Here is a 115343-nt window from a genome sequence, read left to right as displayed (position 1 = left end):
CGGCAACAGAAGCTGAAACGAGTGCGATTAAAGAAGTACGGAGCAAATCAGCCATCTTCGTAAATGGAACTTGCGGATGGAATCTCGATACGATGTCAAACAGCATCGCAGCAGACAATAACGGTATAAGGACCTTATCTGCTAGAATGACTGCACCATTCGCAAACAACAACATGGCGGGTTGAAAGTTCAGCATGCTGAAAGAACCGCCCGAAGCTAAAATAGCTCCGGTCAATAACGGATAAATGGAAATAAACATTGTTGCGACCGTCTGTGTGATGGACCTTATCATTTGCAGATGTTCATATGCAGGATACAGAACAACCGTCAGCACGATGAAAAATAGAAAAGTTCTCGTCCATCTGCTGAACGAGGGAAAAAGAAAATCGAGTACTAACGCCATGAAAGTTGAAATGATGACGATAATGAAACTGGATAGAACTGTCCCGATTACGGATTCTAGTATAGGCATCATGGATTCTTCATCCGATCATTTAATGATGAATTTGGAGAGCGTGTCGAGCAACATGGACAATTGCGGGAGCCATAGTGACAGGATTGCGATTTTAATAGCGACATGAGCAATCATTGCGATTGATTCGTATCCTGCTTCGGCAACATGCTTTGCAATCAATTCTGAGAAATAAAACAAAAAGACGCTTCCGATCAAAAGCTTCGCATAGGATCCTGGCAACGAGTCAAATAAGTCCAAGAATGTTTTTCCGAAAGGTATGATAATCGTCATACCGACATACGACAAAAAGAAAAAGAAAATGGCGGCGTATATGATCGGCTGCAAGCTTTTGGAAGCGAAAGACACGATTAACAGAAGGAGGTAGATGGCGACCAAGTGGAAAAGCGTAACCATTAGAAAGCCAAGGAGAGCCACTGAAAGAACTCGGCAATTTCCGAAAAGAAAATCCTAAGGAAACGGAGCATTTCGGCGGCGATATAAATATAGGCTACGAAAAAAAGAAAAAACGAGAACTCCTTCTTACCGGTCTGTTCAAAAAACACATGTAAAAAACCAATGACCAATCCGATACCTGCAATGCGTAATAAATCACTCAATTCCAATTCGGGTTCCCCCTTCATGTAAACACCTTATGAAAGGCTACACAAGAATATGATGGAGTTTTCGAATCATAATGGAATCTTGCTATGGAATACAAAAACACCCCGACTTCCATAAGGAGTCGGGGTGAAATCTTTTTATTATGCTCTTGATACGTATTCACCTTCATCTGTGTTGATGATTAGTTTATCACCAACATTTACGAAGAATGGAACTTGGACGACGAGGCCTGTTTCCAATGTAGCTGGTTTGGATCCACCGCTTGCCGTGTCGCCTTTTATACCTGGCTCAGTTTCAGTCACTTCAAGAGTAACTGTTACAGGAAGCTCAACACCGAGGATTTCACCTTTGAATGAGATGATATGGACTTCCATGTTTTCTCTCAAATAGTTTAATTCCTCTTCAATTTGGGATGAAGGCAATTCGATTTGCTCATACGATTCATTATCCATGAATACATGGTCATCACCGTTTGCATACAAATATTGCATGCGTCGATTATCAATTTGCGCCTTTTCTACTTTCTCTCCCGCACGGAATGTTTTTTCATTCACATTACCAGTGCGCAAATTGCGTAGTTTTGAACGGACGAAAGCTGCACCTTTTCCTGGCTTAACGTGTTGGAAATCGATGATGCGCCAAATATCCCCTTCAAATTCAATGGTAAGTCCTGTTTTAAATTCGTTTACTGAAATCATGCTTTTTCCTCCATTATGTCGTTATAGGATGATCAATTCTTTAGGTGAGTGCGTCAAACGAACATTGCCGTCTTCCGTAATGATAATATCATCCTCGATGCGGACACCGCCAATTCCAGGTAAGTAAATGCCCGGCTCAACAGTGACAGTCATGTTCGGTTCAAGTACAGTTTCCGAACGGAATGACAATGCCGGTCCTTCATGGACTTCCAAGCCGATGCCATGGCCCGTCGAGTGTCCGAATGCATCCCCATAGCCCATTGACTTAATATAGTCTCTGGCAATTGCATCCGCTTCTATTCCTGTCATACCCGGTTTAATCTTTTCCAAAGCCGATATTTGCGCTTTAAGCGTCACTTCGTAGATTTCCTTCATTTGCTCGGATGGTTCGCCTACCGCGACAGTCCGGGTAATATCAGAAATGTATCCATTGTAAAGAGCCCCGAAATCCAACGTGACGAGCTCGCCGGATTGGATTACTTTGTCCGATGCAACTCCATGTGGCAATGCTCCACGTTCCCCTGAAGCCACAATCGTATCAAACGAAGATGAAGTTGCGCCTAGTTTTCTCATATACATTTCAAGTTCGTTTGAAACTTCAAGTTCAGTTACACCCGGTTTGATGAATGTACAAATGTGCGCAAATGCGTCATCCGCAATTTTTGCAGCTTGCTTAAGGATTTCGATTTCGTCATCGGATTTTACTAAACGAAGCTTTTCTACAATGCCGGATACCGGTTTCAATTGTGCATCCACTTTGTCATTATATAATTCGTACGTACCAAAAGAAACATTATCTTTTTCAAAGCCTAATGTCTTGATTTTCATCTGTTTCACTTGATTAGCGACTTCTTCAATCATCGTTTTTTCGTGCTTAACGATTCTAAAACCTTTTACTTGCTTCGCCGCCTGTTCCGTATACCGGAAATCGGTGATGAAAACCGCATCGTCAGCTGAGACTACTGCAACACCAGCACTTCCCGTAAATCCTGTCACATAACGCCGATTATATTGATTCGTGACAAGTAGTGCATCTAAACCGTTTTCAGTTAACGCTTCCCGTAATTTTGACAGTTTCATAGTTTTACCCCTTTTCTTCGGAGAAGGAAAGCCCGGAGTGCAAGCTCGTAACCGCTTGTGCCAAAGCCGGATAATTGTCCGATGCAAACAGGTGCGATCATTGAAGTATGTCTGAATGTCTCCCGACTATGTATATTCGAAATATGAACTTCGATGACCGGAACATCGACAGAAGCGATTGCATCTCGTAACGCAATACTCGTATGCGTATAAGCTCCTGGATTGAAAATGATTCCGTCACAGCCTGCATCTTCGGCTTCGTGAATTTTATTGATCAATTCACCTTCAATATTCGATTGATAAAATGTCATGTCCACAAGTTGTTCGCTAGCGATTAATCGCAAATTGTTTTCGAGGTCCTCCAACGTTTCAGCTCCATAGATACCTGGTTCGCGTTTGCCAAGGCGATTTAAATTCGGCCCATTCAGAACAAGCAGTCTCACAGCTACACCATTCCCCTCACCATTTTCTTCCCCATTTTATCATACCGTTGGAAGGGCGCAACCTATTTTATCATTCATCCGAAAGTTTTCTTCATATATATCGCGGTTCCTGTTACAAATCTGCTGACGATTGCAAGAATCGAGAAAAACGGAATGGACAGTTTTTTAAGACCTTCCGTGAGCGTATCAGGCGTATAAATAATCCATTCGATTGCTACTGTTGCGATAATGCTAATCGTAAGTGCCATGACCGCAGGTGGAATATTTGCCGCAGCTGAGGAAGCGACATAGAATAATCCAAAAACTAGCAGGAGGATGATGAAAAGGACCGCCCACTTCCATCCTTCCTCTGAAGATCCGAACCATAACCATTTCCTTCCCCATCCGACAGGTGACCAACTTATGAAATTGAAGAAATGAAGGAATTTCAACGCGCCGGTTGTGAATAACGCTGCAACGACTGTCGTCCATACCATTGTTTTATTGAACATAATGACCCCTCCTTACGAAAAGTGTCGGGAATTATGCATTTTTTTAAACCTTTAGGGTGGAGTCGTCAAGCTTTTTTTTGTACAATAGTAAGATAAGTTATGAGTTATCATGTTTCATATGTACATGATTATTTATTATGTTTTTCATCTGACAAGAGAAGGTGTTGGTTATTCCATGGCTAAAAAACAGCAACAGCCGGCATACGGTGGGCAGGCACTCATTGAAGGCGTTATGTTCGGCAGCAGAAATCATACAGTGACAGCTATTCGGCGCAAAGACGATTCCCTCGATTATTTCTATGTTCCGAAAGAGCAAAAGCCTCTTTCCACGAAATTGAAGAAGATTCCGTTCGTGCGAGGGATTGTTGCATTGATTGAATCTGCTGGAATCGGTTCAAGACATTTGACATTTGCAAATGAGCGATACGATGTAATGCCGGGTGAAGAAGTGGAAGAGAACAGCGAAGAAACGTCGAAACTTGCAATGGTCATCGGCGTCGCCGCGGTCGGAGTACTTTCATTTTTGTTCGGTAAATTCGCTTTTACGCTTGTGCCCGTCTTTTTAGCACAAATGTTTGATTTTATTGCCCCTGGTAAGACAGCTCAAATATTGCTAGAAAGTTTTTTCAAACTTACCCTATTGCTTTTGTACATTTCCCTCATTTCGATGACACCGTTAATTAAACGTGTTTTCAAATATCACGGGGCTGAGCATAAAGTAATCAACGCGTTCGAGAATGGACTTCCGCTAACCGTGCAGAATGTCCAAGCACAATCGCGCCTACATTATAGATGCGGAAGCAGCTTTTTGCTATTTACGGTCATTGTCGGGATGTTCATTTATTTCTTAGTTCCGACAGACCCTTTCTGGCTAAGGGTAGTTAATCGGATTCTCTTGATACCGGTTGTAATCGGGGTTTCTTTTGAAGTATTGCAGTTTACGAACAGCCTGCGAAACATTCCAGTATTGAAATATTTAGGATATCCGGGACTGTGGCTCCAGTTGTTGACGACGAAAGAACCCGATGATAAGCAAGTGGAAGTAGCGATCGCCTCTTTCAATAAACTACTTGAAATCGAAGAGCAAGGAATTGAAAGTGTTGATATTTTGAAGTCGACTGACACAAAAGTACAAGATTCGACAGTTCCAGTAAATTAAAAAGGAAGTGCCCCAACGTTTGGGCACTTCCTTTTTTATATAGACTAGATTAGAGACCACATTTCAACTGGGCATTACAGTTCGTACATGTATTGCAGCCGCCCATTTCCTCGACAGTACCTTTTCTGCAAACAGGGCATGTGTCGCCGACTTCTGAACCGATTGTGACGTTCGTCGAACGCAAGTCCTGGATCGTGTTAACGAGTACGACTTTTCGTTGTTCGACGGCCTCTTCCACATAGTCAGAGTCCATTTTATTTTCTTCGGCTTTCAGCGTCAGTACTTGCGAGTCACGGCTACCGTCGACATACACTGTGCCGCCTTTCGCTCCGCCTTTATAAAGACGCTCGTAGACGCTCTCCACCTGCTCGACTGTATAGCCACGCGGTGCGTTAACAGTCTTCGAAATCGAGCTATCAATCCAGCGCTGGATGATGCATTGTACGTCTGCATGCGCTTCCGGTGCTAGGCTCATTGACGAAATGAACCATTCTGGAAGGTTGTCCGGATCGGCTTCCGGATTACTTTGTAAATATTCCTCTACGATACCCGCTTTCACCTCGATGAATTTCCCGAGACGTCCGCTTCGGTAATACGTGAAGGAGAAATAAGGTTCAAGGCCGGTAGAAACGCCTACCATTGTTCCAGTCGATCCCGTTGGAGCAACAGTTAGTAGATGGGAGTTTCTAATGCCGTGTACTAGAATTGCTTCTCGTATATCTTCCGGCATTTTTTTCATGAAGCCTGTGTTAATGAATGCTTCGCGAAGTGCTTTTGTTTCTTCATCCTTCTTGCCGATCAGGAACGGGAAGCTTCCTTTCTCTTTTGCAAGCTCAATCGATTCACGATAGGCAGTTGTTGCAATAGTTTCAAATACTTTGTCGACGAGGGCATTGCCTTCTTCTGACCCATATGTCTTTTCACAATAGATCAATAGGTCGGCTAGTCCCATTACACCAAGACCGACACGGCGTTCACCGAGGGCTTGTGCTTTATTTTCTTCCAAGAAGTATGGTGTTGCATCGATGACATTGTCTTGCATACGTACACCGACACGTACAGTTTCTTTCAACTTCTCGTAGTTCACTGTTTTGGTTTCTTTATCCGCAAACTCAGCAAGGTTAACAGCAGCTAGGTTACAAACCGAATAAGGTGCTAAAGGTTGTTCCAATTTTGTTATCCTGAAGGTTTTTTATCCTCCAGTTCTTACAGTTCGTTTTCCTGTAAGTTCAGCATACATTTTGACTGCTTCACAGAAACAGCCTTGCGGTCTCGTGCCTGGATTATAGTCTGTTTTATTTAGAAAACAGGATCACCAGGTATGCGTTGCCCCTGACTGAAGTTTTACCTCCAGCCTTCGGTTCGGATTGGCGTTCACAGCTTCCCCGCTTCATCCCGCAATTTTTAACGTGAGGCGAAGTCCACCACACGGGTTTGTCGCTACGACTTGCTGTCCGTAAGCTTTAGCGTTCGTTTCGTTGTTTGCATTATCGATAAAGAAAATGCCCGGTTCAGCGGAATAGGTTGCACATATGTTAATCAGATCCCAAAGTGCGCGCGCTTTGATTGTCCGGTAGACACGGACCTCATATCCAAGACGCTCCCATTCACGCACGTCTCCAACCTTATGCCATTCCTCATTATAGGCAGCCATTTCTTCTGGGGAGTAATTTTCAACTGCAGGGAAACGGAGCTCATAATCCGCGTCCTGTTCGACGGCTTTCATGAAATCATCTGTCAAAGTAACGGAAATGTTCGCACCAGTCAGGAACTCCGGATTATGTACGGAATACGTTCCTCCGTCACGAAGTTTTGTCTCTGCGTCTCTTAAGATGGCTTCGTTGAAACCACCCATGCCCGGAATTGCCCGGTAGTTGAGGATGCCTTGGTACATTGCTTCCTCTTGGGCAGTGAGCGGTTTGAATTTCAGTTTTTCATTTGCTAGCTTCTTGATCATTTCATCTTCTGTATGTTCTAGAAGATATCGTAGAATCCGTGGATTCTGCATTTTCGAAATGATGAACTCGCAAATGTCAGGATGCCAGTCTGCTAGCATAATCATCTGGGCCCCGCGTCTCGAACCACCTTGTTCAACAAGATGTGTCAGTTTCGCGATATCATCCAACCAGGATACCGAACCAGAAGATTTTCCATTCACACCCCGTGCAAGCGTGTTGCGTGGACGTAATGTCGAACCGTTTGTTCCAACACCGCCCCCACGGCTCATGATTTCCATCACTTGTTTTCGATGATCGGAAATCCCTTCTCTCGAATCCGGGACAAATGGCATTACGTAACAATTAAAAAATGTCACTTCTGTTTCTGAACCCGCACCATAAAGGACTCGGCCCGCCGGGATAAAGTTCAACTTGGATAACTGATCATAGAACCGGTCGAAAGACTCCTTGCGCTTCTCTTCCGTCTCTTCAACGAGGGAGAGGCCAGTCGCATTCCTTTTAGCAATCTGCTCATAAAACACTTCAAGCGGTTTCTCAATCACTTCAAGAGGCCTTGTGACGATCCCATTTTCCTGTTCAACGGGATTATCGATCGAAGAACGGTATTCTGGTTCAATCCAAACATCCGCTTTTCCATTCTTCCTATCAAGAGACGTAATGAATCCTAATCCGCGAGCAGGGAATTTTGGATCCTCCTTGACCGTAAGGACGACGAAATCCCCAACTTTCAGTGTCTTCTTTTCAGTATCCTTAAATGAATAACGATCGATCATAACTAGACGGGACACCCCACTATGAACGATTTTCATATCTTCCGTTATCGGGTGAACTTGCGGAAATTCGGCAATATCCGCATTCAATTGCTGCTTGTCCAACATTGGTGTCTGCCCTTTTGAAACAATGACCATCCTTGCATCCTCCCTCTTTATTTAATTTCATCAAACACAACATGTTGTATTATGTACATTACCTAATCTACTACATATTGAAACATCAATCAACATCATACGATTTTACATTTTCATCCAAACGGCTTCACTATGACGATTCACGCTAAAAAATAGTACGAAAGATTCATAATCACTTTCTAAATGTCCAGTCTTTATTCGCATATTTCTTCTCTTCGATCTCTTTCACAAAAAGCAACTGTTCTTCCGTAAGTTCCATCGGTTGCAGAACAATATCCAATGCGGTTTCAAAGCCTCCAGCAAAAGCCGCTACGCATTCTTCCATGGATATCGGACGATCCGTTAATCTATCAATGGCGACCGCTTTCTTTGGTAAGCTTTCAAGCATCCGCTTCCTGCTTTCTTCAGAATCGAACTTGAATAAAGAGACCAATTTCTCCTCATCCAAACTTAAGAGGATTGCTCCATGCTGTAAAATGACACCTTTTTGTCTCGTTTGAGCACTTCCTGCCACCTTTTTTCCTTCTACGACTAATTCATACCAGCTCGGTGCATCGAAACAAACAGCACTTTTCGGCCTTTTCAAAATATCATTCTGTTCCTTCGACTGCGGTACTGAAAATTCGGCTTGTAGACCGAGGTTGCGGAAACCTTCCAAGAGTCCCCCAGAAATCACCCGGTACGCTTCTGTAACTGTTTCCGGCATTGCCGGGTACTGTTCTGTAACGATAACGCTATATGTAAGTTCATGTTCATGCAGGACACCTCTACCGCCGGTTGGACGGCGTACAAAACCGAGATTATGCTTCTTGACAGCTTCCAAATCGATTTCCTTTTCAACCCGTTGGAAATAACCGATTGATAACGTTGCAGGCTCCCATTCATAAAATCGCAGTACAGGTCCAATTTCCCCCCGACTATGCCATTCTAACAGTGCTTCATCAAGCGCCATATTGAATGAAGGAGAGCATTTTCCTGAATTAAGAAAATTCCAAATTGTTTTTCCCAAATCAACAACCTCCTTACGTGCAATGCATATCATTTTATCATTCCCATTGAACAAGCGCTACACATTCTTTATAATGGAACTATAGATAGAAAGGGGAAAAGCAGTTGTGGATTATATCATTTTAGGTGCAGTAGTACTCGCCATCATTTTGTATTTCGTCATTACGATGTTCCGAGTCAAAAAAGCAGTTACAAACTTAACACAAGAGCAATTTATTGAAGGTTATAGAAAAGCACAGTTAATTGATGTGCGTGAACCGAAAGAATTCGAATCAGGCCATATTTTAGGTGCACGCAACATTCCATATTCACAGTTCCGCCAGCGTTATAAAGAAATCCGTCCCGATAAGCCAGTTTATTTATACGACCAAAATGGAGGCAAGAGCTCTCGCGCGGCTCTATTTTTGAAAAAACGTGATTATACCCAACTTTACCAACTCCAAGGCGGCTTCCGTACTTGGACAGGCAAAGTGAAAAGTAAATAAAACAAAGGAGAGACCCGATAAAAGGGCCTCTCCTTTCTTTATTGACTATTAAACATTTACAGGCTCTTCTTCTTTTGTATATCTCAATACTGGTTGACGAGCAGCTTTCGTCTCATCAAGGCGGTTGATCACCGTCGTGTGAGGCGCTTCCTGTACGATTTCTGGGTTCTCTTCCACTTCCTTCGCAATTTGGATCATTGCATCAATGAAGGAATCCAAAGTCTCTTTCGATTCTGTTTCTGTCGGCTCAATCATCATTCCCTCTTCAACGTTTAACGGGAAGTAAATTGTAGGCGGATGGAAACCGAAGTCAAGCAGGCGTTTCGCCATATCCAATGTTCGTACGCCCAATTTCTTTTGGCGGCGTCCGGATAATACAAATTCGTGCTTACAATGTTGAGTATACGGCAGGTCGAAATAAGGCTCTAGTCTGCGCATCATATAGTTCGCATTCAGAACAGCATTCTCCGTAACAGCTTTCAAGCCGTCAGGACCCATTGAACGGATATATGTGTACGCGCGTAAATAGATGCCGAAGTTGCCATAGAACGGCTTGACGCGGCCGATAGATTGCGGACGGTCATATTCGAAAGTATAACGGTCATCTTCTTTCACGAGTACTGGTTTTGGCAAGTATGGTGCCAATTCTTTTGTAACGCCGACAGGACCAGATCCTGGGCCGCCACCGCCGTGAGGGCCAGTAAACGTTTTATGCAAGTTTAAATGAACCGCGTCGAAGCCCATATCGCCAGGGCGTGCTTTAGACATGACAGCATTCAGGTTAGCACCGTCATAATACAATTTTCCGCCTACACCGTGCACGATTTCAGCCATTTCAAGGATATCCTCCTCAAAAAGTCCGAGCGTATTCGGGTTTGTCAGCATGAGAGCAGCTGTATCCGGACCAACCTTGGATTTAAGGTCTTCGATATCGACAAGTCCGAATTCGTTTGATTTTACTGTCACTGTGTCAAAGCCTGCAACTGTAGCGGAAGCCGGGTTCGTCCCATGCGCAGAATCCGGTACGAGAACTTTCGTACGGTGCGATTCCCCGTTCGCTTCATGGAATGCACGGATCATCATTAGAGCAGTCCACTCTCCATGTGCACCAGCCGCTGGTTGAAGTGTGACTTCATCCATACCTGTAATTTCCGAAAGATGCTCTTGCAAATCGTACATCATTTCCATTGCACCTTGAACTGTCGATTCATCTTGTAACGGGTGAATGTGTGCAAACCCCGGGAAACGAGCAACAGCTTCGTTGATCTTCGGATTGTATTTCATCGTACACGAGCCGAGTGGGTAAAATCCTGTATCGACACCGTGGTTCCGATTCGATAACGCTGTATAATGACGCATGATGTCAAGCTCAGAAACTTCTGGAAGTTCGGCTTCTTCTTCGCGAATGAATCCACTTGGCAAGTGGTTGGAAAGTTCGATTTCCGGCACATCGAGCTCCGGCAGGCTATAGCCAATCCGACCTTCCTTCGTCAATTCAAAAATAAGCGGTTGGTTATCTTTATGCATGAAGGGCCTCCATTTCCTGCACTAATGCATCGATTTCTTCTTTCGTACGTTGCTCGGTAACTGCAAGCAAAACATGATTTTCAAGCTCAGGATATGTTAATCCAAGGTCATATCCACCAATAATTCCTTTGTCGAGAAGCTTTGCATTCAATTCTTTTACAGATTGATTGCAATTGACGACGATTTCGTTGAAATGCGCTCCGTTATATTTCACTTCGAAGCCCGCTTTTTCAAAAGCGCTTTTCGCATAAGTGGTTTTTGCGATATTTTGATAGGCGATCTCTTTGACGCCTACTTTACCGAGCGCGGTCATTGCAACAGAAGCAGCAAGAGCGTTCAACGCTTGGTTTGAACAAATATTAGATGTCGCTTTATCACGACGGATATGCTGCTCACGTGCTTGAAGCGTCAAAACATATCCACGTCGTCCTTCATTATCAGTTGTTTCACCGACTAATCTGCCAGGCATTTTTCGCATCAGTTTTTTCGTTGATGCAAAATATCCGCAATGCGGTCCGCCAAATTGCTCGGAAATCCCAAATGGTTGGGCATCGCCGACAGTAATATCAGCCCCTAATTTTCCTGGAGGTGTCAATACGCCTAGAGCAAGTGGATTGGCAGAAACTACAAATAAACCGCCTTTGTCATGTGCAACTTCGCTAATTTTCTTCAAATCTTCAATTTGACCAAAGAAGTTTGGATATTGAACGAGTACAGCTGCTGTGTTGTCATCAATTAATTCCTCAAGCGCTGCCATATCAGTAACGCCATCCTTTTGTGGAATCGTCACGATCTCAATGGATTGACCTGCTGCATAAGCCGCTACAACATCGCGAGATTCAGGATGAACTGTCTCAGAAACTAGCAGTTTTTTTCGTCGTGTATGACCTGCAGCCATCGTGCCAGCTTCGGCAAGGGCAGTCCCGCCGTCATACATGGATGAGTTGGCGATGTCCATACCAGTCAATTCACAAATCATTGTTTGGAATTCGAAAATCGCTTGCAATTCTCCTTGCGAAATTTCTGGTTGGTACGGTGTATAGGCTGTATAGAATTCGGAACGCGAAATGACATGATCGACGATGATCGGTTTATAGTGATCATACACGCCAGCTCCTAAGAAGGATGCATACGTACGCGCATTCGCGTTTTTCGCCGCAAGCTGTGCAAGTTCCTTCGTCAATGCCGATTCCGACTTCGCTTTCTTAATATTCAATTCACCTTTAAATCGGACTTTTTCCGGAATGTCCTCAAAAAGTTCATCTACAGATGCAATTCCGATTGCCGATAGCATTTCTTGACGATCGGAATCCGTCATAGGAATATAACGATGCTTCATGTCAACATGTCTCCTCTTCAATTATCTTTTATAGAAAGGTGTAGCAACCAATACTGCTTTTAGACGTTTGCCGCGGATTTCAACTTCGACTTCCGTTCCTTCGGCTGTATGTTCAGAAACAAGCAGAGCGAATCCAATATTCTTTTTCAATGTAGGCGATTGAGTTCCGGTAGTTACTTCCCCAATCTCCTCTTCACCGATGAAAACTTTATAGCCTGTCCGAGGAATCCCTTTATCAATCATTTCAAGACCGACAAGCTTTCTCGAAACGCCATTCTCCTTTTGAGCAGCAAGGACATCCTTGCCTATGAAGTCAGCTTCTTTGTTCAATTTCACGACGAATGCCAAGCCTGCTTCAAGCGGTGATATATCTTTCGATAATTCTTGGCCGTACAGCGGTAATCCCGCTTCAAAGCGAAGAGTATCGCGCGCACCTAAACCTGCTGGCACTACACCTTCCTCTTCTCCCGCTTCCAAAATGGCTGGCCATAGGGCAACAATAGATTCAGGAGATCCGTAAATCTCGAAACCATCTTCACCCGTATAACCTGTCCGGGACACAAGAACTTGATGGCCGGCAATATCAACATCTTCATTGAAACGGAAGAACTTGATTTCATCCAATGGTTCAGAAGTCAATTTTTGCAATACTTCCTGCGCTTTCGGTCCTTGTAATGCTAGCAGACCGAATTCATCGGAACGATCATCGATGACGACATCTCCGGTAGCATGCTGCTTCATCCACTCAACATCTTTATCAATGTTTGACGCGTTTACGACGAGCAAATAATCATTTTCTTTCCTTTTATAAATGAGCAAATCATCTACAGTACCGCCATTTTCGTAACACATTGCGGTGTACTGGGCTTGGCCGTCCTTCAATTTGGAGACGTCATTTGTAACGATTCCTTGTAGAAAGGCAAGTGCATCATCGCCTGAAACAAACACTTCGCCCATATGCGAAACGTCAAATAAGCCCGCCTTCGTCCGGACAGCTTCATGTTCAGCTTTAATGCTTGAAAACTGAACTGGCAACTCCCATCCTCCGAAATCAATTGTCTTCCCGCCGTACTGTTGATAACTATCGAACAATGCTGTGCGTTTCAAAGTTTCTGTCAATGCCATATCCCCCTTGAAATGAATGATAAAGTGAAACTTCAATCAGTGGGTATTTTCCACTGATTAGCAGAACAAAGGCTAAGTTCGCAACGTCCTGTTGCAACGCCTTTGTGACCTGCATCCTGCAGGCCCGAACCAATCGGGCATTTACTGGCTGTGTTCTACCACATACTTATTAGTTTGTAAGGGGTGTCTTACAGCCAGTTAATGCGGGATAAAAAAAGACAGTGGTCCCCTAGAAAAAAGAGAACCTCTGTCCGTGTACCTGAAAGTTTACCTTGCGGCTTTCCTCTTTGGTGGTCGAGAATATCGACACTCTCCAGAGACGCGTCATGTATGAGTCTTTTTGCCTGAGAGATTCATAACTTTTGTTACTTGCTCCTTCGGCGACGCCTAATGCGTGCTCTCCTCATACAATCATCCGCCATATGCAATTAAAAATAAAATGATTAAAATTCGGACAAATAACTGCCCTTTCGCTTATATCTTAACATTTCATTTTTGCAAGCGCAATCCTTTTTCAAGTATTATTATATTCACGAACGATTATTAAAATAAATTTAAAAATGTTCGTGTTTTAGTTGTTTTTCAAATATCTATCATTCATTTCTCAATCTAATAATTTGGGAAGCGATATACTGTGTAATTTCATTCAATGACCTGTTCGTCGTCTCGACTTTGAAATGCGCACTTTGCAAATAAAGCGGCTTTCTTTTGCGGAAAAGACTTTCCAACTCATGTCTAGAGGATCGTTGGACGATCGGCCTGTTGACGTCAGTGGAAATTCTTCGCCATATATCACGGAATGTCGAATTCAAATAAAAGACAAGCCCCGTTCTTCTCATGATTTTCCTGTTTTCCTCTCTCATGGCAACACCTCCGCCAGTTGCAATGATACAGAATTCATCTTGAAAGTCTCGCAGAAATTCCGTTTCCATGTCCCTGAATCCTTCTTCTCCATAAGTTTCGAAAATTTGTGGGATCGTCATGCCTGTCCGATTGGATATTTCGGTATCCATATCGTAAAACGGCAAATTTAGCAACGTCCCTAACCGTTTGCCGATAGCACTTTTACCGCTCCCCATAAAACCGATCAAGTAAACTTTCTTCATTATCTATACCGCCTTGCCTCATCAACTTTGTCGTTTCATTCTTGTAATAACTTTCAAAAGAATCGAATGTTCTATATAGATTACTATGCCATGAAACGACAGTAAAAAGAAAGAGGCTGACGATAAAAAGTAAAACTAACGAAGCTGCTAATAGGGCACCTTTCTCATTCTTCGCGAATTCCAATCGCAAATCTCCTTTCCCGCTTCGTTCCGTCAAGCATCGTCACGAACACCTTCAACTCATGCCCCTCATGTTTGAATATTACTGTGGAAACATTGGTATATAGCGGGATATATCCTTTTGTATTGACAAGTTTGCGTATGACAAAATTATTTTGACCGATTTCAACTTTCCCTCTGTCATTTGTGAATGAAATTGCCCTGTCCCCCATTAGTACATGGAAATCTTCCACGTCTGCTAACAATGCCTGTAATTCAATTGCAAACAGTTCCCATTCAGTTGCATAGTAGTCTTCCAACTGACGTTCAATTGGTAGTTTCCAATAGAATATCAGAATGACAAAATGAAGGAAAATCCCCATAAGCAACAGATGAAACAAAGCTTCCAGCAGGGAGTAGCCCAATTCATTGGGAGATTTTAGTACTCTATGCATTTTTCAAAATCCTTTTCTATGTAACGATACGTCACACAGATCACTCCAGTCTCGATAGCCCAATTGTAATCGACCATCTCTACGCGATTTGTCCCTGCCATCAATCCGTATGCGTTATGGAGGATCGCTCCATGATAGGCGGATTCTGCTGCATGCATACCTAGCCTCTTCAATTCTAGACGAGTTGCCAAATGTGAATAAAGTGGCAGCAACGTTCCGAAAATGACTGTAATAATAACGAGGGATAAAATCGATTCCGGCCATGAATATCCTTTTTCATCAATCATAGACAAGTACCCTCCCATGCTGCAATTGCAACGTCAATCGTTTATCACCGGTTGATGTCCGTAAGATGATTGTACCCGGATTGACAATATGTCCATTCGGATGAAACTCGACCGCACTGATCCTATGGTTGCCACTCACCCAGTACATGGTATCAGGAAAATCGATTGTGGAATAGGTTTCTGTACTCGGAGCAAACATGCTGTAAGACTTCCCCGAATTGCGAAATCTGACTGCCGTATACGTTTCGTGTGCCAGGGCATATGCTTGTGCATGATGAATTGTCGCGATGAATGTGTACAGCGCTTCCTCTTCGCTTTGTTTTGTTATGAATCGATCGCCAATTGGCAAGATGACAGCAGTCAGAACGGCAACGACACTTAACACTAACAGCATCTCAAGAAACGTAAAGCCGTTTTCTTTATTTGCCATCATTTTCTGGTGAAGGATTCTTCAAGTTAGGTGCCGTCACTTTACCGTCTTCTGCAATCAAGATTTCTGTTCCGTCTGGACATTGTGCTCCATCTGGCAAATAGTCGTGATCTATCAATTCCTGAAGGCTCGGATACTCATGTTTTTCCATCTTATATGCGGTAACTTGTCCTTCTACCATTTTCACGTACGCTTTGCATCCTTTATCGTCAATTGACTTCGAATGCTTTGTTACATTCGGTATGGCAATTAAAACTAGAACGGAAATGATGAGTAAAACAATCATCATTTCTATGAGCGTAAAACCACTTTCTTCTTTAACGATTTTCAAGCTGATTCCCCTTCCTTACAAATTATCAAACATACTATAAACTGGGAGAAGTAACGCCAAATAGGCAGCTAAAATACAGAACGCCAAAATGGTGAACAAAACAGGTTGGAGCAGCGCTAGACACTTTCCCATATCCTCCTCAATTAACTCATGCAAATTTTCACTGAACAGCAGCAGCTCCTTCGCCAAATATCCGGAATCAGAACCGTGCTTTGCATATGCGCTTAGTTCATCCCGTAAACCGTGCGTCAATCTGATTGCCGAATCGAAATTTTCCCCATATATGACATGACCTTTAACCGACATTGCAATTTCACTCAAAACAGGATTGATTTTTTGTTTCTCCAACACTTCAAGGGCATCTTGCATAGATAGCCCCGACTGAAGGAGACTGCCGAGTTCGCCGGCAAACTCCCGTGTCATCCATTTAGAGAATAAGGATCTTGCAATAGGAAGCGACATGAGAAAACGGATTTTTCTTGTCGTTGACAATCTCCGATAAATGAGTAGTCCGCTCCCTACGATACATACGAGAAATATACTGCAACCGATCATTGCATCAGGAATTCTAGACACAAGGAGTGGGAGAAGAGAACTAAAACCGTTTTCCGCACCCTTCCTCGCTAACGTCATCGCTTGCAAATTAGGAATGAAGTAGGTTCTGAAAACGAATAGAAAGATTGTCAGGAAAAAGAAAAGTGTGATTGGGTAAAGCAGGAGATTTCGTAACTTTTTCCTTCTCTCTTCCGATTGCCGCATTCTATCCGCGATTCCTTTTAATGCCTCTGCCAGCCTTCCATCCACTTCCGCAACGAAAACTGGTAAAAGAGTATGGGAAGGAAATCCAAGATTCATAAGAATATCCGTCACCCCAAGACCCGCCTTCAAATCTTTTTCAACCCGCTCTAGGAGGTCACTGAAATGCTTAGAATGATAGGGTAATAGCAGAACCAATCCGTCATGGAATGTGTAGCCTTCCTGTAAGAGCACAGAAAGTCTGCCTAAAAATGCAGGACGGTTTTCGACGGCTTGGACAGAGCGTCTGATTAACGGATTTCTAACTTTCATCATTGGACGGCTCATTTTCCATACTATATTTTTTCGCGACTGCATCTATTTTCATCTCTTCCGGGATAGTCACTCGGTTGCCAGAAATGATTCCGGCTGCAATTGAATCTAGTAATTCGCCTTGAACAATTTCAAATACCGCCCCCATGCTGCCATCTTTTTTCTGGATAAGCCGTTGGGCTGCTATACAAACGACAGTTTGCCGCAATTCCTCCGGGGTGATTCCAAAATCCATCATTCGATAAAAACATCCCTCGGGATCTTTGGAGTGGACCGTAGACAGCACTAAATGACCCGTCAAAGCAGCTGCGACAGCAATTCTAGCAGTCTCGGAGTCTCTTATTTCACCAATCATGATTACATCTGGAGAATGTCTCAAAATCGCTTTCAAACCGGCTGCATACGTCATTCCAGATCTTTCATTCACTTGAATTTGAAGAAGATGTGAATGATTATTTTCAACTGGATCCTCGAGTGAAATCACATGTCTTTCCAATTGGTTGACGCAATGAGCAGTTAATGAATAAATTGTAGTTGTTTTCCCACTGCCAGTCGGTCCGGTAAGTAGGATGAGCCCTTGCCGTTCCTCAGCAGCGCGCCTTAGTTTCTCTTCCCATTGCTGGTCGATACAGAGCTTATCTAGAGAGACAATTTGATCATGCCTTTGAATACGGATGACTACACTTTCTTTCATTTGAATAGAGGGAATGGTAGATACACGGAACGAATAATTTTCGTTTTGCATTTTTTTGTGAAATGAACCGCTTTGGGGTTTTCGTCGATCACTAATATCTAACGAGGAAAGGAATTTGAAAAAGGAGATCATGCGGGCGGCCAACTGTGGGGGAAATGTGCCGCTCCGTTCTAATTTTGAGTTCTTTTTGAAATAAACGTCGTAATGGTCTTGCGCAGGAACGAGATGGATGTCTGTAGACTCACTGGCTATCGCCCGTTCCAAAAGATCAAAGCTCTTAGTCTCGATGAGATTGTCACGCTTTTCCATTGAACACCCCTCTTTAATCAATTACGACTCGGCGTAATTGCGTCGGGATTTTGAATTGGGAATCGAACAACGAAGGGTTCGATTTGCCGTATTTCTGCGTTTTTTGCAGAAATTAAGGCACAAGCTGCCCAATTAACTCCTTTCAAAATCCCTGACATCCGCCGGAGGCTTCATCTTGATTCGGCAGGAGCTTGGAACCCAGCTGAATCAAGATGATGAAAGACCGCTTTTCACCTTAAAATGAGTATACGTTGAACATATTGAAAAAGGAATAGCTCCATGTGAATTCAAATTTTAAGTGCGCTTTTCACGTCAAATTTGATTTTTGATTGGCCTTTTCGGCTCAAAATCAAATTTTGAACGATTCAAAATCATTCCTATACATGCATTTGTCACAATGTCGACTTGATAGGAGTTTACTTTTCAAGTTGCAATCCACTATAATGAATAGGAGATCTTTCTACTGTTTTACGTTAAGGAGGGACGCACTTATGGATAACATGTTCAAGCTATGCGGTTTTTGGACTGGCATTTTCGCGGTAATGTTTTTCGTAGGCGATATGATGACAGCTTCTGTTCTCATGATCGCGAGCACTATTTTCTTCTTGTTGCTTGGATATTTGAAACTTACAGAGCGTATGTATATGTACATGTTTGGAGCTTACCTTATGATTTTCATGGTAGGGTTCAGCTATTATGCGACGTTCATTCACGTTCCAGGTGGAGGACACTAATTCTCCAGAAGAAAAAACAGCCAATTCGGCTGTTTTTTTGTTCCTAAAAACCATTTAAAAAAGGATTCATATCCTGTTCTTCTTCAGGAGTTGTTGACGGTCCGTGACCTGGGTAAATGACAAACTCGTCATCTAAGGTCAACAGTTTGTCGTGAATGGACTGTAGAAGTGTATTCATGTCCCCACCACGCAGATCCGTCCTTCCGATACTGCCTCTGAAAAGCGTATCGCCTACAACAGCAATTTCGGCATCCTTAAAAATGAAAGAGACACTGCCGGGAGAATGACCAGGTGTATGCCTGACCTCTAATTGGAATGCTCCAATTTGCAAGTCACCTTCCACTAGGAAATAATCCGCTGCCTTATTTTTCACTTGGGAAATGCTAGGATATTTGGAAGAGCCATTCAGATCTGGATTCCCTAACCATTCCTGCTCGGCTTCGTGAATATAGACAGGAATATCAAAATGATTCCTCACCCGATCCACCGCCCCGATATGATCGAAGTGGGCATGCGTCAACAGAATGGCAACCGGTTTACTGTTCATCCCTTCGATTTCTGCGATGATCCGATCCCCTTCTTCCCCCGGATCGATCACTAAACATTCCTTTTCACGATTGACAATGACATAACAGTTCGTTTGAATTGGACCTAACGGATATGTATGTATTTCAAGCATCCTCCACACCTCCTCCTATGTATAGTAATCAAGTTATGATTAGATTTCAAACAATTGTCATTAATATACCTCGACAAAATCTAAAGTAAACAGTACAATAGAAGAGGAATATTGCTAAATCGGCATTCATTTTTTCTCTGTTGAAAGGAGTGTCTTCCACATGAACATCTTAATGGTAATTTTTGGCCTTATTGCAATCTTTGCTGTCATTGGTACTGTACAAGCGTTCAAAGAGCGCAATGTATTGAGCATTTTGTTCAATGTTGCATCTGCTGTGATTTTTGGCGGTTTTACAATTGCAACGATTGTCTTCCAAGGATATCCGCCTACTTTACATTAATCCGTCTTTAAAAAAACATCCCCTGCTACAATGCGGAGGATGTTTTTTAGTTATCAAATTCAATCCATTTATATTTTTTCTTCGTTTCCACATCAATCAATTCCTCTAAAGTATATCCGTTCAAACAATAACGCCCAGACGGAGTGCATTTAATTGGACCCGCATCCAATCCTTTTAAAATCAGTTGGATCGTACCATCTTCAATAAGATAAACATTATATCCACTTCCCATCTCATCCAGTTGGCCGCTTTTATCTGCACCTTTCACAATCAGACGGTCCTGATCAAGCCATTCGATCGATGGCACAATCCATTCTGAATAATTGCTGACCGCTGGCATGGTCCAGTGAAAAATAACTGAGCCGTCATGCTCTCTCACAGAATACGTAAATGAATTCGCATCGATTGACTGGACGATGACAAAACGGTCCTCAAACGCGTCAAAATAAATCACATTTTCGATATCAGTCATCTCATTCTCGGACGTTTCCAAGTTGATGATTTGAATGACCCCTCCGTCAAGTGGATGGTCTATAGACATGCCGATAATTCGATCCTCACCCGCCCATTTTGGAAAAGGATCATCCAGATCAATGATGGAAAGGCTATCATCATCGCCATTAAAGACGAAAAGGTCAAAGGACCAGTCTTCATGGAAGGCTGTGAACAATATTTTTTCTGGATTGGAGCGATTCCATTCAATTGCAAGTTCCGTCGAATCGATTTCCACTTCATGTTGCACTGTGCCGTTCTTTCCAACAACTTTTATAACAGCCGAGTTTGGCTGATCGCTTGTATGAACTAGCAAATAATCGCGTGAGGGATGGATGAGTACATCGATAATGAATGATTTATCCTCGTAAACTGAGGCGGATTCCCCTGTTTCAATGTCAAAGTAATTAACGCTATAAAAGCCGTCCCTCTTGTCTACATACACTACTTGAGAATCATTCAGCCAGTCCGCAATGAAGTGAAAAGTGGAAGGGTCCGCTTTGAACTGATGGGGAGTCGGCGGTTTAATGGTCTCTTTTTCAACAGGTGACGGTTCTTCTTCGATGTCCTCTTGCGTGGGGAATGGATCGTTTTGCTCCGAACACCCGGTCAATAAAAAAATGATCATTGCAAACAAGTAAAAATATTTTTTCATCTCGCCATATTCCCCTCCTTCCATCTTTCTCTCAAAAAAATATCTGCACGGTAAACAAACCCGTGCAGACTTTAGACGTTTTCGCCTCAATCGGCTAATTACTCTTCCTTATCCGTAAACCTCAGCAAATCTCCATTAATGATCAAATCGGAGTAGCCAAGTTCGGTGGTCGCTCGCTCGATATAAGGCTCACACGCTGCCCCGTCGGTTTGTTCTCCTGTTGTAATATCGTAGCAAACTTCATTTGTATAAATATAATCTTCCGTTACGAAGCGTCCATCCCTGAAAACGACAAACGGATCATGATCAGGTGAAAAGATGTCCGCTCCCATTTGCATGTCTTCTTTCGTATCGATTCCAAGTAAATGCAAAATCGTCGGTCTCACATCCAATTGACCCGAAAGTTCTTCAACTGTCTCTCCTTTTCCATAACCAGGAATGTGGATGAACATCGGTACTTTTTGCAATACAGTACTATCAAATGGCGTGATTTCCTTATCCAAATACTTACCCATCGCTTTATTATGATTTTCGGAAATTCCATAATGGTCTCCGTACATAACAATTATCGAATTGTCATACAAACCGTTCTTCTTCAATTCTTCAAAGAAGATTTTAATCGACTCATCCATATAACGAGCTGATTGGAAATATTTATTCAACGTTTTCGAATTGGAATCATATGGCGGAATCATCATATCTTCTTCATCCAAGTCAAATGGATGGTGGTTCGTCAATGTGATCATTCTAGTAGAAAACGGTTGAGGCATCGTTTTCATAATCTCCACGGATTGTTCGAAAAACGGAATATCCTTCATTCCCCAGTTAACTGCTTCACCTTCACCGATTGTATAGCTATCAACATCGTAGAATTTTTCAATGCCTAAAGCTTGATACATGATGTCACGGTTCCAGAAGCTTTTGTTGTTCGCATGCATGACACTCGTGAAGTATCCATTTTCACCTAGTCTTTCCGACATGGAGTTGAATGTATTCCCACTGTTCGTGAAAAAGACAGCTCCTCCATTCCGGCCATATAGTGAGTTTTCTACGATGAATTCAGAATCGGATGTTTTCCCTAATCCTGTTTGATGATAGAAATTATTGAAATAAAATGTGTCTGGATCATTTGTGAGTTCGTTTAGGAATGGTGTAATTTCATGGCCATTCATCTCATTGTTAATGACGAAGTTTTGCAGCGACTCCAAGGAAACAAAGATCACATTACGACCTTCCGCAATTCCGAACATTTTCGAGTTAGGTTCTGCATAATTTGCGTTAATATAGTTCGCCACCTCAGCCAGTTCACTGCCATCGGCAAGAGCCCGTTGTGCATGTGTTTTTGATTGGATGAACAAATCATGGATGTGGTAATTGTACGCTCCAATATTTTTTACGAGCAATTCCCTATCGAAGCTCCGTGTCAACAACTGCGGGCGTTGGGCTTCCGCTAACCCTAAGTTGATCATCAACACTGTTGCGGCTACTACAAAATAAAGCTTCCGTCCGATGTTCCGTTGGCTAAGAGTTGTTTTCGATGTCGGGATGAACTTGATTGCCAATGCAATAATGATGACATCTGCGAAGAAGAAAATATCAGTTAGATGTAAATTCTCTCCGATCGAAGATGACAAATCCCCAAAATTGCTTGTTTGGAATAATAGTGGCAGTGTGATGAAATCATTAAAAAACCGATAAAACACTGCGTTGCTAAACATTATAATCGACGTTAGTAAACTAATTGAAATTATATATATGTTGCGCCTTTTTGCACTCTTCATGAATAAAGATAAGCCGTATACGAATAATAGAAAGCTGAGCGGGTTCATGAACAATATGATTTCCTGCATCATATTATCGATCTTCATATTAAAGCTAGTGATATAGCCAATATACGTAGTTATCCATGTTGCGACAATAGCAATGACGAGTACGGAATGTTTGGGCCAAGTTACTCTTTTCATACTGTATCTTCCTTTCAAATTAAAGCCTATGTTGTAAATTCACCCTGTCATTTGTACATGCACTACATATTATAGACGATTAAGTCATTAAAAAGTTTCATTTTCATTAAATAAATTGAAGGAAATTGCAATCGGACAACTTCTATTTTGCCCGTCTACCCAATTCCCTTTTCAAAATAATAAGTGCTGGTAGGTAATCCTCTTTCATAATTAAGCCATTATCATATAGCTCTTTCACTTCAGACATCATCATTTCGATATCTGTTTTTTGATCCCCTGTATATATAAAAATGCCGAAACGTTTAAGAAGTTGCAGGACATCTAGGAAATCTTTCATTTCACATCCCGCATTTCTCGGCAATGTAGCACTCTGTTTTCAGTAATAATTTTGTTAACTGGGATATCATGCTCTTCTGTAGGCACAGCTTGAGAAATCTGAATATCGAACGCCAAAGATACAAGATCGCCTTCGTAGCCAGTCAGATAGCGATCATAATAACCGCCTCCAAACCCGATTCTAAAGCCTTCTTTTGAATAGACGACTCCGGGAACGATTTGAAGATCGATTTGCCCTTTGTCGATGGAAACTGTACGCTCAACGATTGGTTCTTCCAGATCCATATAAACCGTCTCGAGATCATCGAAAGAGGTAATGATCCTAAAATCCATCTCCCTAGTTGCTGGAATGCATTTGGGTACGGCTACCTGCTTCCCTGCCCTCCATGCGGATTCAATTAATAAGTTCGTCTCCACCTCTGGAAAACGGGAAATCGTGACACCAATTGTACTCGCAGAAGTATATTCTTCACACGTATGAAGAAGTTCCAAAATATTCGCAGATTTGCTCGCATGTTCAGAACGGTTCATATCTTTCATGGCTTTTATCATTTGTTTACGCATTGACAATTTACTCATACAAGTATTCCCCCATTCTGAAATAAAAAACCAAAACCCGCGAAGAGTTTTGGCATGAGCGATTATTTCGTTTCACGGTGCAAAGTTTGTTTCTTTTCACGTGAGCAATATTTTTTCATTTCAAGACGTTCCGGATTGTTACGCTTGTTTTTCTTTGTAATATAATTACGCTCTCCACATTCTGTGCAAGCAAGTGTAATATTTACGCGCATTGTTGTCCCTCCCACTCATTGGCAATATAAATTAAATATGAGCATGATTTATACGACTTTTCAATTGTATCATATCATACTCGTATGTAAAGTAGAAAGTTTCAAATTGATGGTGTTAAGTTTTTGCGGATACTGCTCCAAATCGGGTGTAAAGTAAAAGTTTTTATTTGCTATTCTTGCTGTACAAAATCACTTTTTAAAAAAAGTCCAAACTAAATCGTGTTGATTTCCGCTCCAGGCGCACGCTTTCCGTGGGGCGGCGGTGAGCCTCCTCGGTCGCTACGCTCCACTGCGGGGTCTCACCTGTCCCGCCAACCCCACAGGAGTCGGCGCCTTCCACTCCAATCAACAGATATAACTGCTAAATAAGAATGAATCAGAAACACAACCTAAAAACATTGAAGTCTTTTTATACACGGTAGACAGGCTTTCCCCATGGCTGACCATAACATCGCATAGAGGCACCGCTCTACAATCACTCCAACTTCTGCATTTTTTACTCTGTTTTCAAACATCGTCATTTGGCAAAACCCTAATCAAGTTCCTTAAAAAGTTGTTGGAGCACATCTAAAAAATCTTATTAAAGTGTCACGGATTTCCAAAGTAATAATCTCTTGATATTTTTAAACATACGGGTTCTCCCATTGCAGTAATTTAGTCACCAAACTCCATTATACAAAGAGAGGCTCCAATTTCATGCCTTTACAGTTACCATGCAATTTTAGAATCCAGCTCATATTCCAATTGATTGGAGTGGAGATTGGCGACTCCAGCGGGAACAGCGCGAGCTGAAGACACCGCAGGAACGCAGTGACGAGGAGACTGAAGCCGTGCCCGCGGAAAGCGTCCAATCGGAACGGAAATCAATGGTCTATGTAGGAGGCTAGAGTTTTTACAATCCATCCACAACCATTTCATTCATACTTTCAAATTACATTCAGAAGTTGCATATGATATTATGGGAACAAAGTAATCTATTCCCGGAGGTTGTTCAACAGTGGATATTGAAATTATTTTACTTAGCATCGGACTTATTTGTATCATCCTATCTTTCTTCATTGGAAACACCAGCCGGAAAAGCGAAGAAGAAATTGAAAACATCTCTATCAGCCTCCATCAGGAGACGAACCAATTAAAAAAACGTTTGAAAGCTGTGGAAGAAGAATTGATGATCAGTGCTGGACCGGTCACGAACGGGCACCGAAGGAATTCCAAACCTGTACACGAAATTATAATCAATCAAATCCTCTCCTTGCAAGCACAAGGTTATTCAATTCCAGAAATCGCAAAACGCTCTTCTCTATCCAATGAGGAAGTTATGAATGTATTGAAATCCCGGGGTGTCACGTTATGATAAAGGACTTGTTAAGAGGAGTCGGTATAGGCTGCATTCTAGCGGGAGGGATTCTTTATGTTACGAATGAAGACCCTAGTGCGACGAATCCTCACGATTACAAAAATCAAATCGACGAGTTGCAAACCGAGCTCGAAAAGGTAAAAAAAGAGTTAGCTGTTGCTCAAACATTAACGTCTCCTAAATCAGCGAATTCTGTAACGGAAGCATCAAGTAACAGTGAGGGGAAGACAGAATCAAAATCTGACAGCGTGCCAACTTCAACACAAATTACGAAAATCATCCTTTCCATTGAACCCGGTTCGACCTCTTCAACCGTAGCGGACAAGCTTGAGCGTGCCGGAATTATAGAGAACGCGAAAGATTTAGAACAATATTTGATTGACAAAGGTCTAGCTGGCCGCATTCAAATTGGAGAGCATGCAGTCGACACAACGATGGATCTCGAAACAATCGCTCGTATCATTACAAATACGAAAAACAGATAAAAAAAGCTGCCACCGCTCTTTCAGCGGTATGGCAGCATTTTTTTCTCCTCATCTATTTTCGTTTCGAATTGACGATCTATTTTTTGGTCGGTTGTTTCAATCCTGTTTGCTTTTTCCCGCTCTTCTTTCAATTCAAAGTAAACGTCAAGTGAGCTTCTCGCTAGTTCGTTCCACGCTCTACTCGGATAATCGCTTCGATCTGTGGAAGCGTATGGCACTACGATGGAAAAGGCCACTTCCGGATTTTCGGCAGGCGCAAAACCGACATGCGTCAAGTTTACGGAAGGCATCCCATACTTGCTCCGATCATCACCAAAATAGGACGATTGGGCAGTACCCGTTTTCCCGGCAGCTGTATAGGGTGCATCTCTGAATAAGTAAGGCGCAGTTCCGTTTGGTCCATAATACGTATACTGCATTCCTTTTTTCACCTGCTCAATCTCTTGTTCAGTATTATTGATTCTGTTCAGGACTTTCACTTCCGTTTCCTGCAGCAATACACCTAGTGTTTCCCCGTCTTTGGATGGTTCTCTTATTTCCTTTAATACTTTCGGAGCGACCCTGTAACCCCCGTTTGCCACGGTAGATACAAATTGGACAAGTTGCAGCGGTGTATACGTATCGAATTGCCCTATTGCAAAGTCCAATAGTTTACCTGAAATCGTGTCAGTCCCTGTTTGGCCGGAGTATTCGCCCGGCAAATCGATTTCAGTCTTCACGCCAAGACCGAAAGACGCGTATACGTTCCGAAGCCTGTCAAATCCGCCGATATCGATGCGTAAAGGCATATATGGTCGATAGACAGCATCCCCGAGCGACATAGCGATTCGGAACATGTAAACGTTCGAAGACCTGCCAATCGCTTGGATATCATTGACGGGAACCCGTCCGTAAGGATTGAATAATGTCCGTTTAACGTTTGTTCCGGCAATATGGATCGGTTCGTCAATTTTCACTTCACCGACCGACAGCACCCCTTCGCTATACCCGCCAAGGACCGTTGCAAGTTTCACTGTGGAACCAACTTCATAAGCTGATGTGAAAGTGCCGTAAGCATAATCCCGCACTTCCCATTTCCCTGTATCTTCATCCTTCACTAAACGCTTACCAACTAGCGCAAGCAATTCACCGTTATTAGGATCCATCATGACGAGGAATGCCCGATCAAGCAATCCCGCTTTTGGATTTTTCTTCATTTCAAGAAGCTTTTCTGAAACTAGCTCCTCCAATGATTCCTGCAATTCGCTGTCCATTGATAAGACGAGATCCTTCCCCGGTTCCCCTTCTCGGACAGTTTTTGTTTCGATAACACGGCCCGTTCGATCCTTGACATTTTTAACGATCGTTTTCTGCCCTTTTAACAATTCCTCATAATACTGCTCGAAATAGCTTCGTCCGACCCGATCATTCCGAGAGTAATCCCGTGCCAAGTAATAATCCAGATGAGTACGCGGAAGTCCTTCAATCGAACTTGTCATTGTCCCAAGTATCGTACTATCCGAAAATTTCACCCGATCCCAATCAGTCGTCGTATTAACTCCTTCAAGTTCACTTAAACGTTCCGAGACAGCTGCGAATTCCTCTTCTGTGACGTTTCCACTTTTAATAATTTGAGGAGAATAAGCGTACCCTGACATCATTTCACGATAGATGGCCAACACTTCAAGTTCATGATCGGTAAATGAGTTAAGTTCCTCATCAGTGATTCTCTCACGAGTCAAACGCGTAATTTCACGTTGAACCTCATGCTTGGATAAAGTACCATCTTTGTTGATTCCCTTCAGTTCTTCGGGACTCACCTTCGCTTCCGCCTCTTCAGGATTCAATAAGATCCAGAAATCACGTTTATCACCAATGGTAACCCTTTTCGTATCCTGTTCAATCAGTTCAGATAGGGCTTCAGCGATTTTCAACATTTCCTGAGAAGTCGTTGAAGACGTCTTCGTATATGTGATGGCATTCATCGGTTTATTATCGACGAGCACCTTTCCTGTTCGGTCATATATCCGACCACGAGGAACACTAGTATTCACCGCAATTTCCTCGGTTTTTTCCAATAACCTCGTATATTCTTCACCTTTGACGATCTGTAAGTATCCAAGTCGAAAAATGAGCAAGGAAAATAGGATGAAAATCGAAAAGAAAAGTAGGTTCATCCTGAATGCGATATGTTTCCGTTGTCGGATTTTTGCTTGATCCACTTTGCGCATCGGTTTTTTCATATGTATTCTCCTTACTTGAGTTAGGTCCAGATTGAATTATAGCATTCTAAACATAAAAAGCATATATCCTGACGAACAGGATATATGCTTCAGCCTGTTGACAAACGCTCGCATCCGTTGTTGCTCGTGTCGCTCGTCCGCTCATGAACTTAAGTTCTATTCGCGTCTTCGCTCCACTTCGCGCCTAGGCTGACAAGCGTTTTCAATCAGGCTGAGGAAATTCCTGCCCATTACTATCTTCCTAAAAAAGAGTGTAGACAAAGTCAAAGAACGACTTTGTCTACACTCTGAATCATATATCCTGACGAACAGGATATATGATTGGTTGCATCATAATGGATTATTTACCGAAGTTTTTTTGCGACCTCGTCCCAGTTTACAACGTTCCAGAATGCAGAAACGTAGTCAGGACGTCTGTTTTGGTAGTTTAGATAGTAAGCATGCTCCCAAACGTCAAGACCGAGAATCGGAGTTTTTCCTTCCATCAAAGGAGAATCTTGGTTTGGAGTTGAAGTGACTTCAAGCTCACCGTTATTCGATACGAGCCAAGCCCAGCCAGAACCGAAGCGAGTCGCTGCCGCTTTTGCAAACTCTTCCTTAAATGCATCAAAGCTGCCGAACTTTTTGTCAATCGCTTCAGCTAGTGCGCCAGTTGGAGCTCCGCCACCATTTGGTGAAAGGATATTCCAAAAGAACGTATGGTTCGCATGACCGCCGCCATTATTACGGACAGCCGTACGGATGCTTTCAGGAACAGCATCTAAATCGGAAATTAGCTCTTCGACGGACTTTGCAGCCAAGTCTTCGTGCCCTTCCAATGCGTTATTCACGTTCGTCACATACGTATTGTGATGTTTCGTGTGGTGGATGTTCATCGTTTCTTTGTCGATGTGAGGCTCCAGCGCGTCGTACGCGTATGGTAATTCTGGTAATTTGTAAGCCATTTTTCCATTCCTCCTCAATTGATTCATAATTTATCCTACACTATAAACATTATCAAAATTAGGAAGGCCATTCAATTGAAATGAATTATGTGAGGACATAGAGTAGAAAAATTCCTATCATCAGCAGCATGACGGCTCCCTTGGCAACGATAGATGTGAAAAATCCTACGATTGATCCAATTCCGGTCTTCAATGACTGTTTCACACCGGTCCGCGACACGATCATTTCCGCTAGGAATGCACCGAGGAATGGTCCGATAAGGATACCCGCCACAGGAATAACGAAAGGCCCAACGAGCAAACCAATCGTACTTCCCCACATTCCCGCCTTGGACCCGCCGAACTTTTTCACTCCTACAAGATTTGCAAGCGTATCCGCGCCGAAAAGCAAAATGACGAACAGCCCTTGGATGACCCAAAACAACCAACTCATCTCTTCAAAAGATACGATCCAACCGTATAATAGAAAACCGCCTACAATGAAAACTACGGAAGGGATAATTGGATAGATCAATCCGATAAAAGCAATGATGAACATGACAATAGCCGCAATCCAACCCGCTATTTCCATTCTTTCCCCTCCCTTACTGATGTTTGCCTAAGATAGCTTCGGCAATATTGACTGCGTGGTCTCCAATTCGTTCCAAGTTGGAGACGATATCAACAAATACCATTCCCGCTTGAGCTGAACAATTCCCTTCGTTCAAGCGGATAATATGGTTCTTTCTGAATTTCCGCTCCATCTTATCGATCAAATCCTCTTGCTCAGCAACTTCTTTCGCCAGTTTTGTATCATTCATATCGAGCGAACGGACTGCCTTCTCAACTGTAGCAATTGTCAATGTGAACATTTCTCTTAAATCTTCCATCGCGTCTTCAGTTAAATTCACACTGTTCACTTCTCGGAACTCGATCAGTTCGATAATATTCTCGAAATGATCCCCAATTCGTTCGATATCCCGGACAGCATCAATTAGCAAGACATGTCTAGCGGACTCAATCGGCGAAATATTGACCGCTGCAATTTCGACGAGATAATTCGTAATTTTACGATCGAGATTATTGATGGCATCTTCGATCTGATACGCCCTTTCGGCACTGCGCTTATTGCTCGTCTTTAAGTATTCATAAGTCTCCTGCAAACCTTGGACTGCGAAATCACCCATCCTAATGATTTCCTCTTTCGCTTGTCCGATTGCAACAGCAGGAGATTGGTTAATGAAATTCTGATCTAAATGCTTAGGCTTATATTCAACTGTGACATCTTTGCCTGGAATTAGCTTCGTCACAAGAAATGCCCAAGCGCCGATCAACGGGAATTGGATAATCGTGTTCACTACATTGAACGTTCCGTGAGCGAAAGCAATTTGCATTTTATTTTCCAAGTTCAAAAGAACGGCAATCCACTCTACATACAGCGTAAACGGATAAAGGAAAATCATGAAAATGATCGTGCCGACAACGTTAAACAGGACATGAGTTGCTGCTGCCCTTCTTGCAGCTACAGAAGCACCGATTGAGGCAAGAACCGCAGTGATTGTCGTTCCGATGTTGTCACCAAACAGAATCGGCAAGGCAGCTTGCAATGAAACGAGATTTTCTGCATACATCCCTTGCAATATCCCGACCGTTGCACTTGAACTTTGGATAATAAGCGTAAAGACGGTCCCCGCGACAACTCCGAGCAGAGGGTGGTCAGCCATTGCTACTGTAAGGTCTGAAAACGTCGCAAGTGACTGGAGCGGCTTCATCCCTTCACTCATCAATTCCAATCCAAGGAATAGCCCCCCGAAGCCAAAAACCACTTCTCCGACGTTCTTTACGATATTCTTTTTGAAGAAGAAAATAAGAATTGCACCGAGCGCCATAATCGGCAAAGCATAGTCGCCTACATCCAGACCGATGATAAACGCCGTGATCGTCGTACCAATATTGGCACCCATAATGACACCGATTGCCTGACGAAGCGTCATGAAGCCGGCGCTGACCAGTCCAACTGTAATAACGGTGGTCCCCGAACTAGACTGGAGAAGAACAGTTACAATAATTCCTACAAGCACACCCATGAAAGGGTTTGTCGTGAATCTATCTAGTATGCTTCGCAGCCTGTCTCCTGCTGCTTTTTGCAGACCATCACCCATATACTTAATGGCGAATAGGAAGATTCCGAGACCTCCTGCAAATTGAAAGATCACTTCCTGCCAATTCACTTCCATTACATTGTATACCTCCATAATGCATTATGCATAACATCCTTATTATGTTGACATTATTAACGAATTGTAAATAGAGGCATAGGAATCTTTACATTCACTTAACAATCAATTCGGAAGTCATTACTCTGTAGAAATGTTTCTACCACTTCCTATCGGCAGAAGTGATAAACTGTTAGTATGTAAAGGAGGTCTTACTTTGAAGTTCCATCAATTATTTCTGGCGGCATGGCACGAACCAAAAAAATTGGCCGCTTTCCGGCTACTACCGATTGGTCGAGTCATTCGCTATGCTTTCCTATTCATTGTAGTAATGACACTCATTTCATTCACCCGATTCTCTTTAGGAGATGCCGAGCTGTTCGAGGCTTCCACAGAACTGAACGAGTATAGTAAAACAATTGGCGGACTCATTTATCCGATAGCATTTCTCTTCCAATTCGTTATCGCGACATTTTACGTATTTGTCAGAATTAGCATTTTTGCGACCATCGCAATTTGGATCGGCAACTTGATGGGTAGGCGCACAGAATATCGTCACTTATGGCGGACAACGGCCATCTCAATGACTGTCCCTTTATTGTTGACGATTATTTTCGATTTCTTACAGGTAAACGAAACTTGGAGCATCCTACTCACGTCCATTATCCATATCGGATATTTGACGAATGCGCTCAAATATTATCCAAAGTCAGCTAAAAAAGCGGCAAAATGAATAATTCCCTGAATTCCGCATATTGTGTTGGAAGAAGGGGGAATGTTTATGCGTACTTTAATCGTAGCCGTTATACTTTTTCTTGCCTTTCATATTATCAGAATCGACTTAGGGAATGGGACAATCCCTCTTGCTTCGTTTTTCGGTAATGAAGTGCCGTGTATAGAGGAGCCCATAAAAAGCATTCATGTGACGACAATCCAAGGAGATACGATCGAAGCGCTTTTTTCGATGTACCCGGATCCAGAATCTACATTTGTTGAAAGACTATCAGATTTTTATACCCTCAACCCACATCTTCGAAACCAAGAGCTTGTCGGAGGTCTTTCCGTCAAACTCCCCCTTTCGGGAATTGGGCAAAATAATTGCAACTAATAATGTTTCTAAGCAGTGTCCCTTGTCTTTTCATCCGATTGATTGCTAAAATAGAAATTAGTTATGAGTTTTCTTAAGGAGAGAATAATCCATGAGTGAAATAATACACAGATCTAAAACACGTCCTGTACGAGTCGGAAATTTGACAATCGGCGGAAGTGACGAGCTATTCATTCAAAGTATGACAACTACAAAAACACACGATGTCGATGCAACGGTGGCAGAAATATTACGTCTAGAGGAAGCGGGTTGTCAAATCGTCCGTGTAGCATGTCCCGATGAAAGGGCAGCATACTCCATCGGCGCCATTAAAGAACGCATCAATATTCCACTTGTTGTCGATATCCATTTTGACTATAAACTTGCACTAATCGCGATCGAGCAAGGTGCAGATAAAATTCGGATTAACCCTGGAAATATCGGCCGTCAAGAAAAAGTCGAAGCTGTTGTCAAAGCGGCAAAAGAAAAAGGTATACCGATCAGAATTGGAGTAAATGCAGGCTCACTTGAGAAACATATTCTTAAAAAATACGGTTATCCGACTGCAGACGGTATGGTAGAAAGTGCGCTGCATCATATTAAAATATTGGAAGATCTTGATTTCCACGATATTATCGTTTCATTGAAGGCTTCAGATGTTAACTTGGCGGTGGAAGCATATAAGAAAGCGGCAGCGGCATTCGATTATCCATTGCATCTCGGGATTACAGAGTCCGGAACATTATTCGCTGGATCCATTAAGAGTGCAGCAGGGCTTGGTACGCTGCTTTCAGCCGGTATCGGGAATACATTGCGGGTTTCACTGAGCGCAGATCCCGTACAAGAAATAAAAGTGGCACGTGAGCTGTTAAAAATTTTCGGCCTATCTTCAAATGCTGCAACTCTCATCTCTTGCCCGACTTGCGGCCGTATTGAAATCGACTTGATTTCGATTGCGAATGAAGTAGAGGAATATATCTCTACGATTAAAGCGCCATTGAAAGTAGCTGTATTGGGTTGTGCAGTGAACGGCCCAGGAGAAGCGCGTGAAGCGGATATTGGAATTGCAGGTGCGCGCGGAGAAGGATTGCTCTTCATGAAAGGGAAAACCGTCCGGAAAGTGCCTGAGGAAACGATGGTCGATGAACTGAAAATCGAAATTGATAAGTTAGCTGAGGAGTACTTCGAAAAGAAAAGACAAGAAGAGGAACTTCTTAAAAGCGGGACTTCTGAATGAGGAAAATCCGATTCGGCATTGATATCGACGGGACGGTCACTTGTCCGACTTCCCTCCTGCCGCATATTAACGCACATTTTGGATGCAATCTCGTTTTAGATGATATAAAGGAATATGATCTGACAAAAGCGTTTCCCGTTGACGAGAAAGAGTTTTACGAGTGGTATCGCCAAACGGAAACAACGATATATGCCGCATCCCCTGCTCAAGAATATGCTAAAATGATCCTCTCGGAATGGCAAGAGCATTACGAGCTCTATTATATTTCTGCAAGGGGCCTAAATGTTGCAGAATGCACATTTGACTGGTTTGAACGGCAAGGCATCCCATACGACCACATCGAGCTAATTGGCAGCCATTATAAGATTGAGACTGCTAAAAAGTTCAAGGTCGATGCATTTTTCGAAGATAAGTACGACAACGCTGTCGAGATTCATGAGGAATTGAACATTCCAGTACTCCTTTTTGACACTCCGTATAATCGCGGACCGATTCCGGAAGGCGTTATAAGAGTGAAGAGTTGGCAAGAAGCAGACAAATGGATCAAAGAGTTGTTTCCAATTGAAGAAAAAGTAAATTGAAAAAGGAGTAGGGTGAATTCCCTACTTCTTTTTTATTGCGCTACACAAACTGGACACTTTCCGTAAATTTCAAATTTATGGCCTTCCACTTCATACCCTTGCAAATTAACTGAAACCGATTCCATAGGACAATGCGCGATGTTCCGCGTCTTGCCGCATGCTGTGCAAATGAAATGATGGTGATGAACACCATGATCGCATTGCATTCTGAAATGCCTTTCTCCGTTCAACTCCGTCTCTTCCAAAATACCAAGCTCTGAGAAAGTCGTTAAATTACGATAAATCGTATCAAAGCTTATCCCCGGGTTGTCGACAGTCATGAAGTTCCGCACTTCCATGGCAGTCAAATAGCGATCATTACGAGAAAAGAATTCCAAAATCGTCTCACGATTCTTAGTCCTCTTGAATTGATGCTTCTGTAAAATGCGCCATGCCTCATCAAGTGTCATGCGAATTCCCCCTTTACCTTCCGCCCAACTAGTTTGCCTTTTAGCTTTTTCCAACAGAGCACTAACAATAGAATGATAACGGACGTAATAACAATTGTCCCCCCTGGGGCAATATCGAGATGGAACGCAGCAAACAGTCCGATAATCACAGAGAGTTCACCAATGATGATTGAGTAAACAAGCGCTCCTTTAAAGCTTTTAGCAAGCTGAATCGCGGCTGCCACCGGTATCGTCATTAATGAAGAGACGAGCAAAATCCCGACGATCCGCATCGATGCCCCAATGACCAGTGCGACTATGATCATGAAAAAGATTTGAATGACCTTTCCATTGACGCCTGATACTTTTGCGTATTCCTTGTCAAAAGACAAGGCAAACATTTCTTTATAGAAAAACTTTATAAATGTGATGACGATGATTGCAATAATAACAACGATCCATAGGTCTTGTCTGCTGACAGCTGAAACAGAACCGAATAAATATCCAACTAGATCGGAGCCAAATCCTTTCGCAAGCGATATAAAAATCGCTCCGAAACCAATTCCTGCCGATAGGATAATTGGAATTGCCAGTTCTTCAAAATGTTTATATGCACCTCTCAGCCTTTCAATTAACAATGAGCCGCCTACTGCACTTACCATCCCTAAATAGACCGGATTAAGCGCTGAAAAAAAGAGAACGGATTGGCTTAAATAGAGGCTGCCCGCAATACCGGCCAATGCCACATGGCTTAATGCATCTGCGATGAGGGCCAACCTTCTGACGACAATGAAAAGCCCTAGCAACGGGGCAATTATTCCGATAATCATCCCTGAGAGGAATGCATTTTGAAGAAATTCATATGTGAATAGAGCACTGATCACGGTCATACCCCTTTCTTTTCTTGATGAACGCGCCTCACTGGGTGACCGTACCATAATGATATATCTTCATCATTCATCTTCTTATAATCTGACTGAACGCCATGGAAATGGATTGATCGATTTAGACACGCAACATGTGTTGCCAACTCGGTAACAAGATCGATTTCATGTGTTACGAGGAGTATCGCAATCCCATGTTCACGGTTCAATTCATTGAGCATAGAATAGAACGATGCAACATTTTTCTGGTCAATACCGACGGTCGGTTCATCCATGATCAATAAATCCGGTTCGCCAACTAATGCACGTGCTATGAATACACGCTGTTGCTGGCCGCCGGATAATTCACCTATATTCTGGTTGGCAAACTCCTCCATTTTAACGATTTGCAATGATTTCAACGCTTTTTGCTCATCGTTCTTTGTAAAACCCTTAAATAGTCCGACTTTTCGAGTGAGGCCACTTTTCACGACTTCAAGAACGGTTGCAGGAAATCCCGAATTGAATGAATTCGATTTTTGCGAGACATAGCCGATACGTTCACGATGCCTGAAGGAATCCACGTTTTGGCCGAACAACTTCACTTCTCCTTGATCGGCTTTCAATAATCCTAAAATAATATTAATCAGCGTCGACTTTCCAGATCCATTCGGACCGATGAGCGCCCAAAACTCCCCTTCTTTCACTTCCAATGAAATATCTTCTAGAACGGTGGAGTGCTCATATTGAAAATTGACGTCAATGCATTCAATGATCGTCTTTGACATATAGTAAAATCCCTTTCTGTTGAAAGAATGTAAACAGGAACGATTACGATTACTAGTAGAAGTATATAGGAAGAGTCGGCCAGACACAACTAATTGAGAAGGAATGGTGTAAATTGGATTATATGCAAATACTAAATGAAATTAAGAAGAAGAGTGACGAGGAGGCTAAAATGCTAGCCGATGCTTACGGCATTAATTTATCAATTAAAGAAATTAGAGCGTTACGTCCTTTACTTGATGAAATTTCATTCCATTGGCTTTTTACAGGCATTCCAGAAAGTTTTATCAAAAAAGTGAAGTATGCTGTAGGAGAAAAAAAGGGAGAGGAATTGTTCCGTCAGTATTTGGATATGATTTAAATCAATTACGGCTTTTGCTGAATTCAGCAAAAAAACATCCCGCCAACTCAATTCGGTTGGCGGGTTGTTCTTATACGAGCAAAAGCTCCCTTTGATCAGCATGAAATGTTTTTGTTTTCAACATTTCGATTTCATATTGATACGGGGCCTTCTTGTTTTTAGCGTCGGTCCCTACGAATGGTGTTTCAAGGATCTTAGGAATCAACACGAACTCGGGGTGATGGACAATATAACTGAGTGCATCAAACCCGATATGGCCATGGCCGATATTTTCATGGCGGTCTTTCATTGCCCCACGTTCGTTTTTACTGTCGTTGACGTGGATGACTGAAATCCTGTCTTTTCCGATAATCTTATCAAATTCATTTAGTACGCCATCGAAGTCATTGACGATATCATAGCCTGCATCATGGACGTGACAAGTGTCAAAACAGACGGAAAGGCGCTCGTTATTATTTACACCGTCAATAATCTTGGCTATTTCATCAAAATTCCTGCCACACTCACTGCCTTTTCCAGCCATCGTTTCAAGCGCAATCCGTACAGTCGAATCTTCGGATAACACTTCATTCAAACCTTCAATAATTTTCGCAATGCCTTTATCGGCTCCCGCACCAACGTGAGCCCCTGGGTGCAACACGATCTGATTTGCCCCAAGAGCAGCCGTTCTTTTGATCTCCTGCTGAAGAAAGTCAACGCCTAGCCTGAACGTCTCTGGTTTAGTCGTATTGCCGATGTTGATGATATAAGGGGCATGAACGACAATATTGGATAGACCATTCTCCTTCATGTGTAAAAGGCCCTCTTCAATATTCAATTCTTCAATCGGTTTCCTCCTCGTATTCTGAGGAGCTCCTGTATAAATCATAAACGTCGTAGCGCCATAGCCTAGCGCCTCTTCACTCGAACCGAGCAACATCTTCTTACCGCTCATCGAAACATGTGATCCTAACAGCAATGGTTGATCATTTGTCATTTCTACGTTTCAATCTCCTTTCCCTCTTCTTGAACTTCTCTATGTCTTTTGCCATTTTCTTTTTATAGCCAGGCTTGACCTTTGACGGTTTACGAACAAACGACGCCGCTTTGCGATCTAATTCATCGGTCTCTTTCACCCGCTTCTTCCTTGCATGACGCTCTTTGACCTCTACCCACTCGCCTTTTTTCACGTCTTCGTGGATGAATGGGATGCCCATCTTTTCAATTTGCACAATTTTATCGTCCTCGGATGGTTCGTACATTGTGATAGCAATTCCTTCAAGACCTGCCCTAGCAGTCCTTCCTACCCTGTGAATGAAGAACTCCAAGTCATCCGGCAATTCGTAGTTGATGACGTGACTCACTCCGGGGATGTCAATCCCACGCGCGGCAAGATCAGTCGCGACGATATATTGATACTCGAGATCCCTAATCTGCTTCATCATCCGTGTACGTTCGCGCGGCGACAGATCTCCATGGATTCTGCCTGCTTTAATGCCATGCTCGGCAAGATAGTAAGCAACTTCGTCCGCGTTTTGCTTCGTGTTCGTAAAGACAATCGCCAAATAAGGATTGATTGCATTCAAAACATGCAAAAGTTTTTTCTTCCGATCCATGCTTCGGACTGGTACAAGGGAATATTTCATCCCTTCCGTCAACGGCTTCTTATTGCCGATTTGAACATGAACGGGACTCTCCATATATTTCGACAGAAAAGGCTTCAGTTTTTCAGGAATCGTTGCCGAAAAAACATACATCTCCAGATCCGTTGGCATTTTTGATGCGAATTTGTCAATATCCTCGATGAATCCCATGTCAAATGCCAAGTCAGCTTCATCAATTACTAAAATGGAAGCTGTATGGATTGCCAAAGCTCCTTCTTCAGCAAGATCGCGAATCCTTCCCGGTGTTCCAACAATGACGTGCGGATTCGATTTCAATTTGTCAATGGAGCGTTGCTTATCAGTTCCTCCGATTAAAAGTGAACTTCGAATACTTGTTTTTTCGGTCATCTTATTCAATTCGTCATATAACTGCAATGCAAGTTCCCTCGTGGGTGCAGTGATGACCGCTTGCAATTCTTCCTTCTCCTCGTCCAGCCGCTCAAGAATCGGAATAAGGAAGCTGTGTGACTTACCTGTTCCTGTATGTGCTTGTCCGATCGCGTTGGACCCCTTAAGAATTAATGGAATCATTTCTTTCTGTATCGGTGTTGGATGTTCAAACCCTAGACGGGCAATTGCTTCCCGGAGAAAAGGTTTGAATTGATAATCAGTGAATTTAGACATTCATATGCCTCCTAACGTATTCATATTGTAGCATGATTCCGTTCCGCAGTAATTGTTTTTGGCATAGTATATATTGTGAAAGTTCATAAGACCAAATGAAAGGGGTTATCCATGAGGTACCAATCCTTCTATCCATTCGCGCGAGCGCAACAGTCACCTTTTGCAATGAGGCAGCCATTTGGCGGTCCACAACAGCCAATGCCCTTCTCCCAGCCGCCGAGACAACCTTTTCAGGGGTCTCCGATGGGAAATCGATTCGGCCCGTCCATGCCGGGACAGTTTCAAAATCCATCCAGAATGGAAATGTACATGCAAACGGCCAACCGGTTTTTAAATACAGCCCAACAATACGCGCCGCTTGTCCAGCAGTTTGCACCAATGTTTCAAAACTTGCCCGCGTTATGGAGATTATATAAAGGCTTCCAGTCACTTCCTGCAGCCGGTGGAGCAGCAGGGGCTACAGCTACAGCAGCGACTTCAACCGCTGCATCAGCTACATCGCGAACTGCGCAAGCCGGGGCTTCCAGTCCGAGGATCTTCCAACCGCCCACATTATAATTTTGAAACGTCTGCCTAACTCCGCTATAATAGATATAGATCCCTTTAGAGGAGTGTGGAGTAAATGAAAGTTAAAAAGATTTCCCCGCGCGGCTATTGCTACGGGGTTGTCGATGCAATGGTTATCGCAAGAAATGCAGCACTCGACAAAACGTTGCCGAGACCTATATATATATTAGGCATGATTGTTCATAATAAACATGTCACAGATGCATTTGAGGAAGATGGCATCATAACGTTGGATGGGAAAAACCGGCTGGAGATCCTTGAGAAAGTCGAAACAGGGACTGTCATTTTCACTGCCCATGGTGTGTCACCGGAAGTCCGGGAATTGGCGCGCAGGAAAGGCCTTGTTTCCATTGATGCCACTTGCCCGGACGTAACCGTCACTCACGACTTGATTGCAGAGAAAACCGCAGAAGGATACGACATCATCTATATCGGAAAAAAATACCATCCAGAGCCAGAAGGGGCAATTGGTGTCGCGCCTCACGCAGTCCATCTGATCGAGTCACTGGATGATGTTGAGGGGCTTGAGCTCAATAACGAAAAGCTACTCGTCACAAACCAAACGACGATGAGCCAATGGGATGTTGCACATATTATGGATGCACTGAAAGAGAAATTCCCTCATATTGAAGTACACAAGGAAATCTGCCTTGCAACACAAGTGAGACAGGAAGCGGTAGCAGAGCAGGCAGGAGAAGCAGACCTCCTAATCGTAGTAGGTGATCCGAAAAGCAATAACTCCAATCGTCTGACACAAGTTTCAGTTGAAATTGCTGGTACTCCTTCCTACCGGGTTTCTGATGTTTCCGAGATTGATATCAATTGGCTTCAAGGTGTAGAAACGGTTGCTGTCACTGCTGGCGCTTCCACTCCTACACTAGTTGTCCGTGAGGTAATTAGCTTCTTGGAAAACTTCGACCAGGAAGATCCGTCAACGCATATACCGGAACGTAAATTCAAATTGGAGCGGATTTTGCCAAAAATCAAGAATCCTGAACCGGTTAAACGTATTGAGCCATATGCAATCAATGAATAAAATAAAAAAGAATGAAGGGGCTGTTCCGTGTCAATGACCGACGCGGAACAGCCCTATTCTTTATTATACAAATCGGAACGGCTCTGTATTGATTTCAGATTCAATGAATGAAACAGCATACCCTTTTTCCCGACATGCCTGTTCCATGTACTGGGCAACTCCTTCAATCATCACCTTCTCCACATGATGACCCGGATCGACAATTGCGAGATCCATCAATTCTGCATCTTGCGCACTATGGAAATCCATATCACCGGTAACGAATACATCTGCCCCACTTCGCTTTGCAGCCTTCAAATACTTACTGCCACTGCCTCCGAGTACCGCGACCTTTTGGACTGGCTTTGAAAAATCTCCGACAATCCTGACAGCTGGTACGTCCAAAGCATCTTTGACGAATTCAGCGAACTCTTTTAGTTCCATAGAAGCAGGTAATGTACCAACCCTTCCAAGTCCGAACTCTTCCGTTCGTTGGTCGAGCACGAAAAAATCATATGCAGGCTCTTCATACGGATGAGCTGCTAACATAGACTTCAGCACTTTCGACCTTAGCGGACCCGGTAGGACGACTTCGATGCGTTCTTCTGCAACCTCTTCCATTTTCCCGACTTCACCGATGAACGGGTCGGCACCTGTGGTCGGAGTAAAACGACCTATCCCTGTGGATGTGAAGCTGCATCCTGTATAATCACCGATTGCCCCTGCACCTGCGCGAGCCAACACTTCCCGTAAGTTATCAGCATGCTCGATTGGACAAAAGACCGCCAATTTATAGAGCGGATCAGATATTGTCGGCTCCATCACTTCAGTGTTCTGCAGACCTAGACGGGAAGCAAGTAGATCATTCACCCCTCCAGGTGCGACATCCAAATTCGTATGTGCGGCATAAACGGAAATATCATGTTTAATGCATTTTTCAATAAGCCTTCCTTGCGGTGTATCCGTCCAAATATGTTTCATCGGTCGAAAGATAGGGGGATGATGCGCAATAATCAAATTGGCTCCTTTATCAATCGCTTCATTTACGACCGATTCATTCACATCCAACGTAATGATGACCTTTTCGACTTGACGGTTCAACTGACCGATATGCAATCCGACCGGGTCCCAGTCTTCAGCAAACCGTTTTGGAGACCACTGTTCAAAAAGGTTAATTATTTCATGACCATTTACTTTCTTCAATTTGACAAAATCCCTCCAACCAACTCGATTTTGTTCCGTAATTGTTCCTTCTTATCATCAATTGCTTCCGTGTTCCCTGCGTTTTCTAATGAATCGAGAACCCTTTTCCATTCATCGACTTCCCGCTTCCATTTTTCGATGAAAATATCCGATTTTCTGTCGAGCAGATAAGGTCCGACCATCATTTCAAGCTCGTTATACTCGGCTTGCCCTTTTTCAAGGACGATGATTTCGTAGATTTTATGATCTTCCTTCAAAATCTGTTCGTCGATTATTTGCCAGCCGTTTTGAACGGCCCATTCGCGAATCGATAATGCGTGAATATTTGGTTGTGTGATAATTCGTTTCACGTTTTCGAGCTTTTCTATTCCATCGTTTAGAATTGTTGCAATCAAAGGACCGCCCATTCCTGCTATCGATATTGTATCGACTCCATCGCTTGGATGAACGGCTTCCAATCCATTTGCCAGCCGAACCGTAATTTCATCTGAAAGGCCTTTTTTTCGGACATTTCTCACTGCCGATTCGTATGGCCCTTTCACCACCTCGCCTGCAATCGCTTTGGATATTGTTCCTGCTTTTACTAAGCAACATGGCAAATAAGCATGATCGCTTCCGATGTCGGCGAGGGTGGCTCCTTGCTCGACAAATGAAGCAACGGCTGCTAACCGTGTTGATAATTTTTCGGAATTCAATAGATCCCCGCCTTTCTAATACTCATATTGTAAGGGAATGTTACTATATATGCCAGAAATGAAAAAAGCCATCGGAGGCTGTACAGCGCAACCGATGGCTTGCCGTTCTTATTTAAGTGATAGGATATACTCCGACAGTTGGTCGATTTGATCATCCGAGATTTTACCGCCGAATGCAGGCATTGTTGCGCCTTTACCATTTTTAATGATGTCATGGAGTTCATCTTGGGACAAGGACGTACCAACTAGGCTTGGTGCCATCGGACTTCCAGTCAAGTCACCACCATGGCAGGCGATACATTGTCCATGTGCAAATGCATCTGGATCAAAATCCTCAGCTGCAGCTCCGTCAGTTGTTTCTTCAGTTTTGCCTTCCTCATCCGCTCCGGCAATTTCATTCTTCTGCTCGATACCGTATAAGGACATGAAGAAAATAAGTCCTAATCCTAGCGCAAAAATCAGGATATAAGGTACAACAGGATTGTTTTTCATCGAATTACCCTCCTTCATCAGGAATTATTCTGTAAAAGTATACAGTGCACATCTCATATTGTACTGTATCCTGATGAAAACTGAAAGACTTATCCATGTACATTTAACCGTTTGTGACAATTTGGACAAACTTTTCTTGACTTTTCGATTCTAACAACCTATTTGTCTGGCAATGACCATACGTTGCACCTCAGACGTTCCTTCGCCGATTTCTAGCAATTTAGCATCCCGCATATAACGCTCGACTTCATATTCTTTCATGTAGCCGTAACCTCCATGGATTTGAATCGCTTGATTGGCAATTTCCATTGCTATTTCAGAAGCATATAGCTTACACATGGCAGCCTCTTTTGTGAACGGACGACCTTGGTCCTTCAACCAGGCGGCCTTATAAACCATATTTCTTGCCAATTCAACTTTCATTGCCATATCGGCCAGCTTGAATTGGGTAATCTGGAATTCTGATAATGTCTTTCCGAATTGCTTACGTTCTTTTGAATACTTCAAAGCCCTCTCAAAAGCGGCTTGCGCAATCCCTACCGCCATTGCCCCGATTCCGATCCTGCCGCCATCCAATGTAACGAGGAACTGCTTAAATCCTTCTCCACGCTTGCCTAGGAGGTTTTCTTGAGGAACTCTGACATTATCGAGTACCAATTCTGTCGTGTTGGACGCAAGTAAGCCCATCTTTTCATAATTGTCGATAATCGTGAAGCCTTCCGCATCTGTCGGAACGATGATGGCACTAATCTCCTTTTTGCCATTTTCATTTCCGGTTATTGCTGTAAGCGCCAAATGTTTAGCATAGCTCGCATTCGTTATATATACTTTCGAACCGTTTATGACAAACTCATCGCCTTCTTGTTTTGCGGTTGTCTGTGTCCCCCCGGCATCAGACCCCGCATTCGGTTCGGTGAGCCCAAATGCGCCGAATGATTCCCCCGTACATATCGGCGTCAAATATTTCTGCTTTTGCTCTTCCGTTCCGAATCGATGAATCGGAGCGCCCCCTAAGGAAATATGAGCGGAGTATGTAATGCCTGTCGAAGCGCATCCTCGGCTCAACTCTTCAGTTACAATCGCAAAGCTTATCGTATCGGCTCCCGCTCCCCCGTACTTCTCCGGGAAAGGAAGACCCATCATCCCCATTTCAGAAAGCTGTTTGAATATGTCGATAGGAAATTCCTTTGTCCGGTCCCGTTCAATTGCCCCTGGCGCGACAACTTCATCAGAAAACTCCCTGATCATCTTCCTGATCATTTGTTGTTCATCCGTCAAGTCAAAATTCATTTTCTTCATCCCCTTCGTTGTGAACGCTTACATTTTGATTATACCGAAATGATCGGCATTATCACAATCATTCTTTAGAAGGATGCTAGTTTACATTCATCATGATAAAGATAACAATCATTACTAACCCTGCGACTCCTGAAATAGTAAAGTAAAGCAATTTTAATAGCCTTCCAGCTAATAGCCACAATAAACAGTTCACGATCAACATTCCAACTAACAGGATCGTCTGCCCTTCAAAAAAGAGCGTCCATAATTTCAAGGAAATGCCGAGAATCGCGAATGCAATGAGTATGTATAATGATTGAATGAATACAGCGCGCAGTTTGACCTTCTTTTTCTTTTTTGACAGGATGGCCTCTGTTGCACTGATTTCCTGTTCATGATCCCCTTGTGTGTAAAGCGTTATGAGAAAATCACAATAATGCTCCGGAAGAAGTTTATTCTGTTTCCAGTAATTTATTTCAGCCATAATGATCTTTTTCCGCTGAACATTCATCCTATTTCGCCCCTAATCATTAGTAAAATCAATGAACGATAAAATGCACCGGCATATTGGATATGCCGGTGCGGGTGATCATTCCAGGAAATCCTTCAATCGCTTGCTGCGGGAAGGATGTCTTAGCTTCCGGAGCGCTTTCGCCTCTATTTGACGAATCCGTTCACGGGTAACGCCGAAAACTTTCCCTACTTCTTCCAACGTCCTCGTCCTGCCGTCGTCTAAACCGAAGCGCAAGCGTAATACGTTTTCCTCACGGTCTGTCAGCGTGTCCAAAACGTCTTCCAATTGTTCTTTCAATAATTCATAGGCAGCGTGATCGGATGGTGACTGTGCCTCCGAGTCTTCAATGAAATCCCCTAAGTGAGAATCGTCTTCTTCCCCAATCGGTGTTTCAAGCGAAACTGGCTCTTGTGCAATTTTTAGGATTTCACGCACTTTTTCAGCCGTCAAGTCCATTTCTTCGCCAATTTCCTCAGGTGATGGTTCGCGACCGAGATCTTGAAGCAATTGACGCTGAACGCGTATCAATTTATTAATCGTTTCGACCATATGGACAGGAATACGAATCGTACGCGCCTGATCCGCGATTGCTCTCGTAATCGCTTGACGGATCCACCAAGTCGCATACGTACTGAATTTGAACCCTTTTGTATGGTCAAATTTTTCAACAGCTTTAATAAGACCCATATTTCCTTCTTGAATCAAATCGAGGAATAGCATTCCGCGACCGACATATCTTTTTGCGATGCTGACGACGAGACGAAGGTTGGCTTCCGCAAGCTTCTTTTTAGCATTTTCACCTTTCTCGATGAGTTCTAAAAGAGCTGGATCTGATTGTTTTGTTTCAGCTAGCTTCTCTTCCGCTTCTACGCCTTCTTTGATGGCGATCGCCAATTTCACTTCTTCATCTCCGGTCAATAAGTCGACGCGGCCGATTTCTTTCAAGTACATGCGTACAGGGTCGTTGATTTTTACGCCTGGAGGAACACTCAGATCATTCAAGTCAAACTGTTCCTCATCCTTGGAATTCGCTTCCTCTTCATCTTTACGTTCCATTTCAATGCCTGCAGCATCGATTTGGTCGAGGAACTCTTCGAACTGATCAGGCTCCATTTCAAAGACGGATAGTTTTTCCGTCACTTCTTCAAGTGTCAATTCCCCTGCTTTTTTTCCAGCTTCCAATAAACCTGCTTTCACTTCATCTAATGTCATTTCGTGCTCCATTTCTCCAGATTGCTCTTTAGTCATAATACCCGTTCCTCCTTAATTCACCGGAATACGGCTTACATTGCCGATAATGATTTCCGGAGCTGTATAATTTCCCTGGCCAGCTCCAGTGCCCGGGTATGATCATTCATTTTTTCCGCTTCTTTGGACTCATGCATCATCTCTTCAATGCGTCTTTTCATCCGATGCTTTGCGAGATGATGAATGCAATCATTTATTTCCTGCTCAGCAAATTCAGGATCTCTATCAAGCATAGCTGCTTCCATGACGACTTTCCGAAGCTCCCGATCCTCTAAAGTTTCGGCGAATCTGTGGAAGTCGGGGACGCCATGCTTTTCATAAAATCCGGCGAGCTTTATGAAAATCGTGGCATATTCGTCTCGGAAGAAAAGCTCCTGATGTTCATCCCGAATTCTGTCGAATAAATTCCCATCGTTTAACAAATGGCATAACAGAAGTCTTTCAGCCCGCTCAAGGCTTGACATTTTACGGTTAGGCACTTTCACCTGAACGGCTTGTCCTTCAGAAGGAATCGCCTTCTCCTGTTTTGCCAGCTTTCCAACCTTTTTCATCAATTGTTCATGGAGAGCACTAGAGGAAACTCCTGTTTCCGTTTCCAGCTGCCTGATCATCAAATCCCTTTCAACCGGTGAGACTCTCGGTGCTAGCTCCTCAAGAACTTCGTGAATATATTGTAAAACATCGTTTTCTTGGGATAAATTTTTAGACCGTTTATAATAGGCCATTATGAATGACATGTATGAATGGGGATTACCGATTACTTTTTCAGTGAAGGATTCCCCGCCAAATGTAGAAATATATTCATCAGGGTCCATCTTCCCCGGCAATAGGGCTATTTTTGCATCCAATCCTTTTTGAGTGGATAGGACGGCAAACCTTTTTGCTGCATCCCATCCAGCATTGTCACCATCACAGCAAATGATCAATTGATTGGCGATCCGTTTCATTTTCATTACATGGGTGTCAGACAAGGATGTCCCCATGACTGCAACACTATTCATAATTCCCGCTCTTTCTGCGGCAATCGTATCCATAAAACCTTCGAACAGTATTACTTTACCCGTTTTACGGACATTAAGACGTGCGTTGTGAAAATTATAAAGCAATCGGCTCTTTTCAAAAATAGGCGTTTCTGGGCTGTTCAAGTACTTCGCTTCCTCTTTCGAGTCGGATAGTGTCCTTCCTGAGAATGCGACGACATTTCCATTATCGTCATGTAAAGGAAACATAATACGTCCTCGAAATCTATCGAAATACCCAGTTCCATCATTTTTCATTATGCAAAGTCCGGCAAGCTCCATCTCCTTCATATCAAACTTCTTGCGCTTCAACAGCTGGGTAAGGACCTCTCGATCGTCTAGCGACCACCCTATACCATACTTTTCGATATGCTCACGGGAAAATCCTCTTTGCTCTAAATAATGTAATGCTTTTTCACCCTCCACCGTATTCAGTAATAAATGACTATAAAAGTTGGCCGCAAGTGTATGAGCATCGATCATTTGCTGGAACTCATTCGACTTTGCACCTTTAAAAGATTCGCTAAAAGTGATTTCCAATTCCACGCCTGCCCGTGCAGCTAGCTTCGAAACCGCTTCTGTAAATGGACTATTTTCAATATCCATGACAAAGGTGATGGCATTGCCGCTAGCACCGCAACCGAAGCAATGGAATATTTGCTTGTCCTCTGAAACTGAAAAAGATGGAGTATTTTCCCCATGGAATGGACAAAGGCCAAACCAATTCCTGCCCCGTTTCGTCAATTGTACGTATTCGCCGACAAGGTCGACAATATCCGTTTTGGATCGGATCTCTTCAATTGTCTCTTCTGGAATTTTAGTCATCCTATCACCATTCTCTTCTCACATACTTGAATTCGAGACAGTATTCAAAAATCCTGCTTATTCGACAAAATAAATTTTGCATTAGCTAGTAACAATACGATAATAGTATTGTTCAGCAAAATACTATTGTACACAATCTGCAAAAGAAGAACCAACCATTTTATACTGGGTGGTCCTTCTTTTTGTATTTATTATAGATTGCGATTGGCAACTTCGCTTAAAATAAGGTTTGCGGTCTCCTCGACTGCTCTGTTCGAAACATCGATTACTGTACAACCAATCTTCGAAACGACTTTTTCAAAATGATCCAATTCCTGTTTGATCCGATCGATTTTCGCATAATTTGCGTCATCTTTCAAGCCGAGCGTTAGCAATCTTTCTCTCCTGATTGAATTGAGAACGCTTGGTGAAATAACTAAACCGAAGCATTTTTTCGGATCAATCTTAAATAACTCCTCAGGGGGGTCGACTTCAGGCACAAGCGGTACATTCGCCACTTTAAAACGGCGGTGTGCGAGATATTGTGACAATGGCGTTTTCGAAGTGCGTGAAACTCCGACTAAAACAATATCGGCCTTGACGACACCTCTGGGATCTCGGCCGTCATCGTATTTAACAGCAAATTCTATCGCTTCGATTTTCTTGAAATAATCCTCATCCAATTGGCGGACAAGACCTGGTTCCTCGAAAGGTTTTTGATCAAGGGATGTGCCGATTTCTTTAACAATCGGTCCTAGAAGATCAATGCATTTTAATCCATTGTTCTGGCATTCCTCTTTGATTACTTTTCGCATTCCGCTTTTCACAAGCGTATAAATGATGATAGCATGTTGTTGTTTTGCCAAATAGGCAATTTCCCGAAGTTGAGATTCATCTTCTACATGCGAAAACCGTTTTGTCGAAACCGTTTCGAGATCCTGCCTGAATTGGCTTGCCGCTGCCTTAGCTACTAAATCCGCTGTCTCGCCGACAGAATCGGAAACGATGAACAATGTTAACTTCCTCATTGTATCACTCCTCTTTCATTTTGCTTTGAAGGCAACCGCTTATAATTCATGGTCTTCCGCTAAGGAAAGGAAAGCGCGGGTAATATTCGTCTTCGTTATTCTACCGACTACGTCCAATCCACCCTCTTTCATCGTGACAACTGGAAGTGAATCGATTTGTTGTTCAATCATTTTCTTCGCAGCTTGAATGAGGGAGTCTTGTTTTTTGCAATATGTAATATTCGGCATCCTTGTCATGATGACATGAACCGGTATTTTATCAAGCTCGGTGCTGCCAAGACTCGTGCGTAACAAATCCTTGCGGGATAGAACTCCCGTTAAGTAAGAGGATTTATCTACGACAAACAGCGAGCCTACATCATCTAAGAACATTTGACAGATCGCATCGTAGACAGTCACGTTTTCATTTACGACTACCGGAATAGATTGGAAATCACCGACTTTCATTCCGATCATTCCGTCAGCAATAGATTGGGTCGGCTTTTTTCCCGAATAAAAGTAACCTACACGTGGCCTGGCATCCAAAAAGCCCGCCATTGTCAAGATTGCCAAGTCGGGTCTGATTGTAGCTCTCGCTAGACTGAGCCTTTCCGCAATCTGTTCACCAGTAATCGGACCATCCACTTTGACGATTTCTAGGATTTCAGTCTGGCGCTTATTCAATTCCATATGAATCACCGCCCTAATCGTTCAATAATATATCCTTGCTTAGTATAGCATTTTACGTCCATAATTCCTAACCGTTGGCTTTGTTTTCATCATAGAAGCTTAAATGAGCGATATGTATTAAATATTGTAGGTGAATTATAAAGTCTTAGTACAACCATTGATTTCCGTTCCGATTGGACGCTTTCCTCGGGCACGGCTTCAGCCAATCGAACAGCGCAGTGTTCGATTTGTATATTTCTGCGGTTTGTGCAGAAATATACAGCACCTTATGCTCGTAACGCTGCGCTTTTACTCGCAAAAGCCGTTCTTCGTTACGGCTTTCGCTCAGTCCAGGGTCTTCAGCTCGTGCTGTTCCCGCCGGAGTCGCCAATCTCCACTCCAATCAATTGGAAGATATGTGAAATCCTAAAACACATAGCGAAAAATGTAAAAAGAAATCCTTTTTAAAGAGCAAACAGCCGAAATAAAATATTACGCGAAAAGCTCAAGAGTATTTCGGAGAAGCAACAGGGGACAAATTTCACTAATTACAACAAGCTACTAGAAAACCTATCTATCGCGCATTAAAGGACTTCAATGGTATTAATTTTACTTGAAAAATGGCTAGCAATAAATTATTTTATTTGGTGTTTAAGTAATAAAAGCAGGATATAGGTGAAATTCAGTGTATGTTCACAATTATTTAGAAGTTGTCTCAGTTGATTGGAGAGGAAGGCGCCGACTCCTGTGGGATTAGCGGGACAGGTGAGACCCCGCAGTGGAGCGTAGCGACCGAGGAGGCTCACCGCCCGCCCCACGGAAAGCGTGCGCCTGGAGCGGAAATCAACACGTCTAAGTTTCTACTTTTTAAAAAGTGGTTTTATACACGAAGAATTACACAAAAAACTTACCCCTATTAGAGCAATAAAAATTGACTCAATCGATGCGGCCTTTATCCATTGCAGATAACGATGAAGCATGCTACACTAATAGTGAATTCAATAGGCGGAGATGGGTCTATAAGTAATGCCACTTGAGCGAACGGGGATAGTGAAAGCCCGTAAAGGCATGAAACGGCAGCCTGGAGCCAATTTTACTTAAAGAGGGTTGCTTTTTGCAGCCAATCGAGGTGGAACCGCGGGTTATTATGCACTCGTCCTCGGACAATATGTCCGAGGATGGGTGCTTTTTATTTTAATTGGAGGGATTTTCATATGTATACTATGGAGCAAATTGTCAATTTATCAAAGCAGAGAGGCTTTGTTTTTCCAGGGTCTGAGATCTACGGCGGCTTGGCGAACACTTGGGATTACGGTCCTCTCGGCATCGCGCTAAAAAACAATATTAAACGTGCATGGTGGCAAAAATTTGTACAGGAGTCTCCTTATAACGAGGGGCTAGACGCTGCTATTCTTATGAACCCGAAAGTTTGGGAAGCATCCGGTCATATCGGGAATTTTAATGATCCAATGATCGATTGCAAAAAATGTAAAACTCGTCATCGTGCAGATAAGCTCATTGAAGATGCTTTGGATGAAAAAGGTATTGAGCTCGTTGTAGATGGCATGCCTTTTGAGAAGATGGAAGAGCTTATTAAGGAACATGACATCGTTTGCCCGAATTGCGGTGCTATAGACTATACAGGCATCCGTCAGTTCAATCTGATGTTCAAAACTTCACAAGGCGTCACCGATTCATCCGCAAATGAAATCTTTTTGCGTCCAGAAACGGCTCAAGGTATTTTCGTGAACTTTAAAAACGTTCAACGGTCGATGCGCAAAAAAATGCCATTTGGAATTGCACAAATCGGTAAGAGCTTCCGTAATGAAATAACACCAGGCAACTTCACATTCCGTACCCGTGAATTCGAGCAGATGGAATTGGAATTCTTCTGCAAGCCGGGCGAAGATATGAAATGGTATGAGTATTGGAGAGATTTCTCCGAGAAATGGTTATTGGATCTTGGTTTAACAGTCGAAAATATTCGCTTGCGTGAGCATAACGAAGAAGAGCTTTCTCATTACTCAAAAGGAACGGTCGATATTGAATATAAATTCCCGTTCGGCTGGGGTGAACTATGGGGAATTGCGAACCGGACCGATTTCGATTTGTCCCGTCATATGGAGCATTCGGGCGAAGATTTCCACTATCAAGACCCGGTGACGAATGAAAAATACATTCCATACTGTATCGAGCCTTCCGTAGGAGCCGATCGGGTAACTTTGGCCTTCCTTTGCGACGCCTTTGACGAGGAAGAGCTTGAGGGAGACGACAAACGCACAGTTATGCGATTCCACCCTGCGCTGGCACCTATTAAAGCGGCAGTTCTTCCATTGTCCAAAAAGCTTTCCGAAGGCGCAGAAGAAGTATATGCCGAGTTACGCAAGCATTTCGCAACACAATATGACGACTCCCAATCGATTGGAAGACGATACCGCAGACAAGATGAAATCGGTACTCCTTTCTGTATCACATACGATTTCGATTCGGAAGAAGATCGTCAAGTAACAGTGAGACTCCGCGATTCAATGGAGCAAGTTCGGATGCCGATTGCGGACGTTAAGGAATATATTGAAAAACATCTCGTCTTTTAAACATAAAAATCGGAGGAAATAGGTCATTCACCTTTTTCCTCCGATTTTTCTTTTTGGGGCAATAGTTCAGGAGTTCGCTCCAATTGATCCAGAAATGACCGGGACTTCAACCGGACCCCCACCTGCTCGTCATAAACTGTCCGAACGATTTTTTTCATAAACTGTTTCGTCGCCTTTTTCAATTTCAATGAACCGACCTGTTGAATCGGCACGGTGAAAAAGGTTCGGATGAGCCTCAGTTGCGTCGGTGTGATTCTAACAAGGTACGGATCTATTGGGAAACACCGATGGCAAAGGAATCCGATTTCCTGAAACGAGAAAGCGAATTCTCCTTCGGTCGCTCCGCAATTGGCGCATTGATGCAGGACAGGATGGACACCAGCAACAGGCAGCATCTTCCACTCCACGAATAAAGCAATCGCTTCCGGATCATATTGTTCATTGATCGCATGCAACGCTTCATGCAACAAACCAAAGACATTTGGGCTTTGTCCATGGTCTTCCGTCAACCGGTCGATCAGCTCCGCTATATAGCTAGCATATGATGTTGCTTCTAAGTCCTCTCGGATATGCCGCATCGAGTCGATCGGTTCGCCTTGTTCAAGCGTTCCCATTCCCCGTCCGGATCGCAGCAGGTAAAATCCGTGCGTAAATGTTTGCGTTACTGCTGCCAGACGGCTCGCTGGTTTTTTTGCTCCTCTCGCCATGGCAGTCATCTTTCCTGCTTCGCGTGTGTAGAGAGTGACAATCTTATTCGATTCGCCGTATGGAATACTCTTCAGGATGATTCCTTCCCATTTATTCAGCAAGGACATCACTCCCAATCATATGAAATTGAAAAATCAATACTCGTCTTCGCGGAATCCGAATTCTCGAAGTTGGCCAGGTTTATTGCGCCAATCCTTTTGAACCTTCACCCATAGCTCCAAATACACTTTCGATCCCAAGAGCATTTCAATATCATGTCTTGCTTTTGTTCCGATTTCTTTTAATAACGCACCTTTTTTACCGATGACAATCCCCTTTTGGGAATCACGATCCACGATAATCGTCGCTGCCACATCAATAAGTTCGCGACTTTCATCCCTATCGATCTTCTCAATGACGACGGCTACCGAATGTGGAATTTCCTCACGGGTCAAATGCAAAACCTTTTCCCTTATGAATTCTGAGATGATAAAACGTTCAGGGTGATCGGTCACTTGGTCATCCGGATAATATTTCGGCCCTTCCGGTAAATAGTTCGTCAATGTCTCCATTAACCTCTCAACATTATTGCCGTTCAACGCAGACAACGGAACAACTTCCGCAAAATCATATTCCTTCGTATATGAAGTGATTGTTGTCAATAGGTCGTCAGGATGGACAAGGTCTATTTTATTGATGACAAGGAAGACTGGCGTTTTTGTGTTTTGCAATAAATCGATAATGAATTTATCGCCTCCGCCGATCGGTTCATTCGCATTCACCATGAACATGATGACATCCACTTCTTTTAGCGTATTGCGTGCCGACTTCACCATGAAATCCCCAAGCTTGTGCTTTGGCTTATGGATACCGGGTGTGTCGATGAATATCAGCTGGGAGTTTTCAGTGGTCACAACGCCTTGCACTTTGTTTCTTGTCGTTTGTGGTTTATCGCTCATAATGGCAATTTTCTGGCCGACAACGCGATTCAGAAATGTGGATTTGCCAACATTCGGACGACCAATAATCGATATAAAGCCTGATTTGAAATTATTGCTTTCCTTCTGCATAATCCAGATCCCCCTTGGAGAACGCTCCCGGAAGCAATTCCCCTACCGTCGTCTCTAACACTTTGCCATTCAAATTCGTTAAATAGACTGGCATGTCGGAATCACAAAATTCAGCCATAACTTGTCTACACGCGCCGCATGGAGAAATCGGACCTTCCGTGTCGCCGGTTACCGCCAGCGCTTTGAAGCTCATGATCCCTTCCGAGACAGCTTTGAAAAAAGCGGTCCTTTCCGCGCAATTCGTCATGCTATAGCCTGAATTCTCGATATTACAGCCGTGTATGACTTGTCCATCAGCAGTCAATAACGCAGCCCCAACTTTAAATTTCGAATATGGTACATATGCTTTTTCACGTGCTATTATTGCTTCTTCCATCAATTTTTCTTTATTCATCATTACACCTCTTTTGTTTATTACAACCATTTTGGAATGAAGATGATCATTCCGATGATTGCCGAGAAAAACGCAAAAATCAAAACGGCTCCTGCAGCTAGATCCTTTGCTTGCTCGGCAAGGGGATGTCTCTCGTTTGTAATGAGATCCACGGTCCTTTCAATAGCGGTGTTGAGTAATTCCAATGCTATCATCCCGCCAAACAGAATGAAGATGATGCACCATTCTGTCGCACTCAGTCTCGTTGCAAGTCCTGCAATCGATACAACGACTACCGCGAGGACATGGAACTTCATATTCCGTTCAGTTAAAAAACCGTGCCGAATTCCTTTCAGTGCATACTGAAAAGACTTGAAGAAAGGACGCATCTGCCTCTCACCTTTCAAGGCCGAAAGAAGCTAGGATTTCCTTCTGCCTTCCGAACATCTTCTGTTCATCTTCCTCTGTCATATGGTCGTATCCAAGAAGATGCAAGAATCCATGCAATGCAAGGAATCCGATTTCCCGTCTTTCGTCATGACCGTATTCAACCGATTGGCGTGCTGCCGTCTCAACAGAAATAAGAATGTCACCGAGAACTATAGGCATATCTTCTTCCTGGATGATTGCCACTTCCCCTTCTGTCATTTCCTCTAGCGCGAATGAAATCACATCGGTTGCCTTGTCCTTTCCTCTGTATTCAGCATTAATTTTTCGAATTTCTTCATCTGTCATAAAAGTTACGGACACTTCTGGTTGACCGGAAAGACCTTCCATTTCAGCTGCATGATCCAAAAGATTTTTTACAAGTTGCGTTATGTCTTCGGTCACTTTCCCTGTCTCATCATTAAAATAAATATCCAGCATTGTTTCGCCTTCCTTCCGATCATTCCGGATATTCAATCCGGCTATGGAAAATGCCGTTCAAAGTTTCACAAATCACGGTTTCAATTTTTTTCAATTCTTTCATCGACAAATCACATTCATCGAATTGACCATCATTCAATTTTGAAGTAATAATCGATTTAACTAATTTAGCGATTTTTTCAGGTGTCGGCTCCTTTAATGAGCGGACTGCTGCTTCAACACTATCTGCAATTGAAATGATTGCGATTTCCTTCGTTTGCGGTTTAGGTCCTGGATAGCGGAAATCATCCTCCACTACATCTTGTCCCATTTCCTTCGCCTTTACAAAGAAAAACTTTAAAAAACTCGTTCCATGATGCTGCCTTGCAATATTGACGATTTCAATTGGCATCTTATGCTTTGCCAACAGGTCCGCTCCGTCACTCGCATGGGCAATAATGATATCACGACTTTTTTCCGGTGGCAATTCATCGTGAGGGTTTATTGAGCCATGTTGATTCTCGATGAAAAATCCAGGCCGTAACGTCTTTCCGATATCATGGTAATAGCTTCCGACCCTCGCCAACAATCCATCTGCACCTACAGATTCACAAGCGGCGTCTGCCAAGTTTGCCACCATAACACTATGATGGTATGTACCTGGTGTTTCAGTCAGTACCTTTTTCAAAAGCGGATGATTCGGATTCGATAATTCTATGAGTCTCATATCCGAAAGGAGCCCAAAAGCGGATTCGAAAAAAGGAATGAGCCCGATTGTCAATGCTCCCGAAATAATCCCCGACGTGACCGCTGCAATTAAGTAAAAGAGCAGTTCGGATAAATTATACGTCGATTGGGTCATCAATAAATAGAAACCTATAAATAGAATGTTAGAAATCGACACATAGAGGCTTGTCCGTAAAATATTCGACCTTCTACCGTTATTCCCTAACACATATATGCTGACGATTCCGCTAAGTAAAATATAGAGGGCAATTTCCATTTGCATAATTGCCGAGAAACCTTCCAATAGCATAATGCCTGCCGTAGCGGCTGTAATGATCGTCATCATGAAAGCGAGTCTTTCATTCGTCAATAGCTTTACAAGCAACGGTGCGAGTGCAGTAGGAAATAAGAAAGCGACTTGCACATCGAACTCTTTATCAATTAAACTAATAAGCTTCATGATGATTACGAGAATGAAAAAGATCGAATAGACGATCAGCAGTGATTTCTTTTTCTTATTATGATCTTCACGCCACGTTAAAAAATGCATGTAAACGATAGCTGATACGAAGAAAACATACAAGATGAGGCCTGCCATCGGCTTTGTGGAAGACTGATTTGTCAATAGACCCGTCAATTCCAATTGCCTGTAAATTTCGGAATCGATGAATTGCCCTTCTCGTACAATCACTTGACCTTGCAAGATCCTTGTCGGCTCGACCGCATTTTTTTCTTCTTCGATTCGTTTATCAGTTAGCTCTTTGTTAATCGTTTCCGTTTCGACGACGAGCGATCTTCCAAGAGTGATGAGGGTCTGCAATTCAGCTGGTGGTATCGCTTCAGACAAACGAAGTTTCCTTTCCACTTCATATCGGACTGTCGACAAATCACCCGTTCTTACAGGCTTGGAAAGCTCTTCACTGATAATTTTTGCGATCTCGTTCTGGATTTTACGCAATACCGAGACATCCCTTGATAACAAACTTGCAATGGCATCATCGGTAAGACGAAGGCCCGGTTCTTCTTCTTCCAACTTCTTGAGTTTCTCCCGAATATCTTTAATTTGCTCAGAACGGCTCTTCGCTTTTTTGTCTAGATTTTCGGCGTCAGGGACATTTTCCTGCTTCTCTTCAATGAGAAAATCGAAAAGTGAGACAGCAATAGCTGCCCGATTCTTCGCTACATCCTCTGAAAATTGATAGAACGGAGTAACTTCCGATTCGATTCTACGTTTCTCCTGCTCAGTCTTCACTGTATCTTCTACAGTTTTCAGAGAGCGTATCGTCTTCGGTGAAATTTTGAATTCATGGAGCTCATACGTTTCCTGTTTTACGTTGCCGTACATGAGGGAAAATAATGCGATAGCTGCTAGTAGAACGACGAATAGCAATAAGTATTTGAATTTTAAGGATTTGAAAAGTTTAATGATGGGTGTGAACACAAACAATCCCCCCTATCTCTCTTTCTCTTTTCGTTATCAATTATGAAAAAGCAGTCATTTTACGATGACTGCTCACTTTCATAAGCTTCGATAATTTTTGCAACAATTGGATGTCGTACGACGTCACCCTGCTCCAAATATTGAAATTTAATTTCAGGGACTTTTTTAAGAATCGTTTCAGAGGCGTTCAGGCCTGATTCGACGCCACGCGGCAAATCAATTTGGGTCTTGTCTCCAGTAATCACCATTTTTGAACCAAAACCTAAGCGTGTCAAAAACATCTTCATTTGTGCTTTGGTCGTATTTTGTGCCTCGTCAAGGATGACGAATGCATCGTCAAGCGTACGGCCCCTCATATATGCTAACGGAGCGATTTCAATGACCCCTCGCTCAATGAGCCGTTCAGTATGCTCGGCCCCTAGTACGTCGTGTAGGGCATCATATAAGGGACGTAAATAAGGATCTACCTTTTCTTTCAAATCACCGGGAAGAAAGCCTAAACTTTCACCAGCCTCAACAGCAGGCCGCGTCAAAATAATCCGTTTGACGGTACCTGTCTTCATTGCTTGTACTGCAAGTACCACAGCGAGATACGTCTTTCCGGTTCCGGCAGGCCCAATACAGAAAACGAGGTCATTTTTCCGGATGGCTTGAATATATTCCCGCTGGCCGATCGTCTTCGCACGAATTGCCTTTCCCTTTGCAGTTCTTGCGATTTCCTCATCATATAACTCGGCAAAATACTCTATCGTTCCGTTTTTGACCATTTCAATTGCTGTGGAAATATCTCGTAAATTGATATTGATGCCTTTACGGATTACTTTCAATAGCTGCTCCAAGAGATATTTTCCTTCAATGATATCTTTTTCTTCCCCGGCAAGTGATATCGTATCTCCACGGGTAAGAATGGAAATATTCATGGACTCTTCAATCAATTTCATATTTTGATCGGATATACCGAGAAGCATGACAGCCTCATTCGGCTCCTCGATATGAAGTTGAATCAGTTGTTCGCTCAATAGTTTCAGTCTCCTTGGGATAACGGTCTTTTTATCGCTATATTCTCATTCATTAAAAACAATATAGTCCCCTCAACTGTATCATTTTCGAACGTCAAGTGTAAAATATTTTCATCTTTTATGATGAGGTCGGATTGTGTTTCATTCAGAATTTTATATTTTAGTAACGGAATGATTACATCCTCTTCCATACCTTCCACCAGCTCAAATTGGTCACGGCGGTCTTCCCTATATCTTTCGGTTTGCATGAAAGGCCGAAATGAAGGCAGCCTTCCCTCGTTCCAAACGATTGGGGACTGCCAATGGATGACTACATTTTCCTCCCCAAGTAAATAATAATCGACTGTTTTAGGAATTTTAAACGAATATTCCATCCAAAAATCGGCATACACAGAACCTTCCGCTCCGACTATTGATCGTTTATTGCCTTGCTCCAAAATACCAGTAGCAAGCAAATCGCCTTTTTTTACAGTTTGATGAACACGGGCTACCCTTTCACCACTGCTCAATTTAAAACCTGTTATGACTCCACCCGTACGTGCGATAAGGTCAGAAGGAGAGCTGGTTTTTTCGATACTTTCATTTAATTTAGGAGAAAGCATCGGTATGACTGTCAATGTACTACCGGACCTTTTGAAGCGCACCCAAGAAAGGGATTGATCTTCAGACATGAGTGCCCTGCGGATCTCCCCTTCGTCTGGAATCATAGACAGTGGCCGGAACAATGAAATTGAGTTTTCCTCCAATTTTTCGCTAATCCGTTCGGAAACTTCAGGGACATCTGTTTCAATTTCAATTTTCCATAAAAATAATGAAGCAATTAGGGGAATGATGCATGCAATAATAAAACGAAATGATGTAAAGAGCCTTTTTTCTACTGCCCCTTCGTCAGCAGGTCGAATAGATATTTTCATTTTATACCGACGTCTATGCTTCCGTATGAATTGAATACCTTTTTTATCGGTCCTGAACTTAATCCCTTTTCCTGATTCCATAGCTCCGGAAATTTTCACGCCTTCACGAGCAAGAAATGTCAGAAATCTGGATGGATCCGTTTTACCAGTGAGAACAACATTATAGCGCTTATGAATCATAGATTCTGGCCATCTTTCATTTCTTTGACCGTTACGGCTTTCAACGTATCAAAAGAGAATACCGCCATTTCTTCCGATAACGTTTCGACGATAAGTTCATCACCCGTTGCCTCAATGACATGGTCATCACACCGGATCACCGCATAATCAGGACCCAGTTTCAATAATAAATAGGGACCCGTAATCCTAACCGAATCAAATTCTTCAATTGTTACTGATGAGTTCATTTTAAATAATTTTTTCAAGATAAAACCCCCTATCCAAGCCTATGATTTGGATAGGGGGTCAATGATTATTGTTTTGATTTGGGAGGCCCCAAAATTTCAGCGAAAATGATTCCTTTGATCAAGTCCTGTTCTGTTTTTGGAATCAAATCGCTATGCGCAACTTGCACATTTGAGACATGGCTTCCTTGATGAGCTGTTAACCGTCCTCGATGCGATTCCCGAGAAGAAGACCGGGCATTTTTCTGATCGGTTTGAACCGATATTGCATTCGCATTCTCCCGTCTATCGGCTTTTATTACTTCAGTTGGGAGCGAAACAACCGGTGGTGGCGTCTGTTTAGGAGACTGCCTGCTCGGCGGTTCATCGATTTCGGTTTGAAATTCACGCTGGATCTCTTGGTACATCTCCTGCGTCATTTCTTTCAGCTTCCGCATAGGGTCAGGAGTGCCTGTCTGTGCTGTCTGCTGTCTTTTCTGCGTCTTAGGTGCTTGTTCAGGCTTCTTCCCTTTGAAGAGCATACTGATAAGCCCTAGGACGGCTAAAATAATTAGTTGTTCCATCTGTGCATCCCCTTTCCGGGAATTTTCCGCTCAAACGTCACTCTTTGTTCCCATCAGGTTTTTTCTGATCGACGCCGACTTTACTTATAGAATCACGCATACTCGTATCGGCTTGGATATTTTTGTAGTTCATATAATCCATGATGCCGATGTTACCTGTGCGGAGTGCTTCTGCCATCGCAAGAGGAACTTCGGCTTCCGCTCCGACCACTTTCGCACGCATCTCTTGGACTTTCGCTTTCATTTCCTGTTCATTCGCAACAGCCATTGCCCGGCGTTCTTCCGCTTTCGCCTGTGCAATGTTTTTATCCGCCATGGCCTGTTCTGTCTGAAGCTCAGCACCGATGTTTTTACCGATATCAACATCAGCGATATCAATAGATAGGATTTCAAAAGCTGTTCCAGAATCAAGACCTTTTGATAAGACCGTTTGAGAAATCAAATCCGGATTTTCTAATACTTTTGCATGGTTGACGGAAGCACCGATTGTCGAGATGATCCCTTCACCAACACGGGCGATGACCGTTTCTTCACCAGCACCACCGACGAGACGGTCAATGTTGGCACGTACTGTAATACGGGCTTTCGCTTTTACTTCAATTCCGTTCAATGCAACACCAGCAATAAACGGTGTTTCAATAACTTTCGGATTAACCGACATTTGTACCGCTTCGAGAACATCACGTCCTGCTAGGTCGATAGCTGCTGCACGTTCAAATGTCAACTCGATATTCGCGCGATGCGCAGCGATCAATGCGTTGACAACACGGTCGACGTTACCACCCGCCAAGTAGTGGCTCTCAAGTTGGTTGATCCCTACAGTGAGACCTGCTTTATGCGCCTTGATTAGCGGATTGACAACTCTGCTCGGAATAACCCGACGAAGACGCATACCGATTAATGTGAAAATACTTACACGGACCCCAGCTGCTAATGCGGAAATCCATAGTGTAACTGGTACTAAGGTGAAAAACACTGACAAAATGATAATGACTCCAATGATGATGGCAATCGTAAGAATCATACTTCCGGTACCTAATAGTGCACCCATTATTTACTCTCCCCTTTTTCTTCGACTTCCCGAACGACAATCCGGGATCCTTCAACCTTTACAATGATAACATGTTTTCCCCTATCGATATAGCTTCCTTGTGAAACGACATCGATTCGCTCGCCTTCCATGTCGATCGTGCCGGAAGGACGGAGAGGAGTGATTGCGATTGCTTTTTTGCCGAGCAACTCCACACGGTTGACATTCGACACATAGCCGCTTTCGGTATCCGTCGAATCCATGAGAACGACTTTGTTCAGCAAGTGCAGCTTCCTTCCAAAAAATTTCATAATGATCACCATCCCGCTGACGGCAACTGCAATCGCGATCAGGACGGAATACGCCATATACATCGGATTGCCACCCGCCAAAATGATACTTACAACGATAGCGACCGCCCCTAGGACGCCTGCTATCCCACCCGCCAAGAAAAACTCAAGTATGACAAGCACAACTCCGATGATGAACAAAATCAGCGTTTCATACCCTGCAAGTCCAGCAATGAGATGCCCGAAAAAGAACAGCAATAATGCTGAAATCGCCATCGTTCCCGGAACACCGAACCCTGGTGAATACAGCTCTAATACGAGGCCAAGACCCGCGATCGAAAGAAGTATCGGCACGACAATTGGATGTGTGACGAACCTCGCAATTCCTTCTGTGAAAGTCACTTGCGTCTGGACGATTTCAGCGTTTTCCAACCCATTCAATTGCAAAATCTCCTGGACAGAGGAAACAGTCCCCTCACTATAACCGACTTCGGGATCTGCCGCTTCGCTTGCTGTCAATGTCAATAACTGACCTTCACCTGCACGGTATTCTGGCATATCGATAGACGGTTCTGCCATAGCTTCTGCAAACTTTGGATTGCGGTTATGCGATTCGGCAGCACTTATCATTTCGGCCACCCAAAGGCTATGCGCTTTCACGTCCACTGCATTTCCTGTAGTTCCTTCAACTGCTTGGGCTGCACCGATCTTGCCATTTGGCGACATATAGATCTTGTCAGCATGGAGTGCGATGTATGCACCAGCGGAAATTGCCTTGTGATTAATATAGGCAATGATATCAGGATCCGTCTCATCCATTAGTTTACCGATTTCTCCTGCCGCGTCGACAAAGCCTCCATTTGTATTGATTTCGAGGATGATTGCTTTGGCTCCGGCTTCCTCTGCCTCATTGAAGGATCGCTTCAAATAGGCATGAAGGCCTTTTTCCACTTCCTTGTTTAGTTTCACATGGTATACTTTTTCGGCCGCAGCCTCGGTAGGTGTAAAAGGGATTGAAATCGCGGATAAGACTAAAATGAACAGGAGAAACTTCCCTATCATTTTACGCATTCGTTCATTCACCTCTTTCTTTAACAACATTATACCTTCTTTACGTATCACTTGTTAAAAAGTTTCATTTCAAGTAAAAATGATTTATTGCGAATTGAAATTGCTCTTAACTGTACAAAAACCGGAAAATCCAATAGGATTTTCCGGTTTCATTCATAAACATACTTATTTTTGTTAGTCAATATGGACAAAGATTAGTATTTACGCTTACGAGCAGCCTCAGACTTCTTTTTACGTTTGACACTTGGCTTCTCATAGAACTCACGCTTTCTTACCTCTTGTATTGTACCACTTTTTGATACAGTACGTTTGAAGCGGCGAAGAGCATCTTCAAGCGATTCATTTTTGCGAACGACAGTTTTCGTCATATCTCTTGTCCCTCCCTCCGAGCACACTTCGAAACAAGGCGTTACTCCTTGTACTAAAAAATTATAACGTACTATCTGCTAGTGGTCAATAAAAAACTTCCAAAATATCTTTGCAAAATAGGAAATTTTACTTTGTTTTGGGGAGAAGCCCAATCAATACGCAGAATTGCCTTGCAACCCTTGCATGATTTGGACGCCTGAACTTGCGCCAATCCTTGTCGCCCCAACCTCGATCATCTTTTTCATATCCTCGAAGCTACGGACTCCTCCTGAGGCTTTAACACCCATTTCGGGACCGACGACACCTCTCATTAATTTGACATCTTCAACAGTTGCCCCACCAGTGGAAAATCCAGTTGACGTTTTGACAAAATCGGCTCCGGCAACCCGTGACAGTTCGCAAGCTTTTCTTTTTTCCTGATCGGTAAGCAATGACGTTTCAATAATTACTTTCACGATTGCCTTTCCTTTTGCCGCATTCACGACAGCTGAAATATCTTGTTTCACAAGTTCATCGTCACCGCTTTTTAGCGCTCCGATATTGATGACCATGTCAATTTCTCCCGCTCCGTTTTCAATCGCATCGTTCGTTTCAAATGCTTTCACCGCACTTGTTGATGCACCTAACGGAAAACCGATTACTGTACATACTTTTACAGAAGACCCTTTTAAGATATCTGCGGCCGTTTTGACCCAAGCCGGGTTGACGCACACCGACGCGAACGAATACGTTTTCGCTTCCTCGCAAAGTTTTTCGATTTCCTCTTTTGTCGCATCCGCTTTTAGTAATGTATGGTCGATGTATGCTGCGTATTGTTGATTCAACGTAATTTCCTCCTCCAGTTGTACGTACCTCTTTCATCATAGCAAATATAGGTTTTCTTCGCATCAAAAAACAGTCCACCCAACATCGGATGAACCGTTTTTCTAATTTTGTTATGCAAGGGCTTCTTCCTCTTCTACAACTCGGACGAATTGACCTTCGTTATATGGATAGCCAGCTTTCGTAATTTTGACTTTGACGATTTTTCCGACCATCGACTCATCCGCCGGGAAGACAATTTTTAAATAGTTGTCAGTATATCCTTCATACAAACCACTTTCTGGATCAAGCTTGTATTTCTCTTCAGGAATGACCTCAAGCACTTCGTCTTCAAATTCGGACGCATATTGTTTCGCCAGTTGGTCGTTCAACTCGAGCAGTCGATGGACTCGTTCATTTTTCACTTCTTCGTCAATTTGATCTTCCATCCTTGCAGCTGGAGTTCCTGTACGTTTTGAATACGGGAACACATGCAATTCGGAAAAACGATAGTCTCTGATGAAGTTATACGTGTCCATGAATTCCTCTTCCGTTTCACCTGGGAACCCTACGATGACGTCAGATGTGATGGCAAGATGAGGCAATACTTCACGCAAACGGTCAAGCCGTTCTGCGAAAAATTCCATCGTATATTTCCTTCTCATGCGTTTCAGCACTGTATCCGAACCAGATTGGATCGGAATATGCAAATGTCTTACAATTTTCGTTGACTCACGAAGCACTTCAATCACTTCGTCTGTCAATTGGCTTGCTTCAATGGAGCTGATCCGCAGTCTTTTCAATCCTGTAACCTTCGTTTCAAGGTCGCGTAGGAGGCGGGCAAGATTATAATCTTTTAAATCCTCACCATATCCGCCAGTGTGGATTCCTGTTAGGACGATTTCCAAGTAGCCTGCATCGACTAATTGCTGTGCTTGCCGAATTACTTCTTCGGGATCTCGTGAACGCATTAGTCCACGTGCCCACGGGATGATACAGAAAGTACAGAAGTTGTTGCAGCCTTCCTGTATTTTCAATGAAGCTCTCGTGCGATCTGTGAAAGCAGGAACATCCAGCTCTTCATAGACACGGTTCTTCATAATATTCCGGACAGCATTGATTGGTTGACGTTCCACTTTGTATTCGTCAATGAGACCGAGTAATTTTGTACGGTCTTGTGTACCGACGACAATATCGACTCCCGGAATAGCCATGATTTCAGCAGGGGAAGTCTGGGCATAGCAACCAGTGACACAAATGACCGCATCCGGATTTTTCCGAATGGCTCTCCGGATGACTTGGCGACTTTTCTTATCGCCGGTATTCGTGACCGTACATGTATTAATAACGTAGACGTCTGCATTTTTCTCAAAATCGGAGCGTTCGTATCCGGCTTCTTTGAAAAGTTGCCAAATCGCTTCCGTTTCATAATGGTTTACTTTGCAGCCTAATGTATGAAATGCGACAGAAGACACTAGCTGCTCACCTCTTTCATTCAAATTCGTATGACATAGCGGACAAAAAGTAAAGTGGTGCGGTTTCCGTCCTTAGTATACGCGGACCTAATGAAACTGACTGGAATTCCGCGGAACGCATTTCCTCGGCTTCCCTTCTTGACAATCCGCCTTCCGGACCGAAAACTACGAGCACCGTTTGTTTATGATACACGTTTTTCAGCCTGTCTGCAATCCTGTTAGGCTCCTCGCTTTTTGCATCTTCTTCATATGCAAAAAAACAAATATCAAAGTTGCGGGACTCGTTAAGTAATTGCTTGAAAGACATAGGCGCCAGCACATCAGGGATGATCGTTCGGTGACATTGCTCCGCTGCTTCCTTTGCAATTTTTTTCAGCCGCTCCACTTTTTTATCGCCTTTTTTCGTGTCCCATTTGACGATGGAACGTTCGGCCTCAAAGGGGATCATCTTTGACATGCCTAGTTCGGTGCCTTTTTGGACGATGAGTTCCAATTTATCACCTTTAGGCAAACCACAAGCGATGGTTACGTTCACGCCCATTTCGTTTGAAGGCAGGGGGCCCTCCACTTTTCGAATCGTAACGCCATCGGACTGGATCTGCGTGATTTCAGAAAAGAAAGCTTCCCCTTCGTCAACAGCGATAATGCAATCACCTGTATCCATTCTCATCACCTTAGCGATATGCTTACCGTCATCACCCGGAATGAAGGCGTTTCCGTCCTCATCGAACGGTGTTTCCAAGAAATACCGTTGCACAATCACGCACTCCTTTTTGATGCAATGATGGCTACCCAATCTTCCATTAGAACGGATTCAATGATTTCAAATCCTTTGCTTTGGAGATCGTCCTTGACGAGGTCACGTTTTTGCGCAATGATTCCCGAAACGATGAATAAGCCGTCTTCAGGCAGGATCGAATAGGCATCTTCTGAAAACGTCATAATCACTTCAGCAAGAATATTGGCCACAATAATCGAAGCCGGTTCTTTTACGGAGTCTAGCAAGTTGCCATGCGTCACTTCTACAATATCTTCCACATTGTTGAGACCAATATTCTCTTTCGCGGCCCGAACAGCGACTTCATCCAAATCGAGCGCATGAACTCTCGACGCACCAAGTAGTGCTGCCCCAATTGACAACACGCCCGAACCAGTTCCGACATCAATGACAGTATCTCCGGGTTTCACGTACTTTTCCAATGCTTGCAAGCACAGGACAGTCGTTGGATGTGTCCCTGTACCGAAAGCCATCCCGGGATCCAGTTCGATGATCAGTTCATCGGAATCGACCGGTTCATAATTTTCCCATGTCGGTACGATTGTGAATCGCCCTGAGATTTTAACCGGGTGGTAATATTTCTTCCAAGCCGTCGCCCAGTCCTCTTCATCGACTTCGTTTGTCCGGACTTGGTTGAGACCTACATCCAAGCCGTATTGTGCCAGTTCATCTACGGACTCACTAATTTCCTTGACGGTTTCAATTAAAAAGCTGTTAACTGGCAAATACGCTTTCACAATAACCCCTTCTGTAGGGAAATCCTCTTTTTTTAGCTCATAGATTTCGCCGAAACGATCTTCATGAATTCGATCAGGCTCCTCGGAATCCTCGATGATGACTCCGCTCGCCCCAGCTTCATGCAAAATATTAGCTACCGCCTCGGTCGCTTCATGTGATGTATGGATGGAGATTTCAGACCATTTCAACTACGATCAACCCTTTCAGTCGCCTTTAATTGTTCTTTTGATTTTATCAAAAAGTGAGCTTGAATACTCATCCGGCGAGTTGCCTTCAATCGAAGCGAATTCGCGAAGGAGTTCTTTCTGTTTTTCTGTCATTTTCTTAGGGGTGATTGCTTTAATAATAACATGTTGGTCTCCAACGCCATGTCCGTGAACATTTTTTACACCTTTTCCACGTAAACGGAAGTTTGTTCCCGTTTGTGTTCCAGCAGGTATTTTCAATTTGACATTCCCAGTGACAGTTGGCACTTCAATTTCATCTCCGAGAGCCAATTGCGGGAATGTAAGCGGCAATTCCAAATAAATGTCATCGCCTTCACGGACGAACCGATCATGTTCCTTCACCCTGAAGACGATATACAAGTCACCAGAAGGGCCTCCATTTATGCCCGCTTCCCCTTGACCCGATACACGCAATTGTTGGCCATCATCCACGCCTGCCGGTATTGTCACTTTGATTTTCTTCCGTTTCGTCACTCGGCCAGAACCTTGACAAGTGCCACATTTTTCAGGAATGTTTTTGCCGGTTCCTTGGCAATGTGGACATGTCCGGCGATTCACCATTTGACCTAGTGGAGTATTTTGAGTGACAGAAATTTGTCCGGATCCTCCACAATGAGAACATGTATTGACCGATGTACCTTTTTTTGCTCCTGACCCATCGCACGTATCACATGTTTCCTCTCTCGGTAACTCGATTTCAGTCTCTTTCCCGAAAACAGCTTCCATGAAATCAATTGTCATGGAGTATTGGAGGTCATTGCCTTTCCGAGGTGCATTCGGGTCACTTCGTCTTGAACCGCCACCGAAGAACGTGCTGAAAATATCTTCAAAACCGAATCCGTCGGCAGATCCTCCACCGAAGCCACCGAATCCGCCAAAACCTTGATTAGGGTCAGAATGGCCAAATTGATCGTAATGCGCTCGTTTATTTTCATCGCTCAACGTTTCAAACGCTTCCGTTACTTCTTTAAATTTGTCTTCGGCTCCCGCTTCCTTATTCAGATCGGGATGATATTGTTTTGATAATTTCCGGTATGCTTTCCGGATTTCCTCTTTGCTCGCCGTTTTAGGCACTCCGAGGACTTCGTAATAATCACGCTTGCTCATCATTCCACTCTCCCATAAATCATTGACAACTCATTGTAACATGCATAGAAAAAAAGTGACAAAGGGGTGCAGGTTTTTGCCTATCGGCTGTAAACAATGGAAAAAGTCAAAGCCGGAATATCGGACTTTGACTTTTCCGTCAATCGATCGTTCAATTAGTTTTTCTTGTCATCGTCCACTTCTTCAAAGTCGGCATCGACAACACCATCATCTTTTGGTTGGCTATCAGCATCAGCTGCTCCACCTTGTGCTTGTGCTTCCGCAGCTGCCTGTTCGTACAATTTAACCGACAATTGTTGGACAAGTTCTTCCAATGCTGTCTTCTTCGTACGCATTTCATCCAAGTTTCCTGCTTCGATCGCAGTTTTCAATTCTTCTTTAGCATCTTCGACTTTTTTCACTTCGTCTTCAGATACTTTGCCTTCAAGGTCTTTCAATGTTTTTTCAGCCATGAAGACGAGCTGGTCAGCGTCATTTTTCAAGTCGGCTTCCTCTTTGCGGCGTTTATCCTCTTCTGCATTCGCTTCCGCATCCTTCACCATGCGTTCGATTTCGTCATCGGAAAGTCCAGAGCTTGATTGAATCGTAATGTTTTGCTCTTTTTGTGTACCGAGATCTTTCGCTTTTACAGTGACAATACCGTTTTTATCGATATCGAATGTTACTTCGATTTGTGGAATGCCACGTGGTGCTGGCGGGATATCCGTCAATTGGAAACGACCAAGTGTTTTATTGTCAGCGGCCATTGGACGCTCACCTTGCAATACATGGATATCAACAGCAGGCTGGTTATCTGCAGCTGTTGAGAATACTTGGGACTTACTCGTTGGGATTGTTGTATTTCTTTCGATTAATTTTGTAAAGACGCCACCCATTGTTTCGATACCTAGGGAAAGCGGCGTTACGTCAAGCAAGACGACATCTTTCACATCTCCGCGAAGGATTGATCCTTGAACAGCAGCACCCATTGCAACGACTTCGTCCGGGTTTACGCCTTTAAATGGCTCTTTACCAGTTTCCTTTTTAATAGCTTCCTGTACAGCTGGAATTCGAGTAGATCCACCTACAAGGATGACGCGGTCGATTTCAGATGGAGACAAGTCTGCATCTTTCATAGCTTGACGTGTTGGCACCATGGAGCGTTCCACTAGATGAGCTGTCAACTCGTCGAATTTAGCACGAGTCAATGAAATTTCCAAGTGAAGCGGACCAGCTTCCCCTGCAGTGATGAACGGCAATGAGATTTGAGTTGATGTTACCCCAGAAAGGTCTTTCTTCGCTTTTTCCGCAGCGTCCTTCAATCGTTGCATCGCCATTTTATCTTTCGACAAGTCGATTGCGTTCTCTTTACGGAACTCTTGCACAAGATAGTCAATGATGACATCATCGAAGTCGTCGCCGCCAAGTTTATTATCACCTGCTGTTGCACGAACTTGGAACACGCCGTCTCCTAGTTCAAGGATGGATACGTCAAATGTACCGCCACCTAGGTCATAGACAAGAATCGTTTCATCTTCATCGGCTTTATCAAGACCGTATGCAAGAGCAGCCGCTGTCGGCTCGTTAATGATCCGTTCTACTTCAAGTCCTGCGATTGTACCGGCATCTTTGGTCGCTTGACGTTGTGCATCGTTGAAATAAGCCGGAACAGTAATAACCGCTTTTGTTACTTTTTCACCTAAGTATTCTTCCGCATAGCCTTTCATATATTGCAGAATCATAGCTGAAACTTCTTGCGGTGTATATTCTTTATCTTCAACTTTTACTTTATAATCGGATCCCATATGTCTTTTCACGGACATGATAGTATTTGGATTTGTAATAGATTGGCGTTTCGCCACTTCTCCAACTTGACGCTCCCCGTTTTTGAATGCAACAACGGACGGAGTCGTGCGGTTACCTTCTGGATTCGGAATGACTTTCGCCTCTCCACCTTCATAAACTGCTACTACTGAGTTTGTTGTACCTAAGTCGATACCGATGATTTTGCTCATGTAAATTCCTCCTAAATAAAATGCATCTCAACTAATCATAAATCATTCGTTTACTTTGACCATGGAAGGGCGAAGTACACGGTCTTTCAGCATATACCCTTTTTGAAGCTCGTCAAGCACGATGCCTGAAGGTTGTTCGGGATCATTTCCTGTCATGACAGCTTGGTGGAAATTCGGATCGAATTCCTTTTGTAACGCTTCGATTTCGGCTAGGCCTTCTCCTTTAAGCGCTTCTACGAGGTTGCGATAAATCATATCCATTCCTGTCATCAGGGATTGTGCTTCCTCGCTTTTCACCTCAACTGCAAGAGCCCGTTCAAAGTTGTCTAAGACTGGCAAAATAGCCGTTAACAAGCTTTGCGCCTTGTACTTAATAAGCGCTTCCTGATCGAGAGCGTTTCTTCTTTTAGTATTTTCGAAATCAGCTAGGACACGTAACAGCTTGTTTTCTTCTTCTTCCAATTTGGCCTCAAGCTCGTTGATTACTCGATCTTTTTCATCTATCTCTTCGACACTTTGATCAGCAGTAGCCTGTCGATCGGTTTCCACGTTCTCGGATGCTACTGTGTCCATTTCTTCCCTTGTCGTTTCTGATTGAACTTCTTCGGTTTCCACAATTTCCTTTTTATCCGTCACTAGTCCTTCCTCCTATCCATTCCGATGGTCATTTTCAATAATGCTTGTGATAAGTTCTCACTTAGTATGTCAAGCATCGTAATGACCCTCCCGTAATCCATCCGTTTCGGCCCGATGATGGCTATGGAACCAGCCGCATTCTCACCGGCAGAATAATTGGCGGTAATCACGCTGCAATCTTCCATCGCATTATGTTTATTTTCCGAACCGATTCGAACGTGGATGCCTTTTGAGCCGTCTTGGAAGAACGTCATCGCTGGTGCTTCGTTTTCCATCAACTCAAAAAACATTTTCATTTTTTGAAGGTCGTTGAATTCCGGCTGTTTCATCATATTCATTTTACCACCGAAATACAGGCGTTCTTCAGGTTTGATTTTCATCGCCCTTTGAAAGGAGGCGAACAGTTCACCAGCATGATTCACATGCTGTTCAAAAACTGTTCTCGTCTCCGAGGCAAGCTTTTTCTGTAGGAAGCTCAATGGCGTTCCGACAAGCCTTTCATTTAAAATATTGACCATTTTTTCAATATCCGAAGCAAGCATGCCTTGCGGAATATCAAAGACCCTGTTTTCTACATGTCCATTGTCTGTCACGATAATCGCAACAGCCTTCGTGTCGTCGAGCGGCACGATGGAAAACCTCTTCACTGAATGCATGGACGTATCGGGTCCTAATAATATTGACGTATAATTCGTCAATTCGGATATGATTTTTGCGGAATCCCGTATTAGCTCCTCCGTCTCCGTCACCCGATCCTGAAAAATGGAACGCAATTGCATGCTATCTTCCAAAGTTAACTTTTCGGGTGTCAATAAATGATCTACATAGAAACGGTACCCTTTTTCGGAAGGTACTCGGCCCGAGGATGTGTGGGTCTTTTCGAGATAACCTAACTCTTCCAAATCAGCCATGTCATTACGAATGGTCGCAGGGCTATACGGGGCTTCCGATTTTTTAGATAACTGCCTTGATCCGACAGGTTGGGCGGATTCGATGAAATCGTTAACCGTCAGTTGCAAAATAAGCAATTGTCTGTTTGTCAACATAATCATCACTCCTGTTAGCACTCTTTAAGGATGAGTGCTAATGCTACTCATAATTTAACAAATCGAATTGTCAGTGTCAATGAATTCACTTCGCATTCACTTGAGAAACTGTTGGAACACTTCGTTCCCTCGAAAAACGCCTTTCCCTGTCAATTTTATACTACCCTCGGATTCAAAAATAAGTCCTTTTCCAGAAAGCTCTTTGAGAACATCGCCATACACATTATTCAAAGATTTCCCGAATTTAGTTTCGAATGAATGAACGGAAACCCCCGCTAATTTTCGCAAGCCTAAAAACATTTCTTCTTCCATTGCTTCTGTCTCCGTTACCTCGTGCTCTTCCATGACTGGACGAGATCCGTCCTCCATTGATTCCATATATTTTTTGAGGGGACCGTAATTCGCATATCTCTTTCCTTTTACATATCCATGAGCACCTGCACCTATGCCTGCATACTCGTCATTATCCCAGTAGATGAGATTATGGATGGATTCATTCCCAAGCGTTGCAAAATTACTAATTTCATATTGCAATCTGCCCGCTTTGTCCATCCGATTGATGAGCATATCAAACATTTCAGCTTCGATATCCTCTCCAGGCAACGGCAGCTTCCCTTTATTCATCAAGTTATAAAAGACGGTTTTCGGCTCGACAATAAGCGAGTACCCAGAGTAATGAGGCAGTTCCAACGATAATGCTTTATCTAGTGTATCTTCCCATTGCTGTATCGTCTGTTCCGGTAAGCCGTAGATCAGATCGATGCTAATATTTTCAAACCCAACTTCACGTGCATTCCGTATGACCTTTGCAGGGTCGTCTGCGCTATGCGTTCTTCCGATCCTTTTTAATAATTGCTCGTCGAATGACTGGACGCCGATGCTTAACCGATCTACGCCCCCGCTTTTTAAGACGGCTAGTTTTCCGCGAGTCAATTCATCGGGATTTGCTTCTGTAGAAAATTCCTTCAATGCACGAACATCGACATATTCGTGAATAATCTCAAGCAATCGCTCCAATTGTAGTTCCGATAAAGATGTCGGCGTTCCTCCGCCTAGAAAGACGGTTTCAAGCTCCTTGAATGAATATCCCGTATTCGCCATGATCGAAAGTTCAGTTCCGATTGATTCGATATATTCATCAACAGGTTGATTTTTGAAGAATACTTTATTGAAATCACAGTAATGGCAAATCTGATGGCAGAAAGGAATATGAATATACATGCCTCGCATTTAGTTATCTCCCCTTTCTTTTTTGTACTAATTCGTGCAAAAAGGAGCCCAGAGCGGACTCCTTTTTACAACATTTTTGTCTTCGTCTAGACTCCGGGCGGCGGAAGGCTGCCTTAATTTCTGCAAAGACCACAGAAATACGGCAAATCGAACCCTTCGCTGTTCGATTGGCTCGGGTCATAAGCCAGCCCTGCTGCACGGCAAAATACGCCGTTTCGCATGTCTGTCTTATGCCTGTCGCAGCTAAAGCTGTCACGAAGAACAGCTTTTGCGAGTAAAAGCTTGCTTTACGAGCAGTAACAGCCAGCGCCCTCCGCTTTTGTATTAGTCTTCGTCCATTTTGAGGACGGCCATAAATGCTTCTTGTGGGACTTCGACGGAGCCGACTTGCTTCATCCGCTTTTTCCCTTCTTTTTGCTTCTCAAGCAATTTCCGTTTACGGGAAATGTCTCCGCCGTAACATTTCGCAAGTACGTTTTTACCAATTGATTTAATTGTCGAACGTGCAACAATCTTTTGACCGATTGCCGCCTGAACAGGTACTTCGAATTGTTGGCGTGGGATGAGCGTCTTCAGTTTCTCGACGATTGCTTTTCCGCGTTCATAACTGAAATCGCGGTGAACGATGAAGCTCAGGGCGTCAACTTGTTCGCCATTGAGAAGAATATCCATTTTCACAAGTTTTGATGTTTTATATCCGATCAGTTCATAATCGAAAGACGCATATCCTTTCGTCCCTGATTTTAACTGGTCGAAAAAGTCATAGACGATTTCTGCAAGAGGCAATTCGTATATGATATTGACACGTGAAGCGTCCAAGTAATCCATTGTAATGAAATTACCGCGTTTTTGCTGGCATAATTCCATGACGGAACCGACATAATCATTTGGCACCATAATCGACGCTTTCACGTATGGCTCTTCGACGTGGTCGATTTTCTGTGCATCCGGCATCATGGAAGGGTTGTCGACTTTCAATTCTTTTCCGTCAGTTGTGATTACATTATAAACAACGCTAGGTGCGGTTGTGATCAAATCGATCTTGAATTCACGTTCAATCCGCTCTTGGATGATTTCCATATGGAGCAATCCAAGGAATCCGCAGCGGTACCCGAAGCCCAATGCCTGGGAAGTCTCCGCTTCGTATTCCAAGGCAGAGTCGTTCAGTTCAAGTTTCTCAAGTGCTTCTCGTAAATCGACATATTTTGATGAGTCGATCGGGTAAAGTCCGCAGAACACCATCGGATTCAATCGACGGTAACCTGGCAATGGTTCACTAGCTGGGTTCTTCGCATTCGTAATCGTGTCCCCCACTCGTGTATCCCCGACATTTTTAATTGCCGCGGAAAGGAAGCCGACATCGCCAACAGACAATTCATCGCGCAAAGAGATTTTTGGCGTGAACACGCCCGTCTCGATGACTTCGAATTCTTTGCCGGTTGCCATCATACGGATCTTATCGCCAGGCTTAACTGTCCCTTCGACAATTCGAATATTGACGATGACGCCTTTGTATTGATCATAGTGCGAGTCGAAGATCAATGCTTTCAAAGGCGCTTCCGGATCACCCGTAGGCGCAGGCACTTTTTCGACAATCTGTTCAAGGATCTCTTCGATGCCAATACCAGCTTTCGCCGATGCATGGACTGCCTCGGACGCATCCAAGCCGATGACATCCTCAATTTCTTGTTTCACTTTATCCGGATCTGCTGCTGGCAAATCGATTTTATTGATAACAGGCAAAATTTCCAGATCATTGTCCAGCGCTAAATAAACGTTTGCCAACGTTTGCGCTTCAATTCCTTGAGCCGCGTCAACAACAAGCAGCGCCCCTTCACATGCTGCAAGGCTTCGCGAAACTTCGTACGTAAAGTCGACGTGCCCTGGAGTATCAATCAAGTGGAACGTATACTCTTCGCCATTTTTCGCTTTGTATGATAGTTGCACCGCGTTCAATTTGATCGTGATGCCTCGTTCGCGTTCCAAATCCATAGAATCTAGCGTCTGGGATTTCATTTCCCGCGAACTTACTGTTTCGGTTTTTTCTAATAATCGATCGGCTAACGTCGATTTCCCGTGATCGATATGGGCAATGATTGAGAAGTTTCTAATATTCTTTTGACGTGCCAATCTTTCCTCATGATTCATCTGTCAGTTCACTCCTATATAAGCTATTTGCATTATAGCAAATAACTGATAAACATGTTACATTTTCTTATTCCCACAAATTAAATAATGAAAGCATTTATATGACTTATTCAGTCTAACAGATGACGGTGATTTGATAAAGATTGGACAATGCTCAATATAAAAACTCCGTAGCATTTCGACCACGGAGCTTGTAATTTATTCATTTTTCTTCAGCTTCATTCACTTCGTTCAACAACTCACTGACGGATTCAGCAATAATTGCAACTGTCCGGTTCAATTCATCTTCCGAGTTGCCTACACCACCGAGTTCAACAAGGATGATATTTGGATGAAGGTCTTGGTTATACTTCCCATCGACTCCGGCCCCGCCTTTTGGAATGACATCCCTCGTAATGCCTGGAATCCTATTTTCCATTACTGTTTTCAACCGATTTGTCATCATTTCGTTATTTTTATACCCGGGATGATCCATTCCGACAACAAAAGCAACCTTTGCATACTTTTCCCCACCATGGACAAGTGTCGTCTTTTCTCTGCCGACCGCATCACGATGTATATCGATAATCAAATCGTATTCTTTTTCGGAAAGGCGATTTTTTACATAAGGTCGTATGGCGTCATAGGCCCTGTAATAAGGCAAGTTCTTTTTCGCTAATTCCTTCATGTTATCGACTTCTAACATCTCGGTTTCCACACCGTTTATTTGAAGCAAGCTTTTAAGCTTCTCTCCCATTTTCATGACATTTTCCGTTTGATGCTGATGAGATACTGCAATTTTCCCATCAGCCGCTTTCGTCATCGGTTCATATGCTTCATGAGAATGGGTGAAATAGAGCAATACTTTCCCGGCAGTCGTTTCGGGCTCCTCAATAACTTCAGGTTCGGGTTCGGGTTCGGGTTCCGTTTTTTCTTCTTCGACAACATTTGAAGCATAAACGATTAATGCATTTTCCTTAATTATTTTGGAGTTGGAGATTTTTGATTCTTCCGGTATGAGTTGAATGATGACCGGGAAAAGGAAAAGAACGAATACGATTACAGTCCATATTTGAAAATTTTTCTTCATAGACATCCCCCCGTCTTCAACTATATGCGTTGAAATAGGGGTCAATGACTAGTTTTTAATGCCCTCAATCCACTCACTGATGGAGTCTGTTAATACCTCTGCGTAAAGAGCAGCCCATGAGTCAATCTCTTTTGGCGAAATGAATGTATTCAAATCGTGATGCGATAATACCTCTTCAAATAATTGCACTCTTTCTTCGTGAGGCCATGAAGTCCAATCCCCGAAGATGGGTTTCAGTTTTGTCCGGTCTGCATCCTTATTCGGCGTATGCAGCCAATTCCCAACGGACAGCCTGGAGGAAGGATGACTCTCTTCCTCGATTTTGGATGCGATATACGTAAATAGTGTATTGATGGCATCCGCAATTAATACCGGTCCGTCCACGACAGTCGGGATACCGATAGCAATAACCGGGATGCCTAATGTTTCTTTCGATAACTCTTTTCGGCTATTCCCAACTCCAGAACCAGGATGTATACCTGTATCCGTCATTTGAATCGTTTTGCATAATCTGGAACTATCGCGTGCAGCTAGTGCATCAATGACGATTAGAAGATTCGGCTTGATTTCATTCACTAATGCATTGACAAAGTCAGCTGTTTCAAGACCTGTTTGAATCGTCACACCAGGCGCATAGACATACAGTTCACTTCCATTGTCCGAATAATACAAAGGGACGATTTCTTTTAGACGGTCCATTGTGAGCGGGCCGACAGCGTCAGGAGTTACTTCCCTATTTCCTAGACCGACAAGTAGGATTTTCCCGTTTTTCAAATCCTTTATGTCAGCAGTCATTTCAGTTAAATTAGATTGGAGCATCTTGGCCATCTCTACGAGTCCTTCACGATCCGTATGGGTCAGGGTTGGGTTCGTTAATGTTAAATACGTACCTTGTTTTTTGCCAATCTTCTTTTCCCCGTCAGCATTGATTTTGACAGACGTCATGATGACTCTGCCCTTTCGTTGCTCATCAAATAGTATGCCTTCGGAGTCCTTTAGCTTCTGCTTTTCCTTTTCTGTCCGATGGCGGACCATTTCCTCATTCTCTACGAGTAGGTCCGTCCTAAAAAAATCATACTTATCCATTATCATCACCTCATCATTCAGTTTGCACGTCGTGTCAAGGAAATATTCTTTGCATATTTTTATTGCGTAATGGTTGCGGTTTTGCTAAAATGTTAATGTTGTAAAGAGATATCCGAATCGTAATGGAAACACTCTTGCCTTACCTGAAATTGGAGGTGAATGGAATGCCAAACATCAAAGGTGCAATTAAGCGCGTTAAACAAAGTGCCGCTGCGAATGAGCAGAACTCACAAATCAAAGCTGCGATGCGTACTGCTGTGCGTAAAGCTGACACTGCGCTCATCAATAAAGAAGAGAACGCTACTGAACTTTTGAAAGACGCAGTCAAAAAATTGGACACAGCTGCTCGTAAAGGTCTTATCCACAAAAACACAGCTGCTCGTCAAAAAGCACGTCTTACAAAAAAAGCTTTGTAATTTAAAAAAGGCTGTCACCTCATCTTGATTGAGTGGACAGCCTTTTCTATTTGAAAATTATTTGCTCTAAATACGGATTTCCACTTCAGGCGGACGCTTTCCAATCGAACAGCGAAGGGTTCGATTTGCCGTATTTCTGCGCTTTTTGCAGAAATTAAGGCAGCTTATCCTGCTCCCTTAGGGTCGCAAAAACCGTTCTTCGTTACCGCGGGATAATGATGTGCTCGTAACGCTTCGCTTTTACTCGCAAAAGCCGTTCTTCGTTACGGCTTTCTCAACGGCTCCATGAAGAAAATTTCTAGTACCCTTTCCCTTTTCCCACTAGTCGACTTCAATTGATGATCGATATGCGCAAGCTTTTGCAAAATGAGTAGGAGCCTTTCCATTTTGGGGATGCTTCTGTTTTCCATGATCAGCTTCACACGGTAGGGATGGACGTTTAGTGTTTTAGCGATTTGTTGCTGATGGTATCCTTTTTTCACTAATGACTGCACGTGAATCATTAAACGGATTTGCCCGGCGATTAGGGATGTGAGCATGATTGGTTCTTCGCCATTGCGTAACAGGTCGTGGTAAATTGATATTGTTCTTTTCACATTTCCATTCATGTATGCATCTGTCAGGCGGAAGACATCCATTTCAGGTAGGCGGGGCACTAGCATTTCGATCGTTTCGATTGTCACATCGCCTTTTCCGTCCATATACATTCCGATTTTGGCAATTTCATTCGCTAATGTCAAAAGGCTGTCGCCCGCCATATCCACGAGTGCCTGTGCATTTTCCGGACTGATCTTGATGCCGTTCGCGCTTGCTTCGTTTTGAATCCATGTCGTCAGGTCACGGCCTGTCAATGGCATTGCTTCTACGACGACCGCTTTTTGCTGCATCACTTTCACGATCTTTTTCCGACCATCCAGTTTTTCATAAGGCGCCAAAAATAAAACGGTTGCTGTCGGTGATGGATTTCCGAGCCACGGTTCTAGCAATGCGATATTATGTACAACTTTCTCTTTTGTTTTATCAGACGCCTTGAGGAATGAAGCATTGTTGGCGATAATCAGTTTTCTGTCCTCCAAAAATGGAAGCGTATCTGCCTCTTCAAGAATTGTTTCAATCGGCGTTTCTTCTAAATCAAAACGGATGACCGAGTTTTCATCCATATCTGGCATTGCTTTCACTATTCTTTTTATGGTCGTGTCAATCAAATGCTGCTCGGTGCCAGTCAGCAAATAAACCGGTTCGATTTTTCCTTCTCCTATACTCTTCCATATAGCGTTGACCATCTAAATCCCTCCAGTCACTCACCTTGTCCCATTATACAATACTGATACACGACTATGAACAATTTGTGTCGATTGTCATAAACTCGGCATAAAAATTCGGTTGATATAGATTTTTTTTCCGGTATCATCTATACTATAAAGGAATTAGGAGGTGTAGCAATGAATGAGTTTGAACATGACGTACAGTCTAAACGCAATGATTTAATCGACTCTGGTGTCGGTTTCATTGTAGCTTTCGTTGCTTTTTCTGCAATTTTCGTTATTGCTACAATTATAGACGTCGTCGCGCAATAAGTGCACTCCTGAAAGACGGACTGTTCATTCCAGATGCGGAATGGACAAGGCCGTCTTTTCATTTTTCACGAGTCAAAATCGTATAGCTGCCATCTCTTTTCACGGAAATCGTTATTGAGCCGTAATCTGCTGTAGCGAGCGTTGGAACTTGGTAATTTTCGAATGTCTCCACAACTTCTGCGTGTGGATGGCCATACCGATTTTCCTTTCCGTATGAAAAAATCGACAGCACCGGTTGCAGTTCTCGTATGAATTCATCCGAGCTGGATGTACGGCTGCCATGATGGCCCGCTTTCAAAATCAATTCTCCCCAATTGAACTGTCCGTATCTTTTAAGAAGCTTGCCCTCTCCTTCGATTTCCAAATCTCCTGTGAATAGAAACGAAGGCCCTTTAGTCGTTATATAAAGTACGAGGGAGCTGTCATTACCCCTGTAAGCCCCTTTAGAAGGTGCCAAATAGAAAAACTCAATATAATTGACCGACCAAGTTACTCCTTCAGTCATCGCCAATACTGGTATCCCCTTCTCTACGGCCAACCGTAAAATTTCTTCCATCGTCTTTTCCTTTTCACTGCCCGGTGAAATGTGAATTTCCCTAACACGGATCTCCTCTAGCACTTCATCCGCACCTTCCATATGATCGCTATCCGCATGGGTAAGAATCAATTTGTCAATCTTTTGAATACCTCGCCCCTTCAAATAAGGGACAACGATATTTCTGCCCACTTCAAATGCTTTTTCAGGTGTTTTCCAATTTGGTTCTCCGAAACTGATATTCCCTCCTGTATCAATGACATATACACCTCTCCGATGCGGTAGCTCGATGACAATTGAGTCTCCTTGTCCCACATCAAGATAAGTGATCCTCACATCAGTTTGTACATAAGGAATGAAATGAAGAAGAACCGCCGGTATGAGAACGAACGAGATAGCCCGATATACATGTACTCTCCTTTCAAGCGCTATAAAGAACAGAAAAGTTCCTATTACAGCAAATGTCGATAACAGTGGCCCAGGTCGACCAGGTACCCAAACTTGATAAGGCAGTGAAGCTAAGAATACTGTTAATTTCTCGATAATTCCCCTGAACGGGACGTAACATAAAAAAATGACTTCAGCAATCGGTGGCAAGATATAGGTTACGAACAACAAAACGATGTTCAACGGTAAAATGATGAAAGAATATAGAGGGACATAAAAAAGATTTACGATGAACGACGAAATGGACAGCTCGTAGAAATGATATAAAAGAACCGGATACAATGCTAATTGAGTAATGGTTGTCACGAGAAATGACACGACGAATGCGGATGAAGGTCTTGATAGGATCCTTGTCGAGAACACTAGCGAAAAGGCAGCTACATACGATAGTTGAAAACCAGGTTGGAAAACGACGAACGGCTGCCAAATAATAAACCCTGCTGCACTCATCGCAAGTGCATCGTCCATCCTCATTCTAAACCGATTCGTCGCAGTCAGCAGGATGAGAATCGTTACCGATACCGCTCGCCAAACGGATGGCGCTCCGCCAGCCATAACTGCGTAGAACGGTAAGAGGATTATTAATAAATTATCAATCGTTTCAATCCGGTTTGATAATCTGATTAACAGACTCCTAAATAGAAAAGTCAATAGTCCGACATGTAGACCTGAAATAGCGAATAAATGCGTTATTCCAAGGGTTCGATAATTCGAAGCCACCTGGTCATCCATTCCGCTCCGATCTCCAATGAGCAAGGCTTCCGCTTCCGTAATGAGTGAATCCGGAAAAGAGTTTTGGATATGATTTTTCACATTCCATCTATGTCTCGATAATACGGTACGAAATCCTTCATGGATCTCTACACTTTTCAATTTATCCGACTCAAACATCCCAACCGCACCGTTCATCTTCAAGTATCGCTCCATGCTAAGTGAATATTCATGTGCGCTAGCAGGCAGATCTTGAAAAGCCCCGTCTACCGTAAAGCGGTACGATGGGATGTGCATACTTTGGAATTGCAGTTTCTGCGCTTCATTTTCGAATTTCAGCAATGCATAGACAGTTTCACCGGAATCTGTTTTTGCAAAGCCTTTCAGTTTACTACCGTCGATTTTGACTTGATCGGTCCATATGAGGGTGATTGTTTCGGAAGATCCGCTTTCTTTAAGTTCAGGAATGTGCAAGGAAATGAAAAGATAAGAGAGAAGTGATGCCATCAATGCCAAAATCGGTGTTAAGGCATCTTTTTTTCTACGAAGAAAAATGGGGATAAGCAAAAGATTGAGGAATAAAAACTGTGCCGGTCCGTATGCGGCGAATGCAGATACGGCAACCGGCAAGCAAATATAAATAAGACGGACTTCGCCGATCAATTTCCGAATAAGTCATCCACCCTTCTTTTAAAAGGAGCAAGCTCTTCGGTCGGCGCGCCTAAAGATTCCATTTCCGCCAGCAAGTCATTGATGAGCTGTAATTTGCCTTCCTTTGTGAAATCAACTTTCCTTTCATCGAATGGAATATGTTTAATTTCGACGCCGGATTGCTTGAAAAGCTCTCTAGCGTATTCGTCATTCTTATAATCAGATGCATAATAGACCGTCCGTATTCCTGCCTGAATGATTGCTTTTGAGCATTGCAAGCAAGGGAAATGGGTCACGTACAAAGAAGAACCTTCGACAGGGCTTCCGTATTTCGCGCATTGGAGCAATGCATTCATCTCCGCGTGAATTGTTCGGACGCAATGGTTTCCAACGACGTAGCATCCGTGATCGATACAATGGTCACCACCGGAAATAGAGCCATTATAGCCTCCAGCGATGATCCTGTTGTCTCTGACGATCGTTGCTCCGACTGTTAGTCTCGTACAGGTGCTCCTGACTGCCAGTAAATGGCTTTGCGCCATGAAGAACTGATCCCAAGTAATTCGCTCCATATGTCTGCCTCCAAACAGTATCTATTATTTTGCTGTAATGAAAGATTCAAGCTTTTCGAACGTTTTCTGACCGATGCCCGATACTTCCATAATGGCCTCAGGGGAAGCGAATGGACCGTGCTCCTCCCGATATTGAATGATGGCAGCAGCTTTCGACGGCCCTATTCCGGGAATTGTCATAAGTTGCTGCGCATCAGCCAAGTTAATATTTACTTTCCCGTCATCTATAGCGCCGCTGCCACTCTCTGGTTGTACTATGTTAGATGAACTAGACAAGTCGATCTCTTCGCCTTCCCTTGGGATGTAAATAAAAAATTCGTCAGGTAATTTCATCGCGTGGTTAAGCATTCGCGTATCCGCTTCAGGCAAATAGCCGCCTGCCGCATGAATAGCGTCAATAAGGCGGTCACCTTCTATGAGAGAATAAACGCCGGGATATTTCACGGCACCTTGAATATCCACCATAATTGTAACTGGTCCCGTCTCCAACATTTCAATTTGATTTTCTTCCTCGTGTTGCTCTTGCAAAACGTCAATAATTGGGGATTGTCCGCTAGCGACTGTCAGTTGACTGCCGGCCTGTCCTCGGGGAAAGAACAGAATTGCGGAAAGTACAGCGATTGCTGCGATAGGGGTGATGATCTTACGCCATTTTCCGGATACGAACGATAGAAACAGCTTTCTCACCCTTTCTACGAGGCATCCATATGGAGTCATCTCCCACTATATATGATTACTAGCTAAATTGGAAGTTTCATTTGCGCACTTGAAAAAAGATTCGTTCACTTTCTTCATGCGGCGGCTCGTCTTCCCAATCCGCAAAAATACGTTCTATCGTGAAACCGGCTTCCCGCAATAATTCCACATATTCATGAATTTCATATGTGCGTTGTTCGTGGCGCTCATCAAATCGTCGATAAAGGCCGCTCTCCTCTTTGACGAAGAAGCTGAGTTCGGACAATACTGAATGCTCCCGATCCCCTTCTTCTGTATGCCAAATGTAAGCGATTCGATCGTTATCGAACGTAAATGGCCCTTCCATAAAAATGACATTGGTCTTGAAAGTGGAATGCACATCGAACATGAGCACTCCACCACTTTTCAAGACCGAATGGATACCAACAAAAGTATTGAGAATGCTTTCCCGATCCGGTAAGTAATTCAGTGAATCAATCGCAATGACGGCAGCATCGAATTGTTCTGTCCCTTCTATTTTCTGCATCGGTTTTTCGAGAAATTCGATTTGCAAAGAAAGGTCATTTGCACGTTTTTCAGCAATGTGTAACATGCTCTTTGATAAATCGATTCCCGTCACGAATGCTCCGGCTTTTGCCAATTTAACGGACAGAATCCCAGTCCCGCAACCTACATCGATGATTTTCTTCCCTTTTAATCCTTCGGTAGCTAGGGATAGCAAGTCGACATAGTGATCATACGGAATATCGGTCATCAATTCATCGTAAATGGACGCGAAGTCCGTGTACGCTTCCTTATTGGTCATCGCCCATAGTTAGCAATGGAGCATCTCCCCATAACTTCTCCAAGTTATAATAGCCGCGCTCATCTTTATGGAAGACATGCACGACAACATCACCTAAGTCAACAAGCACCCATCTTCCGTTTTCGAGGCCTTCCACTCGTTTAACTTCGAATTCATTTTCAGATGCCTTATCGGCAACTTCCCTTGCGATCGCTTGCACTTGACGTTCTGAATTCGCATGGCAAATGATGAATTGGTCAGCGATTAGGGATATTCCTTCCATATTTAAAACGACAATGTCTTGCCCTTTCTTATCATCCACTGCAGCGTAAGCTGTTTCAAGTAATGTAGGCATATTTTCACGTTTCCTTTCGTAGTTGGCTGTTTCACTTTCTTTGTACGTGTTCATTATAACATTCGATTGAGTCCGGAAAAACAGGTGCACGCCTATCTATAAGATAGAGCACCGAATGGACGATGCAATCCTTCATTGCCACATCGATTCCTTGCTCAGCAGCTTCCCGTAACTCTTCAATTCCTGGGAAGTTCCGTCCTGGCTCAATGAGGTCAGCAATGTAAATAAGCTTTTCAAGCGTTGACATGCCGGCCCTACCAGTTGTATGGAAACGTATCGCATTCAAGATATCCGGATCTGTTACACCGAACTCTTCCATTGCAATAATTCGCCCGGCTGCCGCATGCCACAGTTCATGATGGAATGAAAGAAGCATCCTATCTTCTTCATTCTTTTCAAGGAGCTTTCGCATTGCAGCTGGCTCCATGAATTTTGCGATATCATGAAATAACGCTGCTTGTTCCGCTCTATCTACAGAAACGCCGTGACGCAAAGCTAATTTTTTTGCTGTTTCCGTAACTCTCAATACATGTTCAAATCGTTTACTCGGCAATCTTTTTTCAAGTTCTGTTATGACTGACCCGGTTTCCATAAAGCCCCTCCTGTCGGATATACGTTCCGATTTGATCGGGAACTAGAAATTGGATTGTATGACCGGCTTGCACCCGTTCTCGAATCACCGTCGATGACAAGTCAATTTGAGGGATTTCAACGATTGTAATCGGATATTGCGTTTCACCTATAGTACCCGGTCTGCCTACCCCGACAAACGTCACAATTTTCATCAATTCATCGATTTTATACCATTTATGCAGCATATCGATCATATCACCGCCGATAATAAAAAAGAACTTCGTATCCGGCTCCAGCTCTAACATGGCCCTCATCGTGTCAAACGTATAGGAAACACCGCCACGGTCAACTTCAAACGATGAGGCGACTAAACCAGGGATTCCGGAGACAGCAAGCTCCACCATCCGTAACCGCTGGACGGGCGTTGCATCTGAAGGGTCCGCTTTATGGGGCGGGATAGACGTTGGCATAAGCCGAACTTCATCTAGATGCAAAGCATGTTTCACTTCATTCGCCATGATAAGATGACCGATATGCGGTGGATTGAAAGTGCCGCCCAATAGTCCGATCTTTTTCATGTTTTCCTCCTTAAGGTAATACGATCCGCTTTTTCTCCTTCGACTCTTTGTACAGTACGAGAATTTTCCCGATTACTTGAACGACTTCAATTCCCGCTTCTTGCAGTTTTTCGGCAATTTCATTTTTGTCTTCTTCACAATTTTGAAGAATACTTACTTTAATTAATTCACGCGCTTCGAGAGCCTCTTGGATCTGTTTAATGATCGATTGGGTCAAACCGCCTTTTCCGATTTGAAAAATAGGCTGAAGATGATGCGCTTCACTTCGTAAATAACTTTTCTGTTTACCTGATAACATTTACTTTCCTCCAAGTTCAGTTGATATGGTTTGAATCATTTTCTTTGTATCCGGGTAAATGCCTGTCCATAATTCAAAAGCCAGCGCCCCTTGATGGACAAACATCCCGACTCCATTCATCGTCATGCCCCCTGCCTCGCGGGCATGACGTAGAAATTCGGTTTGCAGTGGATTATAGATGATGTCGGCAACAATTGCCCCTTCGGATATTCCGGTTGGATCGAGAGGGATCCCACTTTTTGCAAAGTTCATCCCTACGGAAGTCGTTTGAACGACCAGACCGAATTTACTTATATCCTGTTCCGCGTCTTGTAATGACAGAGCAGCACTTCCCACAAGACTGTCAGACATTTGTTTCGCTTTTTCAATTGTGCGGTTTGTAATGGCAATCGGCCCGAAACCAGCAGATGCCAACGCAAAGGAAATACCCGCTGCCGCCCCACCTGCCCCGATGATAAGCAAGTTCCCTACTTCTTGAGGAGTCGCTCCATTCTCTTGCAGCGAGTGGACAAAACCGCGTCCGTCAGTGTTCGTTCCGAAAAGTGTGCCATCCTCAAGCACTTTCACTGTATTGACGGCGTTCATCCGTCTTGCCTCCTCGTCCACTCGGTCGAGGTATGGGATAATTGCGCTTTTATGGGGAACGGTAACATTCCATCCGCTGCACCCTAATCGTTTCAAGCTTGCAACGGCTTCTTCTAAATGTTCGCCTTTGACATGTATCGGTACATAGGACGCATCGATTCCGTTTTCACGAAACCAAGTGTCATGCATCCTGGGAGACATCGATTGCGCGATCGGGTCTCCGATGACCGCATACCATTTTTTCATGAATCAGACCTCCTTAAATAAGCGATGGACGGAGCACTACGTCAACTCCTCGTGGTGCATGTACAGCAACAACGACACCAGGATGCTGTACAGTAATCCAACCTAACCCCGATATGACGAGATCCATTTTCCCATTTTTTATCGAAAATTCATGCCTTACGAGCGGTGGCATCTTTTCAAGAGATTCACCGCTTGGCGGGGAGAGCATTTCTCCAAGATGAGCAGCATATAAGGTATCAGCATTCTCAAGCTTTGTTCGATGGATCGGTATTTCGTTTGAAACATGAACCGTGAACGATGAACGATCACCGGACAGAAAATCGAATCTCGCTAGGCCTCCGATAAATAACGTCTGTTCCGCGTTCAATTGGAACACTTTCGGTTTTAGTTCCTTCTTCGGCGTAATCGCTTTTAAGTCTTTTGTATCTAAATGATGGGCCATCTGATGGTCGTTAATGATTCCTGGCGTATCGTAAATAGCCTTTCCATCATCGAGCGGGATTTCCACAAGATCGAGTGTAGTCCCTGGGAAATGGGAAGTGGTAATCACTTCGCCCATGCCTGTCGCGTTTTTAATAATTCGGTTGATGAATGTTGATTTTCCAACGTTCGTACTTCCGACGACGTAGACATCTTTTCCTTTTCTATACTGATCAATTGCTGTCAACGCTTCCTCCATCCCGTGCCCTTTGTACGCCGATATCAGCAAAACATCGACGGGCTTCAAGCCGAGCTTTGCGGCTTCGGTCTTCATCCAATGGATTAATCGGTTGCGGTTGACGGATTTAGGAAGGATGTCAGACTTATTCCCGATTAATAGGATGTCTTTTTTTCCTACAAAACGCTGCAAGCCGTTGATCCAACTTCCATTGAAATCAAATATATCAACAACTTTAATAACGAGCCCCTCTTTTTCCCCGATACCATTCAATATTGCAAGGAAATCGTCACCCGATAAGGAAACAGGCTGCAATTCATTATAATTGCGAAGTCGGAAACAACGTCTGCAAATGACTTCCTCTTTCTCTAATGAAGCAGCTGGTGCATATCCTTCCTTTTTCGGGTCCATCGTTTGAATTTCAATTCCACAACCAATGCATGTAAGTCGTTCCAACCTTATTCCTCCCATTTAATCTTTCCTTGGCTTTTTAGTTTGGCCATAATCCTTCTTTCAATCATCCTGTTGAATTTCGTAACGAACCCATCAGAGCTTGCGACGGGAACTACGAGGATCGTATAGAGGCCAAACCGGTTGCCGCCCAAAATATCGGTCATTAGCTGATCGCCGACCATTACAACCTCATTCTTCTTCAAACCCATCGTTTCCAGAGCCTTTTTGAAATTTCTCGCTAATGGCTTCCGTGCATCACAGATAAATGGCGTTCCAAGAGGATCACAAAATAACTCCACTCGACTCTGGTTATTATTTGAGAGGATTGTTACTTGAAGTCCCGCTTCCTGCATCATTCTCACCCATTCCTTAATTTCGGGTGTGGCTTCGGGACGATCCCATTCCACTAACGTATTATCCAAGTCGGTAATAATCCCTTTAATACCTTTTTCTTTTAAGGCCTCGGGTGAAATCTGAAAAATATCTTTGACATATTCATCCGGTAAGAAATTTTTATACAAATTAACCACTCCGTTACTTCACTAATTGTAAAACGATTATAACATATCAGCATCGAATGACACTTGTGGGCACAGCGTCAAATCAGTTGGATTTCCTCCGTTGCTTTGCTGAATGTAAACAAGCAGTCATCGCATATGCTGTCATATAACGACACAGGAGGTGGACCGATGAGCGGTTTTGTCATGGCACTCGTCCAACTGTGGGTCGAAGTCCCTGCTATGGTCGGCTATATCAGGGGGCAGGCGTTCCGTCGACCGCTATCGAAAGCGGAAGAGGCTGATTGCTTGAAACGATTGGCAGAAGGCGATGAAAGTGCGAGAGATGAGCTCATTGAAAGGAATATGCGCCTCGTCGCTCACGTCGTAAAAAAATTCCATCCAAAACACGAACAACTAGACGATTACATTTCCATCGGAACAATCGGTCTAATGAAAGCTGTTAATAGCTTTACACTTGACCGTAAAACGAAGCTCGCGACATACGCAGCCCGTTGTATTGAAAACGAAATTCTCATGTACTTGCGCACACAAAAGAAAGTGCAGAAAGACGTATCACTGTTCGATCCGATCGGTATGGATAAGGATGGCCAGTCCCTTCAGATAGCGGACTTGCTGCAGACCGACGAAGAGGCGCCAATCGATACTGTCCAACAGAAAGAGCAAAAAGAGAGACTGTACCGCCATCTCGGAAAATTGGACGGCAGGGAGCTGGAAATTATTCAAAGAAGATACGGCCTCCTTGACGATCAACCGATGACCCAAAAGGAGATCGCCCAACAGCTCAACATTTCGAGAAGTTATGTCTCACGGATTGAGAAAAGGGCCATCGTCAAGCTCTATCAGTTATTTAAGCATGAATATAACGAATGAATATCATGAACGGACTGGAGTCAAAATGAAGAGGCGTTTCCTCCTACGGGGCCACGGGCCCTGTGAAAGGAAACGCCTCTTTCGCATCTTTCTATTCACGCTTCATGCCAAATCAGTCCGAACTAACCTCACGCGAGATAACGACTGTTATTACTGCCGATATGATGAAAACACCAGCCATTAGATAAAACATAACTGAATACCTCCCTCAAAACAATCTATGACATACTATTATCTTACCATAATCATTTTAGAATTTCGAGATAGCGTGCATAACAATTTCCGAAGAGTGTTTTGCAGCTAAAGGCAAGAACTCATCAAAACTGACGGACGATTCTTTTCCCGCAATATCGGATAATGCACGAATGACGACAAATGGCGTTTCGAACTGATGGCAAACTTGCGCAACAGCGGCAGCTTCCATTTCTGCTGCAATCATTGTAGGAAACTGCGCTTTTACAATTTCCACCCGTTCCGCATCACTCATGAACACATCTCCGGAAGCAATCAAACCGACAGCATGAGCATGCTCTCCGACTTCTTCCACTGCCTCTTTCGCTATTTGAATAAGCTTTTCATCTGCAGGGAACGAAGGGGGCATCCCGGGAACTTGTCCGATTTCATATCCAAAGGCCGTTGCATCGAAGTCATGATGTCTCACTTCGTCAGATATGACGACCGTCCCGACTTCAAGCGAATCTTTAAAGCCGCCGGCAGACCCAGTGTTGAAGACGACATCAGGTGCAAATTGCTGAATGAGTAATGTTGTCGCGATTGAAGCGTTCACTTTCCCAATTCCACTTTTCACGAGCACGATATGATGTTGTCCGATTTTCCCTTCAATGAATTCACAACCAGCTATAGTCTCAACTACCGGTTCCTCTATTTTGCTCCTTAAAATTTCAACTTCTTGTTCCATCGCTCCAATAATTGCTATTTTCATTGTTGTACAACCTCCGAATAAACAGGTGCGCTTAGGCACCTGTTCAATAATCAAAATCCAATGTATTTAAAATATCCATTTGTACAGGCTTCCAACCCTCTCCATCGACCCATTCAAGATAAACGCGGTATTTCTCTGATTTGTCTCTCGTTGAAACGATTCCGATCGATTTCTGCGGACTTCCGCCGTTTTTAATCTTCCAGTAAATCAATCCTTCTTCAGAATGTCCTGTCGCGTATGCGATAGCCTTTTTCTTCTCATTCCAGTCAACATGATTAACATCATACTTTGACTCGTGTGCTCCCGTTTGAACAGTACCGATCGGCTTCCATGCAGGATTGATGACAGTTTCTATGATGATATCGTCATTATCCGGAACGATGATAACAGAATCTTGCTCCTCTTCATCGTCATCAGCATTTTCATCATTGCTGTCAGATCCGCCGGATTCTTCGTTTCCATTAGAAGACTGTTCCTCTTCCTCTTCCTCTTCCTCACCTTCGTCGTTAGCAACTTCAGTTGAACTATTTCCGTCATTGGATCGATCAGATTCGTTTTCATCTTTCCCCGATTTGCTATCGATAGAACCCGATTCTTCGATATCCTGTATTTCAGAGGAGCTCCCTTTTTCATCTTTATCATTATTCCCGGTAATGATGGAAGCGCCGACAATGATAATGAGTAAGACGACAAGACCGATCATTATATTCAAAAGCTGATTGCTCCGGTTGCGCATTTTCTTTCGATTGACACGCGAGTACCTTGGATCATTCCCTTTCATCCAGCTTTCCCCCTATCAGCATAAATTAGAAAGGCCGCCCTCATTCGAAGGCGGCCATAGAGGTCACTTAATTTCAACAATAACGACCGACATTTCCCCACCAGGAGTTAAGATTTTCACTTCATCGCCTTTACTGCGACCAATTAAACCTTTTGCAATTGGTGAATCGTTGGAGATCAATCCTTCAATTGGGTTTGCTTCCGCCGAGCCGACGATTGTATAAGTTTCCTCATCTCCGTCTGGCAATTCTTTAAATGTAACCGTTTTCCCAAGTTGTACTTCATCGGTGTTCATTTCGTCTTCTGTAATGATGACGGAATTGCGGATCATCGATTCCAGAGTAGAAATTTTCCCTTCGACAAATGCCTGGTCTTCTTTTGCGGAATCATACTCCGAGTTTTCCGAAAGGTCCCCATAGCTTCGTGCAATTTTAATACGCTCCACGACTTCCTTGCGTTTTACGGTTTTAAGATATTCCAGTTCCTCTTCGAGTTTCTTCTTCCCCGATGCAGTCATCGGATACTTTTTCTCTGATACCATCATACAACACTCCTCATATTCCTGTTCATAAAAACACTATGCCGCTCCTGCTAGAGGTATGCGACATAGTCTCATTTATATTGAATTCTGACTTCATCATATTACAATTTCGTTCCATATTCAAGAATTGTTTTTATTTTCGTGACCATCAGGTCGATGGCAACCTCATTTTGACCGCCTTCAGGAATGATAATATCCGCATATCGCTTTGTTGGTTCGATGAATTGATTGTGCATCGGACGGACAACCGATAAGTATTGTTCAATGACCGATTCAATCGTTCGCCCCCGCTCATGAATGTCCCTCATGAGGCGTCTAATGATGCGTAAATCCGCGTCTGTATCGACAAAAAGCTTAATGTCCATTAATTCCCGGAGCCTTTCATCCTCCAATACGAGAATCCCTTCCAAAATGATGACATCTTTTGGTTCAATCAGTATTTTCTGATCCGATCTCGTATGGAGGGCATAATCGTAGACCGGTTTTTCAATTATTTCCCGATTGAGTAGCTTCCCGATATGTTCAATCAATAAATCTGTATCAAATGCAAGCGGATGATCATAATTCGTTTGCAATCTTTCTTCAAACTCAAGATGAGATTGATCTTTGTAATAATAATCTTGTTCTATGACGACAACCGAATGCTCTTTGAATACGTCATAAATTCGGTTCGTGACACTCGTCTTCCCTGATCCCGAACCACCGGCAATGCCGATGACAAGAGGTTTTCTCCTATCCATTTCTTTTCCTCCCACAAATACAGGGTTCTTGCTCAGTCCCTCTTTTTTACAGCAACCAGGATTCCATCGCCGACCGGCAGCAATGACGTTTCATAGTTTGGATGCTTCATGACCCATGAAGTAAATTCCTTCAAATTGCGAATCATTGTCCGATTCCGTTTCGGCACTTCTTCATCCGGAATCATCACTGCGCCATGCATGAACATATTATCGCAATAAATAATGCCGCCCTCCGCTACATGCTCGGAATATTTTTCAAAGAATCGTTTATATTGCCCTTTCGCTGCATCGATGAATAGGGCATCATATTGCAAATTCGGAAGCGATTCATCGGGCAGTAGGAGGGCGTCTCCTTCGATGATTGTAATCCTGTCTCCAAAACCGCTTCGATTAATATATTCCACAGCCTTTGCATATCGCTCATTATCCCGCTCAATCGTAACGACAGAAGCCACCTTTAAAGCAGAAACCATCCGGATAGCAGAATATCCTATTGCGCTCCCGATTTCAAGTATTAGCTTCGGACGTTGGATTCGAAGCAGTCCGATGAAGGTCTCGATTCCACTTCGATCCATGATTGGAATTCTCTGTTCAGCAGCGAACTCCTCCATTTCACGGACCAATGGACTGTCGGCTTCACGTAGCTTCGAAATATATGTTTCAAAGTCTTCCATTCAAGACACTTCCAATCTGTTTGTGTCGATCAATCGATATATAATTGCTTGTTTTTCAAATGCTCCTCATACGTCTTCGCAAAATGGTTTTTCCCATCCTCATCCGCTAGGAAATAAAAATAGTCTGTAATTGATGGGTCTACGACAGCTTCTATCGAAGATTTTCCGGCATTTGCAATTGGACCAGGAGGGAGGCCTGTGTGCATATACGTATTATACGGATCCTCAACTTTCAAGTCTTCAAGCAAAACCCGACCTTTATGTTCTCCTAAAGCGTATAACACGGTCGGATCCGTCTGCAATGGCATCCCTATTTCCATCCGATTGTAAAAGACGCTGGCGATTGTTTCCCGATCGGCTTTCGCCGTCGCTTCCCTTTCAAGGAGGCTTGCGAAGGTGAGCAGCCAATGGACGGACTTCTCGTTGCTTTCCAAATATGCAAAATAAGGTGTTACGTTATCAGACGTTGCATCCAACATCGTTGTAACGACCGTGTCGATTGTAGGCTTTTCCTCATAAAATGGATACGTTGCAGGGAATAAATACCCTTCCAACGGATATCTTACATCTTCTCCCAAAATCTCATCGGTTAAAATGTTCGGATACCTTCCCATCAGATCTATAATTGTCTGCTCATCATTGACGTAGTCCAAAAACTCTTTTTCAGGTATGCCTGTCCGCTTTTCCACAATGGCAGCAATCTGTTTCAACGTTAACCCTTCAGGAATTGTCATCGTGAACACTGGTGTCCTGTAGACTTTCCCCGTCTTGAGGCTTTCGATCAATTCATCCAATGTCATTGCTTTCGTCAGACCGTAGGAACCTGCCTGGAACTGCGATTCATTGTTGAACTTTGCATAATACTTAAAGATCCTTGCGTCTTTAATTAGCCCTTTTTCTTCCAACGTTTCCGCAATCGATGTTAATCCCGATCCAATCGGAATTTCCACTTCTATTACTTCTTCCGAGTTCGGGTCGACCGGTTGAAGAGCCTCACTTATGTATTTATAAACAGCTCGACCCCCAATTAGGCCGCCGATAATAAGAACGAGCGCGACAACAAATACGATACGCCTGACGATTTTCACTTCTTTTTTCTGCTCTAGCATCTTTTCGAACATCTGATCCTTTTTCGAACTATTATCCATCCAGCATCACCTCATTCAGAACAATTTCTATCTTCTAAAAGGTTCAACACAGTGAAAAGACGGAATGGCCTGCACCATTCCGTCCGTGCACATATGAATTATTCTTCGTCCTCGTCTTCTGCAAGGAATGTGTTTAGCATTTCTTCGATCATGTCCCATTCCTCATCAGTTTCGATTGGCAATAGTTCCCCATCTTCGTTGTCCTCAGACGGAATGAAAGCTGAAGCGTGAATTTCAACTTCTTCGTCATCGTCCACTTCTTCACCTAAAATATGATAGAGGACATATGACTTTCCGAAATCTTCCGATTCAAATGTAAAGATGACTTCACATACATGCTCTTCACCGTGCTCGTCTACGACTGTCATTGTTTCTTGTCCATGTTCCATTGTTAATCACCTCATCTATTTTTTGAATCAAGATACCCTTGGAGTATCATGACTGCAGCCATCTTATCGATGACCGTCTTCCTTTTTTTCCTGCTGACATCAGCTTCGATTAACATCCGTTCTGCCGCCATCGTCGTTAAACGCTCATCCCATAGCGTAACAGGCAGTCCAAACGCCTCTTTCAACATTTCAGCGAATCGAATGGAAGCTTCCCCTCTCGGACCAACGGAGTTATTCATGTTTTTTGGATATCCGACTACAAATGAGGTGACAGCGTATTCAGTTACAAGCTCCTGAATTCTGGACATGCCAAATTGGCCGGCACTTTCATCAATTTTAATCGTTTCGATGCCTTGGGCTGTCCACCCAAGCGCATCGCTGATTGCAATACCGACCGTTTTGGATCCGACATCCAATCCCATTACCCTCAATTCGTTTTACCTCCGTTTTCACGGATATAAAACTTCACCAATTCCTCGAGAATCTCGTCCCTCTCCAACTTCCTGATGAGGTTACGTGCTTCGTAGTGGCGAGGGATGTAAGCCGGGTCGCCCGATAAGAGGTAACCGACAATTTGGTTGATAGGATTGTAGCCCTTGTCTTCCAGCGCTTTGTGCACATGTAGCATGACCTGTTTCACTTCTTGCTCCATCGATTCTTCAGGAAAGTTGAACTTCATCGTCTTGTCGTATGAATTCATAGTCGACACCCCGCTTTCCAATCGTCCGTTTGCAAATCGGATACCTTTCCCACTTACTCTATACCCGACATCCATTTCCGCTTAAACGGATTTGACATAATCATACACGGAATGGAGTGCTTCATCAAGTTTAGATGTATCCTTCGCACCCGCCATCGCCATGTCCGGACGACCTCCGCCCTTACCGCCACAGAGAGATGCTACATGATTGACGATTTTCCCTGCATGGAAGTTCCCATTTTTCAAATCTTCTGTCACACCTGCTGCTAACAAAACTTTTTCGTCAGTTGCCGCCCCGAGTACGATTACACCTTTACTCACCTTTTGCTTCAATTCATCAATCATTTGTCGTAAGGCATTATTATCTTTCACATCCACTCTAGCAGAAAGAACTGTTACATCGTCAATTTGTTGTGCAGATGCAATGATGTCCGTCAGTTGGCTATTGCCAAGTTTAGCAGAAAGCGATTCGTTTTCCCGTTGCAGCTCTTTCATTTCGGATAAGTAGGCGCCCACTTTCGTCACGATGTCTTTAGGATTAGACTTCAAAAGTGCCGCAGCTTCAGTAAGAAGAGCCTCTTCTTTCTTAAATGAACGGTATGCCTCTTGACCCGTTACCGCTTCAATCCGTCTAGTTCCAGCACCGATACCGCCTTCCGATTCAATCTTGAACAATCCGATAGCCGAAGTAGACGGTACATGGCATCCGCCGCATAACTCAATCGAGTAATCGCCAACTGAAACGACACGGACGATATCTCCGTATTTTTCACCGAATAAAGCCATTGCTCCCATCTCTTTTGCTTCATCGATCGGTTTCTGTTCGATTTGGACATTGATATCCGCCCAAATTTTTTCATTGACGATTTCTTCGATCTTTTCAAGTTCTTCCTTCGTCACTTGCCCAAAATGGGAGAAGTCGAATCGAAGACGATCAGGGCCGACATATGAGCCTGCCTGATTCACATGCTCACCGAGTACAGTCTTCAATGCTTTATGAAGAAGATGTGTTGCCGTATGGTTTTTAATCGTCATTTTACGCGATTCCGCATTTACTTCAGCAAAAACTTCTGCATTGTTCGCTATTTCACCGGAACGAACAATTGCCGTATGTAAATGCTGACCATTCGGTGCCTTTTTTACGTCTTTTACATCTACGATGAATGAATCGCTTGAAACAGTACCTTTGTCTGCGATTTGCCCGCCACTTTCCGCATAAAAAGGTGTGCGTTCAAGAATGAATTGGATTTCATCGCCTTCAGAAGCATGTGCAACCAGCTCGCCATTATGCAAAAGTGCATTAATTGTTGTTTCACAAGATAATTGATCATAGCCGATGAATTCGCTTGGTTCATGGATATTGCCAAGCACTTCCGATTGAACATGCATTGAATCAACATCCAGTCGTGCAGCCCTTGCACGTTTACGCTGATTGTCCATTTCTTCGTCGAATCCAGCCCGGTCGACTGTAACACCAGCTTCTTCTGCAAATTCCTCTGTCAGTTCGAAAGGGAAGCCATACGTATCATATAGCTTGAACGCATCCGCACCTGACACACTTCTGTCACCTGCAGCCTTCGCTTTTTCAATAACTCCATTCAAAATGGCTAATCCTTCGTTCAATGTTTCGTGGAATCGCTCTTCTTCGTTCTTAATGACTTTCATGATGAAAGATTCTTTTTCTTTTACTTGAGGATAGAAGTCTTGCATCACTTCTCCGACGACAGGGACAAGTTCGTACATGAACGGTTTATTAATACCCAATTGTTTAGCGAACCGAACAGCGCGGCGTAATAATCTCCGCATTACATACCCTCTTCCTTCGTTGGAAGGTAATGCCCCGTCGCCGATTGCGAACGCAACTGTCCGGATATGATCCGCAATGACTTTGAATGCCGTATCTTTCACTTCGTCCTTGCCATACGTTTCCCCAGACATTTTTTCAACAGAGTGGATGATCGGCATGAACAGGTCTGTGTCAAAGTTGGTTGGCACTTCCTGGATTACGGAAGTAATCCGTTCAAGTCCCATTCCAGTATCGATGTTTTTCTTAGGAAGAGGTGTGTACGTATGATCCGGATTATGGTTGAATTCGGAGAACACCAAATTCCAAATTTCCAAATAACGTTCGTTTTCGCCGCCCGGGTACAATTCAGGATCCGAGAAATCGTCTCCGAATGCAGGACCGCGGTCATAGAAAATTTCGGAGTTCGGGCCACTTGGACCTTCACCGATATCCCAGAAGTTCCCTTCCAAGCGGATGATGCGTTCTTCTGGAATGCCGATTTTATCTCTCCAAATTGCGTATGCTTCATCATCTTCCGGATGAACCGTTACGGAAAGTTTTTCTGGATCGAAGCCGATCCACTTTTCGTTCGTCAGGAAATCCCATGCCCGGATGATCGCTTCTTCTTTGAAATAGTCGCCAATTGAGAAGTTACCGAGCATTTCGAAGAATGTATGATGACGTGCAGTTTTTCCGACATTTTCGATATCGTTCGTACGGATGGATTTCTGTGCGTTGACGATACGTGGATTTACCGGCACGACTCGTCCGTCAAAGTATTTTTTCAGTGTTGCGACTCCGCTGTTAATCCATAGTAGTGAAGGATCATCGATTGGGACGAGTGGAGCCGATGGTTCTTCGCTATGGCCGTGCTCTTTGAAGTAGTCAAGAAACATTTTTCTAATTTCAGATGCTGTTAATTTTTTCATGAGTTTTCCTCCTTTAATAATCATTCATTGCCTAAACAAAAAAATCCCCGCCCCTGTACAAGGGACGAAGATTTTTCGTGGTACCACCCTAATTTACCGACATCGTCGGTATCTCAAGAAGCCATAACGCGGCTAACGGCAAGTGTTAGTTGCTCTCAGGAGTAGCTTTCCGGCAAACGACCATGGGAATCCTTGCAGCCTTGGGAATCCTTTCTGAACATGGCGGTAGGCGTACTTTCTCCGTCATCGAATTTCATATGATACTTAGGATTATAGGGAATCGCTATCCACATGTCAATCCATCACTTCTGAAAAATCATAAGGGCTGACACCTTGCATTCCAATCATTGGATCGATTCCAAATATCGTCTCCATCGTCAGCTTGAATTCTTTCAGACTTTCTGGCGTCTCCTCATCGGACACCACTACGTCCGATTGTTGGGCGTCAATCGGCTCGGCTTCCACGGCTTCGTCACTGATTTCCGCAACGAATTCCTTCCGTAGCCGGTCTTTCAATGTTGTCTGACGCTCTAGTTCGTCCGTCCGATTAATGCCGATTTTGAATTCTTCCGGCTCACCGCAAAGAATTAGGAAGTTTTTTGCTCTCGTAATTCCTGTGTACAACAGATTTTTACGAAGCATCTTCCTATACCCTCGAACGACTGGCATGACGACAATCGGAAATTCACTTCCTTGTGATTTATGGATGGAACAGCAATAAGCCAAGGTGATTTGGTTCAAGTCGTTCCGTTCATATTCCACTTCGATGCCATCATAGGAGACGATCAGCAATTCTTTTTTATCGACGGTCTCATTCGCCTTGATGATCGAGATGACTTCGCCCATATCTCCATTGAATACGTTGCTTTCAGGCTGATTGACGAGCTGGAGTACTTTGTCTCCGATTCGATAGACCGCTTCCCCAAAAACGACTTCTTTCCGATTAGGTCCCGGCGGATTCACCATTTGTTGGATCATCTTGTTCAATCCATCGATTCCTGCTGGTCCTTTATACATAGGAGCGAGCACTTGGATGTTTTTGATGTGATGACCTTTCGAAATAGCGTTTTTGATAACCTGTTCTACGACTTCGAGGATTTGATCACCGTTTGCCTTGATGAAAGAGCGATCGGATGTTTTCCGCGTGATGTCATCCGTCCATTTCGCATTTTTGATCATATGCGCCATTTCGATTATCGTCGACCCGGCACTCTGGCGATAGATCTCAACAAGCTCCACGACAGGAATTTTTTTCGACTCAAGCATATCTTTCAACACTTGACCTGGACCGACAGGCGGAAGCTGATCTTGGTCCCCTACAAAAAGGACTTGTATATCATCATGCAATGCTTTCAGGAGCTGATGGGCGAGCCAAGTATCGACCATGGACATCTCATCGATGATAATGAGCCTTCCTTCCACTTCCCTTCCGATTGCATCATCCTTCTCTTGGCCATTGAAACCGAGAAGCCGATGAATCGTCATTGCCGGCAGCCCTGTCGACTCCGACATCCTTTTTGCAGCACGACCCGTAGGAGCCGCTAAAACGATTGGAAACGTCTCTTCTTTTTCAACATATACTTTCGGGTCGAGTGAAAGCCCATGCAACTCAGCGAACACTTCCACCAATCCACGGATGACCGTTGTTTTTCCTGTTCCAGGTCCTCCTGTCAAAATCATGGCAGGCGAGTGAAGCGCCTTTTCAATTGCCGCCACTTGGGTTTCGGCATAATTGACGCCTAGCCTTTCCTCCGCTTCACCGATCGCCTTGCGGATTTCGGAAACCGGAAACTTATCGGAAAAATCATTCTCCATAATCCTTTCCAATTTAGAGGCTATACCGATTTCTGAAAAGTAAAGAGAAGGGATATACAGCCTTTTCCCTTCGCCGCAAAGCTTTCCTTCCTCCACCAACTCAATGACACATTTAGAAATGTGATCGAAAGAGATTTCTTCTGATTGGCTCGTTTCAAGCAACCTTTTCACTTCGGGCAACACAGTATCTGCCAGTAAATAAACATGGCCAGCTGACTGTACACCTTGATTCATCGTATGGAGAATAGCGGCTTTCACACGAGAAGGATGTTTTCCTGTTATCCCTAATTGCCTTCCCAATTCATCCGCACGCTGGAACCCAATCCCCTCCACGTCCTCGATGAGTCTGTACGGATTCTCTTTCAACAGTTCAACAGCTTCTTCTCGATACGTTTGGTAGATCCTCATTGAAAGCTGGGGTCCGAATCCCCAGTCATTCAATTGGACCATACTCCGTTCCAAGCCGAGATTTTCCTGCAAAACTTTAACGAGCGTCTCCTTCCGTTCTTCCGAAAGCTTTGGCACTCTATCCAGTACAGAAGGGTTTTCTAATATAAGTGTAATGGCGTCTTTGCCTAATGTTTTGACGATCGTGTCGGCAGTTTTCCTGCCGATTCCAGGGAAGAGATCACCGGATAAATAATGGACGATTCCTGTTTCGGTTTCAGGCATCTCTTTCGTAAACGTATGGACGTCGAACTGCTGTCCATAAGTGGCATGATTCACAAGTCTCCCCGTCAGCCTGTAGTCATCTTCGTTCGCGAGTGGCGGGAAGTTTCCTTTTATGACGATTTCTTTGTCTTCATAGCCACTATTCGTTTTACTAATTTTCATTTTCACGATGGAAAAGAGATTATCAGGATTGTGGAAAATGGTTACGACAGGTCGTCCAACGATGAAAATCGCTTCATTATTCCCTTTCCCTTCAGCCATACGATCACCGCCTTGTGTATCCGTCCATTTTGGAAATTAACCTAATTTGATCATATCGTAAATATATCGAGCTTGCGTATGTTCCGGTTCAATTGTGAATGCCTTTTCCAAATGGAAAAGTGCATCGTCTTTCTGATCGGTAGAGACAGCATAAAGCACACCTAAATTATAATGGGCGTCTGTATTCTCATCGTCTTTCTGTAAAACAAACACTAATTCCTTCCTTGCCTCTTCAAAAAGTTCCATTTCGGCAAGGAGGATCCCATAGGCCAAACGGATCTCTAGATCATTAGGCGCAAGCTCGGCCGCTCTTTGGAAATACGGCAATGCGAGTTTAAATTGATCCGAATGTTTCAAGCTCTTGCCAAGCATGAAATAAGCATCTGCTTCATTCAGTCCGGCACGTATGGCCTTTTCATAGATTTTAGCAGCCTCCTCGAACCGATCATTCGTATAATAGAGATTGCCTAATCCATAAAGTGCGGAGCCCGCATTTTCATCCAAACTAATCGCCTTCTGGAAAAAACGTTCAGCCCTCTCCGTGTCACCTGCAGAAGCGAAAACATTTCCAAGATTAATATAACCGACCGGATTGTCTGGCTCCTCCTCTGCTGCCTTCATGAATGCTTCAATTGCCTTTTCAAATTCCCCGTCCTTCAGGGCTTTGATTCCTATTTCATTGTATTTCATAAGCCGTTCCTCTCATCCTACGTAATCTAGTTGTACACCATTTTTCACGACAGTGTCGATCGTTCCCCCACCTAGACATTCTTCACCATCATAGAAGACGACTGCTTGTCCCGGGGTGATTGCCCGGACCGGTTCTGCAAAAATGACTTTCGCTTGACCATCTCCCGTTACTTCGACGGTCACTTTCGTATCAGGTTGACGGTAACGGAATTTGGCCGTGCATTCAAAAGTAGCCGGCAATGTCCGAGCAGTCGCGAAGCTAACATTTGTCGCTGTCAAGCTGTCGGAATAAAGTGCTTCATGATGGAAACCTTGTCCGACGAGCAATGTGTTCTCCTTCAAGTCTTTCCCAAGTACGAACCATGGTTCGCCTGAGCCGCCAATTCCTAACCCATGACGTTGGCCGATTGTGTAATACATGAGGCCATCATGCTTACCGACGGTTTTTCCATCCATCGTTTTCATGTCACCCGGCTGTGCTGGCAAATAGTGTCCAAGAAATTCCTTGAAGTTCCTTTCACCGATAAAGCAAATGCCTGTGGAATCTTTTTTCTTAGCAGTTGTTAACCCAGCCCGCTCAGCAATTTGACGGACTTCCGATTTATCGAGACCACCGATCGGGAAAATGACTTTTTGCAATTGTTCCTGAGTCAGTTGGTTGAGGAAGTACGTTTGGTCTTTGTTTGCATCTTTCCCTCTTAGCATGGCAACTCCTTCATCCGTTTCGACGACTTGTGCATAATGCCCTGTCGCTAGGAAATCTGCGCCGAGACTCATTGCATGGTCTAAGAAGGCATTGAATTTTATCTCTTTGTTACACATGACGTCCGGGTTCGGAGTTCGTCCGGCTTTGTATTCATCTAGGAAATAAGTAAAAACTTTATCCCAATATTGCTGTTCAAAATTGACCGCATAATATGGAATTCCTATTTCATTACATACGCTGATGACATCTTCATAATCTTCAGTTGCTGTACAGACGCCGAATTCATCCGTATCATCCCAGTTTTTCATGAAGATCCCAATGACTTCATATCCTTGTTCCTTCAGTAGCAGTGCAGCGACTGACGAGTCGACCCCGCCAGACATGCCGACAACTACCCTCGTTTCGGATATTGGTTTATTTGTAGTTCTCATATCTTTTCATCCTTTATCATTCATTTCACAAGCCGCTTAACAATTTCTGCAGTTTTGCTCGCCACTTCAGCAATCGTCTGTTCATCGAGACCAAGGCCGAAGCTGAAACGCACTGAATTTCGCAATTTTGGAGATTCACTGCCCCACATTGCAGATAATACATGCGACGGCTCAAGGGATCCAGCTGTGCATGCTGAACCGCTCGAAACAGCGATGCCTGCCATGTCTAAATTCACGAGCAATGATTCGATTTCAGTTCCTGGGAAGCTGAAGTTCACAACATGCGGAAGCCGATTCGCTTCTTTTGCATTCACTTCGAAAGCGATTCCTTCCCGCTCAAAAACTTCACTCAAGATTGTTTGGTAGCGGTTATATTTTACAGAATTTGCTTCCATTTCTTTCTGGGCTATGTTCACAGCTTCAGCAAAGCCGACGATAGCTGGAACATTTTCCGTTCCTGCACGTCTTTTCCGTTCCTGCTCCCCACCAAATTGAAGCGGTGTCGTCTGAAGGCCTTTCCGTTGATACAGAAAACCGACCCCTTTTGGTCCGTTCAGTTTATGGGCGGAAGCGCTCAACAAATCGACTTGCAATTCTTGTACATCCAATTTCAGTATTCCGAATGCTTGGACGGCATCCGTATGGAAAACGGCTTGATGGTCTTTTAATAGTTCTCCAATTTCCTTAATCGGCTGTATGGTCCCTACTTCGTTATTGCCGTACATAATTGTCACGAGCACTGTTTGATCGGTTAGTACATCAGCTACTTGACCTACAGTTATTTGCCCATTTTCATCGACTGGCAAATAGGTGACACGAAAGCCGTTTTTTTCCAATTCCTTGCATGAATTTAAAACGGCATGATGTTCTATCGCAGTCGTAATAATATGGTTGCCTTTTTCCTTCATTGCCGAGGCGGTTCCAAAAATAGCGATGTTATCAGCTTCCGTACCACCAGACGTGAAAATAATTTCAGTCGGTTCGGCATGGATTGCTTCCGCTATCGTCTTCCGGGCGTCATCCAAAAGTTTACGGGAAGTCCGCCCGAAGCTATGGATGCTTGAAGGATTGCCAAATACAGTATCCATTGCATTTACATAGGCAGCACTCACTTCCGGATGGATCGGTGTAGTTGCTGCATGGTCCAAATAAATTGTTTGCATACTAATACCCCTTTGAAGGTTAAATATAGAACATATATCCATCGAGCCCTGTAGATTCATCAGAGTCGACTAAATCTTTTATTGTCGTCGTATCCAAAACTTCGCGAATGGCTTCGCCGATACGGTTCCATAATGACTGTTGCGGCAGATTGTCATCGTCAATGCCTTCAACGACTTGTATCGGGCCTTCGAGCAAACGAATTACGTCTCCCGCTGTAATATCACTCGGTGGCTTCGCAAGTTTGTATCCGCCGTACGCCCCCCGAACACTTTTCACAATACCGCTATTTCGCAATGCCGGGATGAGCTGTTCTAAATAGGCTTCCGACAAATTATGCTCTTCCGCGATTTTCCGCAAGGGAAGAGGACCTTCCCCATACTTTTTACCAAGTTCTACAACGACAGTCAGCCCATAGCGACCTTTCGTAGAAATCCTCATATATAACCAACGTCCTTTTCTCGACTTTTCAACTTCGTATTTCATCAATACACTTCAAAATATTATAGCATAACTGCTGTTACAGCTACCTTCAAATGACTTCCTGCATTTGGTCGTGTATAATAAAGGAACGGATGTACGGGGGAGTGATTGGATGCATAATGAACCACTAGCATTTCGAATGAGACCTAAAACGATAGACGAAGTCGTTGGACAGCAACATATTATCGGTAAAGATACAGCGCTCTATCGGATGATCAGCAAAGGGCATGTTCCATCCATGTTGTTGTACGGAGAACCTGGCATCGGAAAAACATCAATGGCATATGCGATTGCCGGAACGAGCCAGTTGCCTTTTATTGCATTGAACGCGACAGTTTCAGGAAAAAAAGATGTTGAAGATGTCGTTGCGGAAGCGCGGATCACTGGAAAAGTCATTCTATTCCTCGATGAAATCCATCGTTTCAATAAACTGCAGCAAGATACGCTGCTGCCCCATGTCGAAAAAGGCTCTATCATCTTAATTGGTGCAACTACGGAAAACCCCTTCCACGATGTAAATCCGGCAATTAGGTCGCGTTGCGGGGAAATCCTCCAATTGAACCGGCTCGAGCCACAGGATCTCGTCGAATTGTTGAGACGTGCATTGCATGATGAACATCGCGGTCTTGGTAAAATGACAATTGAAATGACGGATGACCAAATTCAAAAAATCGCCGATGGAACGAATGGAGATGCGAGAAAAGCGCTCACATTATTAGAATCGGTCATTTCAGCGAGCGATGACGAAGACGGCAAAATTGTCGTGGAAGATTGGCTTATTGAAAATCTAATTGGAAGAATCGGCCTCGTTGGCGATAAGAAGGGATCGCATCATTATAATCTGTTATCTGCATTGCAGAAGTCTGTGCGAGGCAGTGATGTGAATGCGGCGATCTTCTATTTAGCCAATTTGCTTGAAACAGGCGATCTCGTCGCCGTCTCTCGCCGCTTGCTCGTCATGGCTTATGAAGACATCGGCTTGGCTGCACCTGAAGTAGGCCCACATGTGCTTGCCGCAACGGAAGCCGCTGTTCGGCTCGGCATGCCGGAAGCGCGCATTCCATTGGCGAATGCTGTCATTGAAATGTGTCTTGCTTCTAAATCAAATTCTGCGTATAAGGCGATTGATGCCGCGGTCAGAGCAATCAACGAAGGAAAAACGGGAGACATCCCCTTTCACTTGCGAGACACACATTATGCAGGAGCAGCGGCACTCGGGCATGAAGGGTATCGATACCCACATGACACACCGATCGGTTCTTTCGGCGGCTGGGTAAACCAGCAATACTTGCCAGATAAGATCCAAAACGAAGAGTATTATGAGCCTGTTATTGCGGGAGAAGAAAAAAGGTTAGCAGCCATTTATGAAAGATTGAAGGAATTCAAGAAGGAAAAATAATAACATACGTAACGTACAAAAGCACCATCCCGGCCTTGAGGGGAGGTGCTTTTCCTTATTATAAAATATGCTGATCCATTTTTAATACAAGTTCCGCTATTTCTGGTTTACTTACTTGATCATTCGCTCCGACACTGACCCCTTTATGTTTTAGTTCATCCGTGATCAATGAAGAAAAAATGATGACCGGAAGCATTGCAAGTTTTTCATTTTCGCGAATCCGTTTAGTGAAATGATGTCCATCCATTTGCGGCATTTCAATATCGGTAATGACGAGCTGAATTTCATCTGAAACTATTTTCCCGTTGGCGACAAGGCTTTCCAAGAAATCTAATGCGTCTTTTCCATTTTCAAAAAACTCGATATTACCATAGCCTGCTTCCGTTAACGTATCGCTTAATAACTTGCGAAGTAAAGGGGAATCTTCTGCAATCAGAATCTTTTTGTTGGATCGCTCCCTTAGCCCAAGCTTGCGAACCTCTTCGACTTGAATGCCACTTTCCGGGTTGATGTCGACGACTATTTTCTCAAAGTCTAGCAATAGGAGCATGTCTTTGTCCCGCTTGATAACCCCGATGACTTGGGAGGCGTCACTTGAATATAAATCTGCAGGTTTTTCGATCTGGTCCCAAGATACACGATGGATTTGCGCGACTTCATGGACATGGAAAACAACTTCTTGTTTATTGAAAGCAGCGACGATATATTTCCCTTCGTTCTTCCCGATTGTTTCCGGCAGCCCCATCACTTTTTCCATGTTAATAACGGGAAGGACAGCTCCTCGGAGCTGAATGATTCCTTCAATGGACGGATGGGCGTGTGGGATAAATGTTATGGGGGTAGGCAGGATGATTTCCTTCACTTTGATAACGTTGATGCCGTAGCGGTTCTGCCCCATTTGAAATTCTACGATTTCGAGTTCGTTCGTTCCGCTTTCGAGTAAGATTCCATCCTGTTTATGCAATGGTTTCATTCCTTCCGATTTCTATATGTAAGCACATTTGTTACATTCGTTCTATGATGATATTCCTATAAAATAATTGTAGCAGTTGGGGAATGATGGAACAAGACTATTTTTAGAACGAAAATCGACAGAACGGCTCCCTTTCCGCGGGCGTCGCCTCAGCCAATCGAACAGCGAAAGCCGTCACGAAGAACGGCTTTTGCGAGTAAAAGCGTAGCGTTACGAGCACCGGCACTGCCGGAAATCAATATTTATAGTTTCACCTCTTTTTTAAAAGAAAAAAGACTACAGACAAACACCAAATTCTTTGGGTGTTAGCCTGCAGTCTGAGCCGTTTCCCTAGTCAACAGGGAAACAGCTTGTACTTACTTCTTGTCCTTCACTCTTTCAACGTAGATATCTTTTACGATGTCGTTGAGGACCCAGCTGGCGCAGACTAAGCCTGCGACGGATGGAACGTAGGCGTTTGAGGAGGGCGGCATTTTCGCTTTGCGGATTTGCGCATCGGGCTTACCGACTGTACCGACGACGTCTTCTCTGACGACAATTGGACTTTCATCCGAAAACACTACAGGGACTCCTTTTTTAATGCCTTCTTTTTTCAATCGGAGTCTGATCACTTTAGCAATCGGATCCGTATGTGTTTTGGAAATGTCCGCTATTTGAAAGCGGGTCGGGTCCAGTTTGTTCGCAGCACCCATGCATGAAATGATTTTGATCCCTCTTGAGACACATTCCTTAATAAGATGAATTTTATAACTGATTGTATCAGATGCATCGATGACGTAATCCGGAGCATAACCAAAGATTTCTTCGTATGTCTCTTCCGTGTAGAACATATGAAGGCCAATCACTTCGCAATCTTTATTTACATCATGAATGCGTTCCTTCATCACTTCCACTTTTGATCGGCCGATTGTAGACAAGGTTGCAACAAGTTGACGGTTGACGTTTGTAATATCGACAGTGTCTTTATCAATAAGAATGATCCTGCCAACGCCGCTACGTGCGCATGCTTCGGCTGCAAATGAACCAACGCCCCCGACTCCTAGTATAGCGACCGTCGTATTTCGCATACGTTCGACGCCTTCCTTACCGATGGCAAGTTCATTCCGTGAAAATTGGTGTAACAATGGTATTCCGCCCTTCCGTATTCAAATCAAAATAAAACCCCTCCGCAATAACGCAAGAGGGGGATATAGTCTACCAAAATTGTAAAAAGCAGTGAACGAATCCCGAATGTGCCGTCTTTGTAGTATCGTTTTGAACCCGCACTCAGCAGGTGGGTGCTCCATCAGTTTTTTCTGAAGTCCCTTATTAGGGCATTCCATCCAAAACAGAATGAGAGCTCCCTACGATAAATATGTTCGGTCAAAACTGATTTGCAAACAACGTACACTTCAGGATTCGTTATTACTTGTATACTACCATAGACGAGAAATGCGTTCAACGATTTTACTGCTGCAATAGATTACATTTTTGTTTCAAACGCTTGTCAAATTCTACTCATTTCGACTGGATAGAAATCCCCAACTCGGAAAGTTGTGAGCTATCCACTTGGCTCGGAGCTTCTGTCAGCAGATCGCTAGCACTCGCAGTTTTCGGAAATGCGATGGTATCACGGAGATTTGTCGAACCGGATAATAACATGACGATGCGGTCCAATCCGAATGCAATGCCGCCGTGTGGAGGCGTGCCGTATTCAAAAGCGTCGAGCAAAAATCCAAATTGTTCGCGTGCTTGTTCGACAGTGAAACCAAGTGCCTTGAACATCTTCTCTTGGACAGCGCGTTGGTAGATCCGGAGCGATCCACCGCCAAGCTCATAACCATTTAAAACGAGGTCATATGCTTGGGCTTTGACGCCGCTTGGATCTGTTTCCAGTCCATCCACGTCAGCTGGCATTGTGAACGGGTGATGGGCTGCATAATAGCGCCCTTCCTCTTCGTCATATTCGAATAGAGGCCAATCTGTCACCCATAGGAAGTTGAATTGTGTCTCGTCAATGAGATTCAACTCTTTACCAAGTTTCAATCGTAGTGCTCCTAATGCATCCGCCACTACTGATTTTTTATCAGCGACGAATAATAGAAGGTCGCCCGGCTCTGCAGTAAGAGCATTCGTCAAAGCAACTCCAGCATCCCCTTCAAAGAATTTTGCAATTGGACCTTTCAAACCATCCGCGTCAACTTTCAACCAAGCAAGCCCTTTTGCTCCATAACGAGCTGCATATTCACCTAACGCATCGATATCTTTTCGCGAGTATTTATCTGAAGCGCCTTTTACGTTGATCGCTTTCACTTGACCACCAGCTTCAACAGCACCTGCAAATACTTTGAAAGAAGAATCTTTTACGATATCGGATACGTCCTGCAACTCCATGCTAAAGCGAGTGTCGGGTTTATCTGAACCGAAACGTGCCATCGCTTCATCATACGGCATACGCTTGAATGGAATTTCGATGTCAATTCCTTTAACGTCCTTCATCACTTTTTTCATGAGACGTTCATTCAATTCCATAATATCTTCGATCGACATGAAACTCATTTCCATATCGATTTGCGTAAATTCAGGTTGACGGTCTGCACGGAGGTCCTCATCACGGAAACAGCGTGCAATTTGATAGTATCTGTCGAAACCGGACACCATCAGCATTTGTTTAAACAGTTGTGGTGATTGCGGCAAAGCATAAAATTCACCTTCATGCACGCGGCTCGGTACGAGATAGTCCCGTGCCCCTTCTGGTGTCGACTTCGTTAAAATTGGCGTTTCCACTTCCACGAATCCTTCCCCGTCGAGGAAATTACGGACTGTCTTCGAAATGTCCGAACGCATTTTAAATACACGAGCAAGTTGCGGACGGCGGAGGTCCAAGTAACGGTATTTCAATCGAATCTCTTCATTGACATCCGTTTCATCCTCGATAATAAATGGAGGTGTTTTCGCTTCGTTGATGATGTGTATGTTTTCCACATGCACTTCAATTGAGCCGGTTTTCAATTTGGGGTTCTTCTGACTCTCTTCACGCTCAACAACATTTCCTGTCACTTCTATGACATATTCATTGCGCACTGTTTCGGCAATTTCAAGCGCTTCACTTGAGAAATCTGGATTGAAAACGACCTGGACTATTCCTTCACGATCCCGTAAATCAATGAAAATCAGACCGCCTAAATCCCGTCTTCTCTGTACCCAACCTTGTAATGTAACCTTCTGGCCTATGACTTCCTCAGTCAATTGCCCGCAATAATGTGTCCGTTGCATATCGTTCATCTACCTTCCTTATTTCAACTGTTCTTTTAGTTTTTCAATAATCGCGCCATCTTCGATCGTTTCTTGGGAGCCGTCAGCCATGTTTTTCAACTGGACTGTATTCCCTTCAACCTCATCTTCTCCGATGACAAAGACCGCTTTCGCATTGAATCGATCTGCCGATTTCATTTGGGCTTTCATTTTCCGGTCCATATAGTCCATATCTGCACGAACGCCGGCATTTCTTAATTCGTTTAATAGTTTGAAGCCTTTTCGGTGAGCCTTCTCATCAAGCGTGACGATATAGACTTCAAGTTCACGTTCTTGTGTAAACGACTTTCCTTCCGCTTCAAGAGCGAGCAGAAGTCGTTCAATGCTCATTCCAAAACCAATGCCAGGCGCGGATGGTCCACCAATTTCTTCCGCAAGGCCGTTGTACCTGCCACCGCCGCATAGTGTCGTAATTGCCCCGAAGCCTGCCGCAGTGCTCATTATTTCAAAAGCAGTATGATTGTAATAATCAAGGCCGCGAACAAGGTTCGGATCAAGTTCATAAGAAATGCCAACATCGTCCAAATAGCCTTTCACCTTTTCAAAATACGATGCGGATTGTTCATTCAAATAATCTGAAAGTGACGGTGCAGTTTCCATTAAAGGATGCTCCCGGTCCACTTTGCAGTCAAGGATACGGAGCGGATTTTTCTCAAGACGTGATTGGCAATCACTGCACAATTCCCCGATTTGAGGTGTGAAATGTGCAACGAGTGCATCCCGGTGTGCATTCCTTGACTCACTGTCTCCTAAAGAATTCAGAACAAGCTTCACATCTGTCAATCCTGATCGTTTGTAGACATCCAATGCTAAAGCAATCACTTCGGCGTCGATTGCCGGATCTGCACTGCCGATTGCTTCTACTCCAAACTGGACAAATTGACGATAACGCCCAGCTTGTTGACGTTCATATCGGAACATTGGCCCTTGATAGTAAAGTTTGACAGGCTGATCGGGATAACCGAACATTTTATTTTCGACGAATGAACGGACGACCGGAGCTGTTCCTTCTGGACGAAGCGTCATTGAACGGTTTCCGCGGTCTGTAAATGTGTACATTTCTTTCGTTACAATATCGGTAGTATCCCCTACTGTCCGTTGAAACAATTCGGTCTGCTCGAAGATCGGCGTACGTATTTCTTTGTAACGGTAATTGTCACATACATCGCGGATAATTGATTCGACTTGCTGCCATTTCCATGATTCGGAAGGCAAGATGTCTTGCGTCCCTCTTGGCACTTTGAAATTCATTTGACTTCCCCTTCTTTCACTTTTCATTTCCATGGAAACTAAAAAAAGCCCCCATCCCTTGTCAATACAAGGGACGAGAGCTTATAGTAGCTTCCGCGGTTCCACCCAAATTGGCACAAATTGCATGCCCACTCGTACCCGGATAACGGCCGGTTCCGTCCGTACCTACTGAAGATTGCTTGTTCAGCACGGAGCCTCGATGGTGTTGTTCACTCTATCCGTCTGTAGGGTGGATTTCAGCCACGTCCGCCCCTCTCTTGTCAGCCTGCAATAAAGTTACTTTCCATGTCTTCGGCAAATAGTTGTGTAAGATTAAAACTAATCTTAGCCATTCATTCACAAAGTGTCAACCTTTTTCATTTCATTGTGGTTTTTTCTTTGTAAACCTTCTACAATGGAAAAAAGGGAGAGTGATAGTTTGTCGAAATTTAGCAAATGGATTCTAGCTATCATCCTTCTCGCTTCGATAGTTTTCGAGATGCCGATAATTTCCGCGAAAGGTGAAACGGTCATCATCAATACAAAATCCCTGAATGTCCGTTCTGGTCCCGGCCTTACATATCCCGTGACCGGCTCTATGAAGAAAGGGGAACGCGCGGAAGTGCTGTCCACATCAGGCGACTGGCATGAGATCAAATACGGAGCGGGCAAAGGTTGGATTGCGTCATGGCTAGTCGTAAGTGAGGAAACGACGGCTCTTGGGGAAATGACAGCCGTATCAAAAGTGAACACTCTAAATATCAGAACTGGTCCTTCATTAAGCGCAGCTGTCATTGGACAGTTGAATGCCGGAGAATCGGTCGTGATGACAGGGCGCCAAGGGGAATGGGCTTCTATCGTCAAAAATGGTATTGACGGTTGGGTACATACCGATTACATCACCGTAGTTCCGCAAAGTGAAAAAGAACAAACTGGAACAGTACATAAACCTGAAGTGGAGGATCCCGAGCAGTTCACAGTGTCTGTCGACGGGCTGAATGTAAGAAAAGAACCTGATTTATCTTCAAAAAAAGTCGGTTTAATCCGAAAAGGGGAATCCTACCCCGTTGAAGAGATCGATGGGAACTGGGTTCGTCTTTCATTAGGAAAGAAATCGTCGGGCTGGGTCTATTCATTCCATGGCACATTCAGCGAGATAAACGAAACAGGCAGCAATGCGACTGCATCCGGTAAAAAAGTGACCGTATTAACGAATGGGACCAATATCCGGTCTTCTGCAACGACCTCATCTTCAATCGTGACGAGAGCAAACGCTGGTGAGAAGTTGACGGTCATTGGTGAAGAAGGCGATTGGTACAATGTTTCACTTTCTACTGGAGAGACGGCGTTCATCGCCAAATGGGTCGTTTCGACAGGTGAAATCGCAAGGGCAGATCAGACTGGCGAGAAGAAAACCACAAGGACGCCAGGGACGTTAAATGGACTTACTATCGTTGTCGATGCAGGTCATGGCGGCAATGACCGTGGCACGACAGGAGCCCAAGGAACTGATGAGAAACAGCTGACGTTGATGACGGCGGAATTGTTGTCTGCCAAGCTGAAGGCAGCAGGAGCGAATGTTGTGATGACACGTGAATCGGATACATATGTCTCGTTACGAAAACGTGTCGCAGTCAGTTTACAATCGGACGCGGACGCTTTCATAAGTCTCCATTATGATGCGAATCCAGACAGTTCAATCACAGGTTTCACGACGTATTACACGCACGGCAATCAAAAATCGCTTGCAGCTTCCCTCAATGATGGACTAGCCTCAACGATCAGCTTGAGGAACCGGGGAGCACAGCCTGCGAACTTCCTAGTATTGCGGGAGAATCGTAAAAATGCCGTTCTTATTGAGTTAGGATTTTTATCAAATCCTTCAGAAGAGAGAATTTTGACGACCGATATGTTCCGTGAGCAGGCAACACACGGAATTTATCAAGGATTGCTTGATTTTTTCGATGCGAACTAAAAAGAGACACGATGGGATTCGAATTCCCTCCGTGTCTCATCTAAATCGCGCAGTCCGGTTATTCCGGTAACTGCGTTTTTTTATTTTGATTCTACTATGATGGTGACAGGACCGTCATTGACAAGTTTGACGTCCATCATTGCACCAAATACGCCGGTTTCGACTGTTAAGCCTTCATTGCGAAGGGCGTCGTTGAAATAATTCCAAATCGGTTCCGCTTGTTCTGGCCTTGCCGCTTCAATGAAGCTTGGGCGTCGCCCTCTTTTCACATCGCCATACAACGTGAATTGGGAGACGGAAAGGATTTGGCCATCCACCTCATCGATGGATCGGTTCATCTTCCCTTCTTCGTCCTCCCATAACCGAAGACCTGCGATTTTTTTAGCAATATAGTCCGCGTCCTGCTCCGTGTCACCATGAGTAATCCCTACAAGAAGGACGTACCCTTTCTCTATCTCGCCGGTTACTTCGCCGTCCACAGTGACGGAAGCTTTCCCTGACCTTTGTAAAACGACTTTCATGAAAACACCTTCCTGCTTAATGAATCACCCGCTGCACTGAATAGATGTCGCGTATTTGTTTAATGCGGTCAACGATCCTGTGCAAGTGGGAGATATCGGTAATTTTAATCGTCATGTTGATTTTCGCAAGCTTATCCCGTTCTGCTGCTTTTCCGCTTACAGCCACAATCGGTGTTTTCGTATCCGCTACCATCATCATCACTTCGTTCAGAAGACCTTGGCGATCGAATGCGGAAATTTCAATATCGACTTGGAATTCCTTCCGTTCATTATTCGTACCGACTGACCATTCCACGTCAATGAGCCGATCATTGTCTTCGTCGGTGAGAATATTTGGACAATCAGCCCTATGGACCGATACGCCCCGACCTTTCGTAATGAATCCGACAATTTCGTCGCCTGGAATTGGATTACAGCATCTCGAAAGACGGATGAGCAAATTCTCAAGACCTTTGACGATAACACCCGATTCCGTCATGCGGACATGTTGAGGAGTTTTCATGTCGGATACAATTTTATCAATCGCATCCTGCTGATCGCGCTCTCGGCGAATTTTTTCCGCGAGCCTGTTAACGACTTGTTGTGCTGTAATTCCGTTCGATCCGACAGCCGCATACATGTCCTCTTCGGAAGTGAAGCTGAATTTGTCGATGGCCCGCTGAATGTTTTCTGGAGTGAGGACAACTTTCGGATCAAACTCCTGAAGTTTTATTTCCCTTTCAACTAGCTCTGAACCTTTGATAATATTTTCTTCCCTCAATTGCTTCTTGAAATATTGCCGGATTTTATTCCTCGCCTGCGATGTGTTAGCAATTTTCAACCAGTCGCGGCTTGGTCCAAATGATTGCTTTGATGTGAGGACTTCAACGATATCCCCTGTGAATAACTCCGTGTCCAATGGAACCATTTTACCGTTCACTTTTGCACCGATTGTCCGATTTCCTACTTCCGAATGGACTCGATACGCAAAATCAATTGGGACTGAGCCTTTTGGAATTTCAATAACATCTCCATTAGGTGTGAACACGTACACCATGTCGGAGAAAAGATCGAACTTCAATGACTCCATGAATTCCTCAGCATTTGAAGATTCGTTTTGAAATTCGAGTATTTCACGGAACCATTTTAATTTGGAATCGATATTATCCGGCTTCTCGGAGACGGTTTTCCCTTCTTTGTACGCCCAATGCGCAGCAACCCCATATTCGGCGATCCGATGCATTTCTTCAGTCCTGATTTGCACTTCCAGTGGGTCACCTGCTGGTCCGACTACGGTTGTATGGATAGATTGATAAAGGTTCTGCTTAGGCATAGCGATATAATCTTTAAACCTTCCAGGCATCGGCTTCCATAGCGTATGAATGATCCCGAGTACCGCATAGCAATCTTTTATGCTTTTGACGATAATGCGAATGGCAAGAAGGTCGTATATTTCATTAAATTCCTTGTTTTGAAGGATCATTTTACGGTAAATCGAGTACAAATGCTTCGGCCGGCCGTTGATTTCCGATTCGATGCCCATTTCGGCGATTTCTCCGCGAATTGTCTCCATAACCGTCAATAAATACTTTTCCCGTTCATCCCTTTTTTTCTTCATCATATTGACGATTCGATAATATTGCTGAGGATTCAAATAACGGAGAGCAGTGTCTTCCAGTTCCCACTTGATTGTGGAAATACCGAGCCGATGTGCAAGCGGTGCGAAAATATCAAGAGTTTCAGCGGCCACTCGGCGTTGCTTTTCTTCAGAGACATGTTTCAATGTCCGCATATTATGAAGACGGTCCGCAAGCTTGATAAGAATAACTCTGATATCCCTCGCCATCGCAATGAACATTTTGCGGTGGTTCTCTGCCTGTTTCTCTTCGTTCGATTTGAATTTCAGTTTTTCCAGTTTTGTCACGCCGTCGACGAGCATCGCCACTTCTTCACCGAAATCGCGAATAATATCTTCACGTTTCACATCGGTATCCTCTACAACATCATGTAGGAATCCTGCAGCGACTGTAGAAGGATCCATCTGTAATTCTGCTAAAATCCCTGCCACTTGGATAGGGTGGAGAATATACGGTTCACCTGAACTTCTGAATTGTCCATCATGAGCAGCCTTCGCTGCCTCATACGCCTTTTTGACGAACGCGACATGCTGTCCATTCATATATGAGGCAACGATTTCAAATATATCTTCTGCCGTCATGTCACGATTTTTCGCCATTTTTCTACTCCTTTCGACTAATTCCGCAAAAAAATTAAAGATAATACTATTGTATGTATAAACCGACAAAAATGTAAAGCCCTTAGGATAAAAAAAGATCCTCCGTAAATATACGGAGGAAATTTGTCATTAATAAGTAATAAGCGCTTGAATATCGTAGCCTTTCAGTTTTTCACGTC

123 protein-coding genes, 1 other RNA gene, 2 pseudogenes, 1 riboswitch and 1 other annotated feature (2 of these 128 running past the window's edge) are annotated in these 115343 nt (G+C 43.7%); of the genes and pseudogenes, 19 read left to right on the top strand and 107 right to left on the bottom strand.

The window, feature by feature from the left end; translation table 11 throughout:
- From MHZ92_RS13625 to MHZ92_RS13595, 7 genes are all read right to left on the bottom strand, one after another.
- Positions 1-475, bottom strand: the 5' portion of a protein-coding gene (locus MHZ92_RS13625; protein ID WP_239432260.1) for a stage III sporulation protein AE. 425 nt of this gene lie to the left of the window's left edge; 475 of the gene's 900 nt are visible here — the first part of the coding sequence; the start codon lies at positions 473-475; its stop codon lies off the left edge, out of view.
- A 15-nt stretch (positions 476-490) separates the two neighbouring features.
- Positions 491-868, bottom strand: coding sequence for a SpoIIIAC/SpoIIIAD family protein (locus MHZ92_RS13620; protein WP_239432259.1), 378 nt, complete (start codon positions 866-868; stop codon positions 491-493).
- Positions 868-1077, bottom strand: a complete 210-nt coding sequence (locus MHZ92_RS13615) for a SpoIIIAC/SpoIIIAD family protein (protein ID WP_239432258.1) — start codon at positions 1075-1077, stop codon at positions 868-870. Before MHZ92_RS13615 ends, MHZ92_RS13620 begins: the two co-directional genes overlap by 1 nt.
- A 138-nt stretch (positions 1078-1215) precedes the next feature.
- Positions 1216-1773 carry an elongation factor P gene (efp, locus tag MHZ92_RS13610; protein WP_239432257.1) on the bottom strand — a complete coding sequence of 186 codons (558 nt, stop codon included), beginning with the start codon at positions 1771-1773 and terminating at the stop codon, positions 1216-1218.
- Positions 1774-1794: 21 nt separating this feature from the next.
- A complete protein-coding gene (locus tag MHZ92_RS13605; RefSeq protein WP_239432256.1) occupies positions 1795-2853 on the bottom strand; it encodes a M24 family metallopeptidase in 1059 nt (352 codons plus the stop codon).
- The gene (aroQ, locus tag MHZ92_RS13600) at positions 2850-3296 is read right to left on the bottom strand and encodes a type II 3-dehydroquinate dehydratase (RefSeq protein WP_239432255.1); all 447 of its coding nucleotides are present in this window, start codon (positions 3294-3296) and stop codon (positions 2850-2852) included. Before aroQ ends, MHZ92_RS13605 begins: the two co-directional genes overlap by 4 nt.
- 74 nt (positions 3297-3370) lie before the next feature.
- Positions 3371-3787 (bottom strand): hypothetical protein, encoded by a 417-nt coding sequence (locus MHZ92_RS13595; RefSeq protein ID WP_239432254.1) that lies wholly within the window; start codon positions 3785-3787, stop codon positions 3371-3373.
- A gap of 175 nt (positions 3788-3962) precedes the next feature.
- Between MHZ92_RS13595 and MHZ92_RS13590 the strand changes: the two genes are divergently transcribed.
- Positions 3963-4946: a DUF1385 domain-containing protein gene (locus MHZ92_RS13590; RefSeq protein WP_239432253.1), complete on the top strand. Its 984-nt coding sequence runs from the start codon at positions 3963-3965 to the stop codon at positions 4944-4946.
- 49 nt (positions 4947-4995) lie between these two features.
- On the opposite strand, the pseudogene MHZ92_RS13585 reads toward MHZ92_RS13590, so the two are convergent.
- The 3 genes and pseudogenes from MHZ92_RS13585 to MHZ92_RS13575 form a co-directional block, all read right to left on the bottom strand.
- Positions 4996-6114: pseudogene (locus MHZ92_RS13585) on the bottom strand (vitamin B12-dependent ribonucleotide reductase); the annotation flags it as partial.
- Between the two features lie 255 nt (positions 6115-6369).
- Positions 6370-7812, bottom strand: a pseudogene (locus MHZ92_RS13580) (vitamin B12-dependent ribonucleotide reductase); the annotation flags it as partial.
- 172 nt (positions 7813-7984) lie between these two features.
- A complete protein-coding gene (locus MHZ92_RS13575; RefSeq protein WP_304649613.1) occupies positions 7985-8854 on the bottom strand; it encodes a lipoate--protein ligase family protein in 870 nt (289 codons plus the stop codon).
- Positions 8855-8987: 133 nt separating this feature from the next.
- Between MHZ92_RS13575 and MHZ92_RS13570 the strand changes: the two genes are divergently transcribed.
- A complete protein-coding gene (locus MHZ92_RS13570; RefSeq protein WP_255723545.1) occupies positions 8988-9305 on the top strand; it encodes a rhodanese-like domain-containing protein in 318 nt (105 codons plus the stop codon).
- A gap of 48 nt (positions 9306-9353) precedes the next feature.
- Here MHZ92_RS13570 and gcvPB read toward each other — a convergent pair whose 3' ends face one another.
- From gcvPB to comGA, 11 genes are all read right to left on the bottom strand, one after another.
- Entirely contained in the window at positions 9354-10832 is a 1479-nt protein-coding gene (gcvPB, locus tag MHZ92_RS13565) for an aminomethyl-transferring glycine dehydrogenase subunit GcvPB (protein ID WP_239432250.1), read from the bottom strand.
- Positions 10825-12171: an aminomethyl-transferring glycine dehydrogenase subunit GcvPA gene (gcvPA, locus tag MHZ92_RS13560; protein ID WP_239432249.1), complete on the bottom strand. Its 1347-nt coding sequence runs from the start codon at positions 12169-12171 to the stop codon at positions 10825-10827. The genes gcvPB and gcvPA overlap by 8 nt, the downstream gene beginning before the upstream one ends.
- A gap of 21 nt (positions 12172-12192) precedes the next feature.
- The gene (gene gcvT / locus MHZ92_RS13555) at positions 12193-13290 is read right to left on the bottom strand and encodes a glycine cleavage system aminomethyltransferase GcvT (protein ID WP_441347711.1); all 1098 of its coding nucleotides are present in this window, start codon (positions 13288-13290) and stop codon (positions 12193-12195) included.
- Between the two features lie 328 nt (positions 13291-13618).
- A riboswitch (glycine riboswitch) is annotated at positions 13619-13711 on the bottom strand.
- A 178-nt stretch (positions 13712-13889) separates the two neighbouring features.
- On the bottom strand, positions 13890-14402 hold the full coding sequence (locus tag MHZ92_RS13550) for a shikimate kinase (protein WP_239432247.1): 513 nt from the start codon (positions 14400-14402) through the stop codon (positions 13890-13892).
- A complete protein-coding gene (locus MHZ92_RS13545; RefSeq protein ID WP_239432246.1) occupies positions 14362-14586 on the bottom strand; it encodes a hypothetical protein in 225 nt (74 codons plus the stop codon). The genes MHZ92_RS13550 and MHZ92_RS13545 overlap by 41 nt, the downstream gene beginning before the upstream one ends.
- A complete protein-coding gene (locus MHZ92_RS13540; RefSeq protein WP_239432245.1) occupies positions 14567-15016 on the bottom strand; it encodes a ComGF family competence protein in 450 nt (149 codons plus the stop codon). The genes MHZ92_RS13545 and MHZ92_RS13540 overlap by 20 nt, the downstream gene beginning before the upstream one ends.
- Positions 15001-15303: a hypothetical protein gene (locus MHZ92_RS13535; protein WP_239432244.1), complete on the bottom strand. Its 303-nt coding sequence runs from the start codon at positions 15301-15303 to the stop codon at positions 15001-15003. The genes MHZ92_RS13540 and MHZ92_RS13535 overlap by 16 nt, the downstream gene beginning before the upstream one ends.
- A complete protein-coding gene (locus MHZ92_RS13530; protein ID WP_239432243.1) occupies positions 15296-15733 on the bottom strand; it encodes a prepilin-type N-terminal cleavage/methylation domain-containing protein in 438 nt (145 codons plus the stop codon). Before MHZ92_RS13530 ends, MHZ92_RS13535 begins: the two co-directional genes overlap by 8 nt.
- Positions 15723-16064: a competence type IV pilus major pilin ComGC gene (comGC, locus tag MHZ92_RS13525; RefSeq protein ID WP_239432242.1), complete on the bottom strand. Its 342-nt coding sequence runs from the start codon at positions 16062-16064 to the stop codon at positions 15723-15725. The genes MHZ92_RS13530 and comGC overlap by 11 nt, the downstream gene beginning before the upstream one ends.
- 15 nt (positions 16065-16079) lie before the next feature.
- Positions 16080-17135, bottom strand: coding sequence for a competence type IV pilus assembly protein ComGB (gene comGB / locus MHZ92_RS13520; protein WP_239432241.1), 1056 nt, complete (start codon positions 17133-17135; stop codon positions 16080-16082).
- The gene (gene comGA, locus MHZ92_RS13515) at positions 17122-18135 is read right to left on the bottom strand and encodes a competence type IV pilus ATPase ComGA (RefSeq protein ID WP_239432240.1); all 1014 of its coding nucleotides are present in this window, start codon (positions 18133-18135) and stop codon (positions 17122-17124) included. The genes comGB and comGA overlap by 14 nt, the downstream gene beginning before the upstream one ends.
- A gap of 491 nt (positions 18136-18626) precedes the next feature.
- Here comGA and MHZ92_RS13510 point away from each other — a divergent pair, with 491 nt between their 5' ends.
- Positions 18627-18869: a DUF2626 family protein gene (locus MHZ92_RS13510; RefSeq protein WP_239432239.1), complete on the top strand. Its 243-nt coding sequence runs from the start codon at positions 18627-18629 to the stop codon at positions 18867-18869.
- A 43-nt stretch (positions 18870-18912) separates the two neighbouring features.
- On the opposite strand, the gene MHZ92_RS13505 is transcribed toward MHZ92_RS13510, so the two are convergent.
- Positions 18913-19548, bottom strand: a complete 636-nt coding sequence (locus MHZ92_RS13505; protein WP_239432238.1) for an MBL fold metallo-hydrolase — start codon at positions 19546-19548, stop codon at positions 18913-18915.
- Between the two features lie 160 nt (positions 19549-19708).
- Between MHZ92_RS13505 and MHZ92_RS13500 the strand changes: the two genes are divergently transcribed.
- Positions 19709-19888, top strand: coding sequence for a DUF2759 domain-containing protein (locus tag MHZ92_RS13500; protein ID WP_239432237.1), 180 nt, complete (start codon positions 19709-19711; stop codon positions 19886-19888).
- A gap of 46 nt (positions 19889-19934) precedes the next feature.
- Here the strand turns inward: MHZ92_RS13500 and MHZ92_RS13495 are convergent, their stop codons facing one another.
- The 5 genes from MHZ92_RS13495 to rpmG all read right to left on the bottom strand — a co-directional run bounded on the left by MHZ92_RS13495 (position 19935) and on the right by rpmG (position 24126).
- Complete coding sequence (locus tag MHZ92_RS13495) at positions 19935-21035, bottom strand: hypothetical protein (protein WP_239432236.1); 1101 nt, start codon at positions 21033-21035, stop codon at positions 19935-19937.
- A gap of 98 nt (positions 21036-21133) precedes the next feature.
- Positions 21134-22999 (bottom strand): LTA synthase family protein, encoded by a 1866-nt coding sequence (locus MHZ92_RS13490; protein WP_239432235.1) that lies wholly within the window; start codon positions 22997-22999, stop codon positions 21134-21136.
- 142 nt (positions 23000-23141) lie between these two features.
- A complete protein-coding gene (locus tag MHZ92_RS13485; RefSeq protein WP_239432234.1) occupies positions 23142-23336 on the bottom strand; it encodes a YqgQ family protein in 195 nt (64 codons plus the stop codon).
- Positions 23333-23914 (bottom strand): 5-formyltetrahydrofolate cyclo-ligase, encoded by a 582-nt coding sequence (locus MHZ92_RS13480; RefSeq protein ID WP_239432233.1) that lies wholly within the window; start codon positions 23912-23914, stop codon positions 23333-23335. The genes MHZ92_RS13485 and MHZ92_RS13480 overlap by 4 nt, the downstream gene beginning before the upstream one ends.
- A gap of 62 nt (positions 23915-23976) precedes the next feature.
- Positions 23977-24126: a 50S ribosomal protein L33 gene (gene rpmG / locus MHZ92_RS13475; RefSeq protein ID WP_060210366.1), complete on the bottom strand. Its 150-nt coding sequence runs from the start codon at positions 24124-24126 to the stop codon at positions 23977-23979.
- Between the two features lie 997 nt (positions 24127-25123).
- Between rpmG and MHZ92_RS13470 the strand changes: the two genes are divergently transcribed.
- Both MHZ92_RS13470 and MHZ92_RS13465 read left to right on the top strand, forming a co-directional pair.
- Complete coding sequence (locus MHZ92_RS13470; protein ID WP_239432232.1) at positions 25124-25480, top strand: hypothetical protein; 357 nt, start codon at positions 25124-25126, stop codon at positions 25478-25480.
- On the top strand, positions 25477-25968 hold the full coding sequence (locus MHZ92_RS13465; RefSeq protein WP_239432231.1) for an endolytic transglycosylase MltG: 492 nt from the start codon (positions 25477-25479) through the stop codon (positions 25966-25968). The genes MHZ92_RS13470 and MHZ92_RS13465 overlap by 4 nt, the downstream gene beginning before the upstream one ends.
- 20 nt (positions 25969-25988) lie before the next feature.
- Here the strand turns inward: MHZ92_RS13465 and MHZ92_RS13460 are convergent, their stop codons facing one another.
- From MHZ92_RS13460 to MHZ92_RS13445, 4 genes are all read right to left on the bottom strand, one after another.
- Positions 25989-28190, bottom strand: coding sequence for a peptidoglycan D,D-transpeptidase FtsI family protein (locus MHZ92_RS13460; RefSeq protein WP_239432230.1), 2202 nt, complete (start codon positions 28188-28190; stop codon positions 25989-25991).
- A gap of 344 nt (positions 28191-28534) precedes the next feature.
- A complete protein-coding gene (gene sodA / locus MHZ92_RS13455; protein ID WP_239432229.1) occupies positions 28535-29134 on the bottom strand; it encodes a superoxide dismutase in 600 nt (199 codons plus the stop codon).
- Between the two features lie 85 nt (positions 29135-29219).
- The gene (locus MHZ92_RS13450; RefSeq protein ID WP_239432228.1) at positions 29220-29705 is read right to left on the bottom strand and encodes a DUF456 domain-containing protein; all 486 of its coding nucleotides are present in this window, start codon (positions 29703-29705) and stop codon (positions 29220-29222) included.
- Positions 29706-29718: 13 nt separating this feature from the next.
- Positions 29719-31350: a Na/Pi cotransporter family protein gene (locus MHZ92_RS13445; protein WP_239432227.1), complete on the bottom strand. Its 1632-nt coding sequence runs from the start codon at positions 31348-31350 to the stop codon at positions 29719-29721.
- A 196-nt stretch (positions 31351-31546) separates the two neighbouring features.
- Here MHZ92_RS13445 and MHZ92_RS13440 point away from each other — a divergent pair, with 196 nt between their 5' ends.
- The 4 genes from MHZ92_RS13440 (at position 31547) to MHZ92_RS13425 (ending at position 34234) form a co-directional block, all read left to right on the top strand.
- Complete coding sequence (locus MHZ92_RS13440) at positions 31547-32062, top strand: DUF1189 family protein (protein WP_239432226.1); 516 nt, start codon at positions 31547-31549, stop codon at positions 32060-32062.
- Positions 32063-32110: 48 nt separating this feature from the next.
- A complete protein-coding gene (locus MHZ92_RS13435; RefSeq protein WP_239432225.1) occupies positions 32111-32437 on the top strand; it encodes a hypothetical protein in 327 nt (108 codons plus the stop codon).
- A 91-nt stretch (positions 32438-32528) separates the two neighbouring features.
- Entirely contained in the window at positions 32529-33653 is a 1125-nt protein-coding gene (ispG, locus tag MHZ92_RS13430; protein ID WP_255723536.1) for a flavodoxin-dependent (E)-4-hydroxy-3-methylbut-2-enyl-diphosphate synthase, read from the top strand.
- Entirely contained in the window at positions 33650-34234 is a 585-nt protein-coding gene (locus MHZ92_RS13425) for a 5' nucleotidase, NT5C type (RefSeq protein ID WP_239432224.1), read from the top strand. Before ispG ends, MHZ92_RS13425 begins: the two co-directional genes overlap by 4 nt.
- A 32-nt stretch (positions 34235-34266) precedes the next feature.
- On the opposite strand, the gene MHZ92_RS13420 is transcribed toward MHZ92_RS13425, so the two are convergent.
- Genes MHZ92_RS13420 through MHZ92_RS13410 form a run of 3 tightly spaced genes read right to left on the bottom strand, consistent with a single transcriptional unit; the run spans position 34267 to position 36313 of the window.
- Positions 34267-34683: a Fur family transcriptional regulator gene (locus tag MHZ92_RS13420; RefSeq protein ID WP_239432223.1), complete on the bottom strand. Its 417-nt coding sequence runs from the start codon at positions 34681-34683 to the stop codon at positions 34267-34269.
- Positions 34680-35546 (bottom strand): metal ABC transporter permease, encoded by an 867-nt coding sequence (locus MHZ92_RS13415; protein WP_239432287.1) that lies wholly within the window; start codon positions 35544-35546, stop codon positions 34680-34682. Before MHZ92_RS13415 ends, MHZ92_RS13420 begins: the two co-directional genes overlap by 4 nt.
- A gap of 2 nt (positions 35547-35548) precedes the next feature.
- Entirely contained in the window at positions 35549-36313 is a 765-nt protein-coding gene (locus MHZ92_RS13410) for a metal ABC transporter ATP-binding protein (protein ID WP_239432222.1), read from the bottom strand.
- Between the two features lie 113 nt (positions 36314-36426).
- Between MHZ92_RS13410 and MHZ92_RS13405 the strand changes: the two genes are divergently transcribed.
- Positions 36427-36672: a hypothetical protein gene (locus MHZ92_RS13405; RefSeq protein ID WP_370644715.1), complete on the top strand. Its 246-nt coding sequence runs from the start codon at positions 36427-36429 to the stop codon at positions 36670-36672.
- Positions 36673-36742: 70 nt separating this feature from the next.
- Here the strand turns inward: MHZ92_RS13405 and MHZ92_RS13400 are convergent, their stop codons facing one another.
- From MHZ92_RS13400 to MHZ92_RS13390, 3 genes are read right to left on the bottom strand one after another with little or no spacing between them, the layout of a single operon-like run.
- Positions 36743-37630 carry a deoxyribonuclease IV gene (locus MHZ92_RS13400; RefSeq protein ID WP_239432285.1) on the bottom strand — a complete coding sequence of 296 codons (888 nt, stop codon included), beginning with the start codon at positions 37628-37630 and terminating at the stop codon, positions 36743-36745.
- Between the two features lie 7 nt (positions 37631-37637).
- Positions 37638-38939, bottom strand: coding sequence for a DEAD/DEAH box helicase (locus tag MHZ92_RS13395; RefSeq protein ID WP_239432221.1), 1302 nt, complete (start codon positions 38937-38939; stop codon positions 37638-37640).
- Complete coding sequence (locus MHZ92_RS13390; protein WP_239432220.1) at positions 38932-39231, bottom strand: hypothetical protein; 300 nt, start codon at positions 39229-39231, stop codon at positions 38932-38934. Before MHZ92_RS13390 ends, MHZ92_RS13395 begins: the two co-directional genes overlap by 8 nt.
- 5 nt (positions 39232-39236) lie before the next feature.
- Between MHZ92_RS13390 and MHZ92_RS13385 the strand changes: the two genes are divergently transcribed.
- Together MHZ92_RS13385 and MHZ92_RS13380 are read left to right on the top strand one after the other, a co-directional pair.
- Positions 39237-39497: a YqfQ family protein gene (locus MHZ92_RS13385; protein ID WP_239432219.1), complete on the top strand. Its 261-nt coding sequence runs from the start codon at positions 39237-39239 to the stop codon at positions 39495-39497.
- A gap of 64 nt (positions 39498-39561) precedes the next feature.
- Positions 39562-40542, top strand: coding sequence for a 4-hydroxy-3-methylbut-2-enyl diphosphate reductase (locus MHZ92_RS13380; protein WP_239432218.1), 981 nt, complete (start codon positions 39562-39564; stop codon positions 40540-40542).
- A gap of 63 nt (positions 40543-40605) precedes the next feature.
- On the opposite strand, the gene MHZ92_RS13375 is transcribed toward MHZ92_RS13380, so the two are convergent.
- The 10 genes from MHZ92_RS13375 to MHZ92_RS13330 all read right to left on the bottom strand — a co-directional run bounded on the left by MHZ92_RS13375 (position 40606) and on the right by MHZ92_RS13330 (position 49853).
- The gene (locus tag MHZ92_RS13375) at positions 40606-41724 is read right to left on the bottom strand and encodes a Nif3-like dinuclear metal center hexameric protein (RefSeq protein WP_239432217.1); all 1119 of its coding nucleotides are present in this window, start codon (positions 41722-41724) and stop codon (positions 40606-40608) included.
- Positions 41721-42419 carry a tRNA (adenine(22)-N(1))-methyltransferase gene (locus MHZ92_RS13370; RefSeq protein WP_239432216.1) on the bottom strand — a complete coding sequence of 233 codons (699 nt, stop codon included), beginning with the start codon at positions 42417-42419 and terminating at the stop codon, positions 41721-41723. The genes MHZ92_RS13375 and MHZ92_RS13370 overlap by 4 nt, the downstream gene beginning before the upstream one ends.
- A 108-nt stretch (positions 42420-42527) precedes the next feature.
- The gene (locus MHZ92_RS13365; protein ID WP_239432215.1) at positions 42528-42911 is read right to left on the bottom strand and encodes a c-type cytochrome; all 384 of its coding nucleotides are present in this window, start codon (positions 42909-42911) and stop codon (positions 42528-42530) included.
- Positions 42912-43061: 150 nt separating this feature from the next.
- The gene (locus tag MHZ92_RS13360) at positions 43062-44201 is read right to left on the bottom strand and encodes an acyl-CoA dehydrogenase (RefSeq protein WP_239432214.1); all 1140 of its coding nucleotides are present in this window, start codon (positions 44199-44201) and stop codon (positions 43062-43064) included.
- 85 nt (positions 44202-44286) lie between these two features.
- On the bottom strand, positions 44287-44700 hold the full coding sequence (locus MHZ92_RS13355) for a hypothetical protein (RefSeq protein ID WP_239432213.1): 414 nt from the start codon (positions 44698-44700) through the stop codon (positions 44287-44289).
- 78 nt (positions 44701-44778) lie between these two features.
- A complete protein-coding gene (gene rpoD / locus MHZ92_RS13350) occupies positions 44779-45951 on the bottom strand; it encodes an RNA polymerase sigma factor RpoD (RefSeq protein ID WP_239432212.1) in 1173 nt (390 codons plus the stop codon).
- Between the two features lie 35 nt (positions 45952-45986).
- Complete coding sequence (gene dnaG, locus MHZ92_RS13345; RefSeq protein WP_239432211.1) at positions 45987-47795, bottom strand: DNA primase; 1809 nt, start codon at positions 47793-47795, stop codon at positions 45987-45989.
- A gap of 191 nt (positions 47796-47986) precedes the next feature.
- Positions 47987-48802, bottom strand: coding sequence for a pyruvate, water dikinase regulatory protein (locus MHZ92_RS13340; RefSeq protein ID WP_239432210.1), 816 nt, complete (start codon positions 48800-48802; stop codon positions 47987-47989).
- Between the two features lie 39 nt (positions 48803-48841).
- Positions 48842-49471: a helix-turn-helix transcriptional regulator gene (locus MHZ92_RS13335; RefSeq protein ID WP_255723534.1), complete on the bottom strand. Its 630-nt coding sequence runs from the start codon at positions 49469-49471 to the stop codon at positions 48842-48844.
- Positions 49472-49616: 145 nt separating this feature from the next.
- Positions 49617-49853, bottom strand: a complete 237-nt coding sequence (locus MHZ92_RS13330) for a hypothetical protein (protein WP_239432208.1) — start codon at positions 49851-49853, stop codon at positions 49617-49619.
- A gap of 811 nt (positions 49854-50664) precedes the next feature.
- Between MHZ92_RS13330 and MHZ92_RS13325 the strand changes: the two genes are divergently transcribed.
- The gene (locus tag MHZ92_RS13325) at positions 50665-52044 is read left to right on the top strand and encodes a glycine--tRNA ligase (protein WP_239432207.1); all 1380 of its coding nucleotides are present in this window, start codon (positions 50665-50667) and stop codon (positions 52042-52044) included.
- 23 nt (positions 52045-52067) lie between these two features.
- Here the strand turns inward: MHZ92_RS13325 and recO are convergent, their stop codons facing one another.
- The 25 genes from recO to gpr form a co-directional block, all read right to left on the bottom strand.
- A complete protein-coding gene (recO, locus tag MHZ92_RS13320) occupies positions 52068-52853 on the bottom strand; it encodes a DNA repair protein RecO (protein WP_239432206.1) in 786 nt (261 codons plus the stop codon).
- A 33-nt stretch (positions 52854-52886) separates the two neighbouring features.
- Positions 52887-53801: a GTPase Era gene (gene era, locus MHZ92_RS13315; protein WP_239432205.1), complete on the bottom strand. Its 915-nt coding sequence runs from the start codon at positions 53799-53801 to the stop codon at positions 52887-52889.
- A complete protein-coding gene (locus MHZ92_RS13310; RefSeq protein WP_239432204.1) occupies positions 53782-54195 on the bottom strand; it encodes a cytidine deaminase in 414 nt (137 codons plus the stop codon). Before MHZ92_RS13310 ends, era begins: the two co-directional genes overlap by 20 nt.
- Before the next feature lie 20 nt (positions 54196-54215).
- Positions 54216-54563, bottom strand: coding sequence for a diacylglycerol kinase family protein (locus MHZ92_RS13305; protein ID WP_239432203.1), 348 nt, complete (start codon positions 54561-54563; stop codon positions 54216-54218).
- 7 nt (positions 54564-54570) lie between these two features.
- Positions 54571-55041, bottom strand: coding sequence for an rRNA maturation RNase YbeY (gene ybeY, locus MHZ92_RS13300; protein WP_239432284.1), 471 nt, complete (start codon positions 55039-55041; stop codon positions 54571-54573).
- Between the two features lie 19 nt (positions 55042-55060).
- Complete coding sequence (locus tag MHZ92_RS13295) at positions 55061-57187, bottom strand: HD family phosphohydrolase (RefSeq protein ID WP_239432202.1); 2127 nt, start codon at positions 57185-57187, stop codon at positions 55061-55063.
- A gap of 59 nt (positions 57188-57246) precedes the next feature.
- The gene (locus tag MHZ92_RS13290; protein WP_239432201.1) at positions 57247-58206 is read right to left on the bottom strand and encodes a PhoH family protein; all 960 of its coding nucleotides are present in this window, start codon (positions 58204-58206) and stop codon (positions 57247-57249) included.
- A gap of 5 nt (positions 58207-58211) precedes the next feature.
- Positions 58212-59300, bottom strand: a complete 1089-nt coding sequence (locus MHZ92_RS13285; RefSeq protein ID WP_239432200.1) for a sporulation protein YqfD — start codon at positions 59298-59300, stop codon at positions 58212-58214.
- Positions 59297-59545, bottom strand: a complete 249-nt coding sequence (locus tag MHZ92_RS13280) for a hypothetical protein (RefSeq protein WP_239432199.1) — start codon at positions 59543-59545, stop codon at positions 59297-59299. The genes MHZ92_RS13285 and MHZ92_RS13280 overlap by 4 nt, the downstream gene beginning before the upstream one ends.
- A 47-nt stretch (positions 59546-59592) precedes the next feature.
- Complete coding sequence (locus MHZ92_RS13275) at positions 59593-60087, bottom strand: hypothetical protein (protein ID WP_239432198.1); 495 nt, start codon at positions 60085-60087, stop codon at positions 59593-59595.
- A gap of 37 nt (positions 60088-60124) precedes the next feature.
- Entirely contained in the window at positions 60125-61111 is a 987-nt protein-coding gene (gene floA / locus MHZ92_RS13270; protein WP_370644725.1) for a flotillin-like protein FloA, read from the bottom strand.
- Between the two features lie 26 nt (positions 61112-61137).
- Positions 61138-62478 carry an NfeD family protein gene (locus MHZ92_RS13265; protein WP_239432283.1) on the bottom strand — a complete coding sequence of 447 codons (1341 nt, stop codon included), beginning with the start codon at positions 62476-62478 and terminating at the stop codon, positions 61138-61140.
- A gap of 194 nt (positions 62479-62672) precedes the next feature.
- Positions 62673-62846: a 30S ribosomal protein S21 gene (rpsU, locus tag MHZ92_RS13260; RefSeq protein ID WP_239432196.1), complete on the bottom strand. Its 174-nt coding sequence runs from the start codon at positions 62844-62846 to the stop codon at positions 62673-62675.
- A 153-nt stretch (positions 62847-62999) separates the two neighbouring features.
- On the bottom strand, positions 63000-63671 hold the full coding sequence (gene deoC, locus MHZ92_RS13255; RefSeq protein WP_239432195.1) for a deoxyribose-phosphate aldolase: 672 nt from the start codon (positions 63669-63671) through the stop codon (positions 63000-63002).
- Between the two features lie 111 nt (positions 63672-63782).
- Positions 63783-65123 (bottom strand): tRNA (N(6)-L-threonylcarbamoyladenosine(37)-C(2))-methylthiotransferase MtaB, encoded by a 1341-nt coding sequence (gene mtaB, locus MHZ92_RS13250; RefSeq protein ID WP_239432194.1) that lies wholly within the window; start codon positions 65121-65123, stop codon positions 63783-63785.
- Positions 65124-65139: 16 nt separating this feature from the next.
- Complete coding sequence (locus MHZ92_RS13245; RefSeq protein WP_239432193.1) at positions 65140-65880, bottom strand: 16S rRNA (uracil(1498)-N(3))-methyltransferase; 741 nt, start codon at positions 65878-65880, stop codon at positions 65140-65142.
- A gap of 2 nt (positions 65881-65882) precedes the next feature.
- Positions 65883-66827, bottom strand: coding sequence for a 50S ribosomal protein L11 methyltransferase (gene prmA / locus MHZ92_RS13240; protein WP_239432192.1), 945 nt, complete (start codon positions 66825-66827; stop codon positions 65883-65885).
- Positions 66828-66842: 15 nt separating this feature from the next.
- Entirely contained in the window at positions 66843-67973 is a 1131-nt protein-coding gene (gene dnaJ / locus MHZ92_RS13235; protein WP_239432191.1) for a molecular chaperone DnaJ, read from the bottom strand.
- Positions 67974-68128: 155 nt separating this feature from the next.
- Positions 68129-69967, bottom strand: a complete 1839-nt coding sequence (gene dnaK, locus MHZ92_RS13230) for a molecular chaperone DnaK (protein ID WP_239432190.1) — start codon at positions 69965-69967, stop codon at positions 68129-68131.
- A gap of 42 nt (positions 69968-70009) precedes the next feature.
- Positions 70010-70603, bottom strand: coding sequence for a nucleotide exchange factor GrpE (gene grpE / locus MHZ92_RS13225; RefSeq protein WP_239432189.1), 594 nt, complete (start codon positions 70601-70603; stop codon positions 70010-70012).
- Complete coding sequence (hrcA, locus tag MHZ92_RS13220; RefSeq protein ID WP_239432188.1) at positions 70603-71649, bottom strand: heat-inducible transcriptional repressor HrcA; 1047 nt, start codon at positions 71647-71649, stop codon at positions 70603-70605. The genes grpE and hrcA overlap by 1 nt, the downstream gene beginning before the upstream one ends.
- Before the next feature lie 96 nt (positions 71650-71745).
- Positions 71746-72879 (bottom strand): radical SAM family heme chaperone HemW, encoded by a 1134-nt coding sequence (hemW, locus tag MHZ92_RS13215; RefSeq protein WP_239432187.1) that lies wholly within the window; start codon positions 72877-72879, stop codon positions 71746-71748.
- Between the two features lie 324 nt (positions 72880-73203).
- Positions 73204-75027, bottom strand: a complete 1824-nt coding sequence (gene lepA / locus MHZ92_RS13210) for a translation elongation factor 4 (RefSeq protein ID WP_239432186.1) — start codon at positions 75025-75027, stop codon at positions 73204-73206.
- 202 nt (positions 75028-75229) lie between these two features.
- Positions 75230-76096, bottom strand: a complete 867-nt coding sequence (gene spoIIP, locus MHZ92_RS13205) for a stage II sporulation protein P (RefSeq protein WP_239432185.1) — start codon at positions 76094-76096, stop codon at positions 75230-75232.
- 48 nt (positions 76097-76144) lie between these two features.
- Entirely contained in the window at positions 76145-77182 is a 1038-nt protein-coding gene (gene gpr, locus MHZ92_RS13200) for a GPR endopeptidase (RefSeq protein WP_239432184.1), read from the bottom strand.
- A gap of 164 nt (positions 77183-77346) precedes the next feature.
- On the opposite strand from gpr, the gene rpsT reads away from it, so the two are divergent.
- Complete coding sequence (rpsT, locus tag MHZ92_RS13195) at positions 77347-77598, top strand: 30S ribosomal protein S20 (RefSeq protein WP_239432183.1); 252 nt, start codon at positions 77347-77349, stop codon at positions 77596-77598.
- Positions 77599-77861: 263 nt separating this feature from the next.
- Here the strand turns inward: rpsT and holA are convergent, their stop codons facing one another.
- A complete protein-coding gene (gene holA / locus MHZ92_RS13190; RefSeq protein ID WP_239432182.1) occupies positions 77862-78881 on the bottom strand; it encodes a DNA polymerase III subunit delta in 1020 nt (339 codons plus the stop codon).
- 159 nt (positions 78882-79040) lie between these two features.
- Between holA and MHZ92_RS13185 the strand changes: the two genes are divergently transcribed.
- Positions 79041-79175, top strand: coding sequence for a YqzM family protein (locus tag MHZ92_RS13185; protein ID WP_239432181.1), 135 nt, complete (start codon positions 79041-79043; stop codon positions 79173-79175).
- Positions 79176-79233: 58 nt separating this feature from the next.
- Here MHZ92_RS13185 and MHZ92_RS13180 read toward each other — a convergent pair whose 3' ends face one another.
- From MHZ92_RS13180 to MHZ92_RS13130, 11 genes are all read right to left on the bottom strand, one after another.
- Positions 79234-81531 (bottom strand): DNA internalization-related competence protein ComEC/Rec2, encoded by a 2298-nt coding sequence (locus MHZ92_RS13180; protein ID WP_239432180.1) that lies wholly within the window; start codon positions 81529-81531, stop codon positions 79234-79236.
- Positions 81528-82091 (bottom strand): ComE operon protein 2, encoded by a 564-nt coding sequence (locus tag MHZ92_RS13175; protein WP_239432179.1) that lies wholly within the window; start codon positions 82089-82091, stop codon positions 81528-81530. The genes MHZ92_RS13180 and MHZ92_RS13175 overlap by 4 nt, the downstream gene beginning before the upstream one ends.
- A gap of 24 nt (positions 82092-82115) precedes the next feature.
- On the bottom strand, positions 82116-82778 hold the full coding sequence (locus MHZ92_RS13170; protein ID WP_239432178.1) for a helix-hairpin-helix domain-containing protein: 663 nt from the start codon (positions 82776-82778) through the stop codon (positions 82116-82118).
- Positions 82779-82845: 67 nt separating this feature from the next.
- A complete protein-coding gene (locus tag MHZ92_RS13165; protein WP_239432177.1) occupies positions 82846-83592 on the bottom strand; it encodes a class I SAM-dependent methyltransferase in 747 nt (248 codons plus the stop codon).
- Positions 83582-83980, bottom strand: a complete 399-nt coding sequence (gene rsfS, locus MHZ92_RS13160) for a ribosome silencing factor (RefSeq protein WP_370644708.1) — start codon at positions 83978-83980, stop codon at positions 83582-83584. Before rsfS ends, MHZ92_RS13165 begins: the two co-directional genes overlap by 11 nt.
- Positions 83958-84518, bottom strand: a complete 561-nt coding sequence (yqeK, locus tag MHZ92_RS13155) for a bis(5'-nucleosyl)-tetraphosphatase (symmetrical) YqeK (protein ID WP_239432176.1) — start codon at positions 84516-84518, stop codon at positions 83958-83960. Before yqeK ends, rsfS begins: the two co-directional genes overlap by 23 nt.
- A complete protein-coding gene (locus MHZ92_RS13150; protein ID WP_239432175.1) occupies positions 84487-85077 on the bottom strand; it encodes a nicotinate-nucleotide adenylyltransferase in 591 nt (196 codons plus the stop codon). The genes yqeK and MHZ92_RS13150 overlap by 32 nt, the downstream gene beginning before the upstream one ends.
- 10 nt (positions 85078-85087) lie before the next feature.
- Positions 85088-85375 (bottom strand): ribosome assembly RNA-binding protein YhbY, encoded by a 288-nt coding sequence (gene yhbY, locus MHZ92_RS13145; protein WP_239432174.1) that lies wholly within the window; start codon positions 85373-85375, stop codon positions 85088-85090.
- Complete coding sequence (aroE, locus tag MHZ92_RS13140) at positions 85376-86206, bottom strand: shikimate dehydrogenase (RefSeq protein ID WP_239432173.1); 831 nt, start codon at positions 86204-86206, stop codon at positions 85376-85378.
- Positions 86207-86219: 13 nt separating this feature from the next.
- Positions 86220-87335: a ribosome biogenesis GTPase YqeH gene (gene yqeH, locus MHZ92_RS13135; protein ID WP_239432172.1), complete on the bottom strand. Its 1116-nt coding sequence runs from the start codon at positions 87333-87335 to the stop codon at positions 86220-86222.
- Positions 87323-87838: a YqeG family HAD IIIA-type phosphatase gene (locus MHZ92_RS13130; RefSeq protein WP_239432171.1), complete on the bottom strand. Its 516-nt coding sequence runs from the start codon at positions 87836-87838 to the stop codon at positions 87323-87325. Before MHZ92_RS13130 ends, yqeH begins: the two co-directional genes overlap by 13 nt.
- 168 nt (positions 87839-88006) lie before the next feature.
- Between MHZ92_RS13130 and sigK the strand changes: the two genes are divergently transcribed.
- Positions 88007-88708 carry an RNA polymerase sporulation sigma factor SigK gene (gene sigK / locus MHZ92_RS13125; RefSeq protein ID WP_239432170.1) on the top strand — a complete coding sequence of 234 codons (702 nt, stop codon included), beginning with the start codon at positions 88007-88009 and terminating at the stop codon, positions 88706-88708.
- Positions 88709-88958: 250 nt separating this feature from the next.
- On the opposite strand, the gene mtnN is transcribed toward sigK, so the two are convergent.
- From mtnN to cymR, 15 genes are all read right to left on the bottom strand, one after another.
- On the bottom strand, positions 88959-89651 hold the full coding sequence (mtnN, locus tag MHZ92_RS13120; protein ID WP_239432169.1) for a 5'-methylthioadenosine/S-adenosylhomocysteine nucleosidase: 693 nt from the start codon (positions 89649-89651) through the stop codon (positions 88959-88961).
- A 43-nt stretch (positions 89652-89694) separates the two neighbouring features.
- Positions 89695-90432 (bottom strand): YrrS family protein, encoded by a 738-nt coding sequence (locus MHZ92_RS13115; RefSeq protein ID WP_239432168.1) that lies wholly within the window; start codon positions 90430-90432, stop codon positions 89695-89697.
- A gap of 63 nt (positions 90433-90495) precedes the next feature.
- Positions 90496-90972: a transcription elongation factor GreA gene (gene greA / locus MHZ92_RS13110; RefSeq protein ID WP_239432167.1), complete on the bottom strand. Its 477-nt coding sequence runs from the start codon at positions 90970-90972 to the stop codon at positions 90496-90498.
- Positions 90973-91073: 101 nt separating this feature from the next.
- Positions 91074-91712: a uridine kinase gene (gene udk / locus MHZ92_RS13105; RefSeq protein ID WP_239432166.1), complete on the bottom strand. Its 639-nt coding sequence runs from the start codon at positions 91710-91712 to the stop codon at positions 91074-91076.
- A 32-nt stretch (positions 91713-91744) separates the two neighbouring features.
- Positions 91745-92386 (bottom strand): O-methyltransferase, encoded by a 642-nt coding sequence (locus tag MHZ92_RS13100; protein ID WP_239432165.1) that lies wholly within the window; start codon positions 92384-92386, stop codon positions 91745-91747.
- 29 nt (positions 92387-92415) lie between these two features.
- Positions 92416-93534: an endolytic transglycosylase MltG gene (gene mltG, locus MHZ92_RS13095; RefSeq protein ID WP_239432164.1), complete on the bottom strand. Its 1119-nt coding sequence runs from the start codon at positions 93532-93534 to the stop codon at positions 92416-92418.
- Positions 93535-93632: 98 nt separating this feature from the next.
- Positions 93633-93923, bottom strand: a complete 291-nt coding sequence (locus MHZ92_RS13090; protein ID WP_239432163.1) for a DUF1292 domain-containing protein — start codon at positions 93921-93923, stop codon at positions 93633-93635.
- 11 nt (positions 93924-93934) lie between these two features.
- Entirely contained in the window at positions 93935-94354 is a 420-nt protein-coding gene (gene ruvX, locus MHZ92_RS13085; RefSeq protein ID WP_239432162.1) for a Holliday junction resolvase RuvX, read from the bottom strand.
- Positions 94351-94623, bottom strand: a complete 273-nt coding sequence (locus MHZ92_RS13080) for an IreB family regulatory phosphoprotein (protein ID WP_060206092.1) — start codon at positions 94621-94623, stop codon at positions 94351-94353. Before MHZ92_RS13080 ends, ruvX begins: the two co-directional genes overlap by 4 nt.
- An 81-nt stretch (positions 94624-94704) precedes the next feature.
- Positions 94705-97338, bottom strand: a complete 2634-nt coding sequence (alaS, locus tag MHZ92_RS13075) for an alanine--tRNA ligase (RefSeq protein ID WP_239432161.1) — start codon at positions 97336-97338, stop codon at positions 94705-94707.
- Between the two features lie 294 nt (positions 97339-97632).
- Positions 97633-100086: an SF1B family DNA helicase RecD2 gene (gene recD2, locus MHZ92_RS13070; protein WP_239432160.1), complete on the bottom strand. Its 2454-nt coding sequence runs from the start codon at positions 100084-100086 to the stop codon at positions 97633-97635.
- A 36-nt stretch (positions 100087-100122) separates the two neighbouring features.
- Positions 100123-100776, bottom strand: coding sequence for a tetratricopeptide repeat protein (locus MHZ92_RS13065; protein WP_239432159.1), 654 nt, complete (start codon positions 100774-100776; stop codon positions 100123-100125).
- 12 nt (positions 100777-100788) lie between these two features.
- Positions 100789-101913: a tRNA 2-thiouridine(34) synthase MnmA gene (gene mnmA / locus MHZ92_RS13060; RefSeq protein WP_239432158.1), complete on the bottom strand. Its 1125-nt coding sequence runs from the start codon at positions 101911-101913 to the stop codon at positions 100789-100791.
- Positions 101914-101933: 20 nt separating this feature from the next.
- Positions 101934-103076, bottom strand: coding sequence for a cysteine desulfurase family protein (locus tag MHZ92_RS13055; RefSeq protein ID WP_239432157.1), 1143 nt, complete (start codon positions 103074-103076; stop codon positions 101934-101936).
- A 19-nt stretch (positions 103077-103095) separates the two neighbouring features.
- Positions 103096-103515 carry a cysteine metabolism transcriptional regulator CymR gene (gene cymR / locus MHZ92_RS13050; protein WP_239432281.1) on the bottom strand — a complete coding sequence of 140 codons (420 nt, stop codon included), beginning with the start codon at positions 103513-103515 and terminating at the stop codon, positions 103096-103098.
- 154 nt (positions 103516-103669) lie between these two features.
- Between cymR and MHZ92_RS13045 the strand changes: the two genes are divergently transcribed.
- Complete coding sequence (locus MHZ92_RS13045; RefSeq protein ID WP_239432156.1) at positions 103670-104956, top strand: replication-associated recombination protein A; 1287 nt, start codon at positions 103670-103672, stop codon at positions 104954-104956.
- 58 nt (positions 104957-105014) lie between these two features.
- Here MHZ92_RS13045 and MHZ92_RS13040 read toward each other — a convergent pair whose 3' ends face one another.
- From MHZ92_RS13040 to hisS, 5 genes are all read right to left on the bottom strand, one after another.
- Positions 105015-105920 (bottom strand): chemotaxis protein, encoded by a 906-nt coding sequence (locus MHZ92_RS13040; RefSeq protein WP_370644722.1) that lies wholly within the window; start codon positions 105918-105920, stop codon positions 105015-105017.
- 365 nt (positions 105921-106285) lie between these two features.
- Positions 106286-107053 carry a tRNA threonylcarbamoyladenosine dehydratase gene (locus tag MHZ92_RS13035; RefSeq protein ID WP_239432154.1) on the bottom strand — a complete coding sequence of 256 codons (768 nt, stop codon included), beginning with the start codon at positions 107051-107053 and terminating at the stop codon, positions 106286-106288.
- Positions 107054-107148: 95 nt separating this feature from the next.
- Positions 107149-107330, bottom strand: a non-coding RNA gene (gene ssrS / locus MHZ92_RS13030) — 6S RNA.
- 96 nt (positions 107331-107426) lie between these two features.
- On the bottom strand, positions 107427-109184 hold the full coding sequence (gene aspS, locus MHZ92_RS13025) for an aspartate--tRNA ligase (protein WP_239432153.1): 1758 nt from the start codon (positions 109182-109184) through the stop codon (positions 107427-107429).
- Positions 109185-109202: 18 nt separating this feature from the next.
- The gene (gene hisS / locus MHZ92_RS13020; RefSeq protein WP_239432152.1) at positions 109203-110474 is read right to left on the bottom strand and encodes a histidine--tRNA ligase; all 1272 of its coding nucleotides are present in this window, start codon (positions 110472-110474) and stop codon (positions 109203-109205) included.
- 66 nt (positions 110475-110540) lie between these two features.
- Positions 110541-110775: a binding site (T-box leader), on the bottom strand.
- A 117-nt stretch (positions 110776-110892) separates the two neighbouring features.
- Between hisS and MHZ92_RS13015 the strand changes: the two genes are divergently transcribed.
- Positions 110893-112428, top strand: coding sequence for an SH3 domain-containing protein (locus MHZ92_RS13015; protein WP_239432151.1), 1536 nt, complete (start codon positions 110893-110895; stop codon positions 112426-112428).
- 80 nt (positions 112429-112508) lie between these two features.
- On the opposite strand, the gene dtd is transcribed toward MHZ92_RS13015, so the two are convergent.
- The 3 genes from dtd to MHZ92_RS13000 form a co-directional block, all read right to left on the bottom strand.
- Entirely contained in the window at positions 112509-112949 is a 441-nt protein-coding gene (dtd, locus tag MHZ92_RS13010; RefSeq protein WP_239432150.1) for a D-aminoacyl-tRNA deacylase, read from the bottom strand.
- Between the two features lie 16 nt (positions 112950-112965).
- Positions 112966-115164 carry a RelA/SpoT family protein gene (locus MHZ92_RS13005; RefSeq protein ID WP_239432149.1) on the bottom strand — a complete coding sequence of 733 codons (2199 nt, stop codon included), beginning with the start codon at positions 115162-115164 and terminating at the stop codon, positions 112966-112968.
- A 129-nt stretch (positions 115165-115293) separates the two neighbouring features.
- On the bottom strand, positions 115294-115343 hold the final stretch of the coding sequence (locus MHZ92_RS13000; RefSeq protein WP_239432148.1) for an adenine phosphoribosyltransferase. 463 nt of this gene lie beyond the right edge of the window; 50 of the gene's 513 nt are visible here — the last part of the coding sequence; its start codon lies beyond the right edge, outside the window — the gene reads right to left on this strand; its stop codon occupies positions 115294-115296.

It is taken from the genome of Sporosarcina sp. ACRSL (assembly GCF_022346605.1).
Lineage (GTDB): Bacteria > Bacillota > Bacilli > Bacillales_A > Planococcaceae > Sporosarcina.
This window is presented reverse-complemented; position numbering and strand designations above follow the sequence as displayed.

What these genes read in the sequence shown, in the direction of transcription:
- MHZ92_RS13055 (WP_239432157.1), bottom strand. Translation starts at nt 103,076, where the DNA reads ATGCAAACAATTTATTTGGACCATGCAGCAACTACACCGATCCATCCG.
- MHZ92_RS13065 (WP_239432159.1), bottom strand. Translation starts at nt 100,776, where the DNA reads ATGAAATACAATGAAATAGGAATCAAAGCCCTGAAGGACGGGGAATTT.
- MHZ92_RS13360 (WP_239432214.1), bottom strand. Translation starts at nt 44,201, where the DNA reads ATGAATTTTGACTTGACGGATGAACAACAAATGATCAGGAAGATGATC.
- MHZ92_RS13005 (WP_239432149.1), bottom strand. Translation starts at nt 115,164, where the DNA reads ATGGCGAAAAATCGTGACATGACGGCAGAAGATATATTTGAAATCGTT.
- MHZ92_RS13310 (WP_239432204.1), bottom strand. Translation starts at nt 54,195, where the DNA reads ATGAATAAAGAAAAATTGATGGAAGAAGCAATAATAGCACGTGAAAAA.
- alaS (WP_239432161.1), bottom strand. Translation starts at nt 97,338, where the DNA reads ATGAAAAAATTAACAGCATCTGAAATTAGAAAAATGTTTCTTGACTAC.
- comGA (WP_239432240.1), bottom strand. Translation starts at nt 18,135, where the DNA reads ATGGAAAAGCGTGACAATCTCATCGAGACTAAGAGCTTTGATCTTTTG.
- MHZ92_RS13480 (WP_239432233.1), bottom strand. Translation starts at nt 23,914, where the DNA reads ATGAGTAAATTGTCAATGCGTAAACAAATGATAAAAGCCATGAAAGAT.
- MHZ92_RS13340 (WP_239432210.1), bottom strand. Translation starts at nt 48,802, where the DNA reads ATGAGGAAGTTAACATTGTTCATCGTTTCCGATTCTGTCGGCGAGACA.
- MHZ92_RS13425 (WP_239432224.1), top strand. Translation starts at nt 33,650, where the DNA reads ATGAGGAAAATCCGATTCGGCATTGATATCGACGGGACGGTCACTTGT.
- MHZ92_RS13115 (WP_239432168.1), bottom strand. Translation starts at nt 90,432, where the DNA reads ATGAAAGGGAATGATCCAAGGTACTCGCGTGTCAATCGAAAGAAAATG.
- lepA (WP_239432186.1), bottom strand. Translation starts at nt 75,027, where the DNA reads ATGAATCATGAGGAAAGATTGGCACGTCAAAAGAATATTAGAAACTTC.
- holA (WP_239432182.1), bottom strand. Translation starts at nt 78,881, where the DNA reads ATGGTCAACGCTATATGGAAGAGTATAGGAGAAGGAAAAATCGAACCG.
- MHZ92_RS13045 (WP_239432156.1), top strand. Translation starts at nt 103,670, where the DNA reads ATGCATAATGAACCACTAGCATTTCGAATGAGACCTAAAACGATAGAC.
- MHZ92_RS13265 (WP_239432283.1), bottom strand. Translation starts at nt 62,478, where the DNA reads ATGCGTAAAATGATAGGGAAGTTTCTCCTGTTCATTTTAGTCTTATCC.
- MHZ92_RS13380 (WP_239432218.1), top strand. Translation starts at nt 39,562, where the DNA reads ATGAAAGTTAAAAAGATTTCCCCGCGCGGCTATTGCTACGGGGTTGTC.
- MHZ92_RS13535 (WP_239432244.1), bottom strand. Translation starts at nt 15,303, where the DNA reads ATGATTGATGAAAAAGGATATTCATGGCCGGAATCGATTTTATCCCTC.
- aroE (WP_239432173.1), bottom strand. Translation starts at nt 86,206, where the DNA reads ATGAAAAAATGGTATGCGGTCATCGGAGACCCGATCGCGCAATCGATG.
- MHZ92_RS13490 (WP_239432235.1), bottom strand. Translation starts at nt 22,999, where the DNA reads ATGAAAAGAGTAACTTGGCCCAAACATTCCGTACTCGTCATTGCTATT.
- ybeY (WP_239432284.1), bottom strand. Translation starts at nt 55,041, where the DNA reads ATGCTGGATATTTATTTTAATGATGAGACAGGGAAAGTGACCGAAGAC.
- sigK (WP_239432170.1), top strand. Translation starts at nt 88,007, where the DNA reads ATGAGCGGTTTTGTCATGGCACTCGTCCAACTGTGGGTCGAAGTCCCT.
- mltG (WP_239432164.1), bottom strand. Translation starts at nt 93,534, where the DNA reads ATGGATAATAGTTCGAAAAAGGATCAGATGTTCGAAAAGATGCTAGAG.
- MHZ92_RS13570 (WP_255723545.1), top strand. Translation starts at nt 8,988, where the DNA reads ATGTTCCGAGTCAAAAAAGCAGTTACAAACTTAACACAAGAGCAATTT.
- greA (WP_239432167.1), bottom strand. Translation starts at nt 90,972, where the DNA reads ATGGTATCAGAGAAAAAGTATCCGATGACTGCATCGGGGAAGAAGAAA.
- MHZ92_RS13395 (WP_239432221.1), bottom strand. Translation starts at nt 38,939, where the DNA reads ATGTCTAAATTCACTGATTATCAATTCAAACCTTTTCTCCGGGAAGCA.
- MHZ92_RS13450 (WP_239432228.1), bottom strand. Translation starts at nt 29,705, where the DNA reads ATGGAAATAGCGGGTTGGATTGCGGCTATTGTCATGTTCATCATTGCT.
- floA (WP_370644725.1), bottom strand. Translation starts at nt 61,111, where the DNA reads ATGATTCTTACGATTGCCATCATCATTGGAGTCATTATCATTTTGTCA.
- comGB (WP_239432241.1), bottom strand. Translation starts at nt 17,135, where the DNA reads ATGATGAAAGTTAGAAATCCGTTAATCAGACGCTCTGTCCAAGCCGTC.
- MHZ92_RS13575 (WP_304649613.1), bottom strand. Translation starts at nt 8,854, where the DNA reads ATGATATGCATTGCACGTAAGGAGGTTGTTGATTTGGGAAAAACAATT.
- rpmG (WP_060210366.1), bottom strand. Translation starts at nt 24,126, where the DNA reads ATGCGCGTAAATATTACACTTGCTTGCACAGAATGTGGAGAGCGTAAT.
- gpr (WP_239432184.1), bottom strand. Translation starts at nt 77,182, where the DNA reads ATGGATAAGTATGATTTTTTTAGGACGGACCTACTCGTAGAGAATGAG.
- udk (WP_239432166.1), bottom strand. Translation starts at nt 91,712, where the DNA reads ATGGATAGGAGAAAACCTCTTGTCATCGGCATTGCCGGTGGTTCGGGA.
- MHZ92_RS13390 (WP_239432220.1), bottom strand. Translation starts at nt 39,231, where the DNA reads ATGGATTTTGAAACTGTCCCGGCATGGACGGGCCGAATCGATTTCCCA.
- era (WP_239432205.1), bottom strand. Translation starts at nt 53,801, where the DNA reads ATGCAGAAGGAAAGCAATAATTTCAAATCAGGCTTTATATCGATTATT.
- MHZ92_RS13090 (WP_239432163.1), bottom strand. Translation starts at nt 93,923, where the DNA reads ATGGAACATGGACAAGAAACAATGACAGTCGTAGACGAGCACGGTGAA.
- MHZ92_RS13410 (WP_239432222.1), bottom strand. Translation starts at nt 36,313, where the DNA reads ATGTCAAAGACGATCATTGAATGCATTGACGTCAATTTTCAATATGAG.
- MHZ92_RS13460 (WP_239432230.1), bottom strand. Translation starts at nt 28,190, where the DNA reads ATGAAAAAACCGATGCGCAAAGTGGATCAAGCAAAAATCCGACAACGG.
- mtnN (WP_239432169.1), bottom strand. Translation starts at nt 89,651, where the DNA reads ATGAAAATAGCAATTATTGGAGCGATGGAACAAGAAGTTGAAATTTTA.
- MHZ92_RS13485 (WP_239432234.1), bottom strand. Translation starts at nt 23,336, where the DNA reads ATGAAAGATTTCCTAGATGTCCTGCAACTTCTTAAACGTTTCGGCATT.
- MHZ92_RS13275 (WP_239432198.1), bottom strand. Translation starts at nt 60,087, where the DNA reads ATGGAACAACTAATTATTTTAGCCGTCCTAGGGCTTATCAGTATGCTC.
- hrcA (WP_239432188.1), bottom strand. Translation starts at nt 71,649, where the DNA reads ATGTTGACAAACAGACAATTGCTTATTTTGCAACTGACGGTTAACGAT.
- cymR (WP_239432281.1), bottom strand. Translation starts at nt 103,515, where the DNA reads ATGAGGATTTCTACGAAAGGTCGCTATGGGCTGACTGTCGTTGTAGAA.
- MHZ92_RS13540 (WP_239432245.1), bottom strand. Translation starts at nt 15,016, where the DNA reads ATGCATAGAGTACTAAAATCTCCCAATGAATTGGGCTACTCCCTGCTG.
- MHZ92_RS13305 (WP_239432203.1), bottom strand. Translation starts at nt 54,563, where the DNA reads ATGCGTCCTTTCTTCAAGTCTTTTCAGTATGCACTGAAAGGAATTCGG.
- aspS (WP_239432153.1), bottom strand. Translation starts at nt 109,184, where the DNA reads ATGCAACGGACACATTATTGCGGGCAATTGACTGAGGAAGTCATAGGC.
- MHZ92_RS13420 (WP_239432223.1), bottom strand. Translation starts at nt 34,683, where the DNA reads ATGACACTTGATGAGGCATGGCGCATTTTACAGAAGCATCAATTCAAG.
- ispG (WP_255723536.1), top strand. Translation starts at nt 32,529, where the DNA reads ATGAGTGAAATAATACACAGATCTAAAACACGTCCTGTACGAGTCGGA.
- rpoD (WP_239432212.1), bottom strand. Translation starts at nt 45,951, where the DNA reads ATGACTAAAGAGCAATCTGGAGAAATGGAGCACGAAATGACATTAGAT.
- recD2 (WP_239432160.1), bottom strand. Translation starts at nt 100,086, where the DNA reads ATGGCTGAAGGGAAAGGGAATAATGAAGCGATTTTCATCGTTGGACGA.
- MHZ92_RS13550 (WP_239432247.1), bottom strand. Translation starts at nt 14,402, where the DNA reads ATGAAGAAAGTTTACTTGATCGGTTTTATGGGGAGCGGTAAAAGTGCT.
- yqeK (WP_239432176.1), bottom strand. Translation starts at nt 84,518, where the DNA reads ATGGAAACCGGGTCAGTCATAACAGAACTTGAAAAAAGATTGCCGAGT.
- MHZ92_RS13590 (WP_239432253.1), top strand. Translation starts at nt 3,963, where the DNA reads ATGGCTAAAAAACAGCAACAGCCGGCATACGGTGGGCAGGCACTCATT.
- MHZ92_RS13335 (WP_255723534.1), bottom strand. Translation starts at nt 49,471, where the DNA reads ATGGAATTGAATAAGCGCCAGACTGAAATCCTAGAAATCGTCAAAGTG.
- hemW (WP_239432187.1), bottom strand. Translation starts at nt 72,879, where the DNA reads ATGCGAGGCATGTATATTCATATTCCTTTCTGCCATCAGATTTGCCAT.
- MHZ92_RS13510 (WP_239432239.1), top strand. Translation starts at nt 18,627, where the DNA reads ATGGATAACATGTTCAAGCTATGCGGTTTTTGGACTGGCATTTTCGCG.
- MHZ92_RS13620 (WP_239432259.1), bottom strand. Translation starts at nt 868, where the DNA reads ATGGTTACGCTTTTCCACTTGGTCGCCATCTACCTCCTTCTGTTAATC.
- MHZ92_RS13605 (WP_239432256.1), bottom strand. Translation starts at nt 2,853, where the DNA reads ATGAAACTGTCAAAATTACGGGAAGCGTTAACTGAAAACGGTTTAGAT.
- efp (WP_239432257.1), bottom strand. Translation starts at nt 1,773, where the DNA reads ATGATTTCAGTAAACGAATTTAAAACAGGACTTACCATTGAATTTGAA.
- MHZ92_RS13445 (WP_239432227.1), bottom strand. Translation starts at nt 31,350, where the DNA reads ATGGAAGTGAATTGGCAGGAAGTGATCTTTCAATTTGCAGGAGGTCTC.
- MHZ92_RS13165 (WP_239432177.1), bottom strand. Translation starts at nt 83,592, where the DNA reads ATGACCAATAAGGAAGCGTACACGGACTTCGCGTCCATTTACGATGAA.
- dnaG (WP_239432211.1), bottom strand. Translation starts at nt 47,795, where the DNA reads ATGACTAAAATTCCAGAAGAGACAATTGAAGAGATCCGATCCAAAACG.
- MHZ92_RS13100 (WP_239432165.1), bottom strand. Translation starts at nt 92,386, where the DNA reads ATGGAAGACTTTGAAACATATATTTCGAAGCTACGTGAAGCCGACAGT.
- MHZ92_RS13355 (WP_239432213.1), bottom strand. Translation starts at nt 44,700, where the DNA reads ATGAATGTTCAGCGGAAAAAGATCATTATGGCTGAAATAAATTACTGG.
- yhbY (WP_239432174.1), bottom strand. Translation starts at nt 85,375, where the DNA reads ATGTTATCAGGTAAACAGAAAAGTTATTTACGAAGTGAAGCGCATCAT.
- MHZ92_RS13385 (WP_239432219.1), top strand. Translation starts at nt 39,237, where the DNA reads ATGGAAATGTACATGCAAACGGCCAACCGGTTTTTAAATACAGCCCAA.
- sodA (WP_239432229.1), bottom strand. Translation starts at nt 29,134, where the DNA reads ATGGCTTACAAATTACCAGAATTACCATACGCGTACGACGCGCTGGAG.
- rsfS (WP_370644708.1), bottom strand. Translation starts at nt 83,980, where the DNA reads ATGAACACGTACAAAGAAAGTGAAACAGCCAACTACGAAAGGAAACGT.
- dnaK (WP_239432190.1), bottom strand. Translation starts at nt 69,967, where the DNA reads ATGAGCAAAATCATCGGTATCGACTTAGGTACAACAAACTCAGTAGTA.
- MHZ92_RS13495 (WP_239432236.1), bottom strand. Translation starts at nt 21,035, where the DNA reads ATGAAAAAATATTTTTACTTGTTTGCAATGATCATTTTTTTATTGACC.
- MHZ92_RS13595 (WP_239432254.1), bottom strand. Translation starts at nt 3,787, where the DNA reads ATGTTCAATAAAACAATGGTATGGACGACAGTCGTTGCAGCGTTATTC.
- MHZ92_RS13325 (WP_239432207.1), top strand. Translation starts at nt 50,665, where the DNA reads ATGTATACTATGGAGCAAATTGTCAATTTATCAAAGCAGAGAGGCTTT.
- MHZ92_RS13080 (WP_060206092.1), bottom strand. Translation starts at nt 94,623, where the DNA reads ATGAATTCATACGACAAGACGATGAAGTTCAACTTTCCTGAAGAATCG.
- hisS (WP_239432152.1), bottom strand. Translation starts at nt 110,474, where the DNA reads ATGAATTTCAAAGTGCCAAGAGGGACGCAAGACATCTTGCCTTCCGAA.
- MHZ92_RS13185 (WP_239432181.1), top strand. Translation starts at nt 79,041, where the DNA reads ATGAATGAGTTTGAACATGACGTACAGTCTAAACGCAATGATTTAATC.
- dnaJ (WP_239432191.1), bottom strand. Translation starts at nt 67,973, where the DNA reads ATGAGCAAGCGTGATTATTACGAAGTCCTCGGAGTGCCTAAAACGGCG.
- MHZ92_RS13365 (WP_239432215.1), bottom strand. Translation starts at nt 42,911, where the DNA reads ATGAAAAACAATCCTGTTGTACCTTATATCCTGATTTTTGCGCTAGGA.
- yqeH (WP_239432172.1), bottom strand. Translation starts at nt 87,335, where the DNA reads ATGGGAGGAATAAGGTTGGAACGACTTACATGCATTGGTTGTGGAATT.
- MHZ92_RS13150 (WP_239432175.1), bottom strand. Translation starts at nt 85,077, where the DNA reads ATGAAAAAGATCGGACTATTGGGCGGCACTTTCAATCCACCGCATATC.
- spoIIP (WP_239432185.1), bottom strand. Translation starts at nt 76,096, where the DNA reads ATGAAGAAAAATTTTCAAATATGGACTGTAATCGTATTCGTTCTTTTC.
- MHZ92_RS13530 (WP_239432243.1), bottom strand. Translation starts at nt 15,733, where the DNA reads ATGGCAAATAAAGAAAACGGCTTTACGTTTCTTGAGATGCTGTTAGTG.
- MHZ92_RS13500 (WP_239432237.1), top strand. Translation starts at nt 19,709, where the DNA reads ATGAACATCTTAATGGTAATTTTTGGCCTTATTGCAATCTTTGCTGTC.
- MHZ92_RS13285 (WP_239432200.1), bottom strand. Translation starts at nt 59,300, where the DNA reads ATGATTCATAAGCGCTATAATGTTGTTCTCACTGGTAAAACGGATCCA.
- rpsT (WP_239432183.1), top strand. Translation starts at nt 77,347, where the DNA reads ATGCCAAACATCAAAGGTGCAATTAAGCGCGTTAAACAAAGTGCCGCT.
- gcvPA (WP_239432249.1), bottom strand. Translation starts at nt 12,171, where the DNA reads ATGAAGCATCGTTATATTCCTATGACGGATTCCGATCGTCAAGAAATG.
- dtd (WP_239432150.1), bottom strand. Translation starts at nt 112,949, where the DNA reads ATGAAAGTCGTTTTACAAAGGTCAGGGAAAGCTTCCGTCACTGTGGAC.
- mnmA (WP_239432158.1), bottom strand. Translation starts at nt 101,913, where the DNA reads ATGAGAACTACAAATAAACCAATATCCGAAACGAGGGTAGTTGTCGGC.
- MHZ92_RS13465 (WP_239432231.1), top strand. Translation starts at nt 25,477, where the DNA reads ATGATAAAGGACTTGTTAAGAGGAGTCGGTATAGGCTGCATTCTAGCG.
- MHZ92_RS13505 (WP_239432238.1), bottom strand. Translation starts at nt 19,548, where the DNA reads ATGCTTGAAATACATACATATCCGTTAGGTCCAATTCAAACGAACTGT.
- MHZ92_RS13435 (WP_239432225.1), top strand. Translation starts at nt 32,111, where the DNA reads ATGCGTACTTTAATCGTAGCCGTTATACTTTTTCTTGCCTTTCATATT.
- MHZ92_RS13175 (WP_239432179.1), bottom strand. Translation starts at nt 82,091, where the DNA reads ATGGAGCGAATTACTTGGGATCAGTTCTTCATGGCGCAAAGCCATTTA.
- rpsU (WP_239432196.1), bottom strand. Translation starts at nt 62,846, where the DNA reads ATGACGAAAACTGTCGTTCGCAAAAATGAATCGCTTGAAGATGCTCTT.
- gcvPB (WP_239432250.1), bottom strand. Translation starts at nt 10,832, where the DNA reads ATGCATAAAGATAACCAACCGCTTATTTTTGAATTGACGAAGGAAGGT.